98 protein-coding genes, 5 pseudogenes and 1 riboswitch (2 of these 104 cut by a window edge) are annotated in these 115,343 nt (G+C 65.8%); of the genes and pseudogenes, 65 read left to right on the top strand and 38 right to left on the bottom strand.

Features of this window, described 5'->3' with window-relative positions:
* From THSYN_RS35100 to THSYN_RS32210, 3 genes are all read right to left on the bottom strand, one after another.
* Positions 1-226, bottom strand: the 5' portion of a protein-coding gene (locus tag THSYN_RS35100; RefSeq protein ID WP_172965423.1) for a hypothetical protein. 131 nt of this gene lie to the left of the window's left edge; only the first 226 of its 357 coding nucleotides appear in the window; it begins with the start codon at positions 224-226; its stop codon lies beyond the left edge, outside the window.
* Positions 226-3,384, bottom strand: coding sequence for a PKD domain-containing protein (locus THSYN_RS32215; RefSeq protein WP_172965422.1), 3,159 nt, complete (start codon positions 3,382-3,384; stop codon positions 226-228). Before THSYN_RS32215 ends, THSYN_RS35100 begins: the two co-directional genes overlap by 1 nt.
* 344 nt (positions 3,385-3,728) lie before the next feature.
* On the bottom strand, positions 3,729-4,316 hold the full coding sequence (locus THSYN_RS32210) for a hypothetical protein (RefSeq protein WP_100923150.1): 588 nt from the start codon (positions 4,314-4,316) through the stop codon (positions 3,729-3,731).
* A gap of 573 nt (positions 4,317-4,889) precedes the next feature.
* On the opposite strand from THSYN_RS32210, the pseudogene THSYN_RS32205 reads away from it, so the two are divergent.
* From THSYN_RS32205 to THSYN_RS32145, 14 genes and pseudogenes are all read left to right on the top strand, one after another.
* A pseudogene (locus tag THSYN_RS32205) lies at positions 4,890-5,582 on the top strand (DUF1015 family protein); the annotation flags it as partial.
* Positions 5,583-5,653: 71 nt separating this feature from the next.
* Positions 5,654-6,514 (top strand): DUF3050 domain-containing protein, encoded by an 861-nt coding sequence (locus THSYN_RS32200; RefSeq protein ID WP_236849064.1) that lies wholly within the window; start codon positions 5,654-5,656, stop codon positions 6,512-6,514.
* Between the two features lie 445 nt (positions 6,515-6,959).
* A riboswitch (cobalamin riboswitch) is annotated at positions 6,960-7,184 on the top strand.
* A 307-nt stretch (positions 7,185-7,491) separates the two neighbouring features.
* Positions 7,492-8,316: a precorrin-4 C(11)-methyltransferase gene (gene cobM, locus THSYN_RS32195; protein WP_100923148.1), complete on the top strand. Its 825-nt coding sequence runs from the start codon at positions 7,492-7,494 to the stop codon at positions 8,314-8,316.
* A gap of 1 nt (position 8,317) precedes the next feature.
* Positions 8,318-9,217 carry a sirohydrochlorin chelatase gene (locus THSYN_RS32190; protein WP_100923147.1) on the top strand — a complete coding sequence of 300 codons (900 nt, stop codon included), beginning with the start codon at positions 8,318-8,320 and terminating at the stop codon, positions 9,215-9,217.
* Positions 9,214-9,897, top strand: coding sequence for a precorrin-8X methylmutase (locus tag THSYN_RS32185; RefSeq protein ID WP_100923146.1), 684 nt, complete (start codon positions 9,214-9,216; stop codon positions 9,895-9,897). The genes THSYN_RS32190 and THSYN_RS32185 overlap by 4 nt, the downstream gene beginning before the upstream one ends.
* Positions 9,894-10,712, top strand: coding sequence for an HNH endonuclease (locus THSYN_RS34635; protein ID WP_157818091.1), 819 nt, complete (start codon positions 9,894-9,896; stop codon positions 10,710-10,712). Before THSYN_RS32185 ends, THSYN_RS34635 begins: the two co-directional genes overlap by 4 nt.
* A gap of 193 nt (positions 10,713-10,905) precedes the next feature.
* A complete protein-coding gene (locus THSYN_RS32180; RefSeq protein ID WP_100923145.1) occupies positions 10,906-12,057 on the top strand; it encodes a cobalt-precorrin-5B (C(1))-methyltransferase in 1,152 nt (383 codons plus the stop codon).
* Positions 12,050-13,444: a precorrin-6y C5,15-methyltransferase (decarboxylating) subunit CbiE gene (cbiE, locus tag THSYN_RS32175; protein WP_100923144.1), complete on the top strand. Its 1,395-nt coding sequence runs from the start codon at positions 12,050-12,052 to the stop codon at positions 13,442-13,444. Before THSYN_RS32180 ends, cbiE begins: the two co-directional genes overlap by 8 nt.
* Before the next feature lie 285 nt (positions 13,445-13,729).
* Positions 13,730-14,530, top strand: a complete 801-nt coding sequence (cobI, locus tag THSYN_RS32170; RefSeq protein ID WP_100923143.1) for a precorrin-2 C(20)-methyltransferase — start codon at positions 13,730-13,732, stop codon at positions 14,528-14,530.
* 6 nt (positions 14,531-14,536) lie between these two features.
* Complete coding sequence (locus THSYN_RS32165) at positions 14,537-15,298, top strand: cobalamin biosynthesis central domain-containing protein (protein WP_100923142.1); 762 nt, start codon at positions 14,537-14,539, stop codon at positions 15,296-15,298.
* A gap of 70 nt (positions 15,299-15,368) precedes the next feature.
* A complete protein-coding gene (locus tag THSYN_RS32160) occupies positions 15,369-15,794 on the top strand; it encodes a cobalamin biosynthesis protein (RefSeq protein ID WP_100923141.1) in 426 nt (141 codons plus the stop codon).
* The gene (gene cobJ, locus THSYN_RS32155; RefSeq protein ID WP_100923140.1) at positions 15,787-16,740 is read left to right on the top strand and encodes a precorrin-3B C(17)-methyltransferase; all 954 of its coding nucleotides are present in this window, start codon (positions 15,787-15,789) and stop codon (positions 16,738-16,740) included. The genes THSYN_RS32160 and cobJ overlap by 8 nt, the downstream gene beginning before the upstream one ends.
* On the top strand, positions 16,727-17,479 hold the full coding sequence (cbiQ, locus tag THSYN_RS32150) for a cobalt ECF transporter T component CbiQ (protein WP_100923139.1): 753 nt from the start codon (positions 16,727-16,729) through the stop codon (positions 17,477-17,479). The genes cobJ and cbiQ overlap by 14 nt, the downstream gene beginning before the upstream one ends.
* A complete protein-coding gene (locus tag THSYN_RS32145; RefSeq protein WP_100923138.1) occupies positions 17,476-18,351 on the top strand; it encodes an energy-coupling factor ABC transporter ATP-binding protein in 876 nt (291 codons plus the stop codon). The genes cbiQ and THSYN_RS32145 overlap by 4 nt, the downstream gene beginning before the upstream one ends.
* A gap of 359 nt (positions 18,352-18,710) precedes the next feature.
* On the opposite strand, the gene THSYN_RS32140 is transcribed toward THSYN_RS32145, so the two are convergent.
* Positions 18,711-19,427: a DUF1345 domain-containing protein gene (locus THSYN_RS32140; protein WP_100923137.1), complete on the bottom strand. Its 717-nt coding sequence runs from the start codon at positions 19,425-19,427 to the stop codon at positions 18,711-18,713.
* A gap of 906 nt (positions 19,428-20,333) precedes the next feature.
* Here THSYN_RS32140 and cysD point away from each other — a divergent pair.
* The 3 genes from cysD (at position 20,334) to THSYN_RS32125 (ending at position 24,709) form a co-directional block, all read left to right on the top strand.
* A complete protein-coding gene (gene cysD / locus THSYN_RS32135; RefSeq protein WP_100923136.1) occupies positions 20,334-21,218 on the top strand; it encodes a sulfate adenylyltransferase subunit CysD in 885 nt (294 codons plus the stop codon).
* Positions 21,218-23,092: a sulfate adenylyltransferase subunit CysN gene (cysN, locus tag THSYN_RS32130; RefSeq protein WP_100923135.1), complete on the top strand. Its 1,875-nt coding sequence runs from the start codon at positions 21,218-21,220 to the stop codon at positions 23,090-23,092. Before cysD ends, cysN begins: the two co-directional genes overlap by 1 nt.
* A gap of 957 nt (positions 23,093-24,049) precedes the next feature.
* Positions 24,050-24,709 (top strand): OmpA family protein, encoded by a 660-nt coding sequence (locus THSYN_RS32125; protein WP_100923134.1) that lies wholly within the window; start codon positions 24,050-24,052, stop codon positions 24,707-24,709.
* Between the two features lie 253 nt (positions 24,710-24,962).
* On the opposite strand, the gene THSYN_RS34630 is transcribed toward THSYN_RS32125, so the two are convergent.
* From THSYN_RS34630 to THSYN_RS32110, 4 genes are all read right to left on the bottom strand, one after another.
* Positions 24,963-25,169 (bottom strand): PIN domain-containing protein, encoded by a 207-nt coding sequence (locus THSYN_RS34630; protein ID WP_157818090.1) that lies wholly within the window; start codon positions 25,167-25,169, stop codon positions 24,963-24,965.
* Positions 25,170-26,484: 1,315 nt separating this feature from the next.
* Positions 26,485-26,763 (bottom strand): PIN domain-containing protein, encoded by a 279-nt coding sequence (locus THSYN_RS32120; RefSeq protein ID WP_157818089.1) that lies wholly within the window; start codon positions 26,761-26,763, stop codon positions 26,485-26,487.
* Positions 26,753-27,022, bottom strand: coding sequence for a UPF0175 family protein (locus THSYN_RS32115; RefSeq protein ID WP_100923132.1), 270 nt, complete (start codon positions 27,020-27,022; stop codon positions 26,753-26,755). Before THSYN_RS32115 ends, THSYN_RS32120 begins: the two co-directional genes overlap by 11 nt.
* Positions 27,023-27,335: 313 nt before the next feature.
* Positions 27,336-29,618 carry a 2OG-Fe(II) oxygenase gene (locus THSYN_RS32110; protein WP_100923131.1) on the bottom strand — a complete coding sequence of 761 codons (2,283 nt, stop codon included), beginning with the start codon at positions 29,616-29,618 and terminating at the stop codon, positions 27,336-27,338.
* 478 nt (positions 29,619-30,096) lie between these two features.
* On the opposite strand from THSYN_RS32110, the gene THSYN_RS32105 reads away from it, so the two are divergent.
* Positions 30,097-31,293, top strand: coding sequence for an RtcB family protein (locus THSYN_RS32105; RefSeq protein WP_100923130.1), 1,197 nt, complete (start codon positions 30,097-30,099; stop codon positions 31,291-31,293).
* Between the two features lie 202 nt (positions 31,294-31,495).
* Here the strand turns inward: THSYN_RS32105 and THSYN_RS32100 are convergent.
* From THSYN_RS32100 to THSYN_RS32090, 3 genes and pseudogenes are all read right to left on the bottom strand, one after another.
* A pseudogene (locus THSYN_RS32100) lies at positions 31,496-32,397 on the bottom strand (cation:proton antiporter domain-containing protein); the annotation flags it as partial.
* A 267-nt stretch (positions 32,398-32,664) separates the two neighbouring features.
* Positions 32,665-33,321, bottom strand: a complete 657-nt coding sequence (locus THSYN_RS35095; protein WP_172965421.1) for a hypothetical protein — start codon at positions 33,319-33,321, stop codon at positions 32,665-32,667.
* The gene (locus THSYN_RS32090; RefSeq protein ID WP_100923129.1) at positions 33,318-34,136 is read right to left on the bottom strand and encodes a DUF2092 domain-containing protein; all 819 of its coding nucleotides are present in this window, start codon (positions 34,134-34,136) and stop codon (positions 33,318-33,320) included. Before THSYN_RS32090 ends, THSYN_RS35095 begins: the two co-directional genes overlap by 4 nt.
* Before the next feature lie 518 nt (positions 34,137-34,654).
* Here THSYN_RS32090 and THSYN_RS32085 point away from each other — a divergent pair.
* The 3 genes and pseudogenes from THSYN_RS32085 to THSYN_RS36515 all read left to right on the top strand — a co-directional run.
* Positions 34,655-34,810 (top strand): YgiT-type zinc finger protein, encoded by a 156-nt coding sequence (locus THSYN_RS32085; protein ID WP_100923128.1) that lies wholly within the window; start codon positions 34,655-34,657, stop codon positions 34,808-34,810.
* 1,030 nt (positions 34,811-35,840) lie between these two features.
* Complete coding sequence (locus tag THSYN_RS32075) at positions 35,841-36,320, top strand: type II toxin-antitoxin system VapC family toxin (RefSeq protein ID WP_100923126.1); 480 nt, start codon at positions 35,841-35,843, stop codon at positions 36,318-36,320.
* Between the two features lie 350 nt (positions 36,321-36,670).
* A pseudogene (locus THSYN_RS36515) lies at positions 36,671-36,835 on the top strand (SDR family NAD(P)-dependent oxidoreductase); the annotation flags it as partial.
* 83 nt (positions 36,836-36,918) lie between these two features.
* Here THSYN_RS36515 and THSYN_RS32065 read toward each other — a convergent pair.
* Positions 36,919-37,173, bottom strand: coding sequence for a GlsB/YeaQ/YmgE family stress response membrane protein (locus tag THSYN_RS32065; protein ID WP_172965420.1), 255 nt, complete (start codon positions 37,171-37,173; stop codon positions 36,919-36,921).
* Positions 37,174-37,489: 316 nt separating this feature from the next.
* Complete coding sequence (locus THSYN_RS32060; RefSeq protein ID WP_418219965.1) at positions 37,490-37,999, bottom strand: hypothetical protein; 510 nt, start codon at positions 37,997-37,999, stop codon at positions 37,490-37,492.
* Between the two features lie 839 nt (positions 38,000-38,838).
* Here THSYN_RS32060 and THSYN_RS32055 point away from each other — a divergent pair.
* From THSYN_RS32055 to fae, 7 genes are all read left to right on the top strand, one after another.
* Positions 38,839-39,858, top strand: a complete 1,020-nt coding sequence (locus THSYN_RS32055; protein WP_100923125.1) for a beta-ribofuranosylaminobenzene 5'-phosphate synthase family protein — start codon at positions 38,839-38,841, stop codon at positions 39,856-39,858.
* 250 nt (positions 39,859-40,108) lie between these two features.
* A complete protein-coding gene (locus tag THSYN_RS32050) occupies positions 40,109-41,011 on the top strand; it encodes an NAD(P)-dependent methylenetetrahydromethanopterin dehydrogenase (RefSeq protein WP_418219964.1) in 903 nt (300 codons plus the stop codon).
* Entirely contained in the window at positions 41,001-42,140 is a 1,140-nt protein-coding gene (locus THSYN_RS32045) for an ATP-grasp domain-containing protein (protein ID WP_100923124.1), read from the top strand. Before THSYN_RS32050 ends, THSYN_RS32045 begins: the two co-directional genes overlap by 11 nt.
* 247 nt (positions 42,141-42,387) lie before the next feature.
* Positions 42,388-43,377: a methenyltetrahydromethanopterin cyclohydrolase gene (mch, locus tag THSYN_RS32040; protein WP_100923123.1), complete on the top strand. Its 990-nt coding sequence runs from the start codon at positions 42,388-42,390 to the stop codon at positions 43,375-43,377.
* Positions 43,374-44,324 carry an ATP-grasp domain-containing protein gene (locus THSYN_RS32035; protein WP_100923319.1) on the top strand — a complete coding sequence of 317 codons (951 nt, stop codon included), beginning with the start codon at positions 43,374-43,376 and terminating at the stop codon, positions 44,322-44,324. Before mch ends, THSYN_RS32035 begins: the two co-directional genes overlap by 4 nt.
* Complete coding sequence (locus THSYN_RS32030; RefSeq protein ID WP_100923122.1) at positions 44,321-45,274, top strand: triphosphoribosyl-dephospho-CoA synthase; 954 nt, start codon at positions 44,321-44,323, stop codon at positions 45,272-45,274. The genes THSYN_RS32035 and THSYN_RS32030 overlap by 4 nt, the downstream gene beginning before the upstream one ends.
* Positions 45,275-45,300: 26 nt before the next feature.
* Positions 45,301-45,813, top strand: coding sequence for a formaldehyde-activating enzyme (fae, locus tag THSYN_RS32025; RefSeq protein WP_100923121.1), 513 nt, complete (start codon positions 45,301-45,303; stop codon positions 45,811-45,813).
* 165 nt (positions 45,814-45,978) lie between these two features.
* Here fae and THSYN_RS32020 read toward each other — a convergent pair whose 3' ends face one another.
* Positions 45,979-46,668 (bottom strand): HisA/HisF-related TIM barrel protein, encoded by a 690-nt coding sequence (locus THSYN_RS32020; RefSeq protein WP_100923120.1) that lies wholly within the window; start codon positions 46,666-46,668, stop codon positions 45,979-45,981.
* Between the two features lie 12 nt (positions 46,669-46,680).
* On the opposite strand from THSYN_RS32020, the gene THSYN_RS32015 reads away from it, so the two are divergent.
* The 6 genes from THSYN_RS32015 to THSYN_RS31990 all read left to right on the top strand — a co-directional run bounded on the left by THSYN_RS32015 (position 46,681) and on the right by THSYN_RS31990 (position 51,857).
* On the top strand, positions 46,681-47,682 hold the full coding sequence (locus THSYN_RS32015) for an ATP-grasp domain-containing protein (RefSeq protein WP_100923119.1): 1,002 nt from the start codon (positions 46,681-46,683) through the stop codon (positions 47,680-47,682).
* A complete protein-coding gene (locus tag THSYN_RS32010; protein ID WP_100923118.1) occupies positions 47,666-48,727 on the top strand; it encodes a hydantoinase/oxoprolinase family protein in 1,062 nt (353 codons plus the stop codon). The genes THSYN_RS32015 and THSYN_RS32010 overlap by 17 nt, the downstream gene beginning before the upstream one ends.
* Positions 48,728-48,986: 259 nt before the next feature.
* The gene (pabB, locus tag THSYN_RS32005) at positions 48,987-50,384 is read left to right on the top strand and encodes an aminodeoxychorismate synthase component I (protein ID WP_100923117.1); all 1,398 of its coding nucleotides are present in this window, start codon (positions 48,987-48,989) and stop codon (positions 50,382-50,384) included.
* A complete protein-coding gene (locus tag THSYN_RS32000) occupies positions 50,371-51,000 on the top strand; it encodes an amino acid kinase family protein (RefSeq protein WP_100923116.1) in 630 nt (209 codons plus the stop codon). The genes pabB and THSYN_RS32000 overlap by 14 nt, the downstream gene beginning before the upstream one ends.
* Before the next feature lie 53 nt (positions 51,001-51,053).
* Positions 51,054-51,353, top strand: a complete 300-nt coding sequence (locus THSYN_RS31995) for a type II toxin-antitoxin system TacA family antitoxin (protein WP_100923115.1) — start codon at positions 51,054-51,056, stop codon at positions 51,351-51,353.
* 3 nt (positions 51,354-51,356) lie between these two features.
* Positions 51,357-51,857: a GNAT family N-acetyltransferase gene (locus THSYN_RS31990; RefSeq protein ID WP_100923114.1), complete on the top strand. Its 501-nt coding sequence runs from the start codon at positions 51,357-51,359 to the stop codon at positions 51,855-51,857.
* 359 nt (positions 51,858-52,216) lie between these two features.
* On the opposite strand, the gene THSYN_RS31985 is transcribed toward THSYN_RS31990, so the two are convergent.
* From THSYN_RS31985 to THSYN_RS34625, 4 genes are all read right to left on the bottom strand, one after another.
* Positions 52,217-55,060, bottom strand: a complete 2,844-nt coding sequence (locus tag THSYN_RS31985) for an MIT C-terminal domain-containing protein (protein ID WP_100923113.1) — start codon at positions 55,058-55,060, stop codon at positions 52,217-52,219.
* Positions 55,061-55,301: 241 nt separating this feature from the next.
* The gene (locus THSYN_RS36510; RefSeq protein ID WP_236849062.1) at positions 55,302-55,673 is read right to left on the bottom strand and encodes a DUF4351 domain-containing protein; all 372 of its coding nucleotides are present in this window, start codon (positions 55,671-55,673) and stop codon (positions 55,302-55,304) included.
* A gap of 39 nt (positions 55,674-55,712) precedes the next feature.
* Positions 55,713-55,913 (bottom strand): Rpn family recombination-promoting nuclease/putative transposase, encoded by a 201-nt coding sequence (locus tag THSYN_RS31975; RefSeq protein WP_100923112.1) that lies wholly within the window; start codon positions 55,911-55,913, stop codon positions 55,713-55,715.
* An 18-nt stretch (positions 55,914-55,931) separates the two neighbouring features.
* Positions 55,932-56,087 (bottom strand): Rpn family recombination-promoting nuclease/putative transposase, encoded by a 156-nt coding sequence (locus tag THSYN_RS34625; protein ID WP_157818087.1) that lies wholly within the window; start codon positions 56,085-56,087, stop codon positions 55,932-55,934.
* Positions 56,088-56,423: 336 nt separating this feature from the next.
* On the opposite strand from THSYN_RS34625, the gene THSYN_RS31970 reads away from it, so the two are divergent.
* From THSYN_RS31970 to THSYN_RS31960, 3 genes are all read left to right on the top strand, one after another.
* Positions 56,424-57,335 carry a TonB-dependent receptor gene (locus THSYN_RS31970; RefSeq protein WP_236849061.1) on the top strand — a complete coding sequence of 304 codons (912 nt, stop codon included), beginning with the start codon at positions 56,424-56,426 and terminating at the stop codon, positions 57,333-57,335.
* Between the two features lie 143 nt (positions 57,336-57,478).
* Positions 57,479-57,706: a VF530 family protein gene (locus tag THSYN_RS31965; RefSeq protein WP_100923111.1), complete on the top strand. Its 228-nt coding sequence runs from the start codon at positions 57,479-57,481 to the stop codon at positions 57,704-57,706.
* 102 nt (positions 57,707-57,808) lie between these two features.
* Positions 57,809-58,174 carry a 4a-hydroxytetrahydrobiopterin dehydratase gene (locus THSYN_RS31960; RefSeq protein ID WP_100923110.1) on the top strand — a complete coding sequence of 122 codons (366 nt, stop codon included), beginning with the start codon at positions 57,809-57,811 and terminating at the stop codon, positions 58,172-58,174.
* Between the two features lie 90 nt (positions 58,175-58,264).
* Here THSYN_RS31960 and mobA read toward each other — a convergent pair whose 3' ends face one another.
* Entirely contained in the window at positions 58,265-58,870 is a 606-nt protein-coding gene (gene mobA, locus THSYN_RS31955; RefSeq protein WP_100923109.1) for a molybdenum cofactor guanylyltransferase MobA, read from the bottom strand.
* Positions 58,871-59,226: 356 nt separating this feature from the next.
* Here mobA and mprF point away from each other — a divergent pair, with 356 nt between their 5' ends.
* The 13 genes and pseudogenes from mprF (at position 59,227) to THSYN_RS31885 (ending at position 70,294) form a co-directional block, all read left to right on the top strand.
* Positions 59,227-61,896, top strand: a complete 2,670-nt coding sequence (mprF, locus tag THSYN_RS31950; RefSeq protein WP_100923108.1) for a bifunctional lysylphosphatidylglycerol flippase/synthetase MprF — start codon at positions 59,227-59,229, stop codon at positions 61,894-61,896.
* Positions 61,897-62,238: 342 nt separating this feature from the next.
* Positions 62,239-63,663, top strand: a complete 1,425-nt coding sequence (locus tag THSYN_RS31945; RefSeq protein WP_100923107.1) for a virulence factor family protein — start codon at positions 62,239-62,241, stop codon at positions 63,661-63,663.
* Positions 63,664-63,803: 140 nt separating this feature from the next.
* On the top strand, positions 63,804-64,073 hold the full coding sequence (locus THSYN_RS31940; protein WP_100923106.1) for a type II toxin-antitoxin system TacA family antitoxin: 270 nt from the start codon (positions 63,804-63,806) through the stop codon (positions 64,071-64,073).
* A gap of 23 nt (positions 64,074-64,096) precedes the next feature.
* Positions 64,097-64,561 (top strand): annotated as a pseudogene (locus THSYN_RS31935) (Fic family protein); the annotation flags it as partial.
* A 92-nt stretch (positions 64,562-64,653) separates the two neighbouring features.
* The gene (locus THSYN_RS31930) at positions 64,654-64,893 is read left to right on the top strand and encodes a type II toxin-antitoxin system HicB family antitoxin (RefSeq protein ID WP_100923105.1); all 240 of its coding nucleotides are present in this window, start codon (positions 64,654-64,656) and stop codon (positions 64,891-64,893) included.
* Between the two features lie 18 nt (positions 64,894-64,911).
* Complete coding sequence (locus tag THSYN_RS31925; RefSeq protein WP_100923104.1) at positions 64,912-65,157, top strand: UPF0175 family protein; 246 nt, start codon at positions 64,912-64,914, stop codon at positions 65,155-65,157.
* The gene (locus THSYN_RS37620; protein WP_472297479.1) at positions 65,150-65,584 is read left to right on the top strand and encodes a PIN domain-containing protein; all 435 of its coding nucleotides are present in this window, start codon (positions 65,150-65,152) and stop codon (positions 65,582-65,584) included. Before THSYN_RS31925 ends, THSYN_RS37620 begins: the two co-directional genes overlap by 8 nt.
* Positions 65,585-66,044: 460 nt before the next feature.
* Positions 66,045-66,533: a M12 family metallopeptidase gene (locus THSYN_RS31920; protein WP_157818086.1), complete on the top strand. Its 489-nt coding sequence runs from the start codon at positions 66,045-66,047 to the stop codon at positions 66,531-66,533.
* Between the two features lie 20 nt (positions 66,534-66,553).
* Positions 66,554-68,317, top strand: coding sequence for a TIR domain-containing protein (locus THSYN_RS31915; protein WP_172965419.1), 1,764 nt, complete (start codon positions 66,554-66,556; stop codon positions 68,315-68,317).
* A 463-nt stretch (positions 68,318-68,780) separates the two neighbouring features.
* Entirely contained in the window at positions 68,781-69,005 is a 225-nt protein-coding gene (locus tag THSYN_RS31905; protein WP_100923101.1) for an antitoxin MazE family protein, read from the top strand.
* Positions 69,002-69,103, top strand: a pseudogene (locus THSYN_RS31900) (type II toxin-antitoxin system PemK/MazF family toxin); the annotation flags it as partial. The gene THSYN_RS31905 and the pseudogene THSYN_RS31900, both read left to right, overlap by 4 nt.
* Before the next feature lie 596 nt (positions 69,104-69,699).
* The gene (locus tag THSYN_RS31890) at positions 69,700-69,945 is read left to right on the top strand and encodes a type II toxin-antitoxin system ParD family antitoxin (protein ID WP_100923099.1); all 246 of its coding nucleotides are present in this window, start codon (positions 69,700-69,702) and stop codon (positions 69,943-69,945) included.
* The gene (locus THSYN_RS31885; RefSeq protein ID WP_100923098.1) at positions 69,938-70,294 is read left to right on the top strand and encodes a type II toxin-antitoxin system RelE/ParE family toxin; all 357 of its coding nucleotides are present in this window, start codon (positions 69,938-69,940) and stop codon (positions 70,292-70,294) included. Before THSYN_RS31890 ends, THSYN_RS31885 begins: the two co-directional genes overlap by 8 nt.
* Before the next feature lie 168 nt (positions 70,295-70,462).
* On the opposite strand, the gene THSYN_RS31880 is transcribed toward THSYN_RS31885, so the two are convergent.
* Both THSYN_RS31880 and THSYN_RS31875 read right to left on the bottom strand, forming a co-directional pair.
* Positions 70,463-72,409 (bottom strand): acyl CoA:acetate/3-ketoacid CoA transferase, encoded by a 1,947-nt coding sequence (locus THSYN_RS31880; protein ID WP_100923097.1) that lies wholly within the window; start codon positions 72,407-72,409, stop codon positions 70,463-70,465.
* A gap of 119 nt (positions 72,410-72,528) precedes the next feature.
* On the bottom strand, positions 72,529-72,951 hold the full coding sequence (locus tag THSYN_RS31875) for an HIT family protein (protein ID WP_100923096.1): 423 nt from the start codon (positions 72,949-72,951) through the stop codon (positions 72,529-72,531).
* A gap of 482 nt (positions 72,952-73,433) precedes the next feature.
* Here THSYN_RS31875 and THSYN_RS31870 point away from each other — a divergent pair, with 482 nt between their 5' ends.
* Positions 73,434-75,326 (top strand): potassium transporter Kup, encoded by a 1,893-nt coding sequence (locus tag THSYN_RS31870; protein WP_100923095.1) that lies wholly within the window; start codon positions 73,434-73,436, stop codon positions 75,324-75,326.
* A 142-nt stretch (positions 75,327-75,468) separates the two neighbouring features.
* Here the strand turns inward: THSYN_RS31870 and THSYN_RS31865 are convergent, their stop codons facing one another.
* Complete coding sequence (locus THSYN_RS31865; RefSeq protein ID WP_100923094.1) at positions 75,469-75,945, bottom strand: MaoC family dehydratase; 477 nt, start codon at positions 75,943-75,945, stop codon at positions 75,469-75,471.
* Between the two features lie 52 nt (positions 75,946-75,997).
* Positions 75,998-76,339 (bottom strand): hypothetical protein, encoded by a 342-nt coding sequence (locus THSYN_RS31860; RefSeq protein ID WP_157818085.1) that lies wholly within the window; start codon positions 76,337-76,339, stop codon positions 75,998-76,000.
* Between the two features lie 516 nt (positions 76,340-76,855).
* Between THSYN_RS31860 and THSYN_RS31855 the strand changes: the two genes are divergently transcribed.
* Positions 76,856-79,198, top strand: coding sequence for a PQQ-dependent sugar dehydrogenase (locus tag THSYN_RS31855; RefSeq protein ID WP_236849083.1), 2,343 nt, complete (start codon positions 76,856-76,858; stop codon positions 79,196-79,198).
* Positions 79,199-79,510: 312 nt separating this feature from the next.
* Positions 79,511-80,215, top strand: coding sequence for a Crp/Fnr family transcriptional regulator (locus tag THSYN_RS31850; RefSeq protein WP_100923091.1), 705 nt, complete (start codon positions 79,511-79,513; stop codon positions 80,213-80,215).
* A gap of 82 nt (positions 80,216-80,297) precedes the next feature.
* Here the strand turns inward: THSYN_RS31850 and THSYN_RS31845 are convergent, their stop codons facing one another.
* From THSYN_RS31845 to chlG, 9 genes are all read right to left on the bottom strand, one after another.
* Entirely contained in the window at positions 80,298-81,056 is a 759-nt protein-coding gene (locus THSYN_RS31845) for a SapC family protein (protein ID WP_100923090.1), read from the bottom strand.
* Positions 81,057-81,230: 174 nt separating this feature from the next.
* The gene (locus THSYN_RS31840) at positions 81,231-82,043 is read right to left on the bottom strand and encodes a formylmethanofuran dehydrogenase subunit C (protein ID WP_100923089.1); all 813 of its coding nucleotides are present in this window, start codon (positions 82,041-82,043) and stop codon (positions 81,231-81,233) included.
* Positions 82,040-82,945 (bottom strand): formylmethanofuran--tetrahydromethanopterin N-formyltransferase, encoded by a 906-nt coding sequence (gene fhcD / locus THSYN_RS31835; RefSeq protein ID WP_100923088.1) that lies wholly within the window; start codon positions 82,943-82,945, stop codon positions 82,040-82,042. The genes THSYN_RS31840 and fhcD overlap by 4 nt, the downstream gene beginning before the upstream one ends.
* Before the next feature lie 307 nt (positions 82,946-83,252).
* On the bottom strand, positions 83,253-84,920 hold the full coding sequence (locus THSYN_RS31830) for a formylmethanofuran dehydrogenase subunit A (RefSeq protein WP_100923087.1): 1,668 nt from the start codon (positions 84,918-84,920) through the stop codon (positions 83,253-83,255).
* A 406-nt stretch (positions 84,921-85,326) separates the two neighbouring features.
* Positions 85,327-86,625: a formylmethanofuran dehydrogenase subunit B gene (locus THSYN_RS31825; protein WP_100923086.1), complete on the bottom strand. Its 1,299-nt coding sequence runs from the start codon at positions 86,623-86,625 to the stop codon at positions 85,327-85,329.
* Positions 86,626-87,662: 1,037 nt separating this feature from the next.
* Positions 87,663-89,042, bottom strand: a complete 1,380-nt coding sequence (ppsR, locus tag THSYN_RS31820) for a transcriptional regulator PpsR (protein WP_100923085.1) — start codon at positions 89,040-89,042, stop codon at positions 87,663-87,665.
* Positions 89,043-89,162: 120 nt separating this feature from the next.
* Complete coding sequence (locus tag THSYN_RS31815) at positions 89,163-90,365, bottom strand: geranylgeranyl diphosphate reductase (RefSeq protein WP_100923084.1); 1,203 nt, start codon at positions 90,363-90,365, stop codon at positions 89,163-89,165.
* Between the two features lie 97 nt (positions 90,366-90,462).
* Positions 90,463-91,800, bottom strand: coding sequence for a BCD family MFS transporter (locus THSYN_RS31810; RefSeq protein WP_236849060.1), 1,338 nt, complete (start codon positions 91,798-91,800; stop codon positions 90,463-90,465).
* A complete protein-coding gene (chlG, locus tag THSYN_RS31805) occupies positions 91,797-92,732 on the bottom strand; it encodes a chlorophyll synthase ChlG (RefSeq protein WP_100923083.1) in 936 nt (311 codons plus the stop codon). Before chlG ends, THSYN_RS31810 begins: the two co-directional genes overlap by 4 nt.
* Before the next feature lie 114 nt (positions 92,733-92,846).
* Between chlG and THSYN_RS31800 the strand changes: the two genes are divergently transcribed.
* From THSYN_RS31800 to THSYN_RS31780, 5 genes are all read left to right on the top strand, one after another.
* Positions 92,847-93,131 (top strand): type II toxin-antitoxin system TacA family antitoxin, encoded by a 285-nt coding sequence (locus tag THSYN_RS31800; protein ID WP_100923082.1) that lies wholly within the window; start codon positions 92,847-92,849, stop codon positions 93,129-93,131.
* Positions 93,128-93,622: a GNAT family N-acetyltransferase gene (locus THSYN_RS31795; protein WP_100923081.1), complete on the top strand. Its 495-nt coding sequence runs from the start codon at positions 93,128-93,130 to the stop codon at positions 93,620-93,622. Before THSYN_RS31800 ends, THSYN_RS31795 begins: the two co-directional genes overlap by 4 nt.
* A 340-nt stretch (positions 93,623-93,962) precedes the next feature.
* Complete coding sequence (locus THSYN_RS31790; RefSeq protein ID WP_100923080.1) at positions 93,963-95,864, top strand: site-specific DNA-methyltransferase; 1,902 nt, start codon at positions 93,963-93,965, stop codon at positions 95,862-95,864.
* Between the two features lie 15 nt (positions 95,865-95,879).
* Positions 95,880-96,965 (top strand): virulence RhuM family protein, encoded by a 1,086-nt coding sequence (locus THSYN_RS31785; RefSeq protein WP_100923079.1) that lies wholly within the window; start codon positions 95,880-95,882, stop codon positions 96,963-96,965.
* A complete protein-coding gene (locus THSYN_RS31780) occupies positions 96,962-99,970 on the top strand; it encodes a type III restriction-modification system endonuclease (RefSeq protein ID WP_100923078.1) in 3,009 nt (1,002 codons plus the stop codon). Before THSYN_RS31785 ends, THSYN_RS31780 begins: the two co-directional genes overlap by 4 nt.
* Before the next feature lie 263 nt (positions 99,971-100,233).
* Here THSYN_RS31780 and THSYN_RS31775 read toward each other — a convergent pair whose 3' ends face one another.
* From THSYN_RS31775 to THSYN_RS31755, 5 genes are all read right to left on the bottom strand, one after another.
* Positions 100,234-101,421 (bottom strand): DUF3322 domain-containing protein, encoded by a 1,188-nt coding sequence (locus THSYN_RS31775; RefSeq protein ID WP_100923077.1) that lies wholly within the window; start codon positions 101,419-101,421, stop codon positions 100,234-100,236.
* On the bottom strand, positions 101,418-104,780 hold the full coding sequence (locus THSYN_RS31770) for an ATP-binding protein (protein ID WP_100923076.1): 3,363 nt from the start codon (positions 104,778-104,780) through the stop codon (positions 101,418-101,420). The genes THSYN_RS31775 and THSYN_RS31770 overlap by 4 nt, the downstream gene beginning before the upstream one ends.
* Positions 104,773-105,411, bottom strand: coding sequence for a DUF4194 domain-containing protein (locus THSYN_RS31765; protein ID WP_100923075.1), 639 nt, complete (start codon positions 105,409-105,411; stop codon positions 104,773-104,775). The genes THSYN_RS31770 and THSYN_RS31765 overlap by 8 nt, the downstream gene beginning before the upstream one ends.
* Positions 105,412-105,415: 4 nt before the next feature.
* Positions 105,416-106,864: a DUF3375 domain-containing protein gene (locus THSYN_RS31760; RefSeq protein WP_100923074.1), complete on the bottom strand. Its 1,449-nt coding sequence runs from the start codon at positions 106,862-106,864 to the stop codon at positions 105,416-105,418.
* A 217-nt stretch (positions 106,865-107,081) separates the two neighbouring features.
* Positions 107,082-108,035, bottom strand: a complete 954-nt coding sequence (locus THSYN_RS31755; protein WP_157818084.1) for a right-handed parallel beta-helix repeat-containing protein — start codon at positions 108,033-108,035, stop codon at positions 107,082-107,084.
* Between the two features lie 448 nt (positions 108,036-108,483).
* Between THSYN_RS31755 and THSYN_RS31750 the strand changes: the two genes are divergently transcribed.
* The 7 genes from THSYN_RS31750 (at position 108,484) to THSYN_RS31720 (ending at position 115,022) form a co-directional block, all read left to right on the top strand.
* Complete coding sequence (locus THSYN_RS31750) at positions 108,484-108,789, top strand: hypothetical protein (RefSeq protein WP_157818083.1); 306 nt, start codon at positions 108,484-108,486, stop codon at positions 108,787-108,789.
* The gene (locus THSYN_RS31745) at positions 108,789-109,223 is read left to right on the top strand and encodes a hypothetical protein (RefSeq protein WP_100923071.1); all 435 of its coding nucleotides are present in this window, start codon (positions 108,789-108,791) and stop codon (positions 109,221-109,223) included. The genes THSYN_RS31750 and THSYN_RS31745 overlap by 1 nt, the downstream gene beginning before the upstream one ends.
* A gap of 3 nt (positions 109,224-109,226) precedes the next feature.
* The gene (locus THSYN_RS31740; RefSeq protein WP_100923070.1) at positions 109,227-110,456 is read left to right on the top strand and encodes an HlyD family secretion protein; all 1,230 of its coding nucleotides are present in this window, start codon (positions 109,227-109,229) and stop codon (positions 110,454-110,456) included.
* 64 nt (positions 110,457-110,520) lie between these two features.
* Complete coding sequence (locus THSYN_RS31735) at positions 110,521-110,922, top strand: lipid-binding SYLF domain-containing protein (RefSeq protein ID WP_236849059.1); 402 nt, start codon at positions 110,521-110,523, stop codon at positions 110,920-110,922.
* A gap of 121 nt (positions 110,923-111,043) precedes the next feature.
* On the top strand, positions 111,044-112,789 hold the full coding sequence (locus THSYN_RS31730) for a SulP family inorganic anion transporter (protein WP_100923069.1): 1,746 nt from the start codon (positions 111,044-111,046) through the stop codon (positions 112,787-112,789).
* A 19-nt stretch (positions 112,790-112,808) separates the two neighbouring features.
* Complete coding sequence (ppk2, locus tag THSYN_RS31725) at positions 112,809-113,666, top strand: polyphosphate kinase 2 (RefSeq protein ID WP_100923068.1); 858 nt, start codon at positions 112,809-112,811, stop codon at positions 113,664-113,666.
* A gap of 111 nt (positions 113,667-113,777) precedes the next feature.
* Positions 113,778-115,022, top strand: coding sequence for a patatin-like phospholipase family protein (locus tag THSYN_RS31720; RefSeq protein ID WP_236849058.1), 1,245 nt, complete (start codon positions 113,778-113,780; stop codon positions 115,020-115,022).
* Between the two features lie 137 nt (positions 115,023-115,159).
* Here THSYN_RS31720 and THSYN_RS31715 read toward each other — a convergent pair whose 3' ends face one another.
* A protein-coding gene (locus THSYN_RS31715; RefSeq protein ID WP_100923066.1) for an ion transporter crosses the window boundary here: on the bottom strand, positions 115,160-115,343 show its end. It continues 671 nt past the right edge of the window; 184 of the gene's 855 nt are visible here — the last part of the coding sequence; its start codon lies beyond the right edge, outside the window; its stop codon occupies positions 115,160-115,162.

Genomic DNA, 115,343 nt, shown 5'->3' with positions numbered 1-115,343 from the left:
CGCTGCCGAATCCGGCGAACAGCGCCGCCATGGCTTCGCGGCTGGGCGGCTGTTTGGTGGTGGTCCATGCCTGTTTGGAAAGCTCCAGGCGGGCGATGCTCAGATCGATATAGCGGGTCAGGGTCAACTCCCCGGCCGCGGCGCTCCCGATCCCGCTGAGATTGGCGATCAGGATGGCGAGCGGCAGTGCGCCGCACGCACCGCAGACGAACGTCTTGGTCTTCATCAGTAGAACACCCGGATCAGCAGGTAACGGGTCAAGGAGGTACTGCCGGAGCCGTCGATGGCGGTGAGCGCGAGACGGTACTCACCCTTGTCCGGGAGGAGTCCGCTGCTGTTGCGCCCATCCCAGCTCAAGACCTTGCCGGCGCCGGCCGTGAAGCCCCGGAAGCGTCCGTTGAACACCACGCCGCCGGTCGCGAGATTGGTCACGGACAGGTCCAGGTCGGCGGCCTTGCTCAGATCGAAGCGGACCTGGAGCGGCCGACTGCCGTCGCGGGCCGGGCTGTATCGGGTGGGCTGGACCGAGAAACTGGAGATGATCGGGGCCGAGGCGAGATAGATCGCATTGTCCGGCAGCCGATAGCCCCAGATGCCGAACAGGAAGCTGTCCCCGGGGGGCGCGACCGCCCGTGACCCGTTGGGCAGCAGGCCGTCCCAATAGATGGTGTGAGTCCCCACCCCGAAGGGCTTGCGATCGAGTAAGGTCACGAGCCGGGTATCGGTATTGTACAGGCCGACAAAGGCGAGTATCTCGGAGGCACCCTGACTGCTCGGCACGGTAAAGACGATATCCAGGGGATCGTTGGCGAACGGCGAGAAGGTGCCGCCGACGTTGTTGCGGGTTGGGTTGTAGCGCGTCCCGCCGGTGGTCGCGGTGAGATCGACCTGCTTGGTCGTGGCACCGATGTCGTATTGCAGTACCGCGTAGTAGTTGCCGTCCGGTAACAGCGTGCCGGAGTCGTTGCGGCCGTCCCAACTGTCGTTGTAGGTGCCGGCGACGCGCGACCCGTTGATCAGGCTACGCACGGTCGTGCCGGCGCCGTCGCGAATGACGATCCGCACCGGAACCGTGCCCGACAGCGTGGTGCGCACCGTTGCCGTCCCGCCGCTGTCGGGAAGGAAGGTGTCAGTGGGAATACTGAGGCCGGCGGTGACATCGACCTCGATGGCAATGCTGTCGGCACTGGTCTGACCCACATCGTCCGTCACGCGCAGGGTCGGGCCGAAGACCCCGCCGGCTTGGTAGGTGCGGCTGACCGTCGCGGTGGTCGGTGAGGAGTAATCGACGATGCCGTCGCCCTCGAAGTCCCATTCGTACAGTCGGATGGGACCGCCGCCCACCACGGTGCCGCCGAGGGTTACGGCGACCGGGGCAATACCGCTGATGCGGCTGGCGGTCGCCGTCACGGTAGGAGAGCCCTGCGGACGGGGGCGCACGGTCGTATTGATGACGCCCGAAACCCCGATCAGGCCAGCCGTATCGGTGACGCGGCAACGGGCCGAGAAATCGCCGACCGTCGCATAGGTATGCGAGACAGTTCCGCTGGTGGTCGACGTATAGTCGTAGACGCCATCGCCCTCGTAGTCCCACTCCCAGCGCGTAATGGAACCATTCTGGCTCTGCCCCGCGCAGGTGAGGGTAACCGCAAGGGGTACGGGTCCGTTGGAGGGTGTCGCGGACGCGCTCGCCGTGGGTCCTTGCCGTTGTACCGTCACGGCGCACCTCTCCGTGGCCACGGCACCGAGGTTGTTCTGGACCTCGAGCACGGCGTTATAGGTGCCGGGGCTGTTGAAGATCCAGGTGTAGTCAGCGGGCACCGAGTCGCTGGTGTCGTAGGTCCCATTGCCGTCGCGGTCCCAGCGATAGCGCACGATACTGCCGCCGGTGAACTGACCGCGGCTGCGGTAGGTCACCGTGTGCGGTGCCGTCCCCAGCGTCGGACCGCAATCGGCGATGGCGCGGAATACGGTAATGCTGAAGCGATGGCTCGCCTGGCCCAGGTTACCCGTGCGATCGGCGACGCGGGCAGTCACCTCGTTCGCACCGCCGGGCAGGTCGACCACGGGGGTGTAGCCGGCGCTGCCCTCGTTGACGCTCGCGGCGCTGGTGACATCGGCCCCGTTCACCAAGAGTTGGAAACTGTCTTTATCGACTCCGGCACCGTCATCACTGAAGGCGACCGTGATCGTTGGCCGTCTGGACGCCAGGACGGCTCCCTCGCCCGGATAGGAGATCGTAACCGTCGGTGGCGTGTCGTCCGCAATAACCGCGGTATTGTCCCCATCCTGAGACTGACCATCGTCGACCTCGATGCGCGCGACATAGATGCCCTCGACGTCCGGGGTGACGCGCGCGACTGCACGATCGGCGTCCACGATGTCCTGCGAGCCGATGGCACTTGCGGATGGCCGCGCGACCAGCCTCCAGCGATGGGTGAGCGCGGCCGGCGCGTGGTCCGGGTCACGGCTGGCACTGCCATCGAGAGTCGCGGCGTCGCCAAGCTTGACGGCGGTATCGGGACCCGCGACCGCGGTCGGCGGCACATTGGCCTGTCGGACATCGACCAGCATGCCGTCGCCGGCGTTAAGTAGGCCGTTGCCGACCGTCAGGGCGAGGCCGTAGAGCCCCGTGACATCCGGGACGAAGTGGGCCTGTGCATTGGTCGCGGAGACAATATCGCTGGTGGTCAGCAGACTGCCGGAGGGGATTGCCGAGAAGGTCCAGGCGAACGTCAGCGGCAGGTCGTTCGGCTCGCGGCTGCCCGCTCCGTCCAACTGGACCGTCTCACCAAGGCTGACCCATTGGTCGCGCCCCGCGTTGGCGTTCGGAGGCGCCATCGTTGCGGCCGCCGTCACAACGGTTTCGTCGGGCTGGCTGAACAGGAAACCATCCGCAACCGTCAGCGAAAACCGATACGCGCCGGGTAGGTCGGGCGTGAAACGGGGATTGGGAAGGGTGTTGTCGTCAAGGACAGCCGTGCTGCCACTCGGCGTTTCCAGGAGACTCCAGGTCAAGGTGATGGGGTCGCCGTCGGGGTCGTAGCTATCCGTGCCGTCCAGTGCAGTGGGGGTGCCGACCCGCGCCTGCTGATCTGGCCCAGCCTGGGCCACGGGCCTTTGGTTGGCAGGGGCCAGCCGGTACAGGTCGGGGTAGACGTTAAAGCGGAGCAGACGGGTACCGCTGGTGGGGGCGAAGACCACATCCTTGGAGACCGTTTGACCGGGGCCGCAGGGGCCGGGTATCAGATAGTAAGGACTGCCTTCCCTGGTGACCCCGTCCGCGCCTTTCATGACGACCGCGGGAGAGTCTATCCGCGTGATCACCAAGTAGAGGGGGCCGGTGATTGTCGATGCGGTGAGGTTGGTCAGCTGCGCCGCCATCGTGGTATCCCCCGTGCGGCGATCCGTTCGTGCACGCAAAAACGCGGCGCGCATGTCGCTTGGCTGGATCATCTGGAGATCGGCGAGACCGATATCTGCGGCGTGCAGGGAAAAGGTGGGCGTCGCCAAAAAGGCGAGGATTAGCAGGCATGCGGCCCAGACACCCCTTCCCATATTTACCCCCCGGTTCTGCTCGCCGGACGCGAACAAAATAGCCAGCAATCGACAGGCCCCGAAACCGCTACAGAAAACTTGCCTACCACAGGCTTTGGCCACTGTCCGCGATCATCTAAGGACATCCAGCACCCTTAACACGGGCAAGAATAGTGAGAAAATCGGTTTTGTCAAGGACCGCGGTTGGTGCGCTTGATCTGGATTAACCCGAGCAAACCGGCTGCCAGCAGGAAGACGGGGGCGGGGACCGGCGCCTCCTGGGTCACCAGCCTGACGTCCGAGACGTTCGCGGTTGAAGCCAATGCGCTGTCGCCAGACAGCTTGGTGAGTTGAAAACGCAGCCCCAGCGTCGAGCCGACGAGCGCGGAAATATTGATCTCCACCAGCCCGCTACCCGAGACCTGCGCGAAAAACTCATAACCCAACCCCGCGCTCGATCCTGTCGCAGCGTCGATCAGGAGGGCCCCAAATTCATCAGACTCACCGGCTCCCACGTTGAAAACGTAGTCGAACGCCAGCGAAACGCCCGGTCCCGGCACGATCACAACCGGGTCGCCCAGACCGGGGTCATTCGACAGCAGAACGACTGCGAAAACCGGATCTTCCGAGAAGGCCGCAGAGGATCCGTCCCCCGAGACGACGACCGTTGGGTCGGCCAGAAAATCATTGAGATCTATCGGTACAGAACTTGCATAAGCACCTACCGATGCGAACATCGTCACCGCCGCCAGAGTGCGTACGTATTTCCCGTCTTGCATGCCTTCTCCCCCATTGATCCACGACCTTAAACAGCTAGGCTTCGCTCCCCTCTCTATCTTTCAAGATCCCAACAACTGGAATCCGAAAATTCTTAGGCAATATCCGAACCAAAATCATATTATGAAGTAATTTCAGAAGTTTGCGTATAAATCATTTCTTACGAAACGACTCGGAATGTAAAAATTCCTGACACTGGAAGGGATCGCTTCAGGGGTCTCAGGCGCGACGGAACAGAAAAACCCGGGAAGCCCACCTACCATCCTTGTTGAGCATGAACACGATTTCCAACCGCTTGCCAGACTATCATCGACCGGCCGCGCGCGGTCGCGCAGAACCGCCGCGAACCGGACGAGCGTCTGCCGACGGTCGTCGTCATCGGCACCCTGACCACATGAAGCGGCCCAGTTACCCTTGGGCCTTTCGCCCGCGGCTTCGCGCCCGCGGGTTCAGATGGCGCGGTTCCAGTCGGGCCGCCCAACGCCTGAAGGAGGCGGTGGTGGAGATCAAGGCGGTCAGCCGGCAGGACCCGCTGGGAGCGGCCGACGGCGCGATCCTGCTGCTGGAGCGGCTCTGGCCGCGCGGCAATCGAACGACTCACGGCCGGTTTCGAGGCCCAGCGGCGGCTCTCTATCGCCAACGGTCACCACCGCACCGCCGCCGCGGCGCGCATCGGCGCGACCCGCCAGGCGGCCAACCAAGACCACACCGGGGCCGAGGCGTACAACCGCTTCCTGGCGGTCAGCTTCCCGGCCGATCAGCCGCGGGTGCTGGCCGTCAACCGGTTGGTGCGCGACCTCCACGGCCGCGACGCCGCGACCTTCCTGCACCGGCTCGGGGAGTGTGGCGCGCTGGTGCCGAGTGCCGCGCCCGTCATGCCCGGCCGGCGCGGCGAGTTCGGTCTCTACCTGGACCGCGCCTGGTACCGGCTGACCCTGAATCCCGATCGCACCCGGTCGGCCGAACTGCGGCTGGACCCGGCAGCACGCCTGGACGTGCGGCTGCTCCAGGACCAGGTGCTCGCCCCGCTGCTCGGCATTGCGGACCCCCGCCAGGACCCCCGGATCGGTTTCGTCGGCGGCATCCGGGGTCTCCCCGGGCTCATGCAGCAGGTGGACGGCGGGGCTTGGCGCCTGGGGTTCTCGCTCTACCCGACTGCACTTGCCGACCTGCTGGCCCTGGCCGAGGCGGGTGCCGTCATGCCGCCCAAATGCACCTGGTTCGAGCCCAAGCTGGCGGATGGGGTGGTCAGTCTGGTCCTGGACTGATCGGCCGCAAACCCCCTTGCCCGGTGTCGTTAGCGCGGCTATGATCAGTGGGCCCATCCGGTCTCGCGTGATTGAATTGCCTATCCGTCATCGACGTCAGAAACAAGAAGCCTGAAATGATAAACTTGCAGGATCCCGTCCTCGACAGCGAGTTGCATGCCCTGCGCGCCGGACTGCAACGTCACCCGCTGTTCGCGGCCATTCGCGAACCGGCTGATCTGCGGCAATTCATGCAAGTGCATGTATTCGCAGTCTGGGATTTCATGTCGCTGGCGAAACGCCTGCAACGCGATCTGACCGCGCTGTCGTTGCCGTGGCTGCCGCCCACGAACGCGGAGGCCGCGAGGCTCATCAACGAGATTATCCTCGCGGAGGAAAGCGATGTCGGCCCCGACGGCGAGGCAGCCAGCCATCTGGACCTCTATCTGGGCGCGATGGCCGAAGTTGGCGCCGACACCGCGCCGTTCAGCCAGTTCATTGCTGCACAGCAACGCGGCGTGCATTGGAGCCAGGCGTTGGAGTCACCTGCTATACCTGCGGTCGCGCGCGATTTTGTACGCAGCACTCTGAACACTGCCATCAACGGTTCCACGTTGCAGACCATGGCGAGCTTCTTCTACGGTCGCGAGAGCATCATTCCTGAGATGTTTCAAGGGCTGCTGGATCACTGGGGCTTGTCGGCCGAATCAGCGCCGAGGTTCGTCTACTATCTGCGCAGACACATTCAACTGGATGCCGAGGCGCATGGTCCAGCGGCCGCCAGATTGCTCAGCGCAATTGCGGGTGAGCAGTCGGATGCGCTGCTGAGCGCACGCGCGGCGGCGCGCGAAGCACTCTCTGCTCGCCACCAACTTTGGGATGGCACGCTGCTCGCGCTAAGAGTCCCAAGCGTCAGCAGTCGGGCCCCCACTCGTCCGGTAGCATACGCATGAAGTTTCACGTTTCGTTGTTTGCTCTGACGCCGGCACTGACAGCTTGCGCGGGCGGCGCCGATGCGCCACCGGCCGCTTGCGCATCTGTGCCCTGCATCCGGGATCTGGAAGCCGAATCCTGATCCGGGCAATTCCGGGCACAGTTTGGCTAACGGCCATGAAGGGGGGTCGACACCCCGGAACATGGCAGTTGCTTGTGGGAGCGGCCTCCGGGCGCGATGCGGCGCCGCGGCGAACTCCGATGCCGCGTTCCCTGCGCGGCTCGTCGCGGCTGAAGCCGCTCCCACAGGGTTCCCGCCGGACTTTCACGGTAACCCGTGGGGAGGGTCGATGCACGGGGATCTAGGGGGAATCGGGCCGCGGTGTGTCCGCGTCGCGGCGTCATCCAGCACCATTGATTTCTAAGTTGAGTCGCTCGCTTGCCCCCGCCGCCATGCCTGGCTTATCCTACCGTCTCACTTTGGGTGCCCCGCGGTGCGACCGTGCCGCGGGGTGAAACGGGAAGTCCGGTGACCGCGGGCGCGCTTGCGCGGCCGTGTACTCCGGCGCAGCCCCCGCTGCTGTAAGCCTGACGGGATCGCCACACGCCACTGCGCGCCTCACGCGCGGGAAGGCGGCGCAACCCCGGATGAGGGTGAGCCAGAAGACCGGCCCAGGGCGTGAACTGGTGTGAGCCCCGGGGTGCGGGCCCGAGCTGATCAGGTTGCCGATTGGGCCATTGCGGCCCGCCGGCAGACCGCCTTGCGCTCCAACCCCTGTCTGCCGCGACCAGCGTCGCCGGCCTGCCGTCCCGGCGGGCCGGGCGCACGCATCGCCCGTCCCCGCTTATCACCTCGGATTCCAACTACCGTCACGAGGTTCATCATCATGTCGAGCGCCCCCGGCCCCAGCCGCCTCGCGCGGGCGTTCGCCGCCGCCCCAGTGCCGCGCCGCCGACGGGTCTACCTGTCGGCCCGCGCCTGAGCGGGGCTCGCGCCATGGGCAGCGTATGGTTCGTCGGCGCCGGGCCCGGGGACCCGGACCTGATCACGGTCAAGGGGCGCCGACTGGTGGAGCAGGCGGGGGCCATCCTCTATGCCGGCTCGCTGGTGGACGCGGCGGCGACCCGCTTCGCCCCGCCCGGCTGTCGGCTGCAGGACTCGAAAGCCATGACCCTGGAGCAGATCGTCGCGTGGCTCGCCGCCGCGGCCGGTGAGTGCGAGACCGTGGTGCGCCTGCAGACCGGCGACCCGGGGCTCTACGGTGCCCTGACCGAGATGACCCGCCCCCTGGACGCGGCCGGCATCCCCTGGCAGGTGGTGCCGGGCGTCACCTCCGCCATGGCCGCCGCGGCGGCGGCCGGGGAGAGTTTGACCCTGCCGGAGGTCACCCAGACGGTGATCCTCACCCGCACGGCCGGGCGCACCCCGGTGCCGGAAGGCGAGTCGCTCGCGTCCCTCGCCGCCCACCGCTGCACCCTGTGCATCTATCTGTCGGCCACCCTGCTGCCGGAGGTCCAAGAGGCCCTGGGCGCCGCCGGCTGGCCCCCGGACGCGCCCATCCTGGTGGTGCAGAAGGCGAGTTGGCCGGGTGCCGAGCAGATCGTGCGCGGACGCCTGGACGACATCGACCGGCGTTGCCGCGACTTGGGCATCGCCTCCCAGGCCATGATCATCGCCAGCCCCACCCTGGGCGCCCGCCACTGGCCCGAACTCACCGCGTCCAAGCTCTATGACCCGGGCTTCGGGCACCGCTTCCGGCGGGCCGCCGGCCCGGCGCCGGCAGACGATTGTCCGCAAATGAACGCAAATGAACGCAAATAAGATGGACGATACAACCCTGTTGCTGGTCGGCCACGGCTCCCGCTTCCAGGGGGGCAATGCCGAGACCCTGCGGTTCGCCGAGTTGTGGCGGGCGCGCCATCCGGATTGGCGCATCGCGACCTGCTTCATCGAGTGGGACGCGGTGCTGCTGGACGCCGGCCTGGACCTGGCTGCCCGCGAGTCGCGCCGGGTGCTGGTCATTCCCTTCATCCTCAACGCCGCCGGTCATGTGAAGATGGAGATCCCGGCCGCGGTCGCGGCGGCCCGGGCGCGTCACCCCGGGGTGGACTTTGCCGTCGCACGGCATCTCGGGATGGGGCCGGAGGTCCTGGGCCTGCTCCAGGGGCGGCTCGACGGCCTGATGGATGGGCTGGCCCGGCCCGACCCCCGCACCACCGGGGTCATACTCCTGGGGCGCGGGTCCTCGGACGCCGGGGCCAACGGGGAACTGGCGCGTCTGGCGCGCTGGTTGTTCGAGGCCAACCACCACGACCTGGTGGATCTGGCCTTCACCGGCATTGCCTGGCCGCGGCTGGAGACCGCGGTCCAGCGCCAGGCGCGCCTGGGCATGACCCAGATCGCCATCCTGCCGGTCTATCTCTTCGCCGGCCGACTGACCGAGCGGATCAGTGCCCAGGTCGGACGGCTGCGCACCCATTATCCCGGGGTCGCCTTCGCCCTGGCGGACTACTTCGGCCAGGACCCGGCCATCTTCGACCTGCTCGACGCCCGCGCCCAGGGACTGGACCAGCCCGCCGGCCTGCTGCTGGAGTGCGACGGCTGCAAATACCGCACGGCGGCCGAGGGCCTGCACCTGCACGGCCACGACCACACCCGGATCGCCCCGGCCCTACCAGTCGACCCCATGACCGCGCATCTCGAGGCGCCAGGACACCCATGAACAGCCCCGCAGCCCCGTCTGTCACCGCCCAAGTCACCCGCGCCGGCCGGGCCATCGAGGACGAATCCTTCGCCATCATCGACGCGGAGGCCGGTCCCCACCCCTACGACCCGGGCCAGTGGGCGGTCGTGCGGCGTATGATCCACGCCAGCGCGGACTTCGACCTCAACGGCCTGACCGCCTTCCATCCGCGGGCGGTCGCGGCCGGGCTGGCGGCGCTGCGCCGGGGCGGTCGGCTCCTGGTGGCCGACGTGGGGATGATCCTGGCCGGTCTCTCGCCCGCCCGGCTCGCCCGCTTTGGGCTGCGTCCCTATCAATTCATCGCCGACCCGGACGTGATCGCGCAGGCCCAGGCTCAAGGCACCACCCGCGCCGTGCAGGCGATGCGCAAGGCCCAGGCCATGGGGCTCCTGGACGGCGCTATCATCGGCATCGGCAACGCACCGACCGCCCTGCTGGAGGTCCTGCGCCTGATCGCGGAGGAGGGGGTGCGCCCGGCCCTGATCATCGGAATGCCGGTGGGCTTCGTCTCGGCGGCGGAGTCCAAGGCGATGCTGGCCGAGGTCACGGAGGTCCCCTGGGTGTTGGTGCAGGGGCGCAAGGGGGGGGCTACACTGGTGGTTGCGGCCATCCATGCCCTACTGGCATTGGCGGCAGGGCCTGACGAACCGGTCGCTTGATCCGCTATCCGCAGGAGCCCGTAGGGTCCGCTGTGCGGACCAGCGATCTCGCGGATGGCAGGGTGGCCAATATTACGATCAAGGCCGTTCAGGCGCCACAATGCATTCCGGCGAAGCTCATGCTGCAAGAATTTCAAGATATTTCTGGCCAATCGTTTCACGACGCGTTTCAGGCTTGGCGTGCCGCGAACCCGAATGGGACGCTCCTGAACCTGGATACGCAGACCAAGGCGAAGCTCCACGGTTCACAGTGTCAACACTTCGGATCAACAAATTGGTCGGCTGAACCAGATACCGGACCTTACTCGCTTACCCGGAAGCGAAAGGTACTTGGCGCCGGAGCTGGCTCACTCGCAGACTGGGCACGCAACAATGGCGTCGAGGTTCGTCTTTGCGTCCACTGCAAATCCGACGGTTTCGTGTCAGAGGCCGATTTGAAGGCCATTCCAATCGCGCAGCAGGCTGCTCCGATGTCAGTCACGCAGGTAGTTGAAGCGGTTGAGGGTCGCGTTCGCGAAGTTCGTTCCCTCCAACATGGACGCAATGCGAGCCTAAGAACCGCGGCGCTCGCCAGAGCGAAGGGGGTTTGCGAGGGTTGCACCGTGGACTTCTCCCGTCTATTGGCAGGTCGTGGCGTGCGAGTGCTTGAGGTACACCACAAGAATGCCATATCTTCGCGCACGGAACCGAGTCTCACCAAAGTCGAAGAGTTAGCTGTACTGTGCCCAAACTGCCATGCACTGGTACATCTCGATGCTGACCCGCCGAGGCCGGTCGAGGACCTGCGCGCAATGTACGCCTTGGCGCAGACGTGAATCGCGATTCATCGCTGAATCGCAGCTGACCCTGCAATGCATGATTCTACTTGGGAGATGAGTTACCTCGTTCCCACACGGCCAGATTGTGAAAGCCGATGAGTGTTATGACCGCCCGATCCTTCGCTGAGAGCAATATTGCGGTGGATGCGCTAGATAGCGATCCGCTGCGGCGCGATTTCCGGATGGCAGGATGACCGACGGCCATAAGACGCGGCCGCGGGCACCCAAAGGCGACGCCCGCCGCGGTCGCGGCGATCGGACCGGCTTCACCACCGGGGCCAACGCGGCGGCGGCGGCGACCGCGGCGACGCTGGGGCTGGTCCAGGGCCGGGTGCCGGAGTCCGTGGACTGTCTGCTGCCCAACGGCCAACGGGTCGTCTTTGCCATCTGCCAGGGACAGGCGGCGGGCGACCTGGCCCAAGCGGTCTCCATCAAGGATGCGGGCGACGACCCGGATGCGACCCAGGGTGCCCACCTGACGGCGCTGGTGCGCCGCCTCCCCGGGGAGGCGGGCGCGGTGCTGTTGCGGGGCGGTGCCGGGGTCGGGGTCGTGACCCGACCGGGGCTGGGGCTGGAGGTAGGCAGCGCGGCGATCAATCCGGTGCCGCGGCGCAATATCGCGGAGAATGTCCGGGCCGCGGGCGCGGCGCTGCTGGCGGCGGGGGACGGGCTTGAGGTGACCATCGCGGTCCCGGGCGGGGAGGCGATGGCCCGCAAGACCCTGAACGCCCGGCTCGGTATCCTGGGCGGGATCTCGATCCTGGGGACCACCGGGATCGTGCGGCCCTATTCCACCGCGGCCTTTCGTGCCGCCCTGGTCCAGGCGGTGCGGGTGGCGGCCTTCCAGGGGCAGACCACCGTCGTCTTCACCACCGGCGGGCGCACCGAGAAGGGGGCGATGGCGGCGCTCCCAGGATTGGCGGAGGTCTGTTTCGTGCAGATGGGCGATTTTGTGAAGGCGGCCTTTACCAGTGCGATCAAGCTGCGGATGCGGCACCTCATCGTCGGGGCCATGGTGGGGAAGCTCACCAAGATGGCCCAGGGCTTGGCGGTGACCCATGCCTGGCGCGCCCCGCTGGACCGGGACCTGATCGCCGCGGTGGCCGCCGAGGTCGGGGCCCCGCCGGATCTGGTGGCGCAGATCCGCGTGGCGGCGACCGCCCGCTTCGCCGCGGAGCGTCTGGAGGCCCTGGGGCTTGCGGTGCCGCTGCATCGGGTCGTGGCCCTGCGGGCGATGGAGAGTCTGCGCCGCTGCTACCCGGGGCCTTATCGACTGACGCTGCTGGCCTGCGACTTCGCGGGTCAACCGCTGGTCAGCGTTGGAGACGACGTCGATGACTGAGACCTGCACCCTGATCGGGATCCTGGACGACGGTTGGCCGGGCTTGGCCGACGCCGCACGGGCGCGGCTGACCGCGGCGGGGTGCGTGATCGGCGCCGCCCGGACCCTGGACCTGGTCGCATCTCGGCTGGCCCCGGGTGCCAGGCAACTGCCGATGGACGGCGCCCTGGCCCAGGTCCCGGGCTGGGTGCGTCAAGCCTGGGCGGAGGGGCTGAGGGTTGCCGTGCTCGCCACGGGTGACCCGCTCTGCCATGGTATCGGCGGGCGGCTGATGGCGGCCTTGGGGGCGGCGGCCATTGAGGTCCTGCCGGCCCCGTCCACCCTGCAACTGGCCTGCGCGCGCCTCAAGGTGCCCTGGCAGGGCGCCCATATCGCCTCCTGCCACAGCGCCGGGTCGGGCGAGTGGGAGCCGGGGGCGACCCCGGCCCATGCCCTGTACCAGGTGGTCCAGGCTGTGGCCCAGTACCCGCTGGTGGGGGTCTTCACGAGCCCCGAGAACGGGCCGGACCGGATCGCCCGGGCGCTGCTGACGGTGGGCTACGGGGAGGAGATCAGCCTGTCGGTCGCCGCCCGTCTCGACTGTCCGGACGAGGCGCTGTTCCCGGATCTCAGCCTGGAGGAGGCGGCCGGGCTGGAGTTTGCAGGGCCCAATATCGTCATCCTGGAGCGGGGGCTGGAGCGAGGTGCGGCCGGCAAGCCTGGTCGCGGCGGCGCGGGTGTCGCGGCGGGACGCCGCTCCCACATGGTAGGGTCCGACCCGGTCTTTGGCCTGGCGGATGGCGACTTCGCACAGCAGCGGCCTCGGGTAGGGGAGGGTGCCGGGCTCATTACCAAGCTGGAGGTGCGGGCAGTCAGCCTCGCCAAGCTCGCCCTGCGGCCGGACAGCCTGGTCTGGGATATCGGGGCCGGCTCCGGGGCCGTCGGTCTGGAGGCCAGCCGGATCAGTTATGCGGGTCACGTCTGGGCGATCGAGCGCGCCGCCGCCCAGGCGGCGGACGCGCGGGCCAACGCGCGGCGCCTGCGCGCCGGCAATTACAGCCTCTATGAAGGCGAGGCGCCGGCCGGTCTGGACGCCTGGCCGGACCCGGATGCGGTCTTCATCGGCGGCTCGGGCGGGGGCCTGGAGGCGCTGATCGAACTTGTCGCCGGTCGGCTGCGCCCGGGCGGGCACCTGGTGCTGAATTTGGTTACGCTGGAGAATCTGGCGACCGCCACCGCGGCCCTGGACCGGGCCGATCTGGCCTGGGACCTGATCCAGCTCGCGCTGGCGCGCAGCCGGCCGATCCGCGGCCTGCACCGGCTGGCCGCATTGAACCCGGTCTGGATACTGACCGCCGCTCGCCTTCCGAATGATGAAGATTTATTGTCCGCAAATAAACGCAAATGAACGCAAAAAAAGACCTTGATATCGTGATCGGCCGCCGGTGCACGGGGCGCCGAGCGACTGACACAGGCGTGACACCGCCGGAGACACTGCGTAGGATGGGTAGAGCGCAGCGAAACCCATCGTTTTCGCGCACCTCAAGCGTTGATACAGAGCGGGCCTGGAGTGCTGTCATGAGGACGAGAACTGGGCATGTTGATGGCACAGCTTCTCTGCCTGTTTCTTATTTGCGTTCATTTGCGTTCATTTGCGGACTAACCCTCTTCATCCTGTCAGCGGAAGCGCCCCATGTCTGATTCTTCATCCCGCCCGCCCGGTTGCCTGATCGGCGTCTCGCTCGGCCCCGGCGACCCGGGCCTCATCACCCGCCGCGCCTGGGAGGTCCTGCAGTCGGGGGGGCGCTGGGTCTATCCGGTCAAGGGCAAGGACGCGGCCTCCTATGCCCTGGACATCGTGAGCCGGGCGGGGTTGGCGGTGCCGGCGGATGCGGAGTCACTGCATTTTCCCATGACCAGCAACCCCGAGATCCTGGCCCTGGCCTGGACCCGCGCCGGGGTGCGCTGTGGCGAGCTGCTCGCCGAGGGGCGGGACCTGCTGTTCCTGGTCGAGGGCGACGCCTCCACCTATTCCACCTTCGGCCACCTGGCGCGGGTGGTGCGCGGCCTGGGGGGCGCGGTGGAGGTCATCCCCGGGGTGCCCTCCTTCAACGCCGCCGCCGCCCGGCTCGCCGTGCCCCTGGTGGAGGAGGACGGGACCTTCGCGGTGATCCCCGCGGCCTATGGCATCGAGGTCATCGAGGGGTTGATCGACGCCTTCGACACCCTGGTCCTGCTCAAGGTCAAGCCCCTGCTCGATCCCCTGCTGGACCTGCTGGAGCGGCGCGGGCTGACGGCGCACGCCTGCTTCGTGGAGAAGGTCGGCACCCCGGACGAGCGGGTGGTGACCGGGGTCGGCATCCTGCGCGGGGAGCGGGTCAATTATCTGTCGCTGCTCTTGGTTCGCAACCCCGGGCGGGTGCGCGGGGACTTGGCGCGGGGGTGCTCCGGGACCCGGCAGCCCTTACCCATGCCGGTGATCGAGGAGGATTAATAGCGAATGAATCCGAAGCGGATTGCCGTGCTGGCCATCACCCGCCCGGGTGTCGCCCTGGCGGGGAGGCTGGTCGCGGCCCTGCCGGGGGCGCACCTGTTCGTTCCCTCCGCCCTGGGTTCGGTGGCCGCGGTCGCCGCCCCGGGTGCCCACACCGGTCACGATGGGCCCACGCGGGACCTGATGCCGGGCCTGTTCGCGGACTGGGAGGCCATCATCGCCACCTTCTCCCTGGGCGCCTTGGTGCGGCTGATCGCCCCGCACCTGCGCGATAAATACCGGGACCCGGCGGTGCTGGCGCTCGACGAGGCGGGGCGCTTCGTCATCCCGGTCCTCTCCGGCCACCTGGGCGGGGCCAATGCCCTGGCGGGGCACGTCGCGCGGGTCTTGGGGGCGACCGCGGTGCTGACGACCGCCTCGGACGTGCAGCAGACCCTGGCCGTGGACCTGCTCGGGCGCGAACTGGGCTGGACCCTTCAGGCAAGTTCCGCGGACCTGCTGCGGGCGAGTGCCGCGGTGGTCAACGGGGAGCCGGTCGCCCTGGTACAGGAGTCCGGCAGCCCGGACTGGTGGCGCGGTCATGCCAATGGCCGCGACGGGCCGCTGCCGCCCAACCTGCACTGCCTGGACCCCGGTAAGGCGTTGGACTCAGGCGGCTATCGCGCCCTGCTCTGGATCGGCAGCGGTACCCCCCCCGCGAGCCTGACCGCGGGGTTCGGTGGTCCGGTGATCGTCTACCTGGCTCAAGAAAGTACGTTAGTACGTTAGTACGTGAGTACGGGCCCCCAGTCGATGTCGCGTCCTCTGTATTAGCGTACTTCCGTCTGAAGGAGAATGCATGGCTGCCACCCCCATCCCCGCGCGTCCGCGCCTCGCCCTGGGCCTGGGCTGCGACCGCGGCACCCCGCTTGCAACCCTCGAGCGGGCGGTCGTCGAGGCCCTGGCCGGGCTGGCTGCCGAGCTTGGTCAGGTGGTCGTTGCCGCGAGCATCGACCTCAAGGCGGATGAGGCGGGGCTGGTGCAGCTCGCCGCGGTCCACGGCTGGCCTCTGCGCTTCTATAGCGCCGCCCAACTGGCGGCGGTACCGGTGCCCAATCCATCGCCGACGGTGCTTCGGCATACGGGCACGCCCTCGGTCAGCGCGGCGGCGGCCTTATTGGCAGCGGGACGCGCGGGCGGCCCCCTGCTCCTGGAAAAACATAAACTGCAAGATGCCGCGGGCAAGCACGCCACGGTGTCCATTGCGAGGATCGACGATGACTGAACCTAAGCCCCCCGGCAAACTCTTCCTGGTCGGGCTCGGCCCCGGGGGGGGCGAGCACATGACCGGGCGCGCCCGGGAGGCGATCACCGCGGCCGATACCCTGATCGGCCACGCCACCTACCTGCGCCTGGTGGCCGATCTGGTCGGTGACCAGCAGGTGGTCAAGAGCGGTATGACCGAGGAGGTGGAGCGCGCCCGCCTGGCGGTGGAACTGGCCCAGGCGGGCCGCACCGTGGCCCTGATCTCGTCCGGGGACAGCGGGGTCTATGGGATGGCGGGGCTGACCTTCGAGGTCCTGTTCCAGTCGGGCTGGACGCCGGAAACCGGCTTTGCGGTGGAGGTCGTCCCCGGGGCCACGGCGCTGACGAGTTGCGCGGCCCTGGTGGGCGCCCCGCTCAGCCACGACTTCTGCGCCATCTCGCTGTCCGACCTGCTGACGCCCTGGCCGGTGATTGCCCGGCGGCTCAACGCGGCGGCGGCGGCGGACTTCGTCTGCGCACTCTACAACCCCAAGAGCGGGCGGCGCACCCGCCAGCTCCAGGAGGCGCAACGCCTGTTCCTGTGCCATCGCCGCCCGGAGACCCCGGTCGCCCTGGTCCACGCCGCCTTCCGGGCGCGCCAGCGGGTCGAACTCACCACGCTGGCGGCGCTCGCCGGGTGCGAGATCGGGATGTTGACGACGGTCCTGATCGGCAACAGTCAGACCCAGGTGCGCCACGGGCTCCTGATCACCCCCCGCGGCTATACCAACAAGTATGACCTGGCCGGCGGCACCACGGTCGCGGGGGAGCGCGCCGGGACCTCGCTCTCCAGCGGGCTGGACGCCTGGCTTGCCGCGATCCGCGCCAGTACCGAGGGCGTGGAGCAGCTCGCCGCCCGTTACCAGTTGCCGGCCCGCTATATCGCCGAACTGTTGGACGCCCCGGACGCCGATGTACGCCATTGACCGCTACGCCTGGACCAACCGCTGGTACCGGCATCACCCCGGGGAGCGGCTGCTGCTCGCCGGCGGGGGCCTGCTCCTGGCCCTGGCCCTGCCGCCCCTGACCGCCGGGCCCCTGCTGTGCGCCCTCATGGCCGGGGCGACGGTGGTCGGGGCCCGGGTCCCGGCCCGCGCCTTCCTGGGGGTCATGGCCCTGCCCGCGGGGTTTCTGCTCACCAGTGCGCCCTTTCTCGCGCTCTCGCTCGATCTGAGTGACGGGGTCCGCCTCGCCTACTCACCCGCGGGGGCGGCGGCGGCCCTGACGGTGACGCTGCGCTCACTGGGGGCACTGTCCTGCCTGGCCTGTCTGGCGCTGACCACCCCGGTCGCGGAACTGGTCCCCTGGCTGCGCCGCGTAGGGGTGCCGGCGGCCGTGGTCGAGATCGCGCTCCTGATCTATCGGCTGATCTTCATCTTCATGGAGCGCGCCCTGGCGGGTCAGCAGGCCCAGGCCGCGCGGCAGGGCTACAGCACCAGGCGCCGCAGTCTCAGGTCGCTGGGGCTCCTGGTCGCGACCCTGTTCCAGCGCGCCCTGGAGCGGGCGCGGCGGCTCGAGGTCGGGCTCGCCGCGCGCGGCTATGTCGGCGAGTTGCGGGTCCTGACGCCGCAGCGCCGCCTGTCGCCGCGCCGCCTGGCGGGGATCGGGGGCCTGCTGCTGGCGGTCGCACTGGGGTCGCTCCTGCTGGAGCGCGCCCTGGCATGAGCCCGCCCATCCTGGCCGCCCGGGGGCTCGAATACGATTACCCCGGGGCAATCGCGGCGCTGCGCGGGCTGGATCTGACGGTGCCGCGGGGCCGCAAGCTCGCGCTCCTGGGTGCCAACGGCTGCGGCAAGACCACCCTGCTGCTGCACCTGAACGGCACGCTCAAGCCCGCCCGCGGCCAGGTGCTGCTGGACGGCCAGGCCGCCGACTATGGCCGGCGGGCGCTCGGTGCCTGGCGCAACCGGGTCGGGCTGGTGTTGCAGGAGCCGGACGACCAGCTCTTTTCGGCCACCGTCTACCAGGACGTCTCCTTCGGTCCGCTCAATCAGGGGTTGGCGGAGGCGATGGTGCGGGCGCGGGTCGAGGCGGCGCTTGCGACGCTGCGCATCACCGCCTTGGCACAGCGCCCGACCCATGCGCTGAGCTTCGGGCAGAAGAAGCGGGTCGCCATCGCCGGGGTCCTGGCCATGCAGCCCGAGGTCCTGATCCTGGACGAACCCACCGCCGGGCTCGACCCCCGCGGTGTCGCCCACCTGCTGGCCGCCCTGGAGCAACTGCGCCTGGCGGGCACGACCCTGGTCTTCTCCACCCACGATGTCGACCTGGCCTACAGTTGGGCCGACGAGGTTGCGATCCTGGGACAAGGCCTGGTGCTCTGCCAGGGCGAGGCTCTGGCGACCCTGGCCGATCCCGAGCGCCTGCAAGCCGCGCACCTGAAGACGCCCACGCTGCTGGCCCTGGCCGTGGCCCTGGGGGTCGCCGATGGGCCGGGGGGACCGCCCCGCACCCAGGCTGCCCTGGTCGCGCGCCTGCAAGGGCGTGCGGGGGATAGAGAGGAGATCGGGGAAGTGGTCGCTGCGGCTTCCCCGTAGCCCGGATGGAGCGCAGCGGAATCCGGGGACAACCTCGCGGATATAATAGATATCAGCAGCTTGTAGCGAGCACCTGGATTCCGCTGCGCTCCATCCAGGCTACGACCTGCAAGGGCGTGCGGGGGATAGAGAGGAGATCGGGGAAGTGGTCGCTGCGGCTTCCCCGTAGCCCGGATGGAGCGCAGCGGAATCCGGGGACAACCTCGCGGATATAATAGATATCAGCAGCTTGTAGCGAGCACCTGGATTCCGCTACGCTCCATCCAGGCTACGACCTGCCCCAGGTGTCGACACCACCCCCCGGCCAAGCCCACTGAGGGCACCGTTCGCCGCAAGCCCGACCGCCAGATGGTGCCGACTCATCGCGCCGCGGGCAGGGCAGTGAAGAGTGCCGGGTCGTTGAGCAGGCCGGCGGCGATGTTGACCGTCAGGGCCAGGAGCGTGGTATTGAAGGCGAAGGCGATCAGGCCCTGGACCATGACCAGTCGCCGCATCCGGGTCGTCGCCAGTGCGACATCCGCCGTCTGGGAGGTCATCCCGATGACGATGGCGAAATACATGAAGTCCATGTAGGCGGGGGGTTCCCGGCCAGGAAACCCAAGCGCCGGCTCGGCACTCTCGCCTCGCGGTCCGTAATAGGCGTGGGCATAGTGCAGGGCAAAGGAGGTATGGACCAGTAGCCAGGAGGCCAGGAAGGTGACTACCACCAGGGCGAGGCGAAATTGGCGCTCGCCCACCGGGATCTTCTCCAGGCCCCAGAGTACCATCACGATCGCGGCCACGCTGGCCATTGCCGCGGCCACCGTCAGGAACAGCACCAGCATAGCGCCGTCGTCCTGCAATCTCGCTCTGCGCTTCATCTGTTCAATCGAGGTACGGGCGAACAGGTGCCAGGCCAGCACGAGATAAAGTCCCGCCCCGATATCCCAGGTGATCAGGGCGCGCAGTGTCGGATCGATCGGCGTCAGCAGCAGCATCAGATAGAAAAGTGCCCCGATCAGCACCGAGATTGCGAGCCGCGGGCGAATACAGATGTGAGACCACAGCTTGATGAGTACGGAATGGATGTGATTCATCGGTAGCTTTGATGTTTAATTCGGATCGGGCGTGAAGCGGGTCCCGCGAACATTTGCACCATCTCGGGACTTGCGACGAGGGGAATTCTCTCACGACCTCAGCGCTGTGGTGCGAGGGTGCGGTGGATAAGGCGTGCGGACCGGCCCGCGGGCCCACTGCCGTTAAGTTAAGCGCTGCTAGCTCCTGCGCTCCAGCGTGGGAGCCGGAGCGGGCGCTCCGCGTCCGGCAACCAGGAGGACGCGGAGCGCCCGCACTGCATTCCCCTGCTTCCGCGGGGGAACGAGAAGCCGGCGCAAAGCTCAGCGTAACGGCATTGCTCTCGGGGGCCTGGCACGAAGGCCCGGCGCGGCGCATCCACCGGCAGTGGCGGCTTGGTGGACTGCGCTTGTCCAGCCTACGAACTGACGCCGCCGATCGCCGACGGCCGGGGCGAAGTTTCCCCGCTCGCGGTGATCGAATCAACCGCCTGCCGCTGCCGCCGGTCAAGCCGTCGGCGCGGCGGCGGGCCGCGATCATCGTTCCGGCCGCTCCGGGCCGGAGTCCAAGGCTTCAGCCTTGGATGGACAGGGCCAAGGCTGAAGCCTTGGACTCCAGAAGCTGGTCGCCGGCCGCAACGACGATCAAGGCCCGGCGGCAGCCGGGACGGCAGGCCCCGAGCGGGGGCCTGGTCACGGCGGGGCGCGTCGCGGCTGGCGTCGATGTTTGCTTATCAGTATTTCTGTCTTTGCGCCTGCGTGTCTGCGTGAGAGAATTTCGTTTTTTGGGATCTTCAAGTCAGAACGGGTCCCGCCCCCAGGTCGATCCACCTCGCGCATCCCCAGAGCGGACATTGAAACTATGCCGTACCGACCCGACACCAATCGTACGACCATCCGCCGCCTCCCGCGGCCAGGCGGGGCCGACCGATGAATACCCTCGAAGCCGAATCCATCGAGATCATCCGCGAGGCCGTGGCGACTGCCCGCAACCCGGTGATGCTCTATTCCATCGGCAAGGACTCGTCGGTGATGCTGCACCTGGCGCGCAAGGCCTTTCACCCCGCGCCCCCGCCCTTTCCGCTGCTGCATGTGGATACGGGGTGGAAGTTCAGGGAGATGTACCTGCACCGCACCCGCATGGTGGCGGAGAGCGGCATGAAGCTCATCACCCACATCAACCCGGAGGGCCTGGCGGCGGGGGTGAATCCCTTTACCCACGGCAGCAACTATCACACCGACGTGATGAAGACCCAAGGGCTCAAGCAGGCGCTGGATGCGCAGGGCAGCGACGTGATCTTCGGCGGGGCGCGGCGGGACGAGGAAAAGAGCCGGGCCAAGGAGCGCGTCTTCTCCTTTCGCGCGGCGGGCCACCGCTGGGACCCCAAGGCGCAGCGCCCGGAGCTGTGGAATCTCTACAACACCCGCATCAAGCCGGGCGAGACGATCCGCGTCTTTCCCATCAGCAACTGGACCGAACTCGATATCTGGCAATACATCCACGCCGAGCGGATCCCGATCGTGCCGCTCTATCTGGCGGCGGAGCGCCCGGTCGTCAACCGCGGCGGACAGTGGATCATGGTCGATGACGAGCGCTTTCCCTTTGCCCCGGGCGAGCAGGCGCAGCTCAAGCGCGTGCGCTTTCGCACGCTCGGGTGCTGGCCGCTGACGGCGGCGATCGAGAGCGACGCCGATACGATCGAGGCGGTGATCGCCGAGACCTTCAATGCCCGCGGCTCGGAGCGTGAGGGCCGGCTGATCGATTCCGATACACCCGGGTCGATGGAAAAAAAGAAGCATGAGGGGTATTTCTGATGAGCATCCTACACGCACGCGACATCGCGTCCTATCTGGACCGCCAGCGCAACAAGGAGACGGTGCGCTTCATCACCTGCGGCAGTGTCGATGACGGCAAGAGCACCCTGATCGGGCGCTTATTGTTCGAGAGCAAGTGCATCTTCGACGACCAGTTGCAGGCCCTGGAGACCGACTCGCGTCAATACGGCACCCAAGGCGAGAAGATCGACCTGGCCCTGTTGGTCGACGGGCTGCAGGCCGAGCGCGAGCAGGGCATCACCATCGATGTCGCCTACCGCTTCTTTGCCACCGACCGGCGTCGCTATATCGTCGCCGATACGCCCGGCCATGAGCAGTACACCCGCAATATGGCCACCGGTGCCTCCACCGCCGATCTCGCGGTCATCCTGATCGATGCGCGCAAGGGGGTGCTGACGCAGACCCGCCGTCACAGTCGCATCGTGGCGATGATGGGCATCCGCCATGTGGTGCTGGCGGTCAATAAGATGGACCTGGTGGGCTGCGACCAGGCGGTTTACGACGCGATCGTCGCGGAGTACCGCGCCTTTTCCGCCGGCTTCGGGTTCGTCGACATCCAGGCGATCCCGCTGTCCGGTCTGGACGGGGACAACGTCCTGCACGCCAGCGCTCGGATGCCTTGGTACAGCGGTCCCAGCCTGATGGACTATCTCGATACGGTAGAGGTGCGTGACCCCAGTGGGCGCGGCGCCTTCCGGATGCCGGTCCAGTGGGTGAACCGGCCGAACCTCGATTTCCGGGGCCTGTGCGGGCGGATTGCCGAGGGGACCCTGCGCCCGGGTGACCGGGTCCGGGTCCTGCCTTCAGGCGTGTCGGTGCAGGTGAAGGCGATACTGGCGGGGGGCGATGAGGTGGACGCGGCCGAGGTCGGTGACGCGGTGACCGTGACCCTGGCGGCGGAGGTCGATGTCAGCCGCGGCGATGTGCTGGTGGCGAGCGCCAATCCCCCGGAGGTCGCCGACCAGTTCGAGGCCAAGCTGCTGTGGATGGTCGAGCACCCCATGTCGCCCGGCCGCCAATACCTGCTGAAGCTCGCCTGCAAGGAGGTCACGGCGACCATCACGGCCATCAAGTATCGCGAGGACGTGAATACCGGCGCCCACCTGGCGGCAAAGCAGTTGGGGCTCAATGAGATCGCGACCGTCAATCTGTCCACCAGTGCCCCGCTGGTCTTCGAGCCCTATGGGGTGAATCGGGTACTGGGCGGTTTCATCCTGATCGACAAGCTCAGCCTCGAGACCGTCGGCGCCGGCATGATCGACTTCGCGCTGCGGCGCTCGAGCAACATCCATTGGCAGGCACTGGAGCTGAACAAGGAGACGCGGGCCGCGCAAAAGCACCAGACGCCGCGCTGCGTCTGGTTCACTGGGCTCTCAGGCTCGGGCAAGTCGACCATTGCCAACCTGCTGGAGCGGCGCCTGCACGCCGAGGGCAAACACACCTACCTGCTCGACGGCGACAACGTCCGCCACGGGCTCAATCGCGACCTGGGCTTCACCGAGGCGGACCGGGTAGAGAACATCCGCCGCGTCGCCGAGGTGGCGCGGCTGATGGCCGACGCGGGGCTGATCGTCCTGGTCAGCTTCATCTCGCCCTTCATCGGCGAGCGCCGCATGGCGCGCGACCTGTTCGCCCCGGGTGAGTTCGTCGAGGTCTATGTCGACACCCCCATTGAGGAATGCGAGCGGCGCGATGTGAAGGGTCTCTACGCCAAGGCGCGCGCCGGGGCGCTCAAGAACTTCACCGGCATCGACAGCCCCTATGAGGCGCCGGAGGCGCCTGAGGTCCACCTGGAGGCGGGGCGCCTGTCAACGGAGGCCTGTGTCGAGGTGTTGGCGCAGGCGCTGGGGTAGGCGCCAATCCTCCTCTCCTCTTCGCCCTGATCGTCGTTCCGGCCGCAAGGAGACAGGAGGTCGAAGCCTGCCGTGAAGGTCGCGCAGCGACGCTGTGGGAGCGGCGTCAGCCGCGACGGGCCGCGCGCGCGGCTTCGGAGTTCGTCGCGGCACCGCATCGCCGCCGGGGCCTCGATCGTCGGTGCGGCCGGAGAGCCCGTAGGGTGCGCCGCGCGCACCCGCACCACCGCAATGCCGTTGCGTCCCTCCGCAAGGTGCGCGCGGCGCACCCTACACCGATCGCCGGTTGCGGCCGGAACGACGATCAAGGCCGCCGCCGGAGGCCGCTCCCAGAACGCATTTTCATGTTCCGGGGAGACGGATAACCCCGAAACATTAAAGCCCCCGGCGGGAGCGGCCTTCACGGTAACCCGACTGACGCGATTCTTCTCTGCGTCTCTGCGCCTCTGCGTGAGATTCTTTAAGATGTCTCACGCAGAGGCGCAGAGACGCAGAGACGGTGACCCACGACGCTTGCGCTTAACGCACTAACGGTGCAGCGAGAGAATCCGCGCATCAAATTGAATAACCAAGGATATTTTTCCCGAGAACCCGAGCAACGCCGGTGTATGCGGCGGTTCGTCCGCCGAATCGCGGCTTAGGCGGCAAAGTTGGCGCATCGTGCCCGGACAGCGTTGCGCGTGGTCGCGCCAGCGCATTGATTAAGAGAGGTAATTTTGCTGAACTACCCAGGAAGCCCCGGTTGATGCGAAACCCTCTTTGTCCCGCGGCGTGGTTTAAGCGGCAAGATTGCAGGATAAGCCACTAACGGTGCAGCCTGCTTGCGCGCTCAGGGTCTTGACAGCCGGCCGGTTTTTTGATCCACTAGCGGCGACCCGGCGGGTTATGAGGTAGTTCGTCCGCCGGTATCTAGTTAGGCTTGAGATGCGGTTACGGTAGACATCGTGGTGGACATATATGGCCGACGAGAGAAACAGCGGACTAGGGAACCATCCCATTGTTGTCATTGCTGGGCTTGTGGCATCAATATCGAGCATTTTCGTTTTTTTGACGGGAAAGACAAGTTTGCCGGAAGTATTTAGTGGCAAAGAAAATGGAACCCAAACCAGTACGAATATAGTCTCACCTAGCACCCGACCTGCCCCTATAGATGACGCAATCAGCAGCTACACGACTGGGCAGAAGCTTGACTTGAATCAGCTGCTCGCCGATAACATTGCGGCCGGAACCATCCGAGTCGACAACATAAAAGGCGACGAATGGGTAGTTGTAACAGGTTTAAGGACTGCTTTTGACGTGAACTCAGCAAAGATCAAGCCTGACTTTTACAACGTCATGGATAAGATTGCCAGCATGGTAAACGAGTATGGCGCGGTTAGACTCGCCATTAGGGGCCACACGGATAGCAAAGAGAATCCTACGCAGTCTCAGGATCTATCTGATCGCCGCGCCGCCGCCGTCGAGGCATATTTGTGGAGTAAGAGCGTCTCGCGTGATCGCCTTTCATCGGCCGGCTACGGCATGGCGCTACCCATCGCAAGCAATGAGACTGACGATGGCCGCCGCTACAATCGGCGAGTCGATATCCATATTGCATCCGCAATTGGACCGCGGTAGGATCTCCGCCGGAGTTTCCGGCGATAGGGGCCAGGCTCGAGTAGTTTTCAGTGACTGGGAACGTCGACACTAAGCCGACTCCTGACCCTTCGCTCCTTCTCTGGGCAATCTCCTTGGACGTTGCTTCGGGCCGGCAATAGGGTGTCCCGAAGCTAGCGCTCGTTCACGAGCACCTTGAACATAGGCATGGATGTCGCCCTTGCAGTCCGCAAGAAGCTTGTCGCGTGCCGCATAGATTTCTTCGAGTATCGGGTTAATCGCCATTGTTCGGGTCTCCCAGGAATTCGGCGGGCGTGCAGATTAATAACCGCGGAAATCCGAGTTCTTCCAGCAAGTCATAAACGCGCGGCAGGACATGGGCGTTAGCAATATGTCGACAGTTCTGCACCAGCCGGTATTCCACTCCGCCGACTGCCGCGGAGGCTACGTGCAAGGCATCCAGGCGGGCCGCATTGGGCATTCGCCCGGTTCGGAACGTTTCGGACTCCTCGGCTTTGGGAATTCCGGGGACAGTATACTTAATCCCCAAGCAACAGCGCGCCGCTTCACTTAACCTTAGGCGTCACAAATGCCATGACTCCACTTTTCGCGCGCGTCCTCAATCGTCTGCCAAATGGCTATTGGGCCGGTCTCGGATTCGGGCTAGCAGCATTTGCCTTCGCTGCTTTCCTGCTCAGTCTCATGTATTGGGCAATCCGTCCCTTTGTCTGGGCTGCTGTCTACGGGGTCCCCTACGCCCCCCCACCGCCAGGCCCATACTCACCGCTTTCAGGAGAGTGGTTGTTTGTTCAGCTCATCTGGTTTGGCAGTGGGGTCGTACTTGGGCGTGTTGTATACGGCCTATCAGGTCGACACATTCGTTGGGTCGTGCTGACACTAACCATACTTTGGCTTGCGCTCGTAATTGGAGGAAGTCCGGGTCAAGACATTTCCTGGTGGCGCGTCGGTCTCTCATACCTCAAGGTTCCTTTGGGCGTAGTCGTCGGCTACCTACTCTGGCTGCGTAGCCTTGCGAACACAGGCGCAAGGCAAGCAGCCACCAATTAGGAAAGTGCCAGGCTCAATAAAATCAGGGAACTCCGCGGACGAAGGAAACGATGGGGAAAAGTATACTTAATGCGCTTGTCCGTTCTCTCCAGACCGAACCGCGCATATACCCTGTACGACCTGATTCTCCCCGATCCTGCCTTGCTAATCGCTCCGACTGCCGACATTCAAGGCGCACAGCGACGCACACATGCGTGACATCGCTGAAGAGACTGGGCAAGTATTCCCGTAGGATGGGTAGAGCGCAGCGAAACCCATCGTTTGCGCGCGCCTAAGGCGTTGATTGCTGGGTTTCGCTGCGCTCTACCCAGCCTACAAATCGCACGCGGATCGGGCCGGCAGCGAATACTTGCCCAGTCTCTGAACCGGTGTCACGGGCCTTGATCATGGTTCCGGCCGCGACGCTGAGCCGGTCCCGAAATTTCTTGACAGGATTAACAAGATTTAGAAGATGGAAAACGAATAGCATCTTGTAAATCTTGTTAATCCTGTCTAAACATCCTGGTTTCGCGCTCGCTGTGCGGGGTCTTGATCAGCGTTCCGGCCACCCCGGGGCGGAAGTCCAAGGCGTCAGCCTTGGATGCACAGGGCCAAGGCTGAAGCCTTGGACTCCAAGAGGTGGCCGCTGGCCGGAACGGCGAGGGTAAAGGGGTCAGCGGGTCAGTAGCCTTCACGAGCCAGCCCATTGTTGAAGGATACTGACCCCCATTACCCCGTTGCCGCACTGCTTACAGGGATTCTCCGGCCTTTGCGAGAACCTGTTCGTAAACAGAGTGACTGAGCCAGAAGCGCGCTCGAAGGCGTAGATCGTCGAGCAAGGGTTTAACCACCTCGATAAGCCGCTGCCGTTTCGCAAGCAGCAGAACGCCCGCGACGCCCATAGTTGTAAGCCCTTGTCGCCTGGCCTGATGGCGACCGTCCAGTTCATCGATCAGGATCAGTTCGGCCGAAAGCTCCAGTGCGAGCGCGATGCTTGCGGCCTCGCCGGCGTCGAGATCACGGCTCAATGCCGTGCGAACGCTCCCATTGATCGATGGCCTTGAGGTCCTCCGCCAGTTCGGCCTCATCAAAATCGACCGGTATGCCCCGGGACGCAGACAATTGTCGGAATTCCCACAGGGATAACCCGGCCCAGGCTCGGGCCTTGCCCGCCGACAGCCGCCGTTGCGCATAGAGGGCGACTGCCAGCTCCCGTTTGGCTTCAGCCGGGGTCAGGCGCGCCGAATCCAGAACATCTTCAGGGATCTCGATCTGTGCTGATGCCACGGTGGCCTCCGCGTCTCGGTGTCGGGTTGCTCGTCAGTATACTCGCTGGGCGGAGCCATGCAGCTGGTGCCGCACAGGCGCTGATTCGCATCGCGCGCAGGCACCCCGAAGTCGTGCGTGAGGCTCTCGGGGCTTGATCATCGTTCCGGCCGCTGCCCCTCGGCCCACACCGGAGGTCGAGGCTTTAGCCGGACCCGGGGCGCGCTGACGCGCCGTCGACCGGCTAAAGCCTCGACCTCCTGTTCGCTACAACTAAAACGACAATCAAGACCGCCGGACAGCCAGGCCCATGCGGACCGACTGGCAGCCCTGGTCAACCCCCCAACCGCCCCCGCTGCTCCAAATCCTGCGCCCGCTGCCGCACCCGCCGCTCATAGCTCGCCTGGTTCTTGGTGCAGACCAGGGTATAGGGTCGCCCCTTCTTGTCGGTCGCCAGATCGAGATCGCTGTTGCTGCGTCTCACCACCTCGGTCACATGGTTGCGCTCGGCCTCCGCGGCCTTGAGCTTCCAGACCGATTCCATGGGGGAGGCGAGAAAACGCGAGAGTCTCTGGCAATAGCTGCAGGAGCAGCTGAGCTTGGCCGGGCGGCTCAGGTCCGCCGGGGGTTCCAGCGGTTCGGCGATGCGTTGGTCCAGGTGGGTGAGTGCTGCCTTTAGCAGTGCGTCGATGGCGGTGGGTCGCGGACCCGCAGCGGTCGCGCCCTTCAGAATGAGGGCGGCGGGAAGCAGGATGTTGTCCATGCCGTAGCGCACCGAATTGGCCATAAAATGGTCGAGCGCCCGGTCGGCCAGCGATGGGTCGATGCGCGCGAGCGCGGTCAGGGTCTGGACGACCAGGTCCGGCGTCGGGGGCGCGCGGCGTTGGCGGGGATCGATGAAACGGGGGTCCGGGCTGGCTGGCGGCTGCGCCTCGGTGGTGAGTGCGGCGAGCAGCGCGAGTGCCGCGGCGCGCCAGGGCTCGGGGTCGCCCGCGGGGTCCGCGCTCACGCGGGCGAGCAGGTCCGCGCAGGCGGCCGGTTGACGCCCTGCATTGCCGGCGACGATGGCCGCCAGTAGGTCGGCGGCGCGCGCCGTCGGCAGCCGGGCGAGCATGGCCGCGAGCGATTCGTTGTCTTGCGGGCCATAGGCCCCGGCGGCGGATTGTCCGGCCACGAAGACCGCGGCGCACTCGGGGTCGTCCAGCCGCGCCAGGGCATCGAGCAGCATCCGGGTCTGGCCGGCCTCGCTCGCGTGTTTGCGCGCCCAGTCGTCCGTTGGCCAGGCGGTGCTGATCCGGGCGGCGAGTGTGCGCGCCTCGGCGCGCAACGGGTCCTCGGGGGGCTGGCCGGCCGCTTGCCATTGCCGCACCAACTCGTCCAGGAAGGGCAGGCTGACCGCCAGCCCCCCGGCCGCCAGGACGGCCGCCCGGTTGGTCCGGGGCCAGAGGACCAGCGCGGCGCATTGATAGAGGCGCTCGAAGGAGGCGCCGGCGTTGCCGGTCGCCTCGGAAAACTCGGGCTCCGAATCGTCGCGCACCTCGAAGGCGCCCGGCGGCGCGACCTCGTCGCCGAAGAAGGGCAGGGAGCCCATGGCCGGGCGGCTGCCGTCCGGGTGGCGCCAGTCATGCAGCGACTCGTTGCTGTCGGTGACCTCGCCGATCTCATAGTCGGGGTCGTGCCAATCGCCGGTGGATTCGGCCCAGCCGGATTCCTCCACACTCGCCAGGGCCAGGAAGAGGTCGCAGTCGGCCGCGCGGGCGGCGGCGCTGACCACGGCGGCGACCGCCGCATCCGCGCCCTTGAGGGTATCGAATCCCAATTCGGCCGGCGTATAGGCGTGCTCCAGCGGATAGACCAGCTTGAGCGGTACCGCGGCGGCCAGGTCCTGCGACGCGTCGAGCGCCCGGCCCCAAGCGCTCAGCAGGTCGGTTGCCTGGGCCTGCTCGGCATCGTAATCGGGTAGTTGCGGGAGGGGTTCACCCTGCGGACGAATCAGATTGTAGATCAGGGTCAGCCGGTGGCCGGAATGGATGGGCAGGACCTCATGCAGACAGTCCGCGTAGAAGGCGGCAAAGGCGGCCTCGGACGGTTCGTCGCGATGCAGGTCGAGCCGGACCTCCTGACCGCGGTGACGCACCATCAGCTCGCCGCCCTCGAAGTCACCGGGCAGGACGACGACGAGCGTTGCGAACATCCCGGGCGACTTCTCGGTATCGCGGTGCGCGAGGAAGAAACTGCCTTGTTCGTAGACCAGCAGCTTGTAGAGTTCGGCCTCCACCCGGCCAGCGATGCCGAAGGTCGCGCTGATCCGGGCCACCACGGACGCCAGGTCCTCGGCCCAGCGCCGGCCGGTGATCCGCATCCGCTCGGCGTCGATCTGCCAGGTGCGCCGGACCTGGGTGTCCACCAGCGTCTCGGTGCCGCGTCCATAGGGTGCCTGCTCGGCGACGGACTTGAGTTGCTCGGCCTGCGCCGACTGGAGCGGGAGGGCGATGGGGCCGACCCCTTCGATCTCGAGCCGGGGCGGGTGTATGTCGAAGGTGCCGGTGGCATAGAAGGCGCCGGGGCGTTGGACCCGGGCCAGGCATTTGGCGAGTGCGGCGGCGAGCTCGGGCATGGGGAAGGGCTCCAGGGTCGCGAGATGGTTTCGGGCGCGAGGGCGTCGATCGTCGTTCCTGCCAGCATCGGCAGGAATGAGGTCTTGCGGGGGCGGTCCCGAGCCGCACGACGAGCGCGAAGCCAAGACATTTAGACAGGATTAACAGTATTTACAAGATGTTATTTGCTTTCAATCTTGTAAATCTTGTTAATCCTGTCAAGAAATTTCGGAACCGGTCAGGGTCGCCACCGGAACTATGATCAAGGCCCCGGCGAGACTGTGCAACTATCCCCGTTGGAACCCCAGGAGACGAACCCACTACGATATCCTGGGTCGCGAGTCGCCAGTCGCCGGGTCCGGCGTCCAGGCGCGCGACGCCGACTGGACTGCTGTAGCGTCGAGCCATGGTCATCGGACGCTGCGGCTCCCGCGCCCCGCGCAGACCGACGTTTTTTGCAGACCCAAGCACACCAAACGAGGGCCACGGGAGGCAACCATGCCCATCAAGCAAGTGATTACCGAGGGCGAGAAGCCCGTCAAGGTCTGGACCGACGAGCTGGACGCCTATGCGCGCTCGCAGTTGGTGAATCTCTCCAAGATGCCCTTCATCCACCGTCATGTTGCCGCCATGCCCGACGTGCACGGTGGTATCGGTGCCACCATCGGCTCGGTCATCGCCACCCACAAGGCGATCATCCCGGCCGCGGTGGGGGTGGATATCGGCTGCGGCATGGCGGCGGTGCGGACCTCGCTCACCGCTGAACAGATCGACGAGCACTCGCTGAAGAAGGTCTTCGACCAGATCAGCCGCGACGTGCCGGTCGGGCGCAACCAGCATAAGGATGACCGCGCCCTGACCGAGTCGGCCCGGCCCTTCGATGCCGCCCTGACCGCGATGACGCAGAAGCATCCGCAACTGCTCAAGGCCTTCGGGCGCTTCTCCAACTGGGTGAACCAGATGGGCACGCTCGGCGGGGGCAACCACTTCATCGAGGTCTGTCTGGATGAGTCGGGGCAGGTCTGGGTCATGCTGCACTCGGGCAGCCGCGGTATCGGCAACGCCATCGGTCATTACTTCATCGAATTGGCGCGGCGCGACATGGAGCGCTGGTTCATCCAATTGCCGGACCGCGATCTCGCCTATTTTCCGGAGGGCAGTGAGCACTTCGACGACTATGTGGCGGCGGTCTCGTGGGCCCAGTCCTATGCGCGGGAGAACCGCGACCAGATGATGACGCTGGTCCTCGCGGCACTCGCCCGGCACCTGCCGGCCTTCCAGGCGACCCAGGCGGTGATCAACTGTCACCACAACTATGTGGAGCGGGAGCACCACTTCAACGAGAACGTCTGGGTGACGCGCAAGGGGGCCATCCGGGCGCGGGCGGACGATCTGGGAATCATCCCCGGCAGCATGGGCGCGCGCAGCTATATCGTGCGCGGCAAAGGCAACCCCGACAGCTTCTGCTCCTGCGCCCACGGCGCGGGACGGCGCATGAGCCGCACCGCGGCCGAGCACCAGTTCACCGTTGCCGACCTGGCGGCCCAGACCCAGGGCGTCATCTGCCGCAAGGACAAGGGCGTGATCGACGAGATCCCAGGCGCCTACAAGGACATCGACCAGGTCATGGCGAACCAGGCGGACCTGGTCGAGGTGGTGCATACGCTCAAGCAGGTGGTGTGTGTGAAGGGGTGATTGTGGAAGGTCAGTAACGAGTCAAGAACAAGTTAAACACGAGCACCATCGTCGTTGTCGTTGTCGTGATCGTAATCGAAGAAGCGATGCGATTTGGGGTGCGAGAGAATCCGGGGCGCTACGATAACATCGATTACGACAACGACAACGACAACGGTGCGAATAGTATTCGCCCAGCGCATCAACGCTCATCCGTGCGCAGTGGATAGACCCGCTGCAGCAACGGCGAGGTCATGATAGTGGTAACCAGTGCCATCAGGACGAACATGGAGAAGATGACGGGGCTGATGACGTGTAACTTGAGCCCGATATTGAGCACGATAAGCTCGGTCAGGCCCCGGGTATTCATCAGCAAGCCCAGGGCCCGGGCCTGCGGTGGGTCGACGCCGCAGCCGCGGGCGGCGAGATAGACCCCGGAGTATTTGCCGATGACCGCTGCGGCGATCACGAGCCCGCAGACGCCCCATAGCCAGGGGCTGTTCAAGACCTCGAAATGGGTATTGAGCCCGCTGTAGGCAAAGAAGATCGGCAACAGGAAGGTGGCGACGAAGGTCTCGGTCCTGGCCTTCAGCGCCTCGGTGAGGCCGGTGTTCTTCGGCATCAGAACCCCCAGCAGGAAGCCGCCGAAGATGACATCGATGCCGATCCCTTCCGTGACGATGGCCGACAGCAGGACGGCGACATAAGGGTGAAGGCGGTGAATGAGGTGCCGGGCGCGTCGTTGATGGAAAACAGCACCGTATAGGCCAGGACGGCGCCGAGCATGAAGGGCAGCAGGATACTCACATTGGAGGTGATGACCGCGATCCTGATCTTTCCCCGCAGATAGTTGGGGCTCAGTTCCAGCCCCACCAGAAACATAAAGATGATGAGCCCGAGCTGCGCCAGCAGATAGAGAAACGGCGCCGTGGCAGGCGGAAACAGGGTCGCAAAGGCCGTGGGCGAAACCAGTCCGAGCAGCGAGGGGCCCAACATGATCCCAGCGACGATTTCACCGATGACCGGGGGTTGTCTGATGCGCACGAACGCGAGACCAATGAGCCGCGCCAGCCCGATGATCACGGCAATCTCCAGCAGGATGAGGATCAGCGTGTGATTGGTCATGAGGCCCCGGAAGATGGCAGTCGCCCGTGGGAGCGGCTTTAGCCGCGACGGGGTCTCGCGGGTTACCCGAGCGTCGCGGGTCACCGCCTCTGCGTCTCTGCGCCTCTGCGTGAGATCTCTTAAGAATCTCACGCAGAGGCGCAGAGACGCAGAGAAGAATCGCGTCAGTCGGGTTACCGTGAAAGCCGCTCCCACAGGGTCCCGGCTATCTCACGGGTCTCCCTGCCCGTCGGCGGCCGGTGATCGGCCGCCGCCAAGAGCAGGGGATCAGTAGGGGTTGGGCACGACGCAGTAATTCAACACGGCCCCCTGGTAACAGGGCTGATAATAGACGCCGCCATCGACATAGTATTCCTGATTGGCGATGGCGACCCGCTCGGCGGCCAGCGGCAGGGAGGCCACCGCGGCACCGACCGCCAGACCGGCGACCGCGCCCGCGGCGACTGCGCCGCCACCGTAATAGCCCCCCCAGCCCGGTGCCCCATAGCCGTAACCGCGATTTGGCCCGCCCGCGACGACGGCGCCGTCCGGCGCCCGAGCCACGTAATCGCCGCCGGGACCGCGCGCGGCGAATGAGCCGTCCGGCCCGCGCGCCACCCCGGCATCGCCGTAACGGTCGACGCTGACGTCGCGGTCGACGTTGACATTGCGGTCGACGTTGACGTTGCTGTCGGCACTGAAGCTACGGTCGATATCGGCGCGATCGCCGCCGAAGGCATCGCCGCCGTCGCGGAAACTGCCGCCGCTGAACCCGCCGTCGCGAAAGCCGCCGCCACCGCCGTGGAAGCCGCCGCCGCCAAAGCCGCCACCGAAGCCCCCGCCGCCAAAGCCGCGCGCCGCCGCGAGCGACCCCAGGCCGGCCAGACCGAGCGCCGTCGTGACCAGCAGGGCCCCGCGGAGCATCTTCAATTGGCTTGTCGTCATGGCTTTTCTCCTGTCGGGGCCGGGGTCATGGCGGGGCCGCTGTCCGGGGCCTTGGCCGCCGCGGGCGGCGGCGGGGGGGCGAACTTGATCTGCTTTACACCGGGCCCAGGCTTATAGCTAAAGGTGTCCGGCTTCAGTTTGGCGGCGGTCTTCCAGTCGCTCAGGACCGCGGTCCACTGCGGCGCGGCCGGCAGGTTTTTCTGGTTGATCAGGATTTTCATCGGTAGCGGCCGGTCGCCGGTCGCGACCCAGAGTTGGAACTGGATGTCCGCACGGTCGAACGCCAGGTGCTCGGTGGCCACCCCGCCCACCTTGCTCGGCCCGACAAAGAGCGCGTGCCCCTGGCCCTTCGCCAGGTGCTCGCATAGCCGCGCGCTGGCGAGGTCACCGAGCGGCACCCGGAAGCGCAGTTCGCCGTCGGCCTTGGCCAGGGCGCCTTCGATATCGCCGGGCGCGGGCACGCTGGCGTAGACCTTCTCACCCACGTCGACCAGGGTCAGGGTCTTGCCGTCGAACAGGAACTGCTTGTCGAACAGATCGCCGGCGGCATCCACGCGGAGCTTGTCCGGCCGCTCGACGAAGGTCTCGGTGGTGAAGCCGAATTGCAGCTTCTTGCCGCCGATGTAGACCTCGTCGTCCGTCACCTCCGCCCGGAAGGAGAACCGGTCGAGCGATGTCAGGTAGGCACACATGCCCGCCACGATCTTGTCCGGGTCCGGCGGCGTGCCCTTCTCGGGGGCCGCGGCGGCCAGCATCGGACCACTCAAGAGCACCAGGCACCCCAGGGCCGCCCGGGTGTTAGACTTAAGTCGCATGAAACTCCTCCTCGGTTAAGATGACCTTCCGGCAGTTCGCGCGGTCGCGCTGCGTGATTCTACAACCGAACCGCCCGCGTGGGGGCGGGCTGGCTGTCGATCAGTCGATCCCAGTTCGGCGAGCGCGCAAGAGCGGATAAAGATGCCGGGTTGTTCATCGGCGCCCTGCTTGTCGGCGATCCGGGGCACGCCGCCGGCGCCAACCGCCCGCACGGACGGGCTGGCCGCAGCCCGCGGACGCACTCGCTCAACGCCCGAAAAATCGTCTACACTTTAACCCTCAATCGCCCCCTGGTCAGCCCTGCGTAGCCCGCGAATGCCCGGTTTGAGCCTGATCGATCGTCGCCTGCACCTGGCAACGCCCCCCGGCGGTTGCCGGCGCACCCCACCGCCGTGCCACGATCCAAGATCAGTGCGGCGCGCCCGCAGCCCTTAGGCAACGGAGTTCAACGCATCCTAATCGCGTGAGCAACTGCGACCGCCGGGGGCACCGGGGAAGACGCAACGGTGTATCTACTATGAATGAAACACGCTGCCCTGTCTGCGGTGAGCCCGCTGAAATAAGGCAGATCGCTAAAGCCTTCGGTCGCGGCAATGACCTTCTGGTTATTGAAGATATCCCTATGATCGTTTGTCGCACCGGCCACGAGCAATACATCGCCGCGGAACGTTAGCTAAACCAAAGGCGCGCAACTGTTTACGGAAGGGTTTAGATTATGGGTAAGTGTCGTTTGTGCATGAAAGAAGAGGCTTTGGAAGAGAGTCATATTCTTCCGAAGTTCATCTTTAGATATCAAAAAGCATCTTCTCCAACTGGATTCATTAGATCGACCAAGAACCCGAATCAACCTGTACAAGACGGAATTAAGCTCCCCTTTCTATGTAGTGAATTCGAAGATCGCTTTGCGAAATGGGAAACCAAGTTTAGTCGGAATATATTTTATCCGTATCAAACTGAAAATGGCCAAACGTTCCCATATGACGAGTGGCTGTCCAAATATCTTGCTTCTGTTGCTTTTCGAGTGCTCGTTTATGTGTATGAAGACTGTGGACTAGACTATTTTTCTAGGATCATGCTTCAACACGCTGTGAATTCAATTGAATCATTAAGAAACTACCTGTTAGGTAATAACTCTCATCCCGGGGGAAACCGCCAGCTACTGCTTCTGCTAGACACATTGGACGCCGTGTCTATCCGAAGTAATCCCGAGAATTTTAACATTTATATGACTCGCGCCATTGAGTTTGACGTAATCACGACCGACGTCGACTCATTCATATTTGTAAAATATCTTAAGTTTCTTCAGCTTTGCCCTATTTACTTATCGTACAATAAAGGGTGGCGCACAGCACGGATTAGTCACAATAGCGGGATCTTGAGACATCAAGATCATGAACTACCAGACTACGTTATGAACAAAATGAGGGCTGGATGCAATGCATTGAACAGCAGTATTCACTTGGTGTCGGTAAGACAAGAGAGTATCATCAATAGCAGAGTTACTCAGAACCTCGACAAACTAATTGAGTCTCCTGTCGGAAAAGCGTCGCTCGCTGAACATCTCGCAAAGAGTTAGCGGCAGGTAAAGAGGCCAGGCTCTATTTCATTTTTCCGGAAGCAAGAAAAATATGGGATTCCGGGGACAGTATAGTTAATGCGAGCGGCCATGAAGCCAAGCCCAACTTAAAGAATCGAGATATCAGATGAAACGGAAAGTATATCTTGAGACTTCGGTCGTCAGCTACCTAACGGCCCGCCCGAGCAAGAATGTAATTGAGGCCGGTCATCAGCAAAGCACTTACCAATTCTGGAACAGAAGGGATGACTTTGATTTTTACGTTTCAGAACTTGTCCTTACAGAATGTGCCGCTGGCGATCCTGATGCTGCGAGCAAACGTCTTGAGGCTTTGCGCGGAATCAAGCTGTTTGACATCACACCGTACTGTATTCAGCTTGCCAAGGACTTGGTGACTGCCGGTATCGTTCCCGCAAAGGCGAGTGAAGACGCATTGCATATCGCGATAGCCACAGTTCATTTCTCTGATTATTTGTTGACGTGGAATTGTCACCATATCGCCAACCCGGAAATCCAAGCGCAGATCGCCAGCAATTTCAAGGCCAAAGGCCTGTTTCTACCCTTTATTTGTACACCCGAAGAACTTATAGGAGGCGAAGATGAATGACAGCATCATAACCGAAGTTCGCAGTATCCGTGAGCAACACGTCGCCAGCATGCGATATGACTTGGATCGAATTTACGCCGACTTGAAGGCCCGACAAGAGAAGCACAGGCGGGAGGGATGGGTAATTGTGCCGCCTCCTTCATCTCCCCCGCCAGAGCACACTTTGGCATTGCAGAAGACTCGTTTTTCTCGTCGCTGAGGGTGACAGGGAAGTCAGCAACGCCATCGAGGCGATTACGAAATGAAAGCCCCGTAGGGCAGAACGCGATAGCGGTTCCGCCATTTCGTCGGTTGGTGTTATGGCGGATCGCCCTGCGGGCATCCGCCCTACAGGCTACGGCCTACGGACTGCCCTGGTGGACCCGTTTCCCAGGCTGGTGCGCGCCGCGCTACCCGCGATGGTCGCCCGTCGCTCGGGCAAGGTGCTCGTTATCGGCAGTGCGCCAGCGCTGCGCGGCATGAAGAGGGCCTCTTCGTACAGCGCCGCCCGCGGTGCTCAACTTGCGTTGGTAAGGAGGGACTGAACGGCTACGGCAGCACTCGAAGTGGCGACCCGGCGGTCCCTCGCCGGACGGACCAACCGGGTCCGGAAGGCCCCTCAGGCTGCCTTTTTCAGGACGCCGACGATGAGGAGCAGCACGATCGCGCCGACGGTGGCGGTCACGATGGCACCGATCAGCCCGTAGGCCGACAGGCCGAGCAGACCGAAGACGAATCCGCCAACGACGGCGCCTAAGATGCCGACGACGATGTTGCCGAGCAGGCCGAAGCCGCCGCCCTTTAGCAGGATGCCGGCCAGCCAGCCGGCGACGGCGCCGATGGCGAGGAAGATCACGAGGCTGATAATGTCCATGGAGGCTCCGATGAGGTCAGGGGAAGGTGGTGGAGGTCAACGGATCGGGTCGGTCAGGGTCCGGTCGCTTCCGTGTCAGGCGTGGAACTGCCCCTGCACCAGGGCCGGGGCTGCCGCCGGGACCGACCGACGCACAGCGTACAGACGAGGGCGCGCGGTCACAAGGGTTGTTCAGCCGATCGCTGGGTTTCGCTGCGCTCTACCCAGCCCACGGATCCTGCGCGGATCGGGCCGCCGGCGAACACGGTCACAATGTCTCGCCTTGGGCATACTCAAACCCGCACGGCGCATTCAGGGTGTCCGGCGTTGCCGCTGCCTACTCGGGGAACAGTAACTGCACCTGCGCCCGGATCTGCCAGTCGGCACCGTTGTCGGGCGTCACGACGTTATAATAGGCCGACACTTGCGCATTGACCGGCTGCTTGCCGAGATGAAAGATCTTGCCGATACCACCGCCGACGGGAAGAACCCACCGCTGCCCGCTCGCGGCCATCCAATCGACGGTCAGGATCGGCGAACTGGTCAGGTAGAGGCCGCCCTTGAAATTGTAATTGAGGAAGCCCTGGATCAGCCCGTTCTTGTAATAGCCGCCCTGCCGATCGTGGCCCAGGGACCAGATGTTTTTCATCAGAACTCCGTAGACCCAGAGGCTGTCGTGAGCCACATGCAGCACGACGAACGAGGGCCCCAGACCCCAATTTCTGTTGCCCAATTCCCGGCTGGTGTTGTTCTGGAACGGCAGGCTGATCATGCGCGCCACCGGGTTCTGCGCGAGCTTGGCGAGGTCCTCGTTGCTGATTGCGGCGGGCGCCGGGGCGGCGGCCACCGTCATCATCGCTGCCGCGGCGGCCCACCCATTTGTATCGTGTCTGGTTGTCATTGCTGCTGGTTCCTTATCTGGGGCGGATTGCTTATTGTATTCTCCGATTGCTGACAGGATTGCCCGGCAGGAGACCGCCGGGGCGGGACGCCCCGGCTCCGGGTCAGGCGCGGATGACCGCCGGCGGCCGCCGCGCCGGCCTCTCGGCCGCGCTGACGGTGGTCCGCCGCGCGATCGGCGGCTGGTCGGCGCGCCGGTCGAAGATTGTCAGCCGGCCGGTTGCGAGTCCGAGTCCGTCCAGCTAACCGTCCAACCTGGCGAGCCCCGCGGCGAGCGGGTCCGGCGCCCCGTCACGCCAGACCTTTGGATACCAGCCAGTTTCTACGCTCGAGCAAGCGCAAGCGCGACGCCGACGGGCTGACCTGGACCGGCATCCGCGCAAGGTCCGCTCAACCGGCATCGTCGCCGACGGGCTCTGGCGTGACACACTGATTCAGTAAAGGGACAGGGGTGACGGCGTGGCCGACCACGCGCACCTGGTGTCGACCCGGTGGGTCGAGCGGCGAACCGTGCGGGGGCCTTGATCATAATTCGGCCAATCAGCCAACTGGGAGGTCTGCGGTCCGCACAGCGGACCCTACGGCCTCGCCCCCGTAGGGTCCGCTGTGCGGACCAGCGCCCTTCCGTCCAGCCGGGTGGCCGGCGTTATGATCCAAGGCTCGCCCGGGTCTGCGGTCGCGGCGCCGCCAGGGATTTTTCGGTCCCATGGCACGGGCGTTGCTTCGGGACTCGCTAATGGTCTTTGATGTACGCCACCCCCACCTTCGCGAGTCATGACGCCACCCATGAGCAGCCGCCCCGACCCCTCGATCCGCGTAGAGGCCCCGGCCCGGCTGCATCTGGGATTTCTGGACCTGAACGGCGGCCTGGGTCGGCGTTTCGGCAGCCTGGGTCTGACGATCGACGCCTTTGCGACCCGGTTGCGGGCCGAGCCGGCCGAGGAATTCAGCGCCGAGGGACCTGGGGCCGAGCGCGCCCTGGCCTATGCGCGGGCCTATGCGAGCGCCCGCGGCCTGCGCGGCGGGGTGCGTATCCGCTTGACCGAGACCATCCCCGACCACGCGGGCCTGGGTTCCGGGACCCAGATGGCACTGGCGGTCGGCACCGCCCTGGAGCACCTGTGCGTAGCGGACACCGCGGGCGTGGCGGCGGACTGCCGCGGCATCGCCGCGACCCTGGGGCGCGGGCAGCGCTCGGGCATCGGGATCGGCGCCTTCGAGGAGGGCGGCTTCATCTGCGATTGCGGCCGCGGCGACCGGACGGCGGTGCCGCCGGTGGTCATGCGCCTGCCCTTCCCGGCGGACTGGCGGGTCCTGTTGCTGCTGGATCAGCGGGGGCAGGGTCTTCACGGCGAACGGGAGGCGCACGCCTTCGCGCAACTGCCGCAGTTCCCCGCGGCCACGGCCGGGCACCTGTGTCGGCTACTCCTGATGCAGTTGGTGCCGGGACTGCTGGAGGAACGCTTCCAAGACGTGGCGGGGGCGATCGGGGAGATCCAGCGCGCGGTCGGCGCCCACTTCGCCCCCGCCCAAGGCGGCTGTTTCGCCTCTCCGGCGGTGGCCGCTGCCCTCGATTGGGCGACGGCGCAGGGGTTCGTCGGCAACGGCCAATCGTCCTGGGGGCCGACCGGCTTTATCCTGGCGGCGGACCTGGAGCAGGCGCGGGCGCTGGAGGTGGGGCTCAAGGAACGCTTCGGTGACGGCTCGCCCCTGGGTTACCGCATCGCCGCGGGGCGCAATCGGGGTGCCCGCGTGGACTGCGAACCGGATCAGATAAAGACGACCGTGCAGTCCGTCACCCGCTGAGGCCGATCGATCAGCAGCCGGCGAGCGGCAGTCAGTATCATCCCAGAAAGATCAATTTATCCGCAAATGAACGCAAATAGACGCAAATAATCAGAGACTTGACCTTTGCTGCATGTTCGCTGTCCGGGTGCTGCCCGCGACGATGATAACCAGCAGATTTATTTGCGCTTATTTGCGTTCATTTGCGGCCAGATACTCTTTCTGGGATCTTGGAACCCCGTCCACCGAATCACCGGCCTGAGCAATCCCAGTGGAAAAACCCTATCTCCTGCACATGATCACGGCCGCGAAGAACCTCAGCCCCTTCGACGTGAACATGGCCTATGACGCCGGCTGGACGGCCTGCACGGCCTACTCCCATGTGGCCCTGGAGGAGGTAACCGGACTGGTCCAGGACGCCATCTTCTCCCGCGGTCCCCGGGGTGTGGCACGCACCGGCGTCTTCCTGGGCGGGCGCGACATCCATCTGGCCATGGACATGTTGGCCGCGGCCCGCGCCGCCATGGTGCCCCCCTTTGAGGTCTCGGTCTTCGCCGACCCGAGCGGCGCCTTCACCACCGCCGCGGCCATGGTCGCCGGGGCCGAGGGCTGGCTGCGGCGCGGCTTCCAGACCGGGCTCGCGGGACTGCGGGTGCTCGTCTTCGGCGGCACCGGACCGGTGGGTTCGGCCGCCGCCATCCTGAGCGCCCGCGTCGGGGCGCAGACGCAGATCGTGAGCCTCCTGGACCTGCCGCGCGCGCAGGACGCGGCGCGGCATTGCAACGAGCACTGCGGGGTCGAGATCACTGCGGCCTATGCCGGCAGCGACGAGGAAATCCTGACCCTGATGGACACGGCGGACCTGGTCTTCAACGCCGCGGCGGCCGGCGTGCAGGTGTTGCGTGCCCACCAGGTCGGCCGGTCTGCACGGCTGAGGGTCGCCTGCGACGTCAACGCCGTCCCGCCGGCGGGCATCGAGGGGATTGGGGTGATGGACAACGGCGCCCCGCTCCCCGGCGCCGCGGGCGGCGCCCTGGGCCTGGGGGCGCTGGCCGTCGGCAACATCAAGTACCGGGTCCAGCAGGGTCTCCTGCGGCAGATGCACGAGGCGGACTCACCCCAATACCTGGGGCTCGACGCGGCCTTCGCGATGGCTCGCCTGCATGTCGAGTGAGCCCGCCGACCTGCTCCTGGTGGCCGCCAGCGCGCGGGCCATCGCCGAGTCGGCGGTGCGCGGCGGCTTCCGGGTGCGGGTTCTGGACGGCTTCTGCGACCTGGACACCCAGGCGCTCGGACCCTGCACCCGGGTGCCGTTGGTGGACCTGGGGGCGGGCTGGGGGCTGGAGCCCCAACGCCTGGGCGCGGCGCTCCAGGAAGTCGCCGCCGCCGGAGCGGACCTGGGCCTGGTCTATGGGTCCGGATTGGAGTCCGCACCCGAGGTGCTGACCAACCTGCCCGCGGGGCTGCGCCTCCTGGGCAATGACCCCGCGGTCCTGAGCCTGCTCCGGGACCCGCAACGGTTCTGCGCGCTGTTGGACGGGCTCACGATCGCGCACCCGCAGACGCGTCTGGACCCGCCCCCGGCGGACGACCCAGGCCGCTGGCTGGTGAAGGCGTGCGGCGGGTGCGGTGGTCTCGGCGTCGGCCCCTGGCGGGCGGGCGATCCGCGCCCCGCGGCGCCCCACCTGTTCCAGCGTTTTCAGGAGGGCGACCTGAGGTCGATCCTGTTCATCGCCGATGGCCGGGGGCTCGAAGTCATCGGCTGCAACCGCCTGCTGGTGGCCGACGCCGACCCGCAACGCCCCTTTCTCTATGGTGGGGCGATCGGCCAGGCGGCCCTGGGCGACCCGGCGCGCGCCACGGTCACGCACTGGTGCCAATCCCTGGTCGGCGCGCTCGGGCTGCGCGGCCTCAACAACCTGGACTTTATCCTGCACCAGGGGCAGCCTTACCTGCTGGACATCAACCCCCGGCCGTCCGCGACCATGAGCCTCTACGAGGGCCAGTGCGAGGGCGGTTGGATTCGGCGCCACGCGCGCGCCTGCCTGGGGGACCTGTCCGGGGAGCCGCCGCGGCGCGCCGCCCAGGTCGCCGGCCAACGGGTCGTCTATGCGACTGCCGACCTGACCATCCTCAACGATGGCCGCTGGCCCGACTGGTCGCGGGACCGCCCGCCGGCCGGCACCCGAATTGCGCGCGGCGCGCCCCTGTGCACCGTGCTGGCCCAGGGTCCGGACTCGGACCGGGTGGAGTCGATGCTCGCGGCCCGCGCGGAGGAAGTACGTGCGTACCTTAGTACGTGAGTCTGGAAAGAGCGAATTCGCGCGCCGCGCCGCATCCCCGCGTGACAACGTATTTCTTTCTTAAACCCAAAAAAATGCAGTTTAGCCGCAAATGAACGCAAATTGACGCAAATAATCAGAGACGTGGCCTGTACTGCATGTTCACCGTCCGGGTGACGCCCGCGACGATGCTATCCAACGGATTTATTTGCGCTTATTTGCGTTCATTTGCGGCCAAATACTCTTCTTTAAGGTTAAAGGCACTGCCATGACCGAACCAACGATAAGCCTGAACGCCCTGGCCGCCCCCCTGGTGGACGCCCTGGTAGCGGACGCGGCGCGGCTGCGCCTGGGGCTCGAGCGCCTGGACAACGGTTGCCTGGTGGTGGATGGGGGCATCGACGTACCCGGGGGCCTGGAGGCTGGCCGGCGTATCGCGCAGATCTGCCTGGGCGGGCTCGGGCGGGTCAGCCTGCGCGGCGGCCTCGCAGTGGGCGGCCCGCTCGGGGATTGGCCGCTCGGAGTGGAGGTCTCGACCACCGACCCGGTGCTCGCCTGCCTGGGGAGCCAGTATGCCGGCTGGGGCCTGAGCCACGGGGAGGGCAAGGGCGCCTTCCAGGCCCTGGGGTCGGGTCCCGCGCGCGCCCTGACCGGCAAGGAGCCCCTGTTCGCGGAACTGGGTTATCGGGACCACTGCGAGCGCGCCGTGCTGGTGCTGGAGGTCGACCGCCGCCCCCCCGCGCCCCTGGTCGAGAAGATCGCCCGCGACTGCGGCATCGCCCCGGACGGGCTCACCCTGATCCTGACCCCGACCCGCAGCCTCGCCGGCACCGTGCAGATCGTCGCCCGGGTCCTGGAAGTGGCCCTGCACAAGGCCCACACCCTGGGCTTCGATCTGCACGCCATCCGCGACGGCTTCGGCAGCGCCCCCCTGCCGCCCCCGGCACCGGACTTCGTGACCGCCATGGGCCGCACCAATGACGCCATCCTCTTCGCCGGCCAGGTCCAACTCTTCGTCACCGGTAGCGACGCGGCCGCGCAGGACCTGGCCGAACGGCTGCCGAGCGGCGCGTCGCGCGACTATGGGCGGCCCTTCGCGGAGGTCTTCAAGGCCTATAACTATGATTTCTTCCAGATCGACCCGCTGCTCTTCAGCCCGGCGCGCATCCGGGTGACGGCCCTGGACAGCGGCCGGACCTTCTCCGCCGGGCGGATCGATGCCGCGCTGCTGGCGGCCTCATTCGGGTGCGCCGCGTGACGGCGCGGCCCCACCCCGCGCGGACGCGGGCCGCGCCCGTCGTCGCCATCTTCTCCGACGACCCCGGCTGGCACGGTGCGCGCCTGTGCGCGGCCCTGGCCGAACGCGGCTGGGTGGGACGCTATGTGTCGCTTCAGACCTGTCATTTCGACCTCTCGGCCGGGGGGCCGGGCCTGCATCTGCCTGGTTTCGACGCCCTGCCGGACGCCGCCTTTGTGCGCGGCGTCCCCGGCGGCACCCTGGAGGAGGTCGTCTATTATCTCGACGTACTCCATGCCCTGCGCCGCCTGGGGGTCCTGGTCTACAACGACGGCGGCGCGATCGAGCGCAGCGTCGACAAGGGCATGACGAGCTTCCTGCTCCATACCGCGGGGGTCCCGACCCCGCCGGCTTGGGTCGTGCGCGACCCGGACGAGGCCGGCCGGGTGCTGGCACGGGAACTGGCCGCCGGCCATGAGCTGGTCCTGAAACCGTTGTTCGGCTCCCAGGGGGAGGGCCTGACCCGCTTGAACGGCAAGGACCACGCCACCCTGCCGCGCCCGGTCGGCAGCGGCATCCATTATCTCCAGCGCTTCATCCCCGGGGATACGGCGCAGGCGCAGGACTTCCGGGTCTTCGTCATCGGCGCCCGGGCGGTGGCGGCCATGCGCCGCAGCGCGCCCACGGGTTGGATCACCAATGTCGCCCAGGGCGCCTCCTGCCACCCGGCGGACCTGACCCCGGATCTGCGGGACCTGGCAGAGGCGGCCGCCCGGACCCTGGAGATGGCCTACGCGGGGGTCGATATCTTGCGCGACACCGCCGGGCGCGCCTGGGTCATCGAGGTCAATGGGGTCCCGGCCTGGAAGGGGCTGCAACAGGTGTGCGGGTTCGACCTCGCCGCCGCCCTGGTCGCCGACCTGTTGCGCCTTCAGCGGGGCGCCCCGCGCATGGAGGCGGTGGGATGACCGCTCAGTCCCGGGGCGAGCGCGGGGACGCGGCGCGGCGGCGGATCGGTGACGCCTACCGGGCGGCCTGCGCCCTGGAACTGGACGCGCTCAAACCCGGCAACGTCCACCGCGCGTCCGCCGGGCACGGGATGACCGTCGCGGACTTTCTGACCAGCGCCGCGGTCAGCGCCGACCCCCTGACCGAGCCCGGCCTGGGACTCGGAGAGCGGGTCTACCGGGCGGTGGCCGCGACCCGTGCGGCCGTCGGCTGCAATACGAATCTGGGGATCATCCTGCTCTGCGCCCCTTTGATCCAGGCGGCGCTGGACCCGGCCGCCCCGGCGACGCTGCGCGCGCGGCTCCTAACCGTACTGTGCGCTGCCGATCGTCGCGACATGGACGGCCTCAACCGGGCGATCCGGCTCGCCGCCCCCGGCGGCCTGGGTGAGTCGGCGCAGCACGACGTGGCCGCGCCGGCCACCGCCACGCCGCTCGCGGTCATGGCGCTGGCGGCCGACCGGGACCTGATCGCGGCCCAATATGCGGCGGGCTTCCAGGACCTGTTCGAGCGCGCGGTCCCGCTGTTCAGACAGTTGCAGGCACGCTGGCAGGATCCCGCCTGGGCCGCCGCCGGGCTCTACCTGGATTTTCTCGGGCGGTTTCCCGACACGCACATCGCCCGTAAACTGGGGCCCGCGCGGGCGCGGGCGGTGACCTGGCGCGCCGCGCCTATCGCCGCCGACCTGGTCCGGGCGGCGCGCCCGGAGCCCTTTCGGGAGGCCCTGCTGCGACTCGATCGCGAATTGAAGGAGACCGGGCTCAACCCCGGCAGCTGCGCGGACCTGACGGTCGCCTGTCTGCTGATCGCGCGGCTCGCCCCCGCGGACCTTTATTCATCAGCCGCGGCGGATACCCGCCGCATCCCCCGCACCGGACCGGACACCCCGGACCCGATGCCAGCCATCTGAAAAACCAAAGCGAAGGAGACAGTACAATGCCAGTCATCAACAAGACCCTGGTCGGAGAGTCCGCGGTCGGCGACCACCACGAGGTCGCCCATATCGACCTGATCATGGGCCCGCGCGGCTCCGCCGCCGAAACCGCCTTTTGCAACGGCCTGGTCAACAACAAGGAGGGCTTCACCAGCCTGCTCGCGGTGATCGCGCCCAACCTGCCGTGCAGACCCAATACCCTGATGTTCAACAAGGTCACCATCAAGGGCGCGAACCAGGTCAAGAAGATGTTCGGTGCCGCCCAGCGCGGTGTCGCCATGGCGGTGGCCGACTGCGTGGAGGACGGCACCATCCCGGCGGCCGAGGTGGAGGACATCTTCATCTGTGTCGGCGTCTTCATCCATTGGCAGGCCGAGGACGACATCAAGATCCAGGAATACAACTACGAGGCGACCAAGCAGGCCATCAAGCGCGCTATCACCGGTGAGCCCAAGGCCGCCGAGGTGCAGCAGCTGAAGGCCGCCGCCTTCCACCCCTTCGCCGCCCACAACTGAGGGTCCGCGGGACCGGGCGCCGGCGGCGCCCGGTCCCGCGTGGTCAATGATCTGTCGGGTCCGCTGTGCGGACCAGATGGCGGCGACGCGCCGCGGTCCGCACAGCGGACCCTGCGTGAATTCGTTGATCCCGGCAGGGACCTTGCATGAGCAATCCGGACTGGGCTAGCCGTCGTCCAGTTCAGCCAGGTCGCCCGGCGGGATGCCCCCCTGATGCAGCGCGGTGGAGACGAGCGCCCCGGCCACCCCCAGCGCACGCAGTCGCCGCAGGTCCGCCCCGTCGCGCACGCCGCCCGCCGCATAGACCCGGTGGCCGGGGGCCAACTGGCGCAGGGCGCCCAGGCGGTCCAGGTCCGGCCCCTGGCCGCTGCCGACCCGGGCCAGGGTCATGAGGATGAGATCCATCGGCCACAGCTCGGGCCGCCGGTCGAGCCCCGCCGGCCCCAGGAACTGGTCGGCCCGGTAGTCCAGGGACAGCACCGGGTCATCCAGGCGGGCCTTCAGGTCCGCCCACTGATCGAGATCGGCAATGGATTCGCTGCCGATCACGGGTCGGGCCACGTGGGCGAGCCGCGCCAGATCGGTCAGGCCGCGGTCGACCCACAGACTGACCCCTGGGTGTTGCCGGTGCAGCCGCTCGACGACCTCCAGGTGACCGGCCGCGCCGCCGATGGCGTCGAGGTCGGCGAGATAAAGGACCGCGAAGGGGTGGAGCCCCAACAGGGCCGCGGCGACGGCCGCGGGCGCGGCCGTGGGACACAGGGGGCTCGTGATCGGCGCATAGCGGCGGCGGTCCCCGAGCCGTGCGGCGACCACCAGGCCGCCCTTCAGATCGATGACAGGAATCAGTTTCATCTCAGGTTCGCCATGCGCGTTTTCGTCTTTGAGTATGTGACCGGTGGCGGCCTGCTGGGGGCCGGACTGCCTCCGCCCCTGGTGCGGGAGGGGGACCTGATGCTGCGCGCCCTGGTCGCCGATCTCGCGGCCCTGGACGGGGTAGAGTGCATCATCACCCGGGACGCCCGCCTGGCGCCGCCCCACCTGCCCGCGGACTGCCGCCCGGTGCACGACGCGGCGGACTTCCCCCGGGTCTGGGCCCAGGCCCTGGCGGGGGCGGATGCGGTGTGGCCCATCGCCCCCGAGCACCAGGGTATCCTGGAAGGGATCAGCGAGGCCATCCTCGCGGCCGACCGACCACTGCTCAACAGCCGCCCGGCGGCGGTGCGCACGGCCGCCAGCAAGCTCCGGACGATCCGGCTCCTGGAAGCCCAGGGGGTGCCGGTGGTGCCGACCTTCGGCGCCGCGGACCGGTTGCCGCCGCTGCCCGGACCCTGGGTATTGAAACCGGACGACGGGGTCGGGTGCCTGGGGATCCGACTGTGCCGCGACCGCGACAGCCTGTCCCGCTACTGGGAGCAATTGGCGCAGGCGGACACCTTCGTGGCCCAGCCCTTTGTCCAGGGCACGGCGGCGAGCCTGAGCCTGCTGGCCAAGGACGGGGAGGTCAACCTGCTCAGCGTCAATCGTCAGCGCATCGCCGTCATGGACGAGGGGCTGATCCTGTTGGGCTGCGTGGTCAACGGACTGGGCGCGGGGGACCCCCGGTGGCGCCGCCTGGCCGGGGACGTGACCGCAGCCCTGCCGGACCTCTGGGGCTATGCGGGCGTGGACCTGATCGCCGCCGCCGAGGGCCCGCTGGTGTTGGAGGTCAACCCGCGCCTCACGACCTCCTATGTAGGTCTGCGAGAATCCTTGCAACGCAACCCGGCGGGCCTGGTGTTGGACCTGCTCGTCGGCGGCGCCCTCCGGCAGGGCGCCGTCGGGGGCCTGGCGGTCGATGTCTGTCTGGAGTATGCCGGTGCCGCATGAGCGCTGGTTGGGGTGGGACCTGGGCGGCGCCCACCTCAAGGTCGTCGCACTCGACGCCCGCGGCCAAAGCGAGGCGGTCCTGCAGGTCGCCTGTCCCCTGTGGCAGGGGCTGGACCACCTGGATACGGCCATCGAGCGGGTGTTGGGGTCGCTCGGGGCGCGCGCGACCCGCCACGCGGTGACCATGACCGGGGAACTCACCGACCTGTTCGAGGATCGCGCGACGGGCGTCCGGGCACTGATCGAGCGGATGCAGCGGCGCTTTCCCGCGGAGGAGGTCAGGATCTACGCGGGCCGCGCCGGCCTCCTGGCGCCGGCCGCCGCCGCGGCGGCGCCGGATCAGGTCGCCTCGGCCAACTGGATGGCCAGCGCGTCGCTGGCGGCCAGGCACTTTCCGGAAGGGGTCCTGGTCGACATCGGCAGCACCACCAGCGACCTGGTACCCTTCCACGGGGGACAGGTCAGCGCCCGCGGCTACCATGATCATGAGCGCCTGGCGGCGGGCGAACTGGTCTACAGCGGCGTGGTGCGCACGCCGGTGATGGCCCTGGCCGGGCGCGTCCCCTTCGGCGGGCACTGGGTGGCGCTGATGGCCGAGCACTTCGCGACCACCGCGGATATCTACCGCCTGACCGGGGAACTGCCCGCCCACGCGGACCTGATGCCGAGCGCCGACGGCCGGCCCAAGACCAGCGCCGCCAGCGCCGGGCGGCTGGCCCGGATGCTGGGGCTCGACGCCGCCGCCGCGGCCCCGGCCGCCTGGGAGCGGCTGGCCGCGCACCTGGCGGAGGCGCAGTTGCGGACCCTGGCCGAGGCCTGCGACTGCCTGCTCTCGCGCGGCGAACTGGCGGCGGACGCCCCCATCTTAGGGGCCGGGGTCGGACGCTTCCTGGCCCGCCGCCTGGCCGCCCGGTTGGGGCGCGCCTACCTGGGATTCGGCGCCCTGTTCGAGGGGCAAGCCCCCGGCACCCCGGACGGTCCCGAGGTGGCGGACTGCGCGCCCGCGGCGGCGGTGGCGCGACTGGCTCTGGAGGAAAGTACGTGAGTAAGCAAGTATGGGAAGAGTTAGCCCCACCCCAGCGGACGACGCTCCTCGTACTCAGGTACCAAGGTACCCGAAGAAAGAGTATTTTGCCGCAAATGAACGCGAATAAGCGCAAATAAATCGGCCGGTTAGCGTCGTCGCGGGCATCACCCGGACGGTGAACATGCAGCACCGGCCAAATCTCTGGTTATTTGCGTTAATTTGCGTTCATTTGCGGCTAAACTGCTTTTTCCTGGTACGAGGGTACTTGTCTACGACGATGATTGCGCCTGATCCGCCCCAGGTCCTGGAGCTGCCCTACCAGCCGGACAGTGCCCCGCTGTGCGCGGCCCTGCTCGGGCGGGCTTGGCCCATGTTCCTGGACAGCGGGCGGCCCGGCTGTACCCAGGGGCGCTACGACATCCTGAGCGCGGACCCCCGCCGGGTCCTGGTCACCCGCGGGTCGACGACCGAGATCCGTACCGGGTCGGTCGTCCAGGTCTCCGGGGCCGACCCCTTCGAGTTGGTCCAGGAGGCGCTCGGACCCGCCCGCCCCGGGGTGCCGGATTTGCCCTTCAGCGGAGGGGCCATCGGCTGGTTTGCCTATGACCTGGCGCGGCGACTGGTGCCCCTGCCGAATCTGGCGGCGGACGCCGAGGGCACGCCGGAGCTGGCCCTCGGCATCTATGACTGGGCACTGGTGGTCGACCATGAGGCCCGGCGTAGCCGGCTGGTGGGCACGGACTTTGCTGACCTTCAGGGCTATCGGCGCCGGTTCGCGGGGGCGCCCGCCGACCGCGGGACGGGAGCGCCGCGGGTGCCCTTTCGCGTCCTGGACCGGGTGCGCGCGAACCTGAGCCGGGCCCAGTATCTCGACGCCTTCGCCCGCATCCAGCGCTACCTGCGCGAAGGCGATTGTTACCAGGTCAACCTGGCCCAGCGCTTTGCGGCGCCGACCCAGGGCGACCCCTGGCTGGCCTACCGGGAACTGCGGGTGATGAACCCCGCCCCCTTTGGCGCCTACCTGGGGACCCCCGATTGTCAGGTGCTCTGCTCCTCGCCGGAGCGCTTCCTGCGGGTGCGCAACGCCCTGGTGGAGACCAAACCCATCAAGGGCACGCGGCCCCGCGGGGCGGACCCGGGCGAGGACCTGCGCCTCGCCGCGGAACTGCGCGCGAGCCCCAAGGACCGGGCGGAGAACCTCATGATCGTGGACCTGTTGCGCAATGACTTAGGCCGCGTCTGCGCCATCGGCAGCATTGAGGTCCCGACGCTCTTCGCGGTGGAGTCCTTCGCCCGCGTCCATCACCTGGTCAGTACCGTGTGTGGGCGCCTGGCGCCGGGCCATACTGCCCTGGACCTGCTGCGCGCCTGCTTCCCCGGCGGCTCCATCACCGGCGCGCCCAAACGACGGGCGATGGAGATCATCGAGGAGTTGGAACCCAACCGGCGCGGGATCTACTGCGGGGCCATCGGTTATCTTGGCTTCGACGGGGCCATGGATACCAATATCGCCATCCGCACCCTGGTCCACTCCGGCGGCCTCACCCGCCTCTGGGCCGGGGGCGGGATCGTTGCGGACTCCGATGCGCAGTCCGAATACCGGGAGACCTTCGACAAGGCCGCCCCCCTCTTGGACCTCTTGGAGCGACTGCGAGTCAACCGTGTGGATCGTTAAACTCGGCGGCAGCCTGACCGCCTCAAAACACCTGCGGGCCTGGCTCGCCGCCCTGGCCGGCCGCCATGACGTCGTCGTGGTGCCGGGCGGCGGCCCCTTCGCGGATCAGGTGCGCCGCGTCCAGCGCGCCATGGGCTTCGACAACGCCACCGCCCACGAGCTGGCCCTGCTCGCCATGGAGCAGTACGGCCGCGCGCTCTGCGCCCTGCAGCCCGGACTGGCGCCGGCCGCGAGCCTGTCGGAGATCCGCGCCTCGGCCTACTGCGGCCTGACCCCGGTCTGGCTGCCGTACTCGCTGGCCATGGCCGAACCGGACCTGCCGCGGACCTGGGACCTGACCTCCGACTCACTGGCCGGCTGGCTCGGCGAACAGCTCCAGGCACAGGCCCTGGTCCTGGTCAAGGTCGCGCCCCTGCGCCCCGGCCCGGTCGCCCTGGACACGCTGATCCGCAACGCGATCGTCGACCCGCTGCTGGAGAGCTTCACCGACTCCGGGAGGCTGCCGGTCTATCTGCTGGGGGATGCCGACGCGCCCGCCCTGGATGACCTGCTGGCGGGTCGGCCGGGGCGGGCGGTGATCGCGCAGGGGCAATCGCCGGAGCGGCCCGCGGTTTGATTGTCAGGACCCTCTATGCCATGTTGGCGGCGAACACCGTAGGAGATAACCCCATGTCCCGGAATCCTGAACCCCGCAGCGAACGCATCGACATTCGCGCCACACCGAGCGCGAAACGCGCCTTGCTGGACGCGGCCAACGCGTCACGCAAGACGGTATCTGAATTCCTGCTGGACAGCGGCCTGGAGAAGGCCGCCGAACTCATGGCCGAGCGGCGTTTGTTCCTGCTGGATGACGCGCAATGGGCGGCTTTCCTCGCGGCCCTCGACGCGCCCCCGCAGCCTATGCCACGACTGGAGCGCCTGTTCGCGGAGCCCAGCGCCGTGGAGAAAGCACTGAGTGAAAGCACCTGACCCATGACCGTCAAGGGAATCGCCAAGCTTCATTCGGCCCACAACACGGACGGCTTTGATTGCGGCAACCCCGAACTCGATCATTTCCTCCGGCGCTTCGCCTTAACCAACCAACGCGCAAACCTTACCCAGACCTATGTACTGAGTAAAGGCAACGACGTGATCGCCTATTACAGCCTCACGGTCGGGCAGGCCAACCATCAGGACGCGCCGCGCCGCGTGACGGAAGGGCTGGGCCGCTATCCCGTGCCGCTCATGATACTGGCACGTCTGGCGGTAACCCGCAGCGAGCAGGGCCACGGATGGGGCGGGTCCCTGCTGAAAGATGCCTTACGCCGCACCGCGCAAGCCGCTGACATCGCGGGTATCCGGGCACTGTTCGTTCATGCCAAGGACGAAGCGGCGCGCGCGTTTTACGAGCATTTCAACTTCCGCCCCAGTCCGGCCGATCCTTACCATCTGTTCTTGCTGATGAAAGACCTTGCTCGGTTGTTGGGACCCTGAGCCAGCGACCCCTTTTCCCCCCGCTGACCGCCTGGCCCGCCCCGATCGCGGCGAGCGGCGAGCGGCGAGCGGGCGCAGCAGCAGAGTTACGGGGGGTTCCGCGGACAGCCCATTCCAGGGAACTCACGGACGAAGGATAGACCGAACGCAAGCCCGTAAACCGGAGATTAAGTATACTGTCCCCGGAACTCTTGATCATTATCTGGCCACCTCAAGGGTGACGGGTTGCCGCCAGGGCCTGTGGCCGGAGTTATGATCAAGGCCAGCCTGACCCGCCGAAGAACTCCGTTAGGCTCCTTACCGTACAGATTTTTTCACCTTTTCTTTCGGACATCACACAGGCTGCTCCCGAAATTCCTCTACTGCCTATGCTGCTTTAGCCACGTATCCGCGGCAAAAATATCGAACTCAGTTCGGCGAACTCGACGGCTGCCTGGCCGATGTGAGGCCAGCCCGATAGCGGGCTTATAGATGTCCAGCCCCCGGCCCAGTTTGAAGAGAACGCCGTGATCACAGACAACATAGCGGTCATGGACGGTGTGATCGATCTCGATTGATAGGTTCATCCCGAAGCTCCTGAATAAATCCTTGCCGATCTCCTCGGCAATAGCGACGTTCGCACCATTACCCTCTGCCCAAGTTTCGGACGTGAAGACGACAATCTCTTTGGGCTTAGCCACCTCAGAGACGGTCAACAGGAACTCCTTGAGGTTGCGCACCTGATGGGGTAGTGCGAGGTAAGGATCAATAAGAGCGATGCGCGTACATCCAGCGAGCAAGGCCGGCGGGAAAAGACGATTGAAGGGCCAGCCTGTATCGCCTTCCCGCAGGATAAACCGCTCGACAATCGTCGTGGCGCCCCGTTGTATCTCATCGATCCACTCGCGCCCAGATGCATCGCTTGTCCAGACCGGCAGAGAAGGCGCCACACTAACGCCCATAAGGGGCGACGGCACCTGCTCGGCCGATACGCAATCTTCCGCGGAATCAAGGAATGGAGAGCAGGAGGCTTTAACGCCTTGTATCGCTAAGGACAACGTGTCGCAGTCGCGTGCGAAAGCCTCCCGCTCCCCACCAATCCGAGCCATGGCGGCAGCCTTGATATCTTGCTCAGCGCTAGCAAGCGTGGCTTGCACTTCGGCTATGGCTTTGCGCGGGACGCCGTCGGCTTCGGCGGCGAGAAACTGTCCGAAGTCTCCGCTGCGTTGGTTGAGATGGGTCGTCAAAGCGTCCTGGAGGAGGCGTTTGACCTCAGCATAGAAAAGCCGAACCTCCTGGGACTGATTGATAGTTGTTCCCCTGCCGAAAATATCGGACACTTTCACTCGGGCCGTGGAAATCTTGTCGGACACCTCATCGGAGACGAAGTCGTCTAAGAAGGAGACGATCCGTTGCTCCTCGGCAGCGATTAGATCGTTGGCGGCGGCAAGGGACTTCTCAAGCGAACCTGCTAAGGTTTTCGGCAGATCGAACGGCAGAGTCGCACCCAGCTCGAGTCTTTCGGCCAGTTCCCTACTCGATTCCGAGAGCGTTAAGAGGTGTTTCTCGAAGTGGTCCACGAAGAAGGCGAAGTGCTCTGTCATGTCCGAAAGCATTTGCTGGACCCGCGGGAAAATCCGATTTGCTACGCGCCCCTGGAGATCGTGCATATATCCCCAAGTGCCCGATCGGCGCGTTCTCCAATGCTTGCCTACATCGTTCGTTTCAAAATCGGCCAGTTCTCGCTCTGCGAGAAGCCCTATCGTCTCGATGATGAGAGCATTCCGCCGATCTGCGTCCGCGAGGTTGTCGCGTAAGAATGCGACGTCCGACTCTGTTGATGACTGAAATACTTCCCGTTCCGACTCAAAGTCGCGGCGAAAGGCCGCAAGCCTTTGCTCGGCTACCTCGCTGTCCTTGATGTCACGTAGCGCCGTGAGACGGTTTGCGATAACGCCAAGCAAATCGTCCAGTGCTGATTTCGCTCCGAAGGCAATGTTGTGCGCAACCAATGCCAGCCGCGACTCAGTCGAAAGCAGTTGAAGCAATTGCGACTTCACACGTTCAATGCCGCCTGGATCATCATGATGTATACGGTGGACGACATCTTTGCCGTCCTGCCAGTCGCGATGCTTTCGTGCCGAGGTGAAAACGAGGCCGACAACGCCAAGTTGTTCGCGATAACGACGCATCGCCGGGGAGTCATCACTTCCTAGTTCGTTGAGCGTCGCATCGATTTCTGTACGAATGCGCCGCTCTTCACGCCGAATTCGATGCGAGAGGGGCTCAGTATCCTCGTCGTTGTCTTCTGCGGCTGCCAGGTGCTGGTCGTAGGTCTTGTCGACCTGGGTTATAACGAAAATGAGTTGCTTGACGGTACCCCGGCGCAGTAACGTCAGTATGAAATCTTTCTCCGATTGTCCATAAGAGGCACCAGACTGAGTCAGAAACAGGACTGCATCGACGTCCTCAACAGCCTTCTCGGTCAGCGTGACTCTGAAACGTTGGGTGTCGTCCAAGCCCGGGGTATCTACAAGTAGAACACCTTCGTCGAGGAGAAGCGACGGAGAGGTTATCTCAATGCTCGTCACCAGACAGTGATGCGGACGCGTTCCGGAGGTAAACTCTTTTAATCGGTTGCGGAAGGTGTTCTCTGATTTTCGATCCCCTGGCTTATCTAGAACTATTTCGATAGTGTGACCGCCGGGTTTAATGTAGGTCTTTTCGAGCATTGGCAAGTCGAATGTTTCTAAGATTTCTCCTTCGGAATTCTTGCGTGCTTTGCCATCGAAACTCTCCCACATTTTTATACGATGGGCATCGATATGCTTGGGGTCTTCCCGGTACAGTTGGCGCAGCCCGTTCCAAGCTTCTGCCCCGACGAAACGAATTGCAGCCTTGACCGTTGGCCCGTGACGAAACGTCGTCACGGCTGCCGTCTCAGGGTCCGTGTTTTCGCCAGCTAGTCGCGCACTGAGTAGTTCATTGACGAAAGCTGATTTGCCGGCCTTAAACCGACCGACTACCGCCACTTTGTAGCAATCCGGAACCACCTGACTTTTCAGGATCGCGTGCAGTGCTTCGGCCGTCTTCGCGCAGTCGCGCCCGATGCCCCATGTCGGTTCGCGTGTGTCGCGGACCTTGGCAAGCAAGGTCTCACGGAGGGCTTCCACGCTCGCGCGCAGAGCATTGATTTCGAGACGTAATTGTTTAGGCGAATTCACTTGATTTCCCTCTTTCTAATTTGCTCAGACTGTTACAACTGGATACCTCAGGGATAGACCACGATTTCCTGCTTTTCTTGCGGCAACACAAGCAACCGCGGTCTGCCCCGGCAATTCCTATCCACCAATGCGTCGCCGAAGTGACACCGTACCGAAACGATCCGCGCCTCTGTCACCGCATCGGCAGACATCAGAATCCAGCCGCGGCAGGATAGCGGACGTACCGCGTCTCCGGCGCCGCTCAATGCAGCACCGCGTCCAGACTCTCCGCGGTGAGGATGCGGTCGGACCAGCGCAGCAGGGTCTCGGGGTCCGCGCTGCCGACGCGTGTCCGCACCGTCTCGCTCGGGGGACCGAATTTCCGGTCGATCTGCCGCAGCAACATAGCGGCCTCACCCTCCCGCCTGCCCTCCTGTTTGCCCGCCTGTCGGCCTTGCTCGATGTAGCGGTCGATGAAGGTTTGCATGATTGGGTCTCCCGTGGGGTTCTGTTCCAACAGGGCGCGGACGTCACGTTCTTCCACGCGCCCGGTGCCTTGGACATAGTAGCGCAATAGGGATTCCAGGATCTCCAACGCGGTGGTCCAGTCCTCGGCCTGCTCGATCAGGGTCAACAGGTCGCCCAGCCGCGCGAGGGGCTCTTTGCTGAAGATTCAACGCATCGCCAACTGGACCAGACGGGTCAGCACGGCGCCCTTGATCTCGGCGTTGGTGCGGGCGCAGATGTCGTGCAGCGCGTAGGTGAACCGCGGCACAAAGGGCGCCAGCACCGTCGGCAACGGGGCGATCAGGTCATGGAAGTTGCGGGGTGCGCGCCAGCGTCCGTTGCCTTGATAGATCACCAACGGATAGATTGGCGGGAGCCGGCGGGCCTACGGGTGTTGCTTGGAGATTTCCAGGGTTTCGAGGTCGATCTCGGCCAGCAGTTCGGCCGGCAGGTGGTGGCGCAGGAAGTCCACGGCGATCTCCCGGCGGCCGAAGCTCTCGCGAAAATTAGGTGTCGTGGGGGGTGGCGATGTGTCGTCCATGGCATCAGAGATTAATCGCGGCGCCTTGGCGGCGCAAGCGCCGGCCGCTCGCGGTGCGACCAGGACGCGAACGGCCGACTTTGGCCCGCTGCGGTTGAGACTTCGACCGCCCGTGGCGTCTGCAACCGGGCCGGATGCTCCGGGTCGACCTGGCGCCCCTTCGTCATGCGCGCCTTCACCGGCACCCGGTCCCGGGGCGAGGGCAGCGGCTGCAGGCCCCGCGCCAGACCGGTCGCTCAGACTTGCCAATGCGTCGCCGACGTGACACCGTGCCGAAACGATCCGCGCCTCTGTCACCCTTTGCATGATGATATGAAATCCACACGAGGCATTCCGATGCATCCACTGACTGCTGTCTGGTTTGGGGTCACGTTACTCTTCATCCCGTCCTGGGTCGGGGCGGGCGGACCGCCGGCCAACGCCTGGGGTCTGTCGGTCGAGGCGCTGGGCGCCCACCAATTCAGTGCGGATCGCGATGGCGGCGGCACGGTCGCGATGGATGAAACGGCGCTGCGCATCGGCGTCTCCCGGCCCCTGACCCCCAGTCTGCGGCTCGGGCTGAGCCTGGGTTACACTGAGTTCGCGTACGACTTCACCGCCGGTGCGCAGGAACTCGCCGCCGCCGCGCCCTGGTCGACCATCCGCAGCGCCCGGGCGGGGGTCAGCCTGAACGCCCGCCTGGGGGAGCGGTGGACCCTGTTCGCCTTGCCGAGCATCCGCTGGGCCGCAGAGGACGGGGCAGCCCTGGATGACGGGGCCTTCGGCGGGGTGCTGGCCGCCGCCAGTTACCGGGTCAGCGACCGCTTGACCATCGGCCCCGGGTTCGGCGCCTTCTCCGAGATCGAGGGTGACGCCAGCCTGTTCCCGATCCTCGCGTTGGACTGGCGCCTGACCGACACCCTGAGCCTGAACACCGGTGGCGGTCTCGCGGCCAGCCGCGGACCCGGTCTGGTCCTGGAATGGCGGCCCGCGGACGCCTGGACCCTCAGTCTCGGCGCGCGTTATGAGAACGAGCGCTTTCGCCTGAACGACCAGGGCCCGGCCCCCAACGGCGTGGGCCAGGACAGCTCCATCCCGGTCTATCTGGGCGTCGTGCGCACCCTCGGGCGCTTCGGCAGCCTGAGCCTGATCGCCGGGGCCAAGACGGCGGGCAATCTCCGACTGGAGAATGCCCAAGGCGACAAACTGGCGGCCGCGGATTATGCCACGGCCCCCTTTGCGGGCGTGACGCTGAAGGTTCGCTTTTAGCGGATACTGCGCGGACCGACCACGAGTTCCTGCCTTGCTCGATGTAGCGGTCGACGAAGGTTTGCATGATGGGGTCTCCCGTGAGGTTCTGTTCCAACAGGGCGCGGACGTCGCGTTCCTCCACGCGCCCGGGGTCTTGAGCAATGACCGGTGAGCAACCGAAGAATCCATTACACGGGGTCAGTCTGGAAACCGTGGTCCTGAAGCTGGTCGATCATTACGGCTGGGATGGTCTCGCCGACCGGATCAACATCAATTGTTTCAAGCATGAGCCATCCGTGAAATCGAGTTTGACGTTTCTGCGACGAACTCCCTGGGCCAGGGCGCAGGTGGAGGCTTTGTATGTTTCTACATTGACGACGCGCGGTTGACACCTTTTTTGCCGTCGCCGATCCATACCGCGGACCGGCCGGTCCGGCGCACACATTGCGGACGGGGCGAATGCCCCTTCCGACCTGAAGGAGACTGCAACCATGTCTGATGAAAAGGTCTACAGCGAGGAGGAGATCCGCGCGCGGATCGCGGCCGAACTGCCCCATTGGTATTACGAGGATGGCTGGCTCAGGCGCAAATACCGCACCAGCGGCTGGAAGGGCACCCTGATGGTGGTCAATACGGTGGGACACCTGGCGGAGGCGGCCTGGCACCACCCGGATCTGGCCGTATCCTATGCCTTCGTGATCGTGAAGCTGGTGACCCACTCGGCCAAGGGGGTGACCGACAAGGACTTCGAACTGGCCCGCAAGATCGAGGAGACCGTCGGCTGGCGGCCCGGACCGGCCAGTGCCCTGGAGGGCACGCCGGATGATCCGCGTTTCAAGTACATCAAGTACGACTGAGGGGGCCGTTCGCGTGACTCGATGGTCGTGGCGGCCGGCGGCGGCGTTCGGTCCGCACAGCGGACCAGCGGCCTCGCTGTTGGCAGGCTGTCAGGGCGGGCGCCGCTCCAGCGCCAAGGCGTCGTCCGGGGTGTTGATGTTGGCGAAGCAGTCCGGCCGATCGCTGAAATCCGCCAGGGCGACCCGGTGGCGGTCATACCACCGGGTGGGCTTGCGCTCACCGGCGGCCAGGAAGGTCTCCAGATCAGTGGCCAGCGCCACCGGCAGCAGGGCATGGACCGGTTGCAGGCGCTGGCCGTCCGTGGCGACCGCGAGGTCTCCGGCCTGGGTGCGCAGGGCGAGCAGCAGCCGCGCGACCAGGTCGGGGGCGGGGTAGGGGCCGTCACAGGGCAGGGTAATGATCCACGCGGTGGCGGCCGCCCGCATGGCGCTGCGAATGCCGGCCAGGGGTCCCTGGAAGCCCGGGTCCAGATCGGCGACCACCGGCAGGCCATAGTCGGCATAGCGCTCCAGGTTGCGGTTGGCGCTGATCAGCAGGGTGTCGACCTGCGGGGCCAGGGCGGCGATGACCCATTCGACCAGCGGCCGACCGGCGAAGGGCCGCAGCCCCTTGTCGTGGCCACCCAGGCGGCTGGACTGGCCGCCGGCCAGGATGACCCCGGTGATGGCGGCGCGGGAGGGGGAGGGTGTGTGCATCCTGGAGTCCGGTGGTCGAGCCGTGAAGCCGTTAAAGTCGCGCAGCGACGTTGTGGGAGCGGCTCCAGCCGCGCCGGAAAGGCGGCATCTGAGTTCGCCGCGGCGCCGCAGGGTGACGGACGAGCCTTCATGGCCCTGGGGGGCCGCCGCGCCCGGTCCGGCTGAAGCCTCGACCTCCGGTCGGTCAGGCGGGCACAACGTTGTCCGGAGTTCACCTCGTCGGGATGATGGTTCGGCCCCCTTGACAACGCAACCGGGCCTGCGCCGCCGCCCACATTGCGCGCTCCGCCCGGGCATGGGAGCATTACCGCAGTCACCTTCATCGTCGACGCACGGGCGGCCCGCCCGAGGTCACCATGACCCGTCCACTCAAGACCCTGGACCCCGCCGCCGCGGGCGCCGCGGCGTCGGCCAATCCCAACCGCCGCGCCGCCGTGCTGCTCGCCTGGCTGCGCCGCGGGGTGCCGCCGCTGCTGGTGGTCGTGACCGCGCTGGTCGCCTGGTATGAGGTCAAGGGGTTCGACTTTCACACGCTGCGAGCCGCCTTGCGCCGCATCCCCTGGGTCGCGCTCCTGGGGCTCCAGGCCCTGGCCCTGGCGGCGGTCTTCGAGATGGTCCTCTACGACTGGTGGATGGCCCGCTGGCTCAAGGTCAACCTGACCTGGGACCGCCTGGTCCGCTACAGTTGGGTCGCCAATACCACCAACAACCTGATCGGGCTTTCGGGGCTCGCGGGCTCGGGCATCCGCATCCTGCTGCTCACCCGCGACGGGGTGGCGACCCGGGTCGCCTCGCTCTACTCCGGGGTGATCATGTTGGCGGTGCCGGTCGGGCTCTCGGTGCTGGTACTGGCGGCGCTGGCCCTGGGCCGCACCAACCTGGTACCGGGGGTCCTGCCGCGCTGGGCGGTACTGAGCGTCCTGCTCGCCTATGCCGCCTATCTGCCGGTGTTCCTGACGCTGGCGGCGAACCGGGCGGTCCTGCACCGGGTGCTGAGCGGGACCGCCCGCCTCGGTCTGGGCGGGGGGCTCACGCTGGTGGCGATCTCGGTGCTGGACTGGCTCCTGGCGATGCTGGTCGCCTGGTGTTGCCTGCTCGCCTGCGGCGCCCACCTGAACCCGGGCGCCTTCCTGGCCGCCTTCACCTTCGCGGCGACCCTGGGGGTGCTGAGCCTGGTCCCGGGGGGAATCGGGGTCTTCGATGCCGCACTGCTGGTGATGCTCACCCGCCTGCGGGTGTCCCCGGCGACCGCGGCGGCCGGGCTCCTGGTGTTCCGCCTGGTCTATTATCTGGTGCCCTGGCTGATCGGGCTCACCCTCGGCACCGGGCTCTTGGCCCGCCCCGCGGCACCGGCCGTCAGCCGGCTCGCCCGCCTGTGGCAGAACAATCCGCTGCTCGGTCTGCTGCGCCTGATCCTGAATTTCATCGCCTCCCTGGGGGTGCGCCTGCTGGGCCTGCTGATCTTAGCCACCGGGCTGATGCTGCTGGCCTCCGCCGCGCTGCCGTCCCTGGAGGATCGGGTCGAGCGGCTACTCCTGGTACTGCCCCTGCCGGCCCTGGAACTGTCCCACTTCCTCTCGGTGGGGGTGGGGGTGCTGCTGATCGCCCTGTCCCGGGGGATCGACCAGCAGGTGCGCAGCGTCTATCTGGTGACCATGCCGCTGCTGGTGGTCGGGGCCCTCCTGAGTCTGCTCAAGGGCGCGGCCCCGGGTCAGGGCCTGTTCCTGCTCGCGGTGGCGGGGCTCTTGTGGCTGCGCCGGGACGCCTTTTATCGCCTCTCCTACCCCTTCCTGAGTCGGCGCAATCTGCTTTGGCTCCTGGCCCTGCTGGTCAGCGTCACGGCCTTTGTCCTGCTCGGTCCCTGGGTGGATGGGGAAGACTTCACCTGGCGCGAGCTCTGGTTCCAGTCGCAACCGCACCTGCAGGCGGCGCGTTACCTGCGCTCCCTGCCGCTCGCGATCGTGGCCCTGGCGGGCTGGCTCGCCTGGGGTCTCTTCCGGATGCCGCGGCCCGTATTCCCCGTGACCGATGACGCCGCCCTGGCCCAGGCGCGGGTCTGGCTGGGTGAGCACGGCGGCGGCACCTTCGCCCATCTGCTGTTCATGGGGGACAAGCACCTGCTGTACGCGGCGCAGGGTCGCTGTCTGATCCAATACCAGCGCGTCCGCGGCCGTCTGGTCGCCCTGGGGGACCCGCTCGGGGACGCGGCGGCCTATGGGCCGGCGGTCCTGGAGTTTCGTGACCTGGCCGATCGCCATGACCTGGACCCGGTGTTCTACGAGGTCGCCCACGAGCACCTGCACCTCTACCACGACGCCGGCTTTGCCCTGTTCAAGGCCGGGGAGATGGGGCTGGTCGCGGCGGCAGACTTCACCCTCACCGGCCGCCGCAACCAGACCCTCAGGACCGGGGTCAACCGCGCCATCCGCGACGGTCTGAGCGCGGAGCGCCTGGAACCACCCTGGGACGATGTCACCTGGGCGGCGCTCAAGGCCGTCTCCGATGCCTGGCTGCAGGAGCGGGGCGGGGGCGAAAAGGGCTTCTCACTCGGCGCCTTCGACCAGGGCTACCTGGCCCGGGCACCCCTCTATGTGGTCCGCCAGGGCAGCCGCATCATTGCCTTCGCGAGCCTGACCCCGTCCTATCGCGACCGGTTGGAACTGGGCGTGGACCTGATGCGGCACCTGCCCGACGCGCCCGCGGGGACCATGGACTTCCTCTTCACGCGCATGATCGAAGGCGCGCGGCAGGAGGGCTACACTTGGTTCAACCTGGGGATGGCCCCCTTAAGCGGCGTGGGCAAGAGCCGCTATGCCCGCCCGGACGAGCGCATTGCCCGGCTGGCCTATGACTCCGGCACCCGTCTCTACAACTACAAGGGCCTGCGCAGTTTCAAGGAGAAGTTCCATCCGGTCTGGCAGAGCCGCTATATTGCCTATCCGCTGTATCGGCCGCTGCCGACCTTGCTGGTGGATATCGCCGCGCTGGTGGCCGGGGGGTATCGGCAGATCTTAATCAAGTCCTAGCCCGCATCGCTCGGCCTACCCACAGGCGATCGGCGCGTTGGTGGCGGGCGGGGCGAACCCGCGACATGGCCGTGCTGCGATGCGGGCTTTGAAAGGGGGAAAGTTTCCAGCGACAGGCCATGGTCGGGATATCAGCCGCCCCGGAAAATGAGAGTGCCTGTGGGAGCGGCTTCAGCCGCGACGAGGCCTCGCAGGCTGCCGCAACGTCGCCGGCTACCGCGGCCTCGCAGCGCGGCTGAAGCCGCTCCCACAGGGCCGCGGCTCGACTCCTGTAGTAAGCGCGGGCGATGCAGACTCCCGCAGTTCCCATCACGACAAGACCCGTAAGAGGGCACAACCCCTATGTTCTCCGTCAGCCGCCTGTTCGCCGCCCGCAACCTCCTGGGCCTGCTGCTTGCCTTACTGTTTGCCCCCGCGGGGCTCGCCGAGGTCGTGGAGGAAACCGTCGCCAGCCCCTACGGCAGCGTCCACCTGGTGCGCCCCCAGGGCGCGCCCAAGGGGCTGGTGCTGTATCTCCCCGAGGCGGGGGGCTGGGGTCCGCAGGCGGCGGCCACCGCGCTGGAGGTCGCCGCGCAGGGGCACCTGGTCGCTGGGCTCGCCTGGTCCGACCAGGCACCGACGGCGGGACCACCGGCCCAGTGCCGGGACCTGGGGGCGGACCTGAACGGCCTGGCCCACTGGGTGGGTGAACGCGAGACCCTGCCCAAGGACGCGCTGCCCACCCTGCTGGGGGAGTCTGAAGGCGCCGCCCTGGTCTATGTCGCCCTCCTGCAATCGCCCGCGCACCGCTTTCACGCCGCGCTCACCCGGGGCTTCTGCCCGCGCTGGCCGCTGACGCTGCCGGCCTGTCGGCGCGAGGGGCTCACCGACGCCCTGGTCCAGGGGGACAAGCTCCTGCCCGCGGCCGGGGTGCCCGCCGCCTGGTTCCTGTTCGACGGCGCGGCCGATGCCGCCTGTCCCGCGGCTGCCGGGTTCACCAATCCGATCGCCAATGCCCGGGCGGCCGGCGGTGCGCCCCCCGGCGCCAATCCGGCCCCACCGCCTGCCGGGGCCGCCGGCGGGGCATTGAGCCCGCTCGCCTCGCTCTTGCAATGGCTGGACCCGGGCATCCCCGACCAGATCGCCCCGGTCGCGGCCGACGCGGAGATCGCCGGCCTGCCCCTGATCGAGGTCCGCGCCGCCAAGGAGGACCCCAAGACCTTCGCCGTCATGCTCTCCGGCGACGGCGGCTGGGCCGCACTGGACCGCGGCGTGACCGCGCAACTGGCCACCAAGGGGATCAGCACCGTCGGCTGGGACTCACTGAGCTATTTCTGGAAGGCCCGCACCCCGGCCGCGGCGGCCGAAGACCTGGGCCAGGTCATTCGCCACTATCTGGACGCCTGGCACAAGGAACGGGTGATCCTGATCGGCTACTCCTTCGGCGCCGATGCGCTGCCCTTCATGACCAACGGCCTGCCCGCGGATCTCCGCCCGCGAGTGGCGCTGGCCGCCTTCCTGGGTCTGGGCCGCACCGCCATGTTCGAGTTCCACCTCACCGACTGGCTCAACACCGGGCGCGGCGCCGAGGCCCTGCCGGTCCTGCCGCAGTTGCAGGCCCTGGCCTGGACCCGCGGCCTCTGCGTCTACGGCGAGGACGAGGAGGAGAGCCTGTGCCCCGACCTGACCGGGCTCGGCATCAGGGTCCACAAGGTGTCCGGCGACCACCACTTCGACGGCGACTACCCGGGCGTGGCGGACCTGGTGCTGGAGGCGGCGCGCCCTTAGCCGCGCGGGGCCGGCAAGGACCCGGGGGCGCAGGACGCCAGGAAGCCTCTCGCTGCCCACAGCCCGGCAGACCAGTCATTGCATCGTATGCACAGCGCTATACATTTCGCGCTCCCACCCTCAGCACGGCGACATCTTACATGGCCAACGCGTCCACCAGCCTCATGGTCCGTCTCGACCCCGACAGCAAGAGCTTCGTCGCGCGGGCGGCCCAACTGCGCCACGTCAGCGTCAGCGACTATGTACGCTCGGTCGTGGTCGCCCAGGCGCGTCGTGAGATTCAGGCCGCGGAGCAGCAGATCATTGCGTTGACCCCGGCCGAACAGCAGGCGTTCCGGCAAGCGCTGCAAGAACCAATCGTCCTCACCGCGGCGCAGCGAGCACTCGGCGCACTGATGCGCGGCGAATGAGCGCCATCCGCTTCCCTCCCGGATACCTGGAGATCCATCCCTTCCAGGACGGCAATGGCCGCCTGAGCCGGGTCCTGACCACCTTGCTCCTGCTGCGTGCCGGCTATGCCTATGTGCCCTACAGTTCGCTTGAGAGCGTCATCGAGCAGAGCAAGGAGGGTTACTACCTCGCGTTGCGTCGGACCCAGGGGACCATCCGCACCGCGGCCCCCGCTTGGACGCCGTGGCTGACCTTTTTCCTCAAGGCCCTGCAACGCCAGATGCGGCGGCTGCGCGAGAAGGTCGAGCGCGAACGGCTGCTGCTCGCCCGCGTGCCGGACCTGTCGCTCCGGCTTCTCGACCAGGCCCGCGACCACGGTTTCTTGTGTGGCCGACAGAAAAGCAGGAAACTGTGGTCTATCCACAGCATTCGTCCAGGGCATTGCCTTGCCGAGCGACTTCGGCACGCGTCAGCCAGGCCTTCATCACCGCTAGCCCGCGGCGATTGATCTGCGAGCGCGCAGCGGCCGGCTGCGAAGACCAACGATTCCGCAACCGTCAGCAGCGTTCCGCTGCCTAGTTCCGACCAGAGCCAACCGCAATGCTGCAAACTTACACTGCAAAATACACCTGCTTTGACGGCGGATACATGGGTCAGTTGATCGACTGGCCGGAGATCGTCACCGAAGCCGCCAATCTCGAAGAATGCCGGGCCATGCTCCGCGACGCCCTGCATGAGATGGTCGTGGCATACCGAGAGCTTGGCCGAGAGATTCCGGTCGGCAACGCCCTGCTTGAACAATTGCCGTGCGAGACGAATCCCACCCGGAACTCCCACTGACCAGCCCGAGGTGTTGTCATGACGATGATCGCCTTCGACCTGCCGGACGGCGCCTTTGCGGCGTTGCGCAAGGACCCGCGCGAGATGGAATCCGAGTTGCGGATGGCGGCGGCCGCGAAGTGGTACGAACTCGGTCTGGTCTCTCAGGAGCGCGGCGCCGAGATCGCGGGGCTGTCGCGGTTGGAATTCATGCACGGCCTGTCGCGACTCGGCGTTTCGCCGTTCCAGGAAGACCTGGACGAGGACGAAACGGGCAATGCCTGAGCGAGTCGTCATCAACGCATCGCCGATGATCGCGTTGCTCGCAATCGGCCAGGAGGGCCTGCTGCCGATGCTGTTTGACGATGTATTAATTCTTAACGCGGTGCGCGAGGAGATCGAGGCGGGCCGATCGAAGGACGCGAACGTGCCGCGACTCGCGACCTTGACGTGGCTCGGATCGGCACCCGCGGCCCCGATCCCGGAATTCGCGGGTCCGACGGCGGATTCTTGCGTTGCCGCAAGAAAAGCAGGAAACTGTGGCCTATCCCTGAGGTATCCTTACGAACGCGATCGAACAATCAGCGGGTCAGCTAAGACCCGCGGGTTTTCGGGTTCTGCCAGATATATAAGGCCGCCATCGATTATGCATACAACTGATCTAGCGAAATATTTCGTGGGGATACCTCAGGATCTGCCCCCGGTATTCTGACCAGCGTCGTGGTAGTCCTCGCCAACAATATCGAGGTTGCGTTGAACGGCTGGGAAGTCATTGCGGCTCTCTGGCGTCCCATTGAGCCTTACCCTTGTTGCGGTCGGGTACAGCCCGAGCCCGCCCCGAAGAAGCCTCGTGGAATCTCCGAAGTACGGGGCCCCCCGTGGCGGACGAAATTGATCCGCAGCGATGATAGGCGACAGCCCACCACGTCACCGCGCCTTCGTGTACACTGCGGCGAGCGTTTGATTGGAGATTTGCTGTGAGCTTTCCCCCACGCCGTTTCAGCGTCCCAACCTTGAATTCGATTCCGGCCGGCAGGTTGGGGCGCGGCGTAGCGCATCCCGGTCTCATGTGGCCCCGGGTTGCTCAAGGTAGCCTCGTCTTGCGCGTTAGATTCGTAGGCGGCAAACCTGCAAACCACGCGAGGGTTATCGAATGGGCGAACGCGTGGGGAGTGTGCGCATCCATAGAACTTCGAGAAAGTGCCGACTTCGATGCGGAGATTCGCGTTGGATTTGATCCGTCCCTAGGCGACTGGTCATATCTCGGCACCGACAGCGCAAGCAACCAGCTCGGCTACTCCAATGTGTCCATGAACTTGGCCACAGTCGAAGCGCCGACCGTGCTCCACGAGTTCGGTCATGCGCTCGGACTGAACCACGAACATCAGCACCCTTGTGCAGCAATCGAACTCATTGAGCACCAAGTCATCAAGGACTTGGCGGGGCCGCCCTACTTTTGGACTGAGTCCGAGATACGACGAAACGTGCTTCAGCGCCTGGCTACTCCGGATGTCATGACGACGCCATTTGACCCCGAATCGATCATGATATACGCACTTCCCGGCCGGTGGCTTCGGAACGGCAAGTCCGTCGCCATGAATACCCGACTCTCTGCCGGGGACATCGCCACGGTGCAGCAGATGTATGGCGCGAGGTCATGACTGCCGGCCGGAAATCGGGATTGTTCCTGTTTGGCACATCCAAGACCAAATGGGATGGTTTGCCCGCGCTGCCCTCCGTTGAACCTGACATCCAGTCAGTTTGGCAGGTCTGCATCCGCTCCCGATCGGGCACCGGTCTCATAAGCAGCAAGAACTCCAGACGGTTTTGCGACGTGGAAGCGCGGGCGATCAGGGAGGAATTCGAAGCGTTTCTCAACCGTCTCGGTCCCGATTCATTTGCGGTGTTCTATTTCATCGGTCACGGTGTTCAGGTAGCAGAATCGGAACTGCGTCTCCTGTGCTCCGACAGCCTTCCGGAGTCGCCTCAGTCTGCGATATCACCGATTGAAGTCGTTTCGATGTTTGCGGAACGACAGATCGCCGAATGGGTGATGGTCCTCGACTGTTGCCACGCGGGCGTCATCCTCAGCAACCCGAGCATTCAGACCCGGAACAGAAAGAACGAAGGAAGTCTAATTGTCTGCGCTGCGCGCGCCGGCCAAGCATGGGAACTGCGTGGAAAGGGCGGGCTCTTGACGCACTACCTGACGACGGCCATTCGCACTGGCGCTTGCGTCCCGCCCGGACGCAAGGTGGTCGACTTCGCGAGCGCAGCCCATTGGACAAGGATTGAGATTAAGGAGAAGCACAGTTCGCTCAATGCAATTCCAGATATCGACCTCTGGGGCAGCGCAGGCTACATAGTCGCGCGCATACCCCCCCCGACCTCGAGCGAAAACTCGCTTCCCGTCGAATCTGTGCTCTTCATCGGTGCTGCACCGGAAAACGCCACTGAGGCGATCAAACAGGCGGTAATCGGCGCATGCCACACCCTCGGCCGTCATCTCGCCGAGTGTCGGGTAACGCTACTCATCTGCAACCCATGGGACGAGTCTGCCGACTATCATGTTGCCATGGGATATGCTGGCGATGACCGGGCGGGGGCCGTGCACCTGTTCATGCCCGAGGGGGAGGAGACAAAGAGGAACGATGACAGATTTCCGAACGCGCTTGACAACGACAGGATTGCGGTCGAACGCAACTGGTATCCCGTTGTCGGCAACGGCGAGTTCAGCCCGGAGACATGGCTCTACTGCCAGCTGCAGGCACTCGAATATTCCGACGCCGTCGTTGCCCTGGGTGGAGCGGAAGGCCGGAGCACAAGTGTCCTTCTGCAGCTCGCCGAAGCTCGAGGCGTCCACGTCTTACCGTTTGCGCACTGGCGCGGCGCCGCTGGTGCTGCCTACGAGCGCAACAGGGAGCACTTTGAGGTTTTGGGGATCGCGGAGAGTCTCCTGCGGCGCAACGGGATCGAGGACTTGCCGGATCTAATTCGCGCGGTCGCCCTGTCGAGGGCCGGACAACCGTCCGACCTCCGAAGCGTTTTCCTTAGCCGGGCTGCCAAAGACTCAGCGGCAGCTGAGTGCGTCGCCGAGCATCTCGAGCGAAGAGGCATTGCCGCAGTCTTCGGGGATAAACCTCAGGCGCCCGGTCGCGACGTGAGTGCCGTCATCCACCAGAGGATGCGCGAATCGCAGGTTTGTGCGATCTTCTGGAGTCAACATTTTGCCCTGAGTCCGCACTGCTTCATTGAGCTTTTGGAAGCCCTCCGGCGAGCCCGAAGGGAGAACCTTCACATCTGGTTGCTTCGGCTTGACTCCACACCGGTGGTTCATCCGGAGGCGCGTCGCCAGAAATCATGGTACACGCCAACCATGGTAGATATTGAGGGCTGGTGTGGGGAGGTGCTACCGCCCCTCAATGCGATCCGGGTTTCGAAATAGCGCGAAATAGGGGACGTAACACGAAGTACAGTTCTGATGGCACTCCCCGCCAGACTCCTGGAGGAAAGGGGAAATAGCTGAAGATGCGCTTGCGCGAGCTTGACCAGGTGGTCGTCACCCCGCCCGGGCAGAGGCTCGTCGCGGCGGCAGGGGCCAGGTCATCACGCGACTGCGACTGCGCAGCTTGCTCCGGGACGGCGTCGACTCCGTCCCCGCGGCGCACGCTGACCGGGCTTATTTTGAGGCCCTGCGGACGCGCGCCGGCCAGAACGCGGTGGAATGGTCGGCACTCCCATCGTCCCTCGGGAGTGGGTCTTGCAGGATGTCGAGCAGCACAGCGCAGGGGTAAAGGACGAGGGCGTTAGGGCGGCGAAGCGGTGGCATGGAAGTCGCTAAAAGGCGTGGGATGTAACTTTCTTGTTGACTATACCGTTTGGCGTGACGAGAGAACAGGAGATTTGCGATGGCAGCTTTTTCCTTGAACGCCCGTGTTCAAAAGCATCGCGATGCCTTGCGTATGGAAGGACTTCGCCCGGTGCAAGTCTGGGTGCCTGATACGCGCCGCCCAGGCTTTGCGGAAGAGTGCCGCTGCCAGTCTCTGATTGCCGCTCAGGCGGACCTGGCCGACACGGATATGCAGCGACTCATGGATGAAGCCTTGGCGGATGTGGGCGGTTGGACGGCATGATGCGGGGGGACTTTGTGACCATCGCCATGCTGAGCGACTTCGGCAAGCCACGACCCGAGTTGGTGATTCAGGCCGATCAATTCGGCGAGCATGCCACCTTTGGCATTGCAAAATGATGGACAACAAGCCAGGGCCATCAAGCCTGTTTATGTGGTTGACGATGGCGTGCACCTTATGGCCCAGGGGGGCGAGGCGGGCGGTGATGGCGGCGCGGGCGGACTCGATGTCGGCGCTGGTGTGGATGGCCAGGCGCTCGCAGTTGACGAAGAACAGGTCCTCCTGCGCGTTGTAGATCAGCCGCTCCTCAATGGCGACACCGAGGAGTTCGTTGCGGATGCCCATCGCCTCGGGCCGGAAGAGACGCTCGTCCATGATGCGGGGCGGGCGCTCCATGAGGGGCCGAAAGTCCATGCGGGCCAGGATGTCGCGTTCCAGATCGACCCCGGGGGCGATCTCGATCAACTCCAGGCCCTGCGGGCGCAGCCGCAAGACGCAGCGCTCGGTGACGTAGAGCACCGGCTGGCCCTTGGCGGCGACCAAGGCGCCGCTGTAGGTGCGGTGCTCGACCCACGCGACGAACTTGGCCGCCGGGCTGCCCTTGGTGATGGACCGGTGCCCGCCGGCCGTTCCTTCCGATCTCAACGGTTGGAAAAATCGGCAAGCTATGTCATCTTTGCAGCAGGAGGTACCACCGATGGCAACCATGAACCTGTCCCTGCCCGACCCCTTACGGCTGTGGGTCGAGGCGCAAATCACGAACGGCCAATACCGCAATGCCGGCGATTATGTCCTGGACCTGATTCGTCGCGATCAGGAATATCAGGATTGCCGAGAGACCCTGATCGCGGCCCTGGTCGCGGGCGAGGCCAGTGGTCCCTGCCAGCGGACGCTCGTCGAGATCTGGAACACTGTGAAGGTGCGGCACGGACTCGATGTATGAGCTTTCGCAGGCAGCGGCGCAGGACCTCGAGGAGATCCTCGACCGCTCGATCGTCGATTTTGGCCCCATCCAGACCGAACGGTATTTCGAGTCGCTCAATCGCTGCCTCGGCCTCTTGGGCGAGAATCCGGGCATGGGTAGCACGGCGGATGAGATTCGCCCGGGCTACCGGCGCTTCGGCCACCAGAGCCACGTTTCTTCTACCGCACCGTCGGTGACCGCATCTTGGTTGTTCGTGTCCTGCACAAACGAATGGACACGACTCGCCAGTTCCAAGACTGAGGCTTTCCTGCCCGACGGGGCCGTCGCCTCGTCGTCTGGGAGGACGCCGAGGTGGATGTCGCGCTGATCCACTGCGCCTTTCCGACCAAGCGCACCGACTGGCGTCACCTCTCTGCTCGGACCCGGACCCAAGAACCGCCCAAGGCCGCTGGTGCCCGCGCTGAAGGCAGGTCCCTCATGTTTCGTCCGGCTCGGCGGCCTGGACCAGATGCGCACAGCGCGCCCTCCTGCCGCCTCAGCCCCCACCGCCCTGCAGATGCGCCCGCGCCTCCGCCTGGCTTTCATAGATGTGCGGCGCGACATTGCGCTGGGACAGTGCGCGGCCGAGCTTCAGCAACATGAAGGTGCTGGTGGTATAGCGCGTGACCCTGGCGTAATAGCGCTCGCACAGGTCCGCGACCATGGCGATGTACTCCCCTTCGAGGTCGGGGCGGATGCTGAAGTGGTCATAGTTGACGATGACGTCCACCTTATGGCCCAGGGGGGCGAGGCGGGCGGTGATGGCGGTACGGGCGGACTCGATGTCGGCGCTGCTGTGGATGGCCAGGCGCTCACAGTTGAAGAAGAACAGGTTCTCGCGCGGGTTGTAGCTCAGGCGCTCATCGATGGTGACACCGAGCAGGTCGTTGCGCAGGCCCATCGGCTCGGGCCGGAAGAGACGCTCGTCCATGAGGCGGGGCGGGCGCTCCATGATGGGCCGAAAGTCCATGCGGGCCAGGATGTCGCGTTCCAGATCGACCCCGGGGGCGATCTCGATCAACTCCAGGCCCTGCGGGCGCAGGCGCAAGACGCAGCGCTCGGTGACGTAGAGCACCGGCTGGCCCTTGGCGGCGGCATAGGCGCCGCTGTAGGTGCGGTGCTCGACCTGGTCGACGAACTTGACCGCCGGGCCGTCCTCGATGATCCGCAGTTGCCCGTCGGCGATCTCGATGCGGGACTTGCCGGCGGTGAAGGTGCCGACGAAGATCAGCGTCTTGGCGCACTGGCTGATGTTGATGAAGCCCCCGGCCCCGGCCAGCTTGGGGCCGAACCGGCTGACGTTGACGTTGCCCTCGCGGTCGGTCTGGGCCATACCCAGACAGGCGAGATCAAGCCCGCCGCCGTCATAGAAGTCGAACTGCGACGGCTGGTCGAGGATCGCCTGGGGATTGGTGGCGGCGCCGAAGTTGGCCCCCCCGGCGGGCAGACCGCCGATGGTCCCGGGCTCGGTGGTGAGGGTCAGCAGTTCCAGGACCTGCTCCTCGTTGGCCACGTTGGCCACCCCCTCCGGCATGCCGATGCCTAAGTTGACGACGCTGTTGGGCCGCAGCTCAAAGGCGGCGCGCCGGGCGATGACCTTGCGCACGCCGAGCGGCATGGGGGCGATGGACTGCATCGGCACCCGCACCTCCCCGGCGAAGGCGGGGTCATAGGGGGTGGAGAGGGTCTGCCAGTTGTGCTCCGGGTCCTCGGCGACCACCACGCAGTTCACGAGCACGCCGGGAATCTTCACCGCCTTGGCCGGCAGGGTGCCGCGTTGGGCGAGTCGCTCCACCTGGACGATCACCAGCCCCCCCGAGTTGTGGACGGCGCCGGCGATGGCGAGCGACTCCAGGAACAGGGCCTCCTTCTCCATGGTGATGTTGCCGTCCGCGTCCGCCGTGGTGCCGCGCAGCAGGGCGACGTCGACCGGTCGGGCCGGGTAGAAGAGACACTCCTCCCCGTGGATGGTCATCAGCTCCACGAGGTCTTCCGTGGTGCGGGCGTTGAGCTTGCCGCCGCCGTTGCGGGGGTCGACGAAGGTGCCGAGCCCGATCCGCGAGAAGACCCCGAACCGTTTGGCGGCCACCTCCCGGAACCAGTGCGAGATGACCCCCTGCGGCAGGTTGTAGGCCTCGACCTGGCCCGCCACCGCCATCTTGCCGAGTTTGGGGGCCAGACCCCAGTGCCCGCCGACGATGCGCCGCAAGAGGCCCTCGTGCGCCAGGTGGTTGAGCCCGCGCTCGCCGCCGTCGCCCTGGGCGGCGGCATACATCAGGGTCAGGTCGCGCGGCTCGCCGGTCTCCTTGAAGCGCTCCTCCAGAGCGATGGCCAGGCCCTCCGGGAAGCCGATGCCGGCGAAGCCGCCGCTGGCCAGGGTCGCCCCGCTGTGGATCAGGCGCACCGCCCTTCGATGTCGCCTGTGCTCTGTCCGCTGGCGCACGGAGCTACCCCAATGCCGTTGGAGTTAGGCGCTGCCGACTTCCACGCGCAGGCAGGGGAGTCTGCCTGGGACCCCTTTGCGCTGTTGATTGCGGTGTGCCTTGGTGGAAAAGCTGCCGGTCACGATTTCAGGGCAGCGGCAATTCTTGCCGCCAGCGCCTTGATCTGTTCCGGCTGCGCGTGCTCGTGACCATGGGTACCGACCCGCTGCCCGTCCTGCATCGGGATGATGTGGACATGATAGTGGAACACGGTCTGGCCGGCGGCGGCGCCGTTGGTCTGCATGATGCGGATGCCATCGGGGGCCAGCGCCTGGTGCACTGCCCGGGCAATGCGCTGCGCGACGATCGTTACGGCGCACAGGTCGGCCTCGGAGATGGCCAATAAATCCGGCGCATGAATCTTTGGGATCACCAGGGTATGACCGGGACTGGCCGGCCGGATATCCATGAAGGCTAAGGTCGCTGCGTCCTCATGCACCCTGATCGCCGGGATGTCGCCCCGCACGATGCCGCAGAAGACGCAGTTGGTGTGGTCGGACATGGCGCAATCTCGCTGTGATGGGTGGCCCCGGGGGCCTCGATCATCATTCCGGCCGCCTCTGCGGGTGACATCCGTCGCGGCCTGGGGGCCGCTCCTACGGTGTAGGAGCGGCCCCCAGGCCGCGACGGGTTGCCGCAAGGGCAGCTGGCCGCAGTTATGATTAAGGCCGCCCCAGGCTAACGTCAGACGGTGAGGATTTCCAGTGGAGTTGCGCCTGGAATTTGGCTAACCTCAGCAGACGGGCGTCCCATGGCGCCGATCCAGGGCCCGTCGCCCGCCACCTTGCAGCCTTGGCTGACCGCGCTCCTGGTGGAAAACGCGTCGAAAAAACAACCGCCCGGTCGCCGCATGGGGCAGACGCCGCACGGGACCATCCGAGCGGGGGCGGGGCGCCTGAGCGTGGCGGCCCGCACAGATCCGCGGCCCGACCCGCCAACCTCGCGAGGCAAAGCCTTGCTCGCTTATGGAATCTGTCCTTGTCAATGAGCCTCTCACTGAATGGCCAAGCAGCGCCGCGTGGGCGCTTGCCCGCCTTGTCTCTGGCGGCCCTGGGCGTCGTCTACGGCGACATCGGGACCAGCCCCCTGTATGCCATGCATGCCGTATTCGCCAACGATCGCCATCCCGTCCCGGTGGATTCCGAAAACGTCCTGGGCGTGCTGTCGCTGGTGTTTTGGTCCTTGGTGATCGTGGTTTCGCTGAAATACGTGACGCTGATCCTGCGCGCCGACAACCGCGGTGAGGGCGGCATCATGGCCCTGATTGCGCTGGTGCAGCGACGCCTGGCGAATCAGCCCGTGGGTCAACGCCTGATCGTGCTGGGCCTGCTCGGCGCCGCACTGTTCTGTGGCGAGGGGATCATCACCCCGGCCATCTCGGTCCTGTCGGCGGTCGAGGGACTGGAGATGGTCACCCCGGGTTTGGACGATTGGGTGATACCCTTGACGCTGGTGATCCTCCTCGGACTCTTCGCCGTCCAGCGACGCGGCACTGGACAGATGGGGAACTGGTTCGGACCCATTATGGCGGTCTGGTTTCTGAGCATCGGCGCCTTGGGTATTGCCGCCATTGCCGGGGAACCCGGCGTGCTCGCCGCCATGTCACCCCTCTATGCCGTCAAGTTTTTCGCGGGCCACCCCCTGCTCGCGTTCTTCTCACTCGGGTCCGCGGTGCTGGCGATCACCGGGATCGAGGCGCTGTATGCGGACATGGGTCATTTCGGCCGGGCCCCGGTGCGGCTGGCCTGGACGGTCGTGGTGTTCCCGGCCCTGGTGCTGAACTATTTTGGCCAAGGGGCACTGCTGCTGGCCCATCCGGAGGCGGTCGACAACCCCTTTTTCCGGCTGGCGCCGGGCTGGGCGCTGTTGCCGCTGGTGGTGCTGGCCACGGTGGCCACCGTCATCGCCTCGCAGGCGGTGATCTCCGGGACCTTTTCGCTCACCCGCCAGGCGATCCAACTCGGCTATCTGCCGCGTATGTCCATTCTGCACACCTCCCATGAGACGCGTGGCCAGATCTATGTCCCTGTCATCAACTGGGCGCTCTTCGTCGCCGTGGTGGTGCTGGTGCTGAGCTTCGGCAGTTCACAATCATTGGCCGCCGCCTACGGTATCGCGGTGACCGGCACCATGAGCATCACCACCGTCCTGGCCTTCGTCGTGGCGCGGCGGCGGTGGCGCTGGGGCCCGGCCCGGACCTTCCTGGTGCTCGGCATCTTCCTGGTGATCGACCTGGCCTTCTTTGGGGCGAACCTGCCCAAGTTCAGCGATGGGGGCTGGCTCCCGCTGGTGATCGGCGCACTGGTCTTCATCCCGATGAGTACCTGGCGGCGCGGCCGGGCACTCCTGGTCGAGCACCAGGCCCGCGATAATATGTCGCTTGCGCTCTTCGTGCCGCTGATTGAAGCGGAAGGCATCCCGACCGTGTCGGGCACCGCGGTCTTCCTGACGGGCCGCCTGGGCCAGGTGCCGCACTCCCTGCTGCACAGTCTGAAGCACTATCGCTGTCTGCACGAACGCGTGATCATTCTGAACGTAGCGGTATCGAGCCAACCCTATGTCGCACCGGAGCGGCGGGTGCGGATCGAGCAGGTCAACGCCCGCTTCTATCAGTCGCGGATGGAGATCGGTTTCATGGATACACCCAAGGTGCCGGATGTCATCGCAGCCTGGCAGCGCTGGGGCATCCCCTGCGATCCGGAAACGACGACCTTCTTCCTCGGCCGCGAGACCCTGGTGCCGTCGCGGGGCATCCCAATGGCCATCTGGCGACAAAAGATGTTTATCGGCATGTTTCGTAATGCCAGTAATCCGGCGGCCTATTTTGGCCTGCCGCCCAACCGGGTGGTCGAACTCGGGGCCTTGGTCAATCTGTGAAGCGCGAGGCCAGGCGGCGCAACTGCCGCCGGGCGTACGGCCGACCCCGCGTCCGGCGCATTCAAACCGCACCAGGCGCGGCAGGTGGGCAGCGAACGCCGAGCCGGATCAACGGCCGCGGACTTGCTGCTGCCCATGTTCGTCAATCCACGCAACCGCTCTGCTGCGTCTCCCACCACTGCCGATAGCCCTCGTCCGGCGCCAGGACCCGGGCCTGGCCATTGGTCAGACGCGCGCCCTGTGCGTCCGTGACGGCCAGGTCGATGTCGATGATCGCACCCTTGATGCGGGTGATCTCGAAGGTTACGACCACCTCCTCACCCGGGAGGACCGGCTTGCGAAAGCGCTCGGGCACAAAGGACAGCCCGAGCGCGCCGTCGCCCGGGAAGCGGGTGCCGAAGAGGCCTGAGACGGTGCTCTGGATCAGCCCCCCGGGCACCACGATGTCCGTCACCCCCGGGAAGCGGCGGCGCGCCGCCTCCAGGTCCCGGTGGATCGCATTGGCATCGCCGGTCAGGGCGCAGTAGGTATCGACCTGCTCCCGGGTGAAGCGCAACCGCGCGCTATGGCGTTGACCCACCGTCAGCATGGCGGCGGTGAGGCAGTCGGTCTTGGTCATCGAGCGTCCCCCGGGGCGCCGTCGCGGCGACCGCCGGGATGGGGTAGGGGGCTCATACCACCACCACCCGCGGTTGCTCGGCGACCACCACCAGGACCTCGGCCGGGGTCGCCCCGGCCGCCTTGATGGCCAGCCGCCGAATCGCCAGGGCCTCGGCCGCCCCCAGGGCGAGGTTGAGCCAGGTCACGGGATCATCCTCTGCCGTCAGCCAGTCCAGGACCACCCACTCGGCCGGGGTCTGTCCCGGGCCCCAGGCACCCGTGTAGCTCGGTGCACAGTACCCGAGCCGCCACCCCCCGGTCTCGCGGGCCAACAACAACCGGCGCCCTTGGTCGGCGTCCTCCGCGGTGGTCAGGTCCTTTGCGATCCGCTCCACCAGTTCAGTCTTCGTCATCTTCATCACCTTCAAATCACGGTTTCACAGGCGGCCCCCAAGCCCACACGGCCTGGGGGTCCGAAGCTGCGAGCATTTCAGCACCTTTTTCCCTTACGTCAAGCGGTCTAAGAGCCGGCCGGTCCCGACCAGGCCGGCAGCCGTTCCTTCGACTCAGACCCCGACACCTTAACCCGGATTATCCTCCGGGTCGTTATCCGGGCGCTAAGCCGCCGCGATGGTCGGCTCAACGGGTCGATATCCTTTGCTAAACAAGGCGGAGGCCGTTGGGCCGCAGCAGGATCGGCCGGACCGGGGACAACGGCGTACTTGCTTTCCAATCGACCCGCGCTATAGTCACGAGACAAAGCCGAGTGTTTCAGTAGGGCATCGCGGAAAAATTCGTCGGCGGCCCGCGCGGGCTTTTCACCGTTTGCATGACTTGGCGCCGCTGGGCCATGCCCGTTCATCGAGCGATCGTCATCCAGCGATCGAAGCGACCAACAAGACAGACGAGGAGACACCAGTGTGAAACAGATGCCCTACCCCAGGACAGCGGCAATCGCGGCAGGACTGTTATGCCTGACGACCGTCCTTCCCGCACCTGCCTCGCTCATTGCGAACGGCGGTTTCGAGGCGGGGTTTGCCGCCTGGACCAGGGTCGATCAGCTCGGCAGCGAGGGCACCTTTGCGGTTCAGAGCGGAACCTTAAGTCCGCTGGGTCTGGAGACGACGCCGGCGCCCCCGGGCGGCAACCAGGCCGCGATGACCGATGCCGAGGGTCCCGGCAGCCATCTGCTTTACCAGGATTTCGTGGTCGGCGCGCTCGGCGCGGTACTGCGTTTCGACCTCTTTATCGGCAATCGCGCGACCCAGTTTGCCACCCCGCCCTCCGGCTCCCTCGCCTTCGACCTGACCAGTCAAACCGGCGCTGCCACCCTCAATCAGCAGGCCCGGGTAGATATCATGACGGTCGGTGGGGACCCGTTCAGCATCGCGGCCGGCGATGTCGTGTTGAATCTGGTGCAGAGCGCCGTCGGCGACCCGCTGGTGTCGGGCTACACACCCTATGTCTTCGACCTGAGCGCCCTCTTCGCCGCTCATGCCGGCCAGACCTTGCGTCTGCGTTTTGCTGAAACCGACAACATCCAGGGGTTCCAACTCGGGGTGGACAACGTGAGTCTGGACGAACTCCCGGCCCCTGGAACCCTGAGCCTGTTCGCAGCGGCCGTCGCCGCGCTCGGGGTGCGCCGGCGCCATCGCGTTGTCCGGTCCCGGGGCGGTCCGGACAGCCGACGCCGCAAGACCCCTGAACCAGGACTGCGGCAGCACGCGTCCCCTGCGACCCGGCCAGGCTGGACCTGGCCGCGGCGGATCCCAAGGCGCGTCGCCGCTTCCCTCCTGATCGCCGCCGGCCTGTCGCTCGGACCGTTGAGCCCGGTTCAAGCCGATACGGATCCCCCGACCCTGCTGGACCCGAATCTCGTGGTCACCACCGTCGTCAATATCGGTCTCTCCCAGCCCATCGGGATCGTCTTTCTCGATGCCGACGACTTCCTGGTCCTCGAAAAGGCCACGGGCCGGATCAAGCGTGTCATCGGCGGCGCCCTCCAGGCCGCGCCGGTGCTCGATCTCCCGGTCAATGCGGCCTCCGAGCGGGGGCTGCTGAGCCTGGTCCTGAGCCCTGGTTTCCCGGACGATCCGTCTGTCTACATCCGTTGGACCGAGAGCAGCACCAGTGCCGACTCGACGGTGACGACTGAGGTGCCGCTGCTGGGCAATCGGGTCGACCGGTTCCTGTGGGACGGCACCAGCCTGGTGTTCGCGAACAATCTGATCCGACTGCGCGCCCTGCAGACCGACAACATCGCCGTGCCCGGACATACCGGGACCAATAACGTCGCCCCCGCCGGTAATCATAACGGCGGAGTGATGAAATTCGGCCCGGACGGTAAACTGTACCTCTTCATGGGCGACCAGGGCCGTCGCGGCTGGATGCAGAATCTCGTCAATGGTCCCTTTTTCACCGCACCTCAGGTAGACGATACCTTCGGTGGTCCCGAACCTGACAACAATCACCTGTCCGGTGTCATCCTGAGGCTCAACACCGACGGCACGGCGCCCTCCGACAATCCGTTCTTTGCCCTCGGCGCGTCCATCGGCGGAGAGGTCGGGGCCAATCTCCAGAAGGTCTTCTCCTACGGTCACCGCAACGGCTTTGGCATGGCCTTCGATCCCGCGAGCGGCGCCCTGTGGGAGACCGAGAATGCCGACGATGCCTACAGCGAGATCAACCGGGTGGTGCCCGGGATGAACGGGGGCTGGATTCAACTGGCAGGACCATCCAGCCGCTTTGCCGACTGGAAGCTCATCGAGACCACCCAGTTCAGCAACGCACTGCAGCAGGTCCGGTATCCGCCGACCCGGGCCGCCTACCGGTTCAATCTGGCGCAGGCGCGCATGTTCATGCTCTCGGGTGCCACCTATGTCGACCCGGACTTCAGTTGGCGCTATGAGACCGGTCCTTCCGGTGCGGCCTTCGTCGTCGGCGACACGCTGGGGGTGGACTATAACGGGACCTTCTGGATCGGGTCGGCGCGATCATTCGCCCAGGTCGGGGCCAATGGCGGCAGTCTCTACCGCTTCAGACTGACCGCGGATCGCCTGCATCTCGACCTCAGCGCTGACCCGCGCCTGGCCGACCGAGTGGCGGACAACCTGTTCCGGACGCAGAAGTTCGAGGGCACGGAGAGCGAGACCCTGAAGATCGGCAGCAACTTCGGCACCACCACGGACATCGAGCAAGGCCCGGACGGCAACCTGTACGTCGTCTCGCTCACCGACAACGCCATCTACAGGATCAGTCGCGCGGGCAATTAGTGGTCCGGCCCTGGTCGGGCGCCCATCCCCCGGATGCAGCTGAGCTGCGAATAGCCGGGGGTTCCGACCAGGATTATTCGTACATGTACTGGCTAAGCGGGATGGTTGGCTGGCTGGAAACTGCGTGTCGATGCGTTACAGCCGATAATGTCTCTTATGTAAAGTCATGGAGGCGGGGACGGGCGGCGGCCCGCGCAACGCGACAAGCCGACCGAATCGTCACCCACTTGCTCAGCACCGGATGCGCTGCTTTGGCCTGTCACTGTCGCTTGCGGGCATACTGCCCGATACCGTGTCACGAGGCCATGAATCATGATCGAACTGCTGCGCAAGGCGCCCCTGCTGTCGGGGTTGAGCACCGAGCAACTGGAACGGGTGGCCGGCCACGCCGTTGCCATCCACTTAGACGAGGGTCAGTGGCTGTTCCGCCAGGGGGACCCGTCACGCCGCTTCTATTTCGTCGAGCGCGGGCAACTGCGGCTGTTCCGGCTGTCGCCGGATGGGGTCGAGAAGGTCATCGAGATCGTCTCGCCGGGGCAGACCTTCGCCGAGGCCCTGATGTTCCTGAAGGCGCCGCGCTATCCGGTGTGTGCCGCGGCCCTGGAGCCGACGGAACTGATCGGCATCGAGGCCGCAGCCTTCGCCGCCATGCTACGCGAATCCGTGGACACCTGTTTCGTGGTCATGGGGGCATTGAGTCGGCGCCTGCGCGGTCTGATCGCGGAGATCGACAACCTGACGCTGCACAGCGCCACCAGCCGGGTCGCGCGCTATCTGCTGGCACAGGTGTCGGCAGACCGGCCGGAATTTGTGCTGGAGGTCCCCAAGGGGGTGCTGGCGTCGCGCCTGTCGATCCAGCCGGAGACCTTCTCCCGCGTCATCCGGCAACTGACCCAGGATGGGGTCGTGGCGGTCCAGGGCGCGCAGGTCACGGTCAGGGACCGCGCCGCGTTGAGCGACTTGGCGGGGCTCACGGATGCAGCGGAGTTGGGGGGCAAGCCGGGCGACGGGCGCTGAGTCTGGTTGGGCCCTGCCGGCTTATCCCGGGCCTTTCTGCTGGTTGAGGGGGCGGCGGTCCACACAGCGGACCTGACGGGGCTCAGTGGGTGACAGGGGCGGCGTCGCCCTCCCCGGCCGAGGCGGCCCCGATGCGCTCGAGCATCCGGTTGAAGTGTTGCAGTGAGTGCAGGTGCAGATAGATCAGTTCCAGTTCGTCGCTCAGCGCCAGGTCCGCCAGGGCCTCGCGCCCCACGGCCTTCAACCGGGCGCGATTCACCGCCATGAATCCGGTGAGGTTGTGCTGCGCACCGCCCGGCAGCTTGAACTGCGCCTGCATGGGCTCCAGGAGACCCAGGTCCTGCAGATGCCTGCAGAAGGCGCGCGTATTCTGGTGCTGGACCTGATACTCCTTGACGAAATTCAGGACCCCTTCCAGGTATTGGGTGCGTTCACCCGCGGTATCGAAGAGTTGCTCGCCGCGGCCCTCGCGGTTACAGCCGCTGAAGGACTCGTCGATGCACAGGGTAAAGGTCTTGCCATCCTCACTGGCGGCAAAGACAAAGGGGTAGCGGCGCACGAAGGCGGGGACATAGGCGCCATCCCAGGCACCGCCCGCCTTGACGAACAGGTTGTGCCCGGCCTCCACACCCAGGATCACCACCGGCATGACCGCCTCGCCCTCACCGGCGAACACCACCGCGTATTCGGCCGCCGCCCGGGCGATCTCGACCGCCGTCAGCGGCACCGAGTGCGCCTTACGGGCAAACCCGAAGTCGCCCCCGGCCTTCACCGACAGCCCCAGGTGGCGCTGACTGGACACCGGCACGGCGGTATCATAGAAGAGGAGTTGCGTGGCCATAGGATGGTCTTTCGCTGGTTGCAGACAATGACGAGATGCCCAGGGCCATATCCTTACCCAGGTCTCGAAAGAAGAAATTCTCTCACGGAGACACGGAGGCACAAAGAAGAAATACCCAAGCGTCTCTTCTCTGTGTCTCCGTGTCTCTGTGAGAGGATTCAAGAGATCCGGGCCTCAGGTCCAGACCAGGACCTCGCCCTGACCGCCGTAGCCCAGGTCGCCGAGCCAACGGTGGACGCGGATCCCGCGGGCCTGGAGTTGGGCGAAGGGGCCGGACAGCCCGGCGAGCTCGCGGGTCAGGAGGGCGAGAAAGCCCGGTTCTTGAGTCCCGTTGGGGTTGAAGGTCGGGGGCAGGCGCGGTTGCGAGGTCAGCAGCAGGGTGCCGCGGCGCATGGCGAACCCCAGGTTCGCCCCGGTGCGGCCCAGGACGACGATGGTGCCGGCGACCAGACGGGAGCCGCAGTAGTCCCCGGCGTCGCCGCCGATCAGGATCAGGCCGCGCCGTTGGTGGTCGCCGACCCGGTCCCCGGCGTTGCCCCGGACCTGGATACGACCACCGCGCATTCCGCGCCGCTCGCCCGGGATGGCGGCCCCCAGGAAGTCGCCGGCGTTGCCGCCGATCTCGATGCTCCCGCCGGTCATGCCGCTGCCGGCGAAGGGGCCGGTGTCGCCGCTGACGCTGATGGTGCCGCCGCGCTGCTGTCGGCCCAGGTAGGCCCCGGCGCGGCCCTCGACGCGGATTCGTCCGTGGCCCATACCGGTACCGATGCCGTCCAGGCGGTCACTGTCGCCGCGGATCAGGATGTCATCGGTGTCCCCGGCGGTCACGGTAAAGAGGTCGCCGAGCCTGGCCTCCTCATTACCGACCCACAGCGGCAGGCGCCGGATCGCATCCGCCGAGCGGCCCGCGAGCCGGTCCGGGGTCAGGGCCGCGAGGTCGATGCGCGGCGTCGGGGGCGCCGTCAATTCCAGGGTCAGTGAGGTCATGCTTGGTCAGCCAGTAGCTCCCGCAAATGGAAATGAAACTGCCCGAGCTTGCCGCCATAGTTGCCGGCGGAGATGCGCAGCACGCCCGACGCGGCGCCCAGGGCGCAGATGGCTTCGATGCCGACCCTGGTCGCCTCCCGCACGTCGGCCTCGGTCAGGCCGTTGATGACGATCTCCAGCACCGCGCCGACGTCCTCCGAGAGACTGGAGTGCACCAAGCCGCGCAACGTCGGGCAATAGGCATCGTTCGTGGATGCCATCAGTGCCTTGTATTTGGAGCCGACCTTGGAGCCGGAGCGGGCGATCCCGCCCGGGAAGGGCAGCAGTACGCGCGGCAGGCGCCGGATCGCCAGAACCGCCCGCTCGCAGGCGTCCAGGGCCTGCGGCAGGGTGCGGGCCAGGACCAGAAAGTTACCGCCGCCCACCGCGCTGGTACGGGTCGTGACCTCCTCGCACAGGAATTCACCGTCCATCACCGGGACCCGCCAATAGCGCCGGCCGCCGATGCGCTTGGCGATCTGAAAGCCGTCGCCGAAGTAGCGCAGGTTCTTGCCCAGGGGGACCGGCTTCTCACCCTCCATGCCGGAGAAACAGGCGGTGCTGGGGCAGGTCAGGACGCACTGACCGACCCGGCGCTCCACCTGCTTCTCCAATTCCTTCCCGGACATGGCGAACAGCAGGACACTGACCCCGGGTCGACCGTCCGGGGTCGCTTCCGGCGCAAGCTCAGACTCGATCCCCGCCTCCGCCCCGCAGCCGATGACCGAGGTGGCGAAGCCGGTCATGGTCTCCCCGGCGATCCGCGCCCAGCGGGGGTTGATGGCGGTGACGATGAGGCGCGCGGCCGTCATGCCGAAGGCCTCGGCGAAGGTGTCATCGATGGCGATGCCGTTCTTAAACATCCGCAGGGTCCCGAGAAGATGATTGGCCGCAAATGAACGCAAACGAACGCAAATGAAACACCATGCTGACGGTGACATTAAGCCCGCTGGGAAGCGTTCTGAAGGTCGCCCTGGCCGAGCGTTCCCAGGCTTGTCGAGAAAATAGGCGAAGCGCATCCGCCAACAGCAACCCTGAAGCGTTATCTACGGGACATTCAGCGCCGCGATGAGTCCGCCGGACCCAGCCCCGGACCTTATCCACCAGACACCAAAGTTCTTTCATTTGCGTTCGTTTGCGTTCATTTGCGGCTAATACTCCTGCTATCCCTCAGGCAACCCCGCGCGGCCGGCAGGGATGGATGTCGACCGGGCTGCCGATGCCCGCCGCCATCTCGGTGTCGGTGATCGCGAAATTGGCCAGCCGGATGCTGTGATAGCGGTCGAACCAGCGGCCGATACGCTGCTCGATCGCCGGGTCGAACTCGGGCCTGACTACCTGGGTGCGGCCCCGCACCACGCGGGTGACGGCGCCCTCCTCCACCACCACCTCGCCGCCCTTGAAGACCAGCATGGGACGGGCAAAGGTCTGTTCGGGGTCCGCCAGGTCGTGGTAGACGGTGATGTCGGCGCGCGCACCGGGGGCCAGGTGGCCGCGGTCGGCGAGGCCCAGGACGCGGCCCGGGGCGGCGCGGGTCATGATGGCGATCTCATTGCGACTGTATTCCCTGGTCAGTGAACCCAGGTTGGACAGGGCGGCGGCCTCGGGATTGATCTGGGCCAGACAGTCATTGCGGAAACCCCGGTCCATCAGCAGCCGAATGAGCCGCGGGTAGCTGGTGAAGGGGGCGCCGTTGGGGTGGTCGGTGGTCAGGAAGACCCGCCAGGGATCGTCCACCATCAGGAACAGTTCCAGGCCGATGGCCCATTGCAGCGCGTTGACGAAATTCTGGTCGCGATAGCGGAACGGCACCACCCCGCAGCCCGCGTCGCACTCGATGTCCATGCAGGTCCACTTGCGCGGGTGTGCGTGCTGGTGGTTGGCATACTGGCGCATGGTGTCGCCGGACACGGTCAGGGTCTGGCCGAACATCACCTGACCCACGTCGATGGTGACGTTCGGCCGGCGGTTGACCGCCTCGGCAATCACCGCCGCGGCGGATGAAAAGCGTCGGTCGCCCTCGGTCCCATAGCTGTGAAATTGGATATGGGTAAGATGGATCGGCAGTCCCTCGGCGGCGTCGATGGTGGCGAGCGTGGAGACCTGGTTACCCGGGATACCCAGATTGCTCGCGTGCACATGCAGCGGGTGCGGGACGCCCAATTCCGCCACCGCGCGGCTCAGGGTCCGCAGGATGTCGCGGGGGGTGAGCGGGTAATGGGGATGGCGTTCATCGACGTCGAGCTTGCGGGCATTGAACTTGAAGGCGTTGATCCCGCCCGGGTTGACGACCTTGATGCCGATACACTGGGTGGCCTTCAGGGTCCAGGCCACATAATCATTGATGACCTCCTGGCCCACCCCCTCGCTCATGAGTTGGAGCAGCAGGTCGTCATTGCCGAGCATGGCATAGCCGCCGGTGTCGAGCATCGGGGTATCCGCCATTTCCATGTGGGCCTGGCGGGCATTCATCGGCAGCACGGCCGGCTCGAAGGCGGTCGTATAGCCCATCTCCGCGTAGCGATAGCCGGCGGCGAAGGTCGAGGGCACCACCTGCCCACCCCCGGTGCGAGTCACTGCGGTACGGACACGGCGATGGGCCCGTTGATCCTCCGGCAGCATGGTGCGGGCGATGTTGACCTTGCCCCCGCCGATATGGGTATGCAGGTCGATGGCGCCGGCCATCACCAGCTTGCCGCGCAGGTCATGGGTATGGTCCGGGTCCTCCCCGGGCGCGGGCGCGACGAGTTGTCCGTCACGGATGAAGAGATCGCGGACCTCGCCGTCGATCCCCTGGGCGGGATCGTAGATCAGGCCGCCGACGAGCTTGGTCAGCATCTGTCTCCTCCTGTACCGATCATCGTAGTCACAGTGTCCGAAAAAGAGGGGTCGTCCGCAAATGAACGCAAATCGGCGAGGCCCGGTCCGCGCAGCGGACCCTACGGGCACGACGCCGCGTAGGGTCCGCTGTGCGGACCAGCACCCCCGACACGAGCGCCGTGGCCCGAGCAATGATCAAGGCCGCCGGATAACGAATCATTTTCATTTGCTCTAATTTGCGGACAAATATCTTAGTAATCCTAAAATCCACAGATGAACACAGATGAACACAGATTTTCTTTGAATTGTCATGCGCCTATCGCTGATGTCACAATCACCGGCAAGGTGAGCCCCCGCGCAAGCGTAAGTCAATGAATTATCTGTGTTCATCTGTGTTCATCTGTGGACAACTCCTCTCTCCAGGTCACTTGGCAGTGGCCCCAAGCCGCTCGCTCAGCATCCCGATCACCCCCGCCACCGACGCCAACCCCAGGTCGCGCACCTGCCCGAGCGGCAGGGGACAGACGGCATCGGTGCGGTACCAGTGCCCGGGGTGGTCGATCCCCGGCAGGCCCACCGGGATGAAGACCTCCGGCACCTGGCCACAGGGGAACCCCGGGTAACCCAAGACGATAGTCGGACACTTGGCTGTCGGCGTCGCGGCGGGGTTGGCGGCCGGCAGCGCCTGGACCCACAGCAGCAGGTCGGACTGCCCCTGCGCCAGCAGGTCCTGGTGGCGGTAGAGCAGCGGCTCGTAGCAGAAGCTGCCCTGTTGGCGACCGCTGCGCAGCGGATAGCCGGTCTGCCAGGTGCAGACCTGGTTGGCCGTCAGGTCCCCCAGGGTCCCGGCCAGGGGCAGCGCGGCGGCCCGCGTCGTGCGGTTGAGGTCGCGGACCAGTTCCACGAAGGCCTGGACCGTCAACTCCGCGTGGGGGAAGGCGAGTTCGCCCGCGGCCCAGGTCACCACGGCGTAGCGGGCGCCGCACAGCCAGCCCGCCAACTGCATCAGTTGCGCGCTCGCCACCCCGGGGATGGCATCGGCCCGGACCGGCCGACCGGCGATCAGGCCGCGCAGCAGGGCGCCGACCCCGGCCAGGTCCGTCAACGCCACCGGAATCAGGGTCGGGTTGGCGGCAGCAAGCTCGGCCGGCAGCGGACCGGCTTGCGCGGGGCCGAGCAGGACCAGACGGCGCTGCGCGGGCGGTGAGAAGAGGGCCTCGGGGGGCAGCAAGACACGCTCGCACAGTCGCGGGAAGCGGTGCGGGACCTCGCGGCCCAGGATCAGGATCAGGTCCGCCCGGTTACGCACCTCGGTCAGGGTCGCGGTCATCCAGCCGCCGTCCTGGAGGACCAGCAGATTGCGGAACAGGGCGTCAGCCGCGACGTGATCGAGCAGGGCCCCGCAGCGATCGGCCAGATCCAGCAGGGCGCGCATCCCGTTGACATCGGTCACCAGACCGCCGAACAGCGGCGCCCGGGCTGCCGCGAGCAGCCCGGCGGCCTGGGCCAGGGCCGCCTCGAGGGTCACCGGCTGGCCGTCGATCAGTGCGGCCCCGGGACCCGCGGCCATGGCCCCGGCGAAGGCGTTGCGGGCGGTCCGGCAGCCGTTCACCAGGACCAGGCCGGCATCCGGGCCAGCGGCGACGCTCAGGTCATCGCACGCGAGGCCGCAGAAGGGGCAGGTCAGGTTGCCTGGTGTCTGGGCGGGGTCACTCGTCCACATCGTGGTGCAGTCGCTCCGGGGTGTCCGCGGGTCTTGAGCCGGTACGCGGCCATTCAGCCCAGAAAGAGCAGTTCTCTCACAGAGACACAAAGATCACAAAGATTTTCAGAGCGATATGTCGGGCGAGGAGGTCACCCGGGCGGTGATCGGCCCAACACCTTCAATGATCTGTTTTTCTTTGTGTTATTCGTGTCTTTGTGAGAGCAATTGCCGGATTTGGGTTCAGGGTGCCCGGCGATTGGGTTGGGCACCGGGTCGCGAGCGATCAATGCCTGTTAAGCAAGAGCCGTTCCCACCGCCGAAACGCTGTGCGCAAGGCGCGATAGAACTGTTTTTCCTCAGGTCATCGGCGGCTTGGCGAGGCTCGGCAGCGACGGCGGGCGCGCGGGTCAGTGCCCTGTGTCAGACCTGAGACAGACTGCCCGCGCGTTGCGACGGCGGCGCGCGGTTCGATCATGAGAACAGCCGCCCGTCAATTGCTCCAATCGTTTGCCGCGTTGCCCGAGGCAAGCGGCGCGAGGTTCTGCTGGAGCTTCTGCGCAGCAGAAGACACCCTACGAGGCCCCGTCGGACCAGGATCTGATCAGCGCCGCGGACGCTATCTTTCAAGATCTCAATCGACGCGAGACGCCGGCGTGAAAGCACCCGGCCGCGGCGAGTGTGCTTGTGGTTGGGCCTTGAATTCCCCAGCAGTTGCAGCGGTGTGCCCGGATCGGGCGGCGGGACGGGGCATTCGCCCCGTCCCGAGCGTTTATTGCTGTGCTGAGCGCTGATGCGATTCAGCAGGTCGGGGAAAAACGTTTCGGACGGGGCGAATGCCCCGTCCGGCAGTTGAAACCCATCCTTACCCAGGGGTCTGAGCGTGCATCCTGATGGGTTTCGCTGCGCTCTACCCATCCTACGCGCTATGCGCTGCACTTCCGAAAATCCTGTTAATCCTGCGAAATCCTGTTAATCCTGTCCGTTTGTCGCCAGCCCGCACCATTGTCTATGCCTGATGTATGGCCTATGACTGGTCGATCTGAGGCGAACCCTCGCTACGGCAACACCGCCGGATCGGCCAACAGCTTGGGATCATCCTCCAACCCATAGCGGCCCAGCTTGACATAGAGGCTCTGGCGGCTGAGGCCCAACAACTCCGCCGCGGCGGTCCGGTTGCCGGCGGTCAGATCCAGCGCGGCCTCGATGTAGCGCTGTTCGACGACCGCGACCGTGTCGTCCACCAGCTTGCGCAGGGTCGTCTTGCCGATCTGTCTGGTCAGGGACTCCATCACCCCGTCCATGCCCCGCCCCTGGTCGGCGGCCGACAGGCGCCGGCTCACGTCGCGGATGAAGACACCGATGGTCCCGCCCTGTTTGCCGCCCCGGCCGGCGGCCGATATCTCGGCCTGGACTTCGGTGCCGAGGTCGCCGTGCAGGACCGTGGAGAAGAGCTTGACCGCCCCCAGCCGCATCACGTTGGCCAGCAGTACCGTCAGATCCGCCCCCGGTCGGCCGAGCCAGCGGCCCAGGGGCTCGCCCAGTACGGCCGCCTCCGAACCCATCTGGACCAATTCCAGAAAGGCCCGGTTGGCGCGCAGGATCGTGCCCTCGTGGCTGATGACCACGAAGCCGTCCGGCCCACCCTCGATCAGGTCCTCGAACCGCACCGGGTCGGCCGGGTCCGGCGGGGTCTGGTCCAGGGCCGCCGGTGCCAGTTGGACCAGGAGGACCTCCTCCTGGGCGCAACTGACCAGGGAGGCCCGCACCAGCCAGGGGGTCTGGGTCCGCCCCAGGCGCAACAGGACCCCGGGGGCCTTGCCTCGCTCGCGGATGCGCTGGATCATCCCGTCGAAGACCTCGCGCTCGTCGGCCCGCAAGGCCTCCGGAAAGCGCAGGTCGGCGGCGCCCTTGGTCGGGGCCGCCCCGATCCCGAGGGCCGCCGCGGCGGCGGGGTTCAGATCGACGATGCGCAGGGTGGCGGCACGCAACAGCAGGACCGCATCCCGGGAGGAGTTGAACAGGAGGCGGTAGCGGGTCTCGACCTCGCGCAGCTTCCAATAGTCCCGCTCCATTGCCTGCTGGGCCTCGACAAGCCGCGACTGGAGTTCGGCCACCGCCCGCAGATTCTTGCCGACGGCCAGGAGCCCGGTGTGCCCGCCGAGCAGGACGGTCGTGTACTCGACCGGGATCTGGAGCCCGCTGGGGAAGCGCTGTGTCACATTGCGAAAGGCGCAAACGCCGGTCTCACGGGCGTATTCCATCATGCGCCGCAGGCCCTCGCTGTCGGACTCGCTCACCGTGTCCGCCCAGGGGTTGCCGATCCAGTCGGCCACGCCCTCGTCGGCGAACAGGTTGGACAGTGTCGCATCGCGGATGATGCCCTGGGTGTCGAGCACCAGCATCACATCGGGCAGGGCCACAGGTTCCGTGCGCATTGTCGTCGTGTTTAACTCATTTGTCGGCCGCTGTCAGGTCATCAGTGGGGCTCAAGAAAAGCAATTTCCAGTCCTGTTGATCCTGTCCCTGACGTCTGTGCCGACGCGAACGCTACGTCTTCATTTGGCCGAAACCAACCCCAGGAGATGCCCCATGTCCTTGAAGAAGACGCGGATATGGGCCGCCGGCCGGGATTTGACCAGGCGCTTGTTCATATAGGCCTCCCAGGTGAGTTGCTGCACGTCCGGGTCCGCGCACATCTTCACGAAGCGCTCGCGCCGCTTGTCGCTGGAATACCAGAAGCGCTGCATGATCCCCAGGACCCAGAAGACGCGCCCGTGGGCCTTCATGAACCCCTTGCGGGCGGATTTCAGGCTGCGCACATCGCCGGTGGCGCAGAAGGCCTTCGCCGCCTCAGCGGCAAAGCGCCCGCCCGCCAGCGCGTAATAGATGCCCTCACCGGAGGCCGGGGCGACGACCCCGGCGGCATCCCCCGCCAGCACCACGTTGCGCCCGTCGTCCCAACGGCCCAGGGGGCGCAGCGGGATCGGGGCGCCCTCGCGGCGCAGCGTCTCTGCGTCCGCGAGCCCCGCCGCCTGGCGCAGTTCGCGCGTCGCCTCGCGCAGTGAAAAGCCGCTCTGCGCCGTGCCCACGCCGACACTGGTGGTGTCCCCGTGCGGAAAGACCCAGCCATAGAAGTCCGGCGAGATCTTGCCCTGGTAGTAGACATCGCAGCGGTTGGCCTGGAAGCCGTTCTCGCCGTCCTTGGGGGAGCGCACGATCTCGTGATAGGCACTGACACAGGGCATCTTGTCCGCCCCGGGGACGCACTGGCGCGCCACCCGGGAGCGGGCGCCGTCGGCCCCGATCACGCAGCGGGCGCGCACCTCGTGGATCTCAGCCTTGCCGCCGGCCACCTCGACCTCGTAGCGAACGGTCACATCGCCGTCGGCGGTGCGGACCAGTTCGGTGAAAGTCCCGGTGCGACGCACCGCGCCGTGCTCGGCCGCCCGTGCCCGCAGCCACTCGTCGAAGACATCGCGCTTGACCATGCCGACGAAGCCGTTCTCGATCGGCATATCGACCTGGCGCTCGGAGGGCGCGATCATCCGGGCTGAGTTGATATGGGCACACAGCAGGTGCGCCGGTAGCTCGAACTCGCGCATCGCCTGGGGCGGAATGGCCCCGCCGCAGGGCTTGATGCGCCCGGCCCGGTCGAGCAGCAGCACCGAGCGGCCGGCGCGGGCCAGGTCGGTCGCGGCCGTCGCACCGGCGGGGCCGCCGCCCACCACCACCACCTCGAAGCGCTCAGTCTCGCTCATCACCCGCCTCCATCCTGAAATCGCTTGAGGCGATTTCAGGATATAGTTAAGAAAATTAAATAACCGGCAGGATGCTGCCGATTATGAAAATGGGACATCAGCAATCGGCCGCGGCGGGCTGCTCGGTCAGGACCGGCGTTGCGGTCGCGACGTCCGGGCGGACGACTTGTTTGGCCAGGGCGGCGGCGACCAGGAACAGGATGGCCTCGGCGCCGAAGACGGCGGCGTAGGCCGGGGCGGGCGAGTCCATGAGCTGGCGCGTGAGGTCGATGGCGGCGGTGCCCAGGAAGCCGCCCACGGCATAGGCGACGGCCTGCGCGGCGCCCCAGAGACCCATCCGCACCCCCTCGCGCTCCTCCCTGCCCTCCCCCACCAGGCCCATCATGGAGCCGATGGCGGCCACTGCAAAGAGTCCGTTCGCGGCCCCCAGCAGGAAGACCGCCTGACGCAGCGGGAACCCGGGCCCGACCAACCCGCCAGCCGCGAGGTTGACCAGGGCCAGGGCCGAGGCGATGCAGCCGATGAAGGTCCAGGTCTGCATGGAACACAGGCGCCGCCCCCAGGCGGTACTGCCCAGCACGGCCAGCAACAGCATCCCGACGAGGACCCCGCCGTGCTGGACCGACGCGAGCCCGGTCGAGGCCCCCGGGGTCATCCCGAAGACGGTCCCGGCGTAGGGTTCCAGGATCAGGTCCTGGGCGCTGTAGGCGAGCATGGAGACGAAGATGAAGATGGTGAAGCGCCGCGCCCGGGGTTCGGACCAGACCTGGGCCATGGCCGTGCGGAAGGGCGTTTGGCGCGTACCTGCCGCCACTGGGGCCGCGGTGCGCCCCTCGATCCCGAGGGTCGCGAGCAGGGTGACGACGAAGGCGACGGCGGAGACGACCGCGCTCACCAGCAGCAGCCGGGCCGGTGAGAAGGGGTCCAGAAAGTGCCCGGCGAGGCCGGCGGTGACCACGAAGCCGACGATCATCATCAGCCACACCGCGGTCGCGGCGCCCGCCCGGCGGCGCTCATCGACCCGCTTGGCCAACAGCACCAGGAGCGAGGTCCCGCAGGCGCCGACGCCCCCCCCGACCAGCATGAAGGCCAGGACCGCGAGCACCACACCCGCCGTCCGCTCGGTGAACATCAGTACCGTGGCCAGGGCCGCCAGGACCCCGCCGGCGGCCAGGACCGCCATGCCGCCGATGATCCAGGGGGTACGGCGCCCGCCCAGGTCCGACCCGTAGCCCAGGCGCGGACGCAACACCTGCACCGCATAGTGCAGCGCCACCAGGGCGCCGGGGAGCATGGCCGGCAGCGCCAGCTCGACCACCATGACCCGGTTCAGCGTCGAGGTGGTGAGGACCACGATGGCCCCCAGGGCGGCCTGGACCAGCCCGAGCCGGAAGATCCCGAGCCAACTGAAGGGCGCGCCGTCCGGCCTGCTCACGGGGCGAGACTCCGCACCGCGAAGGCGCTGATCATCATCCCGGTCACATAGACGCTGACCCCGATCGCGCTGAGCCACAGGGCGCGCCCGACCGGGTCGCCGAGGAAGCGTACCATCATCCCGACCTGGATCAGCAGCACGACCGCGACCGCGGCGGCGTTGAGCGGTCGGTCCCAGGCGAACAGCAGCAGCACCACGAGGACCTGCGGCAGGGCCATGAAGAGGCAGGCGGCCCAGGCCGCGCCCCTGACGCCCAGTTGGACCGGCAGGGAGCGCACGCCCATGCGCGTGTCACCCTCGATCGCCTTGAAGTCGTTCAGGGTCAGGATCCCGTGGGCGCCCAGACCATAGAGACCGGCCAGGGTCAGGACGCGCCAGTTGGGCAGGGCACCGGACAGCATGACGGCCGCCCCGGTAATCCAGGCCAGACTCTCATAAGACAGGCCGACCGCCAGGTTCCCCCACCAGCCGTTGCCCTTGAGGCGCGCCGGCGGGGCACTGTAGGCCCAGGCCAGCACCAACCCGAGGGCCGCGGACCAGAAGACCCAGGTGCCGAGCGTCGCCGCCAGCAGGGCCGACAGGATGGTCCAGATGATGGCGATATAGAGCCCCCAGCGCCCCGGGATCCGCCCGGAGGGGATGGGGCGATTGGGCTCGTTGATCGCATCCACATGGCGGTCGAACCAATCGTTCACCGCCTGGCTGGTCGCACACACCATGGGGCCGGCGAGGATCACCCCGAACACGAAGTAAAGCCAGCGCTCGGCGATCGGTATCCCGGAGGACACCACGCCGCAGGCAAAGGCCCACATGGGGGGAAACCAGGTGATCGGCTTCAGGAGTTCGAGCACCGCCGCGGGGGACGGGCGGCCGGCGGCGGCCGAGGGGGACGGGCGGCCGGCGGCGGCCGGGGGGGGCGCGGGAGCATTCATGGGCGTAAGTTATAACTGACAGCACCCATTGTCAACTATGCTTGACACTTGCGGCGCTTGACATGTCCGTCACTCTGCCGTACATACTGAGCTAGCAATATAAGGAGACCCATCATGCCGGTTACATCCAACCGCACCGCGCGCCTCGAGGCGCGGATTGCGCCCGAGGCGCTGGTGCTGGTCAAACGTGCCGCCGAGATCCAGGGGCGCAGCGTCAGCGATTTTGTCGTTGCTGCCGCGCAGGAGGCCGCGCACCGCGCCATCGAGGAGACCAGCATCATCCGGCTTTCCGCCGAGGATCAACGGCGCTTCGTCGAGGCGCTGCTCGATCCCCCGGCCCCGACGCCCGCGCTGCGCCGCGCCCAAGAGGCCCACGCCCGACTGTTCGGTTCAGAGTGACGGCCCCGTTTCGACTTCAGGCGCTGGCGCCCCATCATGACCGAAAGGGCTTTGTCTGTGGCGTCGAGGCGTTGGACCGATACTTCGCCGAGCGCGTCACCCAGGATATGCGCCGCCGCCTGACGGCCTGCTATGTCGCCGTCGAGGCAACAACTTTACGGGTGGTCGGGTACTACACGCTGGCCGCCGCCGGCATCCCGTTAGGCGACCTGCCGGAGTCGCTGGTCAAGCGTCTGCCGCGGTATCCGTCGATCCCCGTCGCGCGGCTGGGTCGCCTGGCCGTCGCTCAGGACGATCAAGGCCGGGGTCTCGGCAGCGCCATGCTCTGGGACGCGCTTACGCGCGCCGCGCGTTCCGAGGTGGCGGTCTTTGCCCTGGTGGTCGATGCCAAGGATGAGCAGGCCGAGGCATTTTATCGTCACCAGGGTTTCGCGCCCTTTGGCCTGGTTCCACGGCAACTCTTTCTGCCCCTGAAAGAAGCGCAGCAATGATGCCACCCGCGTCTGGCCGACCGCGCCCGTCTTGCCGAAATATGCCGTCGTCGCTACGCTGAAGGCATGAGGACCTTGAACATCTCCCTCTCAATACCGTTACGTTACGCCCGGGACGGGCCTCTCGTTCCCACGCTCCAGCGTGGGAATGCAGTGCGGGCGCTCCGCGTCCCGTCTGGTTACTGGACGCCCAGCGCCCGCCCCGGCTCCCCTGCTTGCGCTTGGGAGCCGGCAGCGCTTAACTTAGGGGTATTTAGGTCGAATTGAACACCCTGATCAAAGAGCCGGCACGGCAACTCGCGACGTTGACCGCAGAACTGTAGTTACCCTGGAGCGATCGATGGACAAACTGGACCCGAAGGCCGACGGCGCATCGGCCGATATCACGGCAGAGAACATCGCGGCCCTCAAGGCACTGTTCCCCGAGTGTGTCACCGAGGGCAAGGTCGACTTCGAGGTCCTGCGGGAATTACTCGGCAGCGCGATCGAGGATCGTCCCGAGCGTTACAGCTTCAATTGGAACGGCAAGAGTCGGGCGCGGCGGATCGCGCAGACGCCTTCTACGGGAACGCTTCGTCCCTGTCGGGAGGAATCGGTCAACTGGGACACCACGCAGAACATCTTCATCGAGGGCGATAATCTGGAGGTGCTCAAGCTCTTGCAGAAGAGCTATCACAAGCGCGTGAAGATGATCTATATCGATCCGCCTTACAACACAGGAAACGAGTTTATCTATCCGGATAAATACCAGGACAACTTGGACACTTATCTTCGATATACCGGACAGAAAGATGGTTCGGGACTAAAGTTAACCGCAAATAGCGAATCGTCCGGACGATATCATACGAACTGGCTGAATATGATGTTTCCGCGCCTCAAGCTTGCACGGAACCTGCTGAGAGATGATGGAGCTATTTTTGTCTCGATAGATGATCATGAGGTTCACAATCTTCGATTTATGCTGAATGAAATATTCGGGGAGGATAACTTCAAGGCGAATATCATATGGCAGAAACGATACACTAGAAGCAATAATACCGTGGATTTCACGACGGTTGTTGAGCATGTGCTTGTTTACGCGAAAAGTGACAGATTCACTGTGAACCTGCTGCCAAGGACGGAAGAAGCAGACGCTCGCTATTCAAATCCTGATAACGATGTTAGAGGGCCGTGGAAAGGGGCATCGTTCCTCAATCCCGCAACGCCAGAAGAGCGACCGAATCTTTGTTACCCAATTCAGAACCCTCGAACAAAATTAGTCACAAATCCAACCACAAATGCTTGGCGCAGATCGAAAGCGGAGTTTGATAAGCTTAGTGCGGAAGGCTTACTCTATTGGGGAAAAGATGGAACGCAGCCCGTTCCTTCAATAAAGATGTTCTTATCAGAGGGTCGCGGCCTCACCCCGATCAATTTTTGGCCTCACGAATATGCTGGTAATACGGACGACGGTACAAGAGACCTATCGGGATTGATTCCCGGCAAAGTGTTCGATAACCCGAAGCCTGTCGCTCTGGTTCGCCGTTGCATAGAGCACTCTTGTGACGAGAGCTCATTAATTTTGGATTTCTTTGCCGGATCATCCGTCACCGCTGACGCAACTTTGGAGCTTAACGCAGAAGATAGTGGGGAGCGCCGGTGTATCTTAGTTCAACTGCCTGAGCCTTGCAGCCCAAGCTCAGAGGCGTTCAAGCAAGGTTTCCGAACAATTGCGGATATCGGAAAGGAGCGGGTGCGCCGCGTCATTAGACGAATCGCTGATCGCGGGCCACCTGTCGATGGAAACGGCAAGGAACTTTCGCAAGATAGTATCGCCGGAAACGCAATGGGTGTGCGAGTCTTCCGCCTTGATGCTTCAAATTTTTTCCCCTGGGACGCGGACCTCGATACCCTGGAGCCGTCGCTTCTTGACGCCGTCGAGAACATCAAGACCGATCGGACCGAACTGGATATCCTCCACGAGCTTCTGCTCAAGTACGGCCTAGACCTCGCTATTCCGGTCGAGCAACGGGAAATCGCGGGCAAGACGGTCTATGTCGTTGGCGCCGGCGCACTGATCGTCTGTCTCGCCGATGGCGTCACGCTGGAGGTGGCCGAGGGCATCGCCGCGCTGAAGGCGGAACTTCAGCCCGAGATCACCCGCGTGGTCTTCAAGGACGCGGGCTTTCCGAACGATGTCGTCAAGACCAACACGGTCCAGATCCTGCGTCAGGCAGGCATCGACGACGTGAAGAGCCTTTAGTTGGGGAGACTCGATATGATCGATCAGACCGACGATGACCACTCCGTCTCCGAGATTCCTTCCGGCCGGGGTGAAATCCTGTTCTACCAGACCGAAGACGGCGGCACCCGGGTTGCGTGCCGCTTTGAGGACGAGAGTGTCTGGCTGAGCCAGGCGTTGATGGTCGAACTGTTCCAGACCTCAAAGCAAAACATTAGCTTGCATCTCAAAAACGTCTTCGATGAGGGCGAATTGGACCCCGATCGAGTTGTCAAGGATTACTTGACAACTGCCGCTGACGGCAAGGCGTACCGGGTCAAACACTACAATCTGGACGCGGTGATCGCGGTCGGATACCGGATTCGTAGCCGTCGCGGTACGCACTTCCGGCAGTGGGCGACGGAAACACTTCGGGAATATCTGGTCAAGGGCTTCGTCATGGACGACGCACGCCTAAAAAATCCTCCCGTCGCCGGTGCCGCCGTTCCAGACTACTTCGACGAGTTGCTGCAGCGCATCCGCGACATCCGCGCCAGCGAGCGGCGGATGTACTTGCGGGTACGTGAAATCTTCGCGATGGCCGCGGACTATGAGCCTTCCACGGTGGCGACCACCCGTTTCTTTCAGACCATCCAGAACAAGCTCCATTTCGCTGCCACCGGCATGACGGCCCCTGAACTGATCCGCAGCCGTGCGGATCACCAGTTGCCCAACATGGGTCTGACCAACTGGAAATCGGGGGAGGTGCGCAAGGGCGACGTGACTATCGGCAAGAATTACCTCAATGGGCAGGAAATCGACGAACTAAACCGCATTGTCGTCATGTGGCTGGACTATGCGGACGATCAGGCACGGCGCCGCAAGCAGGTGTTTATGTCCGACTGGGAGGAGAAGCTGGATGCCTTTCTCGCGTTCAACGACCGCCGGGTACTGCCCGATGCGGGCAAGGTGACGAGGAAGGCTGCCGACGCCTTTGCATCGCACGAGTACGAAGCCTTCGCGGAGCGTCGGCGGTTGTTCAAGGAAACCGAGGGGGAACGGGCGGCGATGCAGGCGCTTGAGCAACTGGCGCGCGAGCTGCCCGAACAGCACGACGAACCTGATGATGGCAGCGAGACATGAAGATCCAATTCAGTTCCGATCTGGACTACCAGGCCGAGGCCATCGCGTCCATCGTCGATGTATTCCAAGGCCAAGAGACCTGTCGGACCAACTTCACGGTGGCCGCACTCACTGACCATCCCCAACTGGACCTGGCCCTGGAAGGGGAGGACAGTGATCTGGGTATCGGCAACCGGCTGCGCCTGCTCGACGAGGATATCCTGACGAACGTCCGCGCGGTGCAGTTGCGCAATGGGCTGGCGCCGTCGGCGGCGCTCAACGGGATGAACTTCACGGTGGAGATGGAGACCGGCACCGGCAAGACCTATGTGTATCTGCGCAGCATCTTCGAGCTGCACCGGGCATTCGGCTTCACCAAGTTCATCATCGTCGTGCCGTCCGTCGCCGTCAAGGAGGGTGTCCATAAGTCGCTCCAGATGACGGAAGAGCACTTTCGGGGGATCTACGAGAACGCGCGGCTCGATTATTTTGTCTACGACTCCCAGAAGATCGGCCAGGTCCGGAACTTCGCGACCAGCGACAGCATTCAGGTCATGGTCATCAACATTGATGCCTTCCGCAAGAGCTTCACTGACCCGTCAAAAGAGGATAAGGCCAATATCATCCATCGGCCTCATGACCGGATGACAGGCAGCCGGCCCATCGAGTTCATCCAGGCGACCAACCCCATCGTAATCATCGACGAACCGCAAAGCGTCGATACGACCCCCAAGAGCCGTGAGGCGATCAACTCGCTGCACCCGCTCTGCACACTGCGCTATTCGGCGACCCATGTCGATAAGCACAACATGCTGTTCCGATTGGACTCGGTCGACGCCTACGAGCGCAAGCTGGTGAAACAGATCGAGGTGGCCGGCATCGAGGTCGAGGACGGATTCAACCGTGCCTATGTGAAGCTTATGGAGGTGGACAACCGTCACGGCGGCGTGCGGGCGCGCATCGAACTCGATCTGGTGCAATCAGGCGGAACTGTCGCGCGCACCGCCAAATGGGTGCGCAGCGGCGATGATTTACTGGACCTGTCCCGGGGGCGTTCAGTCTACGACGGCTATATCATCGAGGACATCGACTGCACCCGGGGCAACGAGTACATCAGCTTCACCAGCAAGCCGGAGATCGTGCGCCTGAACGAGAGCATCGGCCAGGTAGACGCCGATCACTACAAGCGTTTGCAGATCCGCAAGACGGTACAGACCCATCTGGAGAAGGAACTGCTGTTGCGCCCGCGAGGGATCAAGGTACTGAGCCTCTTCTTTATCGACCGCGTCGCGAACTATCGCGGATATGACGAGCAGGGCAATCCTCAACCCGGCAAGTACGCGCGCATATTTGAAGAGGAGTACCGGGCCGAGATCAAGAAGCCGAAGTACGACAGCCTCTTCGGGGAGATCGAGCGGGAGACCGCCGTGGAGGGTATCCACGACGGCTACTTCGCCGCCGACAAGAAGAAGGTCGCCGGCCGGGCCCTGACCCTGTTCAAGGAGTCCAAGGGCGAGGGGACGACCGCTGCCGACGAGGACGCCTACAATACGATCATGCGCGACAAGGAGTGGCTGCTGAGCTTCGATTGCAAGCTCAAGTTTATCTTCTCGCACTCGGCCCTGCGGGAGGGTTGGGACAACCCGAACGTGTTCCAGATCTGCACCCTGAATGAGACGGCCTCGGCCATGAAGAAGCGCCAGGAGATCGGGCGGGGGCTGCGGATCGCGGTGAATCAGGCGGGCGAGCGCGTCCATGGCTTCGAGGTCAATCGGCTCACGGTGATGGCCAACGAGTCCTATCACCGCTTCGCCGAGCAGCTTCAGCGGGAAATCGAGCAGGAAACCGGCATCCGCTTCGGCTTGGTGGAGACGCATCTGTTCGCGAACATCCCGGTCACCGACGCGCAGGGTAACACCGTGTATCTCGGCACTGAAGCGTCCAGGGTGCTCTGGAACCACCTGTGTTCCATGGGTTACATCGACAACAAGGGGCATGTCCAGGATGCCTTGAAAACCGCTCTGAAGCAGAACGCAGTGGATCTGCCCGAGCAATTCAAGGCCCAAGCCGAGCAGGTCCAGGCGGTGCTGCGCAAGGTGGCCGGCAATCTGAACATCCAGGATGAAGCTAAACGGGAGGTGGTCAAGCTCAACAAGGCCGTCTACCTCAGCGAAGACTTCAAACAGCTTTGGGACCGCATCAAGTACCGCACCAGCTTCCGGGTCGATTTCGACTCCGAGCAGCTGATCGAGACCTGCGCGACCGAGATCCGCGACAACCTCAAGGTCGGCAAGGCCCGGTTCGTCACTCGTACTGCCCGCATCGCCATCGACCGGGGCGGTGTCGCGGCCCAGGAGATTGCGGAGTCGGTCGCGGTGTTCGACGGGCGTGACTATCAGTTGCCCGACGTGGTGGGCTATCTGCAGAACGAAACCAATCTGACCCGACGCTCCATCGTCGCGATCATGATCCGCAGTGGTCGCCTGGCGGACTTCAAGAACAACCCGCAGAAGTATATCGAACAGGTCGCTGCCATCATCAAACGGCAGATGCGGCTCTTTATCGTAGACGGGATCAAATACCAGCGTATCGGCGACCGGGACTGCTACGCCCAGGAGCTGTTCGAGCAGAACGAGCTGTTCGGGTATCTCAGCAAGAACATGGTCGCGAGCGCCAAGTCGGTCTACGACCACATCGTCTACGACTCGGAGGTAGAAGAGGAGTTCGCCCGCTCATTCGAGCAGAGCGAGGAGGTAAAGGTCTTTGCAAAACTGCCCGGTTGGTTCAAGATTGACACCCCGCTGGGCAGTTACAACCCCGACTGGGCGGTGCTGGTGGATATGAGCGGTCAGTCGCGTCTGTTCTTTGTCGTCGAGTCCAAAGGCAGCCTGTTCAGCGACGCCCTACGACCGATCGAGCAGGGCAAGATCGACTGCGGCAAGGCCCACTTCAAGGCGCTTGGGACCGATGTCAACTTCACCGTCGCCAATAATTATACGGCGTTCAGCGGCGAGCTGGCTGAATAGTCGCCACCTGTCAACCAAAATCCGGCAATTGCTTACGCCTGGCGTAGGGTGCGCCGTGCGCACCTTCCAAGGCTGCGGCTAAACGAAACATCGCGAGCCTGGGCTGGCGTCGCGGTGCGCGCGGCGCACCCTACGGGTACACGCATTTGCTAAAGGTCAGAGCATTTCCATCCGGGTGTGCCAGGTTCCTCGGCGCCCCCACAGAGTCCGTCATCCGCATCTTCCCCCGGATAAGTGACGCCGACCGCATCGGGTCCGTTGTCTTAGCGCCTTGTTCCGACCTGGGCATCCAACGCCGCCAGCACCCACCGAAACCCCACCCGCTCCTGCTCCAACCGCAGGCCTTGGCGGATGCGGTTGTCCCGCAGGTCATTGAACAACGCCGTCTCAGCATCGGTAAGTCGCGGCAGGTCGTGCCTGACCTGGTCGCCCTCCTCGCCCCACAGTGCCTCGTGGGCCATCAGGGTTGGGCGGTCCATCAGGAAGGAGGCCACTTGGGCAAAGCGGCTGCGCAACTGATCGAGGATGGCGAAGCCGTGGGTGTCGATGTCGCCCCAATAGTGGATGGCACAGCGGGCGAGCCAGTCGGCCCCAGCGAGCGCCTCCCAGCCATAGCCGGCACCGAAGATGACGAGTGAGTCCGCGGCGGGCGGGAAGGCCAGAAAGTTGGTCTCGTTCTCAGTGATGAACAGGCGCCGTACCGGCACCTCCAACCGTGCGAAGCTCTCGGAATCAAGTGTCACATCCGGCAGGATCGGACCCGGCAGCAGGGCGAGCCTTGGATCGAGCACGCGAAAGCGGATACGGGCCGGCTTGTCGAGAAAGCCATAGCGCGCGGCGAACTGGCCGATGCCGGTTCGCTCGGCGGCGATGGCCTCCGGCGGCAACACCAGGTCGAGCAACTCGGTGAGGACCCCGCGGTGCGCCTCGATGAACTTGCTGTGGACCCCCGCGATGTCCACCTGCCGCAGATAGATGGCGGGACGGGGATGCGCGGCCAGCCACTCCACCACGGCGAGCAGGTGCCGCCACTGCCCGGCCAGTTCGATGGCCTGCAGGGGCCGCCTGCCAACCCATTCCAGCACGCGCGGCTGCCGGGCGCGCGTGAGCGCCAGCAACTCGGCGAAACGATCGGCCTCGCTGCGCCTGCCGATCAGGGCCAGGGCGGCGTCGAGTGTGTCGATCCAGATGGACTGGGGCAGGCGCTGGGACCCCAGGACCCGATGATTGACCTCGCGCCACTCGACCCGGCACTGGGGGATGGCGATCAGCTCGGCAATCCAGGCGCGCACGGACTCGAAGCGTTCGGCCAGCTCGGTCGAGCCGGGGCCCTTCAGGGTCAACCGCAGCGGGAACCGCGGCTCGCCGGTGATGAGCGGACGCAGCAGTTCACCGCGCTCCCAGAGGCGGCGCAGTTGCGCCTTCAGGTCGCCGGCAGTCGTCCAGTTCATACCGCGAGTTCGGCCTTGCGCGCCCGGTACTCCGCAATCGACAGGTTGCGCAGCTTGGAGGCCCGGCCGCCCTCGTTGTGGACGAAGCCCACGCTGGCGACATAGGGCTCGATGATGTGGATCTTCTGCAGCGGGGTGACGATCAGCAGTTGCAGGTTGAGTTGTTGAAAGAGCTTGAGCCCATACTGGGTCGACTCGTCCGAACCCCGGCCGAAGGCCTCGTCGATGACCACGAAGCGGAAGGAGCGCGAACGCACCGCCCCCCATTCCAGCCCGAATTGATAGGCCAGGCTCGCCGCCAGGATGGTATAGGCGAGCTTTTCCTTCTGGCCGCCGGACTTGCCGCCGGAGTCCGAATAGTGCTCATGCTCGGCCCCGTCCTCGCGCCACCGCTCGCTGGCGGCGAACAGGAACCAGTTGCGCACATCGGTTACCTTGGCGGTCCAGCGCCGATCCTGTTCCGAGGTGCCCTCGCGTCCGCGGAAGCGGTCGATGATGGCCTTGACCTGGAGGAATTTGGCCTCCGAATACTGCGCGTCCTCGGAGCCGGTCAGTGCCCCTTCGGTGCAGGCGCGCAGGTCGTCCCGAAAGTCCCGGATCTCGGTATCGGGGCTGATCTGGGATTCCAGCACGATGAAGCGCCCCGGGTTGTAGTCGATCTGGGTGAGCGACTCATTGATGCGGGCCAGGCGTTCGCGGATAGTCTCGCGCTCGCGGGCGAGCTGCGCGTTGAAGTTAGCGATTTCATTGATCGTATTGACGTTCAGGAGCTCCTTGAAGCGTTCCTCGAAACGCGGCAGATCGTCCCGGCCCAACTGATCCAGGAGCTTGCGATACTCGAATGCGGCCTCCAGGCTAGCGTCAAATTCCGCGGTCTCAAGCCGGTAGGCGTCCTTGAAGGCGGACATCGCCTTGATGATCCGCTCGGCCAACCGGGAGAGCGCGCGGGCCTCGGTATCCATGCGCTGCTGCAGGCCGTCACGCAGGTCACGCTCACGGTTGTCGCACGACTCAATGGCAAGCTGGTGCTCGCCCAACACCTGCGCCCGCAGTCCCGCCAGCCGCAGACGCAGCGCCTCGTCAATCCCGACGGCCAGTGCGGCGGTCTGTAAACGCAGCGCGGCGGCGGTCTCTTGGCGGGTCTCCACACTGCCCAGTTCTTTGTCCAGGGCCGACAAGGCGGCCTCGCTCGCATTCAAGGCCGCCTGGGCCGCGGCAAGCTGGGACGCGAGTTCGCGCAGGAGGTCGCTGGCGGCCTCCAGGCGCGCCCGCTCGTCTTGCAGACGCGCGATGGTCGTCGCGCAACTCGGCCAGTCGAGATCACGAAAGGTGTCGAATTCATGCAGGGCCGCCAGGGTCTCGAGCAGCCGCCGCAACTGCGCCTGTTCGGCCTGCGCCTTGGCAATGGAGGCCCCGATCCCGCCGAGCCGGGTCTCGAGCGCCTGCTGCTGCACCTGAAGTGCCGCGATCTTGGCCGCGTTGCTCCAACCCAGCACATAGCGGCCCCGGTCATCGAGCCGGTGGCGATCGTCCTTCTCGTGTCGCTCCCCCGGCGTCTTGACCTGACCGCTGCGGGTCAGGGCGCGGGTCTCGCGGCGAAACTGTTCCGGGGTGGCGCAACAGGCATAGTCGAAGCGCCGCGCGAGTTCCGGCTCCAGCCAGTCATAGAAGGCCGAATCCGTGCGAATGGCGAGTTGACGGACCAGTGAATCGCGGTGCAATGACTGGCCGTCGGCGCCTCTGCCGGGACGCACCCGAAAATACACCAGACGCCCGGCCAGATGGGTGCGATCCACCCAGTCGGCGACCTGCGGATACTGCGCATCCGGCACCAGGAGCGACAGGGCGAAGTTGTGCAGAACCCGTTCGATGGTGCCTTCCCAGTCGCGCGCCTCCTCGCGCACCTGGAGCAGTTCACCGGCAAAGGGCATGGCCTGCGCGTCGAGCCCCAGTGCAGTGCAGATGGCCGAGCGCATCGCCACCTGCGACGACGGGATATTGCTCTGCCGGGCCTTGAGGCTGGCAATCTCATCAATGAGCGTCTGGTGCTCGCGGCGGCCCTCGCGCAGCGATACGCCCCATTCGGTGAGTTGGTTCTGCAGGTCGTCTTCCTGCCGGCTGAGATCCTCGCGCCGTTGCGCCAATCGATGCCGCTGGGTCGCGAAGGCGGCCTCATCGACGGTCGCTGACTCACCGATGGCCGCGAGCAGTTCAGCATGGCGCTGGGCACGTTGTCGGCGGCGGTCACGCTCGCGTTCCTGGTCCCGGCACTGGATGGCCAACTGCTCCAGGCGCTCGCCGCCGTTGTCCGCGACCGCACCCTTGAGCCGATCCAGTTCGGCACGCTCCTGATCGCGTTGCTCGGCGCGCCGCGTCCGCTGCGCCGTGAGGCGCGCCTGATCCTCGGCCAGCAGTTGCAGCCGTCGGTCCAAGAGCTCGAGTTTCAATTCGGCGAAATAGGGTCGCAGGGCCTCGCGACAGGAACGCAGGTCTTCGAGTTCGGCCGCCTGTACGCGGTGGCGGTCGCAATCGGCGACCAGGGGGGTGAGCAGTTCCACCTGATGCTTGGCCTTGAGCACCGCCTCGTGCGCCCGGTTGAGGTCGTCGAAGTGGGTGATCAGGGCCGCGATGCGGGGGCCCACGTCGAAGGGCTCCAGCATGTGACTGCGCACGAAGTCGGTGAGGTTGCCGACCGACTTCATCGAGACGGTTTGGAGAAAGAGGTCCAGGGCCTGTTCGTTGTCGATGCCGAAACGGCGCCTGAACCAGGCACCGTACGCGGGAAAACTGTCCTCGATCTCGGCGCCCAGGCGGCGCAGCTTCTTACGCAATTGGGCGATGTCGGTCCCGAACCGCGTAAAATCCGTGGCAATCGACAGGTCGCGCTCCGCCCCGACGAAGAAGCGCGCCGGCTGACCCTGCGCCTCCTTCATCCAGAACACCTGCGCGAGCGTCACCGTCTGGTCATAGCCCGCATTGTGGAAGACACCCAGAATGACCGAATAGCTGTTGTGATCGCGCAACGCCACCGGCTTGGCAGTTCCCGTCACCTCGTTGCGCTCCGACTTGTAATGCCCAAGCACATAGGAGCGCAGGGTTCGCTCCTTGCTGTCCGCCCCGGCGGCCTTGTTGAAGGCGATGCGCTGCACCGGCACCAGCAGGGTGGTGATGGCGTCCACCAGGGTCGACTTACCGGAGCCGATATCACCGGTCAGCAGGCAGTTCTTGCCGTCGAGGTGCAGGGTCCACAGGCGTTCATCGAAGGTGCCCCAGTTGAAGACCTCGAGCCGCTGGAGGCGAAAACCCGCCAGGGTATCGTCAGCGACGAAATCCAGGTCCAGGGTCAAGGGCTCATTCATCATCGGTAGCGCCCGCGGCGTCCGCCGCCCCCGCGAGCTGGGCCTGATAGGCGGCCAGCCGCGCGTCGAAGTCGGCCAGCCATTGGGCATCGACAAAGGCCTTGAGGATGCGCCGCACCTCGAAGCCGGACGGGCCGCCGGTCGCCTTCAGGCGGCGCACGAATCCCAGTTCGATGATCTTGTTCAGGTGCGTATCGATCTGGTCGATGAGCCTGGCCTCGTTGCTGCTGTCGGGCAGGAACACCCGCACCAGTTCGACGATGTCCTCGCGCGCCAGCACCAGCCTGGTATCGCCTCCACCGGCATCGGACTCGGCCAGCTTCTTGCGCAGCAGGGCCAGCAGCAGACTGACTGGGAATGACAGGGGCCGCCGCGCGACCAGGCGGGGCAGTTTCACCGCGGCCTCGTCCTCGGCCGTCTCGGGGCGGCTCTTCAGGAAGGCATAGCCCTCGGCCTCGTCCAGCACCAGTTCCAGGCCCAGGATCGCAACATAGTCGCGCACCCGGGCCTGCAGGTTGAGCAGGCCGCCCCACAGGCGCTCATCACCCTCACGGTAGATCACCCCCTTGAGTAGGGTGATCGCGAGCGCCGACAGGTCCGCGCCGGCACCGACCGGGGTTGGTTCTTCCATCGCCTCACCTCACAAAGATGACGCGCGGCAACCGGGCGCGCCGTTCAATCGGTTCGCCGCCGCTCGTTACGGCCTGCCAGACGATCAGTTCCTGGGTGTCCTCATCGACCGCGATCTTGAATGACTCACTGCCCAACTGCAGATAGGCGACCAATTCCGCCAGGCCCTGCTGCAAGGGTTGAGTCCGCGTCAGTTCGCGCAGCGTGACTTGCGCGCGATCCTGCAAGGCGTGGCGGATATGGCGGGCAAGCCGGGCGCGGTCGACGACGATTTGGTCGTAAAGCCCGGCCGCATCGCAATCGGAATCGCCCGCCTCCAGGACGATATCCGCGATCAGCGGCCGCCGGGCGGGAGTGAACAGGGGCCGCTCCAGGGGCAATTCGACCGTGGCGGCGGATTCCGCGATACTCACCAACTCGCCTGGGGGCGGGGTGTCGCGCAATGCCAGGGCCTTGGCCTCGATGCCGTGCAGGATGTCCATGATGCGGCGGTTCTCAAGCCACGCCTGATCGTCCAGAAAGCGCCGTAGTTGCTGCGAGAGCTGCGCCACGGTGCGTTGGGTATGCTCGCCCGCCTCCAGCCAATCGTAGTGGACGCGCCTGGTGCGCGGGTCCGGCTTCAATTGGGCCACCGGCGGCAGGTCCAGGACCCGCGCCAACAGGTCGGTCAACTCCTCCTGCCGGCTGCTGGACATCAGAAAGTCCCAGAAGGCGCGGAAGCTGCGCCCCTGGTCGGAGTCGGCGATCGCATCGCGCTCACCCATGATCTCCTCCAGCAGCGCCCCCTTGGCTCCCTCCCAGAGCGCAATCCGCTCACGCACCCGCCGATCCAGCAGGCGGAAGTTGTATTCCACCTCACGAAAGTCACTCAGCAGGTCACGGGCCAGTTGGGTGAACTGCTGGAAGCGATCCTTGATCGCGGTGTCGTCCAAGAGCGGCAGATCGCCCGCCGCGACCCGGGCGATTTCGGCGTCGAGCGCGTCGCGTCGCTGCTGCAGGTCGGCGATGCGCCTGGCCGGGTCCGATTCGCTCCCCTCGGACATCTGCTTGAGTAAGGCGAACAGCGTCAACAGGCGCGACTCGGTGCCGACAAAGGCGCGTTCGGTCAGGGTGCCAAGCCAGGCGATGGCCTTCTCGGTCGCCGGTGTCAGGTCGAATTGCGGCTCGTCCGAGCCCTGGGCGTAGAACTTGCGCAGCCAGCCCTTGTCCGGACTGGCCCAATCATTCAGGTAGCTGAGCGCGGACTTCGGGAAGGCGTCCGCGCCCAGGCGCTCGCGCAAGTCATACAGCGCGTCCTCGAGCGCCTCGGCCAGGTCGGCGGCCGCCATCACCCGCACGTTCGGCGCGATGAACACACGCGCCAGAAAGCTCGCCACCAGCGCGGCATGGTCAGAGCGCAACAGCCGCCAGCCGGGGTGGTGGGTGCGCAGGGTGTCGAGGGTGTCGAAGTCCATGGATGTCTCAAGTGCGTTGCCGACCCCATCATACTGGACCGCAACCTCTTAGTAACGAGTCAGGAAAAAGTTGAACACGGCCGCCATCGTTGTCGTTGTCGTTGCCGTAATCGGACAAGCGAGGCAATCTGGCGTGCGAGAGAATCCGGGGCGCTACGACAACCTCGATTACGACAACGACAACGACAACGACAACCCACTCCCGCACGCGTCCAGTTCAGCGGACCTCCCCATTGCCAAGCAGCGCTTTGGCCGAACCCGAGAGGCGGTTTCCCTTGAGCACGGCGCCAGTCACGGACTCGTTGACGACCAGAAACGAATGGTAGTCCCCATCGACCCGAAAGCGGTTGTTCTCGACCAGGATCTCGGGCGTCGGATGCTTCACGCCCTCCTTGCCGATGACGATCGCACCGGTGTGGTTCTCACTCTTCGGACCTTTCTCGATGATACAGCCGCGCACCACCACCGCCCCGCCGTTGGGCGCCTCGATCTGGTAGCTCGAGGTACCATCGGGTCCGTCCTGAAGGTCGCTGTCGATCACCTCGGTGCGCAGCGCGCGCGACTTGATATGGTGTGCCTCGCGCGTGTGGAAGAACCGGGAGCGCTCGACACGCACCAGGTCAATGGGGCCGGCATAGATCCCATGCCCGCACGGCGAGCAGACGCCGTTGAGTACGAATTCGCTGTCGCGCACGATCAGCCAGCCGTGCACATCCGTATTGACCAGGATCCCGTTCTCATTGTCGATGAAGCGTACCCCCTCGACGGTGAGATTGTCGGCCTGCATTCGGATACCAGCCCCATTCCTGTTCGGCACGCGGGCGCCGGTCAGGGTCAGGTTACGCACCGTGATACCGGCGCCATCCGTGAGGAACAGCCCTTTGCCGCCGCAGGACTGGTCGGCGATCACCGTATCCTGCGCCCGCCCAGTCCCCGTGATGACCAGGTTATTCGCCTTCCACACCGCGCAGTCGACATACCGGCCCGGCGCGATCCGGATCAGGTCACCGTCCTGCGCCTGCGCCGCCGCCGCGGAGGGCAGTTGGAATGGCTTGTCAGGCCCCACCTCCAGCGTCCGGGCCGCGACGGTCGCGGCGCCGCCAAGACACAGCAGCAGCGCAGCGCGGCCGAGGGGCACCCGCAACGCACACCCAAGAGAGGGATTATTCATGATAGATCCTTGCGCGATACAGGGTCGACAGCAGGCGGATGGAGCCTCATCCAGGGCCGCGGCTCCCCCATCCTGCTTAGGCTGGATCAGCAGCGCCGCCGGGTCGAAGCGGTAGATCAGGCGTTGCGCGGAGGCGGATGCTCCGGGTCCGCGCGTTCCCGCTCGGCCTGCGGCAGCATGTTGGATCATTGCGAGCCTTGGTCAGGTTATCACAACAGGGCGAGATAGGCCGACTTCGCAGGCACCCTGGACACCCCCGAGCCCCCGCGGGTCAACCTCGGGGGGTCGCACCCGAGGTTCCAAGGGCGAGGGCCTGACGACGGGTGCTGACCCCGAGCGTCCGGACAGGGGTTGGGTTCCAACTGCACGAGCGGCGAGACCACGCAGAGGCCAAGCGCGACGATTCGACGGGCAACGCCGTCGAGCGCTCGGCACGGACCGGCGGGCGGTGGACAAGCCGATCAGTGCCATGGCCATAGCCATCCAGCCGGGCGCAGCCAGCGACGATCTCGACGACGCCGAAGTGTGCTACGCTCCCGCGTTCGGCGGCGCCAAGGACCCGGTCAACTATGCCGGGATGGTCGCCGCGGAGATCCTGCCCGGCGACCTGCCGATCAGTCGGTGGGATGGCCGCCGGGAATGGGGTTTTTGCTCGATTGCATCGCTGGCCAGCTCTACCGGGACCTCGAGGACCACAAGGACCGGTATGAAACCCGGTCCGGACCTATACACGTTCGAGTTGGAGATACACTGATGGCGGAGCCGCTACACCCGGCCGCAACGCACCACTTGCCCGCCTTCGTCACGGCGCCGGGGGAGACCGATGTGCTGTTCGTGGTGATGACCATTTTCGTGCTGCTCGCCGTGATCGGCATCGGCATCTTCTATTTCAAGCTCCATGCGCTTCCGGAGCAGATGGCGCATCGCGGGCAGAAGGTGCAGATGGAGATCGTCGCGGTGCTGGCGCTGCTGGCGCTCTTCACCCACAACCACGCCTTCTGGATCGCCGGGCTGTTGCTCGCCCTCCTGCCCATGCCGGACTTCATGACCCCGCTGGTATCGATCGCCCGTTCGCTCGACCGGATGGCCGGCGGCGCCGAGCCCCCGGCGCCGGTTCCGGTCAAGGCCGCGGTCCCGGAGACGCCGCCACCGGGCACGGCCCCGCCTACCGAACCGCGGGAGGTTTAAGCCATGGTCGAGCTATTCCTCTGTTCGATGCTGACCATCCTGCCGGACTTCCTCTATCGCCGCTTCGTACAGGGCAAGCGGCTGGGACACGAGATCAACCTGTTCACCGTCTGGTTCGAGCTGCGCTGGGGGATCACCCTCTGCCTGCTGCTGACGCTCAGCCTGATCACCACCATCTTCTACTTTCATCCCGCAACCAAGGCCGCCAACTCGATGTTCCGCACCGTGACCATCATGCCGGAGAAGGTCGGCCGGGTGGCCGAGACCTTCGTCGAGCTCAATCAACGGGTGACGGCCGGGCAGCCCTTGTTCCGGCTGGACAGCACCGAACAGGAGGCGGCGGCGGCCACGGCCCAGCGCAAGATCGCGGAGGTCGAGGCCGCCATCGGCGGGGCCAAGTCCCAGTTGGCGGAGGCGGACGCCCGGGTCGTGCAGGCGCGCGCGTCGCTCAAGCAGGTCGTCGACGAACTCGCGGCCCGGGAGCAAGTGCAGCGCCGCAGCCCCGGTTCGGTCGCGGTGCGCGATATTGAACGGTTGCGCGTACAGGTCGACACCCAAAAGGGGGTCGTCGAGGCCGCCGTGGCGGCCCGCACCGGCACCCTGTCGGCGCTCGAGGTCGAGCTCCCGGCCGAGAAGGCGAGCGCCGAGGCGGCGCTCCAGGAGGCCCGGGTCGACCTGAAGAAGACCTTGGTCGTGGCCGGGACCGACGGGGTCCTGCAACAGTTCGCGCTGCGGCCGGGCGATGTGGTCAACCCGATGATAAAGCCGGCCGGCATCCTGGTGCCGGAGCGCCGCGCCACGGGCCTGGTGGCCGGGTTCGGGCAGATCGAGGCGCAGGTGATGAAGGTGGGTATGATCGGGGAGGTCACGTGTATCGCCATGCCCTGGAAGATCGTCCCGGTGGTCGTGACCGAGGTCCAGAATGTCATCGCCTCCGGCCAGGTGCGCCAGACCGACCAATTGCTCGATGTCCAGCAGATGGCCGTCCCCGGCACCATTACGGTCATCATGGAGCCGCTCTACCCGGGCCAGCTCGACGCCCTACCGCAGGGCGGCAGTTGCATCGCCAACGCCTATACCAGCAATCACGAGGCGCTGCAGTCCAACGATATCGGCGCGCTGCACCGCTTCGGGCTGCACGCCATCGACACCGTCGGGCTCGTGCACGCGATGATCCTGCGTATCCAGGCCCTGCTCCTGCCGATGCAGGTGCTGGTCTTTGGCGGGCATTGAATCGGAGTCTTTAGACAGATGAAAATCCATTCTCTTGTTTGCTCAGGAGCCGGGCAGTCGCGCCTTGTTCAAGCGGAGCGCCGGCTATGCGGTTTTCGACAAACGGGAGGCGAGCTTCTACGTCGTCGCGGGCTACGGGCGCGGAGTTGCGGTCAACGCCAAGTCCGGCTCGCGTGTTTACATGAAGATGGCGACCACCGGCGCGGGCTTGAGCGTTGGACTCGGCGGCTTCGCCTCCCAGCTCGTGATCCTGTTCGAGGACCGCGCCAGCTTCGATTCGTTCGTTGCCGACGGCCTGGACGCATCGGCCGCGGTGGGCGCCATGGCGGGCGATGAAAAGAAGCAGGTCGGGCTGCGGTTCACCAACGGCAAGGCGGTGTTCGTGTTGACCGGCAAGGGATGGAAGGTCGCGGCCAAGCTGACCGGTTCCCGCTACTGGCCGGATGAGGCGCTCAACGGGCGCTGAACGGTCGAGCGCGATGGTCTTCGCCCTGGTGTCTCGCCTGCTCGCGGCTCCGATCTCTGTGCCAACCAACGGCAGGGGCGGGGCAAGAACTCGGTTGACCAAACAGTGAGGAGTGCATACGGTGGGAGCTAACGCTTCACAAGGCGGCCTGCCCGTCCCCGACTGGATCCGCGGTTACCGCGGCGAGTGGCTGCGCCCCGATCTCGTCGCCGGTTTGACCACCGCGGCGGTGGTCGTCCCCAAGGCCATGGCCTATGCCACGGTCGCTGGGCTGCCGGTCGAGGTGGGTCTCTACACCGCCTTCGTCCCCATGGTGATCTACGCGATCCTGGGGACCTCGCGGCCATTGAGCGTCAGCACCACCACCACGCTTGCGATCCTGACCGGGACCCAACTCGCGTTGGTGGTGCCGGGCGGGGATGCGGCGGGGCTGCTGACTGCCTCCGCGACCCTTGCCCTCCTGGTCGGGGTCATGCTGATCCTGGCCGCGATCCTGCGCCTGGGGGTCGTTGCCAGCTTCATCTCCGAGCCGGTGCTGACCGGCTTCAAGGCGGGGGTGGGGCTCATCATCGTGCTGGATCAGGTGCCGAAGCTACTCGGCATCCATTTCGACAAGGGCTCGTTCCTGCAAGACCTGCTCGCGCTCGTTCACCATCTGCCCGAGACCTCGCTGGCGACGCTTGCGGTCGGCGCCGCGATGCTGATCCTCCTGGTGGGGATCGAGCGGTTCGCCCCGCGCGCCCCGGCACCGTTGGTCGCCGTCGCACTCGGTATTGCCGCCTCGGGCCTGCTCGCGCTGCAGAGTCTTGGCGTAGAGACGGTCGGCCACATTCCCCAAGGGCTGCCGCCCTTCACCGCGCCGAGCCTGGGGCTGGTCGAGCAGCTCTGGCCCGGCGCACTCGGCATCGCCCTGATGAGCTTCACCGAGTCCATCGCCGCGGCGCGGGCCTTCGCGGGGCGCGGCGAGCCGCGCCCCGCGCCGAACCGGGAGTTGCTGGCCACGGGCCTCGGCAATGTCGTCGGCGGTTTCTTCAGCTGCATGCCTGCGGGCGGCGGCACCTCGCAGACGGCGGTGAATCGGCGCGCCGGGGCCCGCACCCAGATCGCGGGGTTGACGACGGCCGCGGTCGCCGTGGCGACCCTGGTCCTGCTCGCACCGCTGATGGGGCTGATGCCGCAGGCGACCCTGGCCGCCGTGGTGATCGTGTACTCGATCGGCCTGATCCAGCCGACGGAGTTCCGTGACATCCTGCGGATCAGGCGCATGGAGTTCCTCTGGGCGCTGACGGCCTGTGCCGGGGTGGTGCTGCTCGGGACGCTCAAGGGGATCGCGGTGGCGATCATCGTCTCATTGGTCGCCCTGGCCTATCAGGCCGCCCACCCCCGCCTCTACGTCCTCGGTCGCAAGCCCGGCACCGACGTGTTTCGCCCAAGGTCTGATGACCATCCAGAGGATGAGAGCGTCCCCGGGCTGCTGCTCGTGCGCCCTGAGGGACAGATCTTCTTCGCCAACGCCCAGCGCATCGGCGAGCAGCTGTGGGCACTCATTGATGCCACCGCGCCACGGGTCGTGGCGCTCGACTTCAGCGCGGTGCCCGACATCGAATACTCGGCGCTCAAAATGCTGATCGAGGGCGAGGAGCGGCTGCGCAGCCGCGGCGGCTTGCTCTGGCTGGTGGCGCTCAATCCGCAGGCGCTCGGTATGGTCCAGCGCTCGCCGCTCGGCACGACACTCGGTCGCGAACGGATGCTATTTAATCTGCCGACGGCGTTGGAACGCTACCAGTCGCAGGCGGGCGCGTCGGGCCACCCTGAAGGGTCGAGACAGCAATCCCCGGGGCGCACCGGGATCGATCAGACGGTATAGGTCAAGCGGAGACGAGTCGATGAAGTCAAAATCGGGTAAGGCACAGGCGAAGAAGGCACCAGTTGCCATCGAGAAGGCGCAGGCCGGCGGATCGGAGGTCAAAGTGAAGCTAAAGCGTAAGGAGTACGATGCGGCGCTGGCGGGACTGCACGTCGAATTGGTCAAGCTCCAGCAGTGGGTCATCCACCAGGGTCTCAAGGTCTGCGTCGTTTTCGAAGGGCGCGACGGGGCGGGCAAGGGCGGGACCATCAAGGCGATCACCGAGCGCGTGAGCCCGCGGGTCTTTCGCGTCGTCGCGCTCCCCGCGCCGACCGACCGCGAGAAGAGTCAGATTTACGTACAGCGCTACATGGCGCACTTCCCGGCCGCGGGCGAGGTCGTGATCTTCGATCTCAGTTGGTATAACCGTGCCGGCGTGGAGCGGGTCATGGGATTCTGCACCGAGGAGCAGACCGAGCGATTCCTCGCCCTGGCGCCGTTGTTTGAGAAGGCGATGGTGGACTCCGGGATCATCTTGCTCAAGTACTGGCTGGAGGTGACTCCCGAGGAGCAGACCCGCCGGCTGGAGGGGCGCATCAATGACGGGCGCAAGGTCTGGAAGCTCACGCCGATGGACCTCAAGTCCTACAGCCGCTGGTACGACTACTCCCGGGCGCGCGATGCGATGTTTGCGGCCACCGATACCACGTTTGCACCCTGGTATGTGGCCAGGTCGGACGACAAGAAGCGTGCGCGGCTTAATATCATCACCCATCTGCTCGACCAGATCCCTTATGAGGAGTTGCCGCGGGACCGGGTGGAGTTGCCGCAGCGCCAGAAGCCCCACGACTATCGGGAACCTGATTATCCCTTCAAGTTCATCGCGGAAACCTATTGATTCGACATTCCCTGACTGACCACCGGCGCGGTACCGAGCGCCGACGCTTCCGGTATGATAATCGGCGGCGCATGAGCGAACTCAACGAGCCTCTAACTTGAGCATACCTTCATGAGACTGAAAATACCGAACGGGCGCATGGCGATCACCACACTGATCGGGCTGCTCGTCCTGCTATGCGTCCAGGGTTGCACCACCTTGACCCGCCAACCGGCCGTTCCGCCAGGGTTGCAGAATCAGGCGCAGATCCCGGGGCTGGAGAATATCCGGTATCGCATCGGCAACCCGCAGGATCAGGTGGCGATGGCCCGCGAAGCGGCGGAGTCCGTCACCCGCGAGCAAGCCTACCTGGCCAGCCAGGGTCACCGCGGTCCGCTGCCGCCGGCCGTCTTCCTCGCGATCTCCGGCGGTGGTGACGACGGCGCCTTCGGTGCCGGACTGCTCAATGGTTGGACCGTTGCCGGCAACCGGCCCGCGTTCAAACTGGTTACCGGCGTCAGCACCGGGGCACTGACCGCCCCCTTCGCCTTTGCGGGGCCGACCTACGACGCCACGCTGAAGCAGGTTTATACGACGATCTCCGCCAAGGACATCGCCCAGCCGCGCAACCTCATCGTGGCCCTGACGGGCGACGCCATGGCCGACAATGCCCCCCTGTGGAAGCTGATCGCGAAGCACGTCGATCGGGCGTTTCTGGATGTCATCGCCGCCGAATATGCCAAGGGGCGCCTGCTCCTGGTCGGGACCACGGATCTCGATGCGCGCCGCGGGGTCATCTGGAACCTGAGTAAGCTGGCGACGAGCCGCGATCCCAAGGCACTGGAACTGTTTCGTACCCTGATGGTGGCCTCCGCCGCCATCCCCGGCGCCTTTCCCCCGACCATGATCGATGTCGAGGTCGACGGCCGTCGTTATCAGGAGATGCATGTGGACGGCGGTGCCACGGCACAGGTGTTCGTCTACCCCCCCTCGCTCGATATCAGGGCGGGGGCGCGTAAACTCGGCACCGCGCAGCGCGCGCGGCGGGCCTATATCATCCGCAACAGCCGGCTGGACCCGGAATGGGCGCAGGTGGATCGCAGCACCATGACCATCGCCGGACGGGCGATCTCCTCGCTGATCCACACCCAGGGGATCGGCGATCTCTTTCGCATTTATCTCACCACCCAACGCGATGGTGTCGACTTCAACCTGGCCTATATCCCGGACAGTTTCACGGCGCAGCGCAAGGAGGATTTCGATACCGAGTATATGCGCAAGCTCTTTGCCGTGGGCTACGAGATGGCGGCCAAGGGTTACCCCTGGCAAAAGACACCGCCGGGCTTTGCTTTCAAGAGCAACACGGCGCAACGCTGAGATTATGCAAGTCCAGCAGGTAATGCGGGTGCGATCGGGACCGATGTAGTGACCGAGATCCCGGGTACGCTGTCGCAATCGTTGTCGTTGTCGTAATCGAAGAATCCGACCACGATTACGACAACGACAACGACGACTCAGTCATGCGTATACGCGGGTAACGAGGCCCCGCAGTCCTTGCAGAACCTGGCATCCGACTCATGTCCCTCGCTCAGGCATTCGTGACAGGTGCGGGTCGTCGGCGGGCGGTTGAAGCGCCGCGCGGTCATTTCGGCGGTGACAATGCCGGTGGGAACGGCCAGGATGCCCCAACCGAGCAGC

Origin of the sequence: Candidatus Thiodictyon syntrophicum (assembly GCF_002813775.1) — a bacterium.
GTDB classification, from domain to species: domain Bacteria; phylum Pseudomonadota; class Gammaproteobacteria; order Chromatiales; family Chromatiaceae; genus Thiodictyon; species Thiodictyon syntrophicum.
This window is presented reverse-complemented; position numbering and strand designations above follow the sequence as displayed.

Bases quoted from the DNA above. Each gene is read 5' to 3' on its own strand.
- THSYN_RS32215 (WP_172965422.1), bottom strand. From the start codon at position 3,384: ATGGCGGCGCAGCTGACCAACCTCACCGCATCGACAATCACCGGCCCC.
- THSYN_RS32030 (WP_100923122.1), top strand. From the start codon at position 44,321: ATGACCGCTCAGTCCCGGGGCGAGCGCGGGGACGCGGCGCGGCGGCGG.
- THSYN_RS31965 (WP_100923111.1), top strand. From the start codon at position 57,479: ATGACCGGTGAGCAACCGAAGAATCCATTACACGGGGTCAGTCTGGAA.
- THSYN_RS31825 (WP_100923086.1), bottom strand. From the start codon at position 86,625: ATGTGGACGAGTGACCCCGCCCAGACACCAGGCAACCTGACCTGCCCC.
- THSYN_RS32180 (WP_100923145.1), top strand. From the start codon at position 10,906: ATGACCGACGGCCATAAGACGCGGCCGCGGGCACCCAAAGGCGACGCC.
- THSYN_RS31770 (WP_100923076.1), bottom strand. From the start codon at position 104,780: ATGAATGAGCCCTTGACCCTGGACCTGGATTTCGTCGCTGACGATACC.
- THSYN_RS31720 (WP_236849058.1), top strand. From the start codon at position 113,778: ATGAGACTGAAAATACCGAACGGGCGCATGGCGATCACCACACTGATC.
- THSYN_RS31940 (WP_100923106.1), top strand. From the start codon at position 63,804: ATGGCCAACGCGTCCACCAGCCTCATGGTCCGTCTCGACCCCGACAGC.
- cbiQ (WP_100923139.1), top strand. From the start codon at position 16,727: ATGTACGCCATTGACCGCTACGCCTGGACCAACCGCTGGTACCGGCAT.
- THSYN_RS31865 (WP_100923094.1), bottom strand. From the start codon at position 75,945: ATGACCAAGACCGACTGCCTCACCGCCGCCATGCTGACGGTGGGTCAA.
- THSYN_RS32055 (WP_100923125.1), top strand. From the start codon at position 38,839: ATGAGCAGCCGCCCCGACCCCTCGATCCGCGTAGAGGCCCCGGCCCGG.
- THSYN_RS32075 (WP_100923126.1), top strand. From the start codon at position 35,841: ATGAAACGGAAAGTATATCTTGAGACTTCGGTCGTCAGCTACCTAACG.
- THSYN_RS31775 (WP_100923077.1), bottom strand. From the start codon at position 101,421: ATGAACTGGACGACTGCCGGCGACCTGAAGGCGCAACTGCGCCGCCTC.
- THSYN_RS34625 (WP_157818087.1), bottom strand. From the start codon at position 56,087: ATGGACGACACATCGCCACCCCCCACGACACCTAATTTTCGCGAGAGC.
- THSYN_RS31815 (WP_100923084.1), bottom strand. From the start codon at position 90,365: ATGAGCGAGACTGAGCGCTTCGAGGTGGTGGTGGTGGGCGGCGGCCCC.
- cobM (WP_100923148.1), top strand. From the start codon at position 7,492: ATGGGCAGCGTATGGTTCGTCGGCGCCGGGCCCGGGGACCCGGACCTG.
- THSYN_RS32015 (WP_100923119.1), top strand. From the start codon at position 46,681: ATGCGCGTTTTCGTCTTTGAGTATGTGACCGGTGGCGGCCTGCTGGGG.
- THSYN_RS32110 (WP_100923131.1), bottom strand. From the start codon at position 29,618: ATGCCCGAGCTCGCCGCCGCACTCGCCAAATGCCTGGCCCGGGTCCAA.
- THSYN_RS31785 (WP_100923079.1), top strand. From the start codon at position 95,880: ATGATCGATCAGACCGACGATGACCACTCCGTCTCCGAGATTCCTTCC.
- cobI (WP_100923143.1), top strand. From the start codon at position 13,730: ATGTCTGATTCTTCATCCCGCCCGCCCGGTTGCCTGATCGGCGTCTCG.
- THSYN_RS32185 (WP_100923146.1), top strand. From the start codon at position 9,214: ATGAACAGCCCCGCAGCCCCGTCTGTCACCGCCCAAGTCACCCGCGCC.
- THSYN_RS32065 (WP_172965420.1), bottom strand. From the start codon at position 37,173: ATGGACATTATCAGCCTCGTGATCTTCCTCGCCATCGGCGCCGTCGCC.
- THSYN_RS31850 (WP_100923091.1), top strand. From the start codon at position 79,511: ATGATCGAACTGCTGCGCAAGGCGCCCCTGCTGTCGGGGTTGAGCACC.
- THSYN_RS31995 (WP_100923115.1), top strand. From the start codon at position 51,054: ATGTCCCGGAATCCTGAACCCCGCAGCGAACGCATCGACATTCGCGCC.
- THSYN_RS34630 (WP_157818090.1), bottom strand. From the start codon at position 25,169: ATGCCCAATGCGGCCCGCCTGGATGCCTTGCACGTAGCCTCCGCGGCA.
- THSYN_RS31780 (WP_100923078.1), top strand. From the start codon at position 96,962: ATGAAGATCCAATTCAGTTCCGATCTGGACTACCAGGCCGAGGCCATC.
- THSYN_RS31945 (WP_100923107.1), top strand. From the start codon at position 62,239: ATGTTCTCCGTCAGCCGCCTGTTCGCCGCCCGCAACCTCCTGGGCCTG.
- THSYN_RS31930 (WP_100923105.1), top strand. From the start codon at position 64,654: ATGCTGCAAACTTACACTGCAAAATACACCTGCTTTGACGGCGGATAC.
- mch (WP_100923123.1), top strand. From the start codon at position 42,388: ATGACCGAACCAACGATAAGCCTGAACGCCCTGGCCGCCCCCCTGGTG.
- THSYN_RS32105 (WP_100923130.1), top strand. From the start codon at position 30,097: ATGCCCATCAAGCAAGTGATTACCGAGGGCGAGAAGCCCGTCAAGGTC.
- pabB (WP_100923117.1), top strand. From the start codon at position 48,987: ATGATTGCGCCTGATCCGCCCCAGGTCCTGGAGCTGCCCTACCAGCCG.
- THSYN_RS31860 (WP_157818085.1), bottom strand. From the start codon at position 76,339: ATGACGAAGACTGAACTGGTGGAGCGGATCGCAAAGGACCTGACCACC.
- ppk2 (WP_100923068.1), top strand. From the start codon at position 112,809: ATGAAGTCAAAATCGGGTAAGGCACAGGCGAAGAAGGCACCAGTTGCC.
- THSYN_RS31765 (WP_100923075.1), bottom strand. From the start codon at position 105,411: ATGGAAGAACCAACCCCGGTCGGTGCCGGCGCGGACCTGTCGGCGCTC.
- THSYN_RS32145 (WP_100923138.1), top strand. From the start codon at position 17,476: ATGAGCCCGCCCATCCTGGCCGCCCGGGGGCTCGAATACGATTACCCC.
- cobJ (WP_100923140.1), top strand. From the start codon at position 15,787: ATGACTGAACCTAAGCCCCCCGGCAAACTCTTCCTGGTCGGGCTCGGC.
- THSYN_RS31875 (WP_100923096.1), bottom strand. From the start codon at position 72,951: ATGTCCGACCACACCAACTGCGTCTTCTGCGGCATCGTGCGGGGCGAC.
- THSYN_RS31745 (WP_100923071.1), top strand. From the start codon at position 108,789: ATGGCGGAGCCGCTACACCCGGCCGCAACGCACCACTTGCCCGCCTTC.
- THSYN_RS31790 (WP_100923080.1), top strand. From the start codon at position 93,963: ATGGACAAACTGGACCCGAAGGCCGACGGCGCATCGGCCGATATCACG.
- THSYN_RS32125 (WP_100923134.1), top strand. From the start codon at position 24,050: ATGGCCGACGAGAGAAACAGCGGACTAGGGAACCATCCCATTGTTGTC.
- THSYN_RS31845 (WP_100923090.1), bottom strand. From the start codon at position 81,056: ATGGCCACGCAACTCCTCTTCTATGATACCGCCGTGCCGGTGTCCAGT.
- THSYN_RS37620 (WP_472297479.1), top strand. From the start codon at position 65,150: ATGCCTGAGCGAGTCGTCATCAACGCATCGCCGATGATCGCGTTGCTC.
- THSYN_RS31760 (WP_100923074.1), bottom strand. From the start codon at position 106,864: ATGGACTTCGACACCCTCGACACCCTGCGCACCCACCACCCCGGCTGG.
- cbiE (WP_100923144.1), top strand. From the start codon at position 12,050: ATGACTGAGACCTGCACCCTGATCGGGATCCTGGACGACGGTTGGCCG.
- THSYN_RS31840 (WP_100923089.1), bottom strand. From the start codon at position 82,043: ATGACCTCACTGACCCTGGAATTGACGGCGCCCCCGACGCCGCGCATC.
- mprF (WP_100923108.1), top strand. From the start codon at position 59,227: ATGACCCGTCCACTCAAGACCCTGGACCCCGCCGCCGCGGGCGCCGCG.
- fae (WP_100923121.1), top strand. From the start codon at position 45,301: ATGCCAGTCATCAACAAGACCCTGGTCGGAGAGTCCGCGGTCGGCGAC.
- THSYN_RS31990 (WP_100923114.1), top strand. From the start codon at position 51,357: ATGACCGTCAAGGGAATCGCCAAGCTTCATTCGGCCCACAACACGGAC.
- THSYN_RS32045 (WP_100923124.1), top strand. From the start codon at position 41,001: ATGTCGAGTGAGCCCGCCGACCTGCTCCTGGTGGCCGCCAGCGCGCGG.
- chlG (WP_100923083.1), bottom strand. From the start codon at position 92,732: ATGAATGCTCCCGCGCCCCCCCCGGCCGCCGCCGGCCGCCCGTCCCCC.
- THSYN_RS31890 (WP_100923099.1), top strand. From the start codon at position 69,700: ATGGCAACCATGAACCTGTCCCTGCCCGACCCCTTACGGCTGTGGGTC.
- THSYN_RS31870 (WP_100923095.1), top strand. From the start codon at position 73,434: ATGAGCCTCTCACTGAATGGCCAAGCAGCGCCGCGTGGGCGCTTGCCC.
- THSYN_RS31925 (WP_100923104.1), top strand. From the start codon at position 64,912: ATGACGATGATCGCCTTCGACCTGCCGGACGGCGCCTTTGCGGCGTTG.
- THSYN_RS31960 (WP_100923110.1), top strand. From the start codon at position 57,809: ATGTCTGATGAAAAGGTCTACAGCGAGGAGGAGATCCGCGCGCGGATC.
- THSYN_RS32140 (WP_100923137.1), bottom strand. From the start codon at position 19,427: ATGAATCACATCCATTCCGTACTCATCAAGCTGTGGTCTCACATCTGT.
- THSYN_RS32090 (WP_100923129.1), bottom strand. From the start codon at position 34,136: ATGCGACTTAAGTCTAACACCCGGGCGGCCCTGGGGTGCCTGGTGCTC.
- THSYN_RS32160 (WP_100923141.1), top strand. From the start codon at position 15,369: ATGGCTGCCACCCCCATCCCCGCGCGTCCGCGCCTCGCCCTGGGCCTG.
- THSYN_RS32020 (WP_100923120.1), bottom strand. From the start codon at position 46,668: ATGAAACTGATTCCTGTCATCGATCTGAAGGGCGGCCTGGTGGTCGCC.
- THSYN_RS31885 (WP_100923098.1), top strand. From the start codon at position 69,938: ATGTATGAGCTTTCGCAGGCAGCGGCGCAGGACCTCGAGGAGATCCTC.
- cysN (WP_100923135.1), top strand. From the start codon at position 21,218: ATGAGCATCCTACACGCACGCGACATCGCGTCCTATCTGGACCGCCAG.
- mobA (WP_100923109.1), bottom strand. From the start codon at position 58,870: ATGCACACACCCTCCCCCTCCCGCGCCGCCATCACCGGGGTCATCCTG.
- THSYN_RS31855 (WP_236849083.1), top strand. From the start codon at position 76,856: ATGCCCTACCCCAGGACAGCGGCAATCGCGGCAGGACTGTTATGCCTG.
- THSYN_RS31800 (WP_100923082.1), top strand. From the start codon at position 92,847: ATGCCGGTTACATCCAACCGCACCGCGCGCCTCGAGGCGCGGATTGCG.
- THSYN_RS32085 (WP_100923128.1), top strand. From the start codon at position 34,655: ATGAATGAAACACGCTGCCCTGTCTGCGGTGAGCCCGCTGAAATAAGG.
- THSYN_RS35095 (WP_172965421.1), bottom strand. From the start codon at position 33,321: ATGACGACAAGCCAATTGAAGATGCTCCGCGGGGCCCTGCTGGTCACG.
- THSYN_RS31830 (WP_100923087.1), bottom strand. From the start codon at position 84,920: ATGCTGACCAAGCTCGTCGGCGGCCTGATCTACGATCCCGCCCAGGGG.
- THSYN_RS32010 (WP_100923118.1), top strand. From the start codon at position 47,666: ATGCCGGTGCCGCATGAGCGCTGGTTGGGGTGGGACCTGGGCGGCGCC.
- THSYN_RS32190 (WP_100923147.1), top strand. From the start codon at position 8,318: ATGGACGATACAACCCTGTTGCTGGTCGGCCACGGCTCCCGCTTCCAG.
- cysD (WP_100923136.1), top strand. From the start codon at position 20,334: ATGAATACCCTCGAAGCCGAATCCATCGAGATCATCCGCGAGGCCGTG.
- THSYN_RS31905 (WP_100923101.1), top strand. From the start codon at position 68,781: ATGGCAGCTTTTTCCTTGAACGCCCGTGTTCAAAAGCATCGCGATGCC.
- THSYN_RS31970 (WP_236849061.1), top strand. From the start codon at position 56,424: ATGCATCCACTGACTGCTGTCTGGTTTGGGGTCACGTTACTCTTCATC.
- THSYN_RS31755 (WP_157818084.1), bottom strand. From the start codon at position 108,035: ATGAATAATCCCTCTCTTGGGTGTGCGTTGCGGGTGCCCCTCGGCCGC.
- THSYN_RS31740 (WP_100923070.1), top strand. From the start codon at position 109,227: ATGGTCGAGCTATTCCTCTGTTCGATGCTGACCATCCTGCCGGACTTC.
- fhcD (WP_100923088.1), bottom strand. From the start codon at position 82,945: ATGTTTAAGAACGGCATCGCCATCGATGACACCTTCGCCGAGGCCTTC.
- ppsR (WP_100923085.1), bottom strand. From the start codon at position 89,042: ATGCGCACGGAACCTGTGGCCCTGCCCGATGTGATGCTGGTGCTCGAC.
- THSYN_RS32165 (WP_100923142.1), top strand. From the start codon at position 14,537: ATGAATCCGAAGCGGATTGCCGTGCTGGCCATCACCCGCCCGGGTGTC.
- THSYN_RS32210 (WP_100923150.1), bottom strand. From the start codon at position 4,316: ATGCAAGACGGGAAATACGTACGCACTCTGGCGGCGGTGACGATGTTC.